General features: G+C 66.0%; 104 protein-coding genes and 1 tRNA gene (2 of these 105 running past the window's edge). 68 read left to right on the top strand and 37 right to left on the bottom strand.

What is annotated here, in order from left to right; all coding sequences use genetic code 11:
- From HTS88_RS01045 to HTS88_RS00965, 17 genes are all read left to right on the top strand, one after another.
- A protein-coding gene (locus tag HTS88_RS01045; protein WP_174174596.1) for a trans-aconitate 2-methyltransferase crosses the window boundary here: on the top strand, positions 1–559 show its 3' portion. 221 nt of this gene lie to the left of the window's left edge; only the last 559 of its 780 coding nucleotides appear in the window; the start codon falls outside the window, past its left edge; the stop codon is at positions 557–559.
- Positions 560–723: 164 nt separating this feature from the next.
- Positions 724–2469: an ABC transporter ATP-binding protein gene (locus tag HTS88_RS01040; protein ID WP_174174797.1), complete on the top strand. Its 1746-nt coding sequence runs from the start codon at positions 724–726 to the stop codon at positions 2467–2469.
- Complete coding sequence (locus HTS88_RS01035) at positions 2466–4277, top strand: ABC transporter ATP-binding protein (protein WP_246255871.1); 1812 nt, start codon at positions 2466–2468, stop codon at positions 4275–4277. The genes HTS88_RS01040 and HTS88_RS01035 overlap by 4 nt, the downstream gene beginning before the upstream one ends.
- On the top strand, positions 4274–4654 hold the full coding sequence (locus tag HTS88_RS01030) for a GntR family transcriptional regulator (protein ID WP_174174594.1): 381 nt from the start codon (positions 4274–4276) through the stop codon (positions 4652–4654). Before HTS88_RS01035 ends, HTS88_RS01030 begins: the two co-directional genes overlap by 4 nt.
- Before the next feature lie 47 nt (positions 4655–4701).
- Positions 4702–7626, top strand: coding sequence for an excinuclease ABC subunit UvrA (uvrA, locus tag HTS88_RS01025; RefSeq protein WP_174174592.1), 2925 nt, complete (start codon positions 4702–4704; stop codon positions 7624–7626).
- A 69-nt stretch (positions 7627–7695) separates the two neighbouring features.
- Complete coding sequence (locus tag HTS88_RS01020) at positions 7696–8412, top strand: HAD hydrolase-like protein (RefSeq protein WP_174174590.1); 717 nt, start codon at positions 7696–7698, stop codon at positions 8410–8412.
- On the top strand, positions 8399–9067 hold the full coding sequence (locus tag HTS88_RS01015) for a lysophospholipid acyltransferase family protein (RefSeq protein ID WP_174174589.1): 669 nt from the start codon (positions 8399–8401) through the stop codon (positions 9065–9067). The genes HTS88_RS01020 and HTS88_RS01015 overlap by 14 nt, the downstream gene beginning before the upstream one ends.
- A gap of 30 nt (positions 9068–9097) precedes the next feature.
- A complete protein-coding gene (gene uvrC / locus HTS88_RS01010; protein WP_174174587.1) occupies positions 9098–11125 on the top strand; it encodes an excinuclease ABC subunit UvrC in 2028 nt (675 codons plus the stop codon).
- A 90-nt stretch (positions 11126–11215) separates the two neighbouring features.
- A complete protein-coding gene (gene rapZ / locus HTS88_RS01005) occupies positions 11216–12139 on the top strand; it encodes an RNase adapter RapZ (RefSeq protein ID WP_104187314.1) in 924 nt (307 codons plus the stop codon).
- A complete protein-coding gene (locus HTS88_RS01000; protein ID WP_104187311.1) occupies positions 12139–13155 on the top strand; it encodes a gluconeogenesis factor YvcK family protein in 1017 nt (338 codons plus the stop codon). The genes rapZ and HTS88_RS01000 overlap by 1 nt, the downstream gene beginning before the upstream one ends.
- Before the next feature lie 9 nt (positions 13156–13164).
- Positions 13165–14145: a DNA-binding protein WhiA gene (whiA, locus tag HTS88_RS00995; RefSeq protein WP_015937022.1), complete on the top strand. Its 981-nt coding sequence runs from the start codon at positions 13165–13167 to the stop codon at positions 14143–14145.
- Positions 14146–14244: 99 nt separating this feature from the next.
- Entirely contained in the window at positions 14245–14871 is a 627-nt protein-coding gene (locus HTS88_RS00990; RefSeq protein WP_066280635.1) for a superoxide dismutase, read from the top strand.
- 262 nt (positions 14872–15133) lie between these two features.
- Complete coding sequence (gene gap / locus HTS88_RS00985; protein ID WP_104187307.1) at positions 15134–16144, top strand: type I glyceraldehyde-3-phosphate dehydrogenase; 1011 nt, start codon at positions 15134–15136, stop codon at positions 16142–16144.
- Positions 16145–16154: 10 nt separating this feature from the next.
- Positions 16155–17381 (top strand): phosphoglycerate kinase, encoded by a 1227-nt coding sequence (locus HTS88_RS00980; protein WP_174174585.1) that lies wholly within the window; start codon positions 16155–16157, stop codon positions 17379–17381.
- A gap of 115 nt (positions 17382–17496) precedes the next feature.
- Complete coding sequence (gene tpiA, locus HTS88_RS00975; RefSeq protein ID WP_174174582.1) at positions 17497–18312, top strand: triose-phosphate isomerase; 816 nt, start codon at positions 17497–17499, stop codon at positions 18310–18312.
- Between the two features lie 50 nt (positions 18313–18362).
- Positions 18363–18620, top strand: a complete 258-nt coding sequence (secG, locus tag HTS88_RS00970) for a preprotein translocase subunit SecG (RefSeq protein ID WP_066275628.1) — start codon at positions 18363–18365, stop codon at positions 18618–18620.
- A gap of 117 nt (positions 18621–18737) precedes the next feature.
- Positions 18738–19130 carry an RNA polymerase-binding protein RbpA gene (locus tag HTS88_RS00965; RefSeq protein WP_174174579.1) on the top strand — a complete coding sequence of 131 codons (393 nt, stop codon included), beginning with the start codon at positions 18738–18740 and terminating at the stop codon, positions 19128–19130.
- Here HTS88_RS00965 and pgl read toward each other — a convergent pair.
- From pgl to tkt, 6 genes are read right to left on the bottom strand one after another with little or no spacing between them, the layout of a single operon-like run.
- Complete coding sequence (pgl, locus tag HTS88_RS00960; RefSeq protein WP_174174577.1) at positions 19083–19901, bottom strand: 6-phosphogluconolactonase; 819 nt, start codon at positions 19899–19901, stop codon at positions 19083–19085. The genes HTS88_RS00965 and pgl overlap by 48 nt on opposite strands.
- On the bottom strand, positions 19891–20832 hold the full coding sequence (locus tag HTS88_RS00955) for a glucose-6-phosphate dehydrogenase assembly protein OpcA (protein WP_174174574.1): 942 nt from the start codon (positions 20830–20832) through the stop codon (positions 19891–19893). Before HTS88_RS00955 ends, pgl begins: the two co-directional genes overlap by 11 nt.
- Entirely contained in the window at positions 20829–22388 is a 1560-nt protein-coding gene (zwf, locus tag HTS88_RS00950) for a glucose-6-phosphate dehydrogenase (RefSeq protein WP_174174572.1), read from the bottom strand. Before zwf ends, HTS88_RS00955 begins: the two co-directional genes overlap by 4 nt.
- 15 nt (positions 22389–22403) lie before the next feature.
- Positions 22404–24038, bottom strand: a complete 1635-nt coding sequence (locus HTS88_RS00945) for a glucose-6-phosphate isomerase (protein ID WP_174174570.1) — start codon at positions 24036–24038, stop codon at positions 22404–22406.
- 5 nt (positions 24039–24043) lie between these two features.
- Positions 24044–25159 carry a transaldolase gene (tal, locus tag HTS88_RS00940; RefSeq protein WP_174174568.1) on the bottom strand — a complete coding sequence of 372 codons (1116 nt, stop codon included), beginning with the start codon at positions 25157–25159 and terminating at the stop codon, positions 24044–24046.
- A 27-nt stretch (positions 25160–25186) separates the two neighbouring features.
- Positions 25187–27304, bottom strand: a complete 2118-nt coding sequence (gene tkt, locus HTS88_RS00935; RefSeq protein ID WP_174174793.1) for a transketolase — start codon at positions 27302–27304, stop codon at positions 25187–25189.
- 543 nt (positions 27305–27847) lie between these two features.
- Here tkt and HTS88_RS00930 point away from each other — a divergent pair.
- A complete protein-coding gene (locus tag HTS88_RS00930) occupies positions 27848–28807 on the top strand; it encodes a heme o synthase (RefSeq protein WP_174174566.1) in 960 nt (319 codons plus the stop codon).
- A 204-nt stretch (positions 28808–29011) separates the two neighbouring features.
- Entirely contained in the window at positions 29012–31345 is a 2334-nt protein-coding gene (locus tag HTS88_RS00925; RefSeq protein ID WP_174174564.1) for a SulP family inorganic anion transporter, read from the top strand.
- Positions 31346–31417: 72 nt separating this feature from the next.
- Here the strand turns inward: HTS88_RS00925 and HTS88_RS00920 are convergent, their stop codons facing one another.
- The 3 genes from HTS88_RS00920 to HTS88_RS00910 are packed head-to-tail and all read right to left on the bottom strand — an operon-like array spanning position 31418 to position 34132.
- A complete protein-coding gene (locus HTS88_RS00920) occupies positions 31418–32362 on the bottom strand; it encodes a COX15/CtaA family protein (RefSeq protein WP_174174562.1) in 945 nt (314 codons plus the stop codon).
- 7 nt (positions 32363–32369) lie between these two features.
- Positions 32370–33167: an ABC transporter permease gene (locus tag HTS88_RS00915; RefSeq protein ID WP_174174560.1), complete on the bottom strand. Its 798-nt coding sequence runs from the start codon at positions 33165–33167 to the stop codon at positions 32370–32372.
- Positions 33164–34132 (bottom strand): ABC transporter ATP-binding protein, encoded by a 969-nt coding sequence (locus tag HTS88_RS00910; RefSeq protein ID WP_174174558.1) that lies wholly within the window; start codon positions 34130–34132, stop codon positions 33164–33166. The genes HTS88_RS00915 and HTS88_RS00910 overlap by 4 nt, the downstream gene beginning before the upstream one ends.
- Positions 34133–34327: 195 nt before the next feature.
- Between HTS88_RS00910 and HTS88_RS00905 the strand changes: the two genes are divergently transcribed.
- The 6 genes from HTS88_RS00905 to HTS88_RS00880 all read left to right on the top strand — a co-directional run bounded on the left by HTS88_RS00905 (position 34328) and on the right by HTS88_RS00880 (position 39520).
- Positions 34328–35170 (top strand): helix-turn-helix transcriptional regulator, encoded by an 843-nt coding sequence (locus HTS88_RS00905; RefSeq protein ID WP_397424891.1) that lies wholly within the window; start codon positions 34328–34330, stop codon positions 35168–35170.
- Positions 35170–36633, top strand: coding sequence for a Fe-S cluster assembly protein SufB (sufB, locus tag HTS88_RS00900; protein ID WP_104187272.1), 1464 nt, complete (start codon positions 35170–35172; stop codon positions 36631–36633). Before HTS88_RS00905 ends, sufB begins: the two co-directional genes overlap by 1 nt.
- A gap of 2 nt (positions 36634–36635) precedes the next feature.
- Positions 36636–37922, top strand: coding sequence for a Fe-S cluster assembly protein SufD (gene sufD / locus HTS88_RS00895; RefSeq protein ID WP_174174556.1), 1287 nt, complete (start codon positions 36636–36638; stop codon positions 37920–37922).
- Positions 37923–37944: 22 nt separating this feature from the next.
- The gene (locus tag HTS88_RS00890; RefSeq protein ID WP_104187267.1) at positions 37945–38304 is read left to right on the top strand and encodes a non-heme iron oxygenase ferredoxin subunit; all 360 of its coding nucleotides are present in this window, start codon (positions 37945–37947) and stop codon (positions 38302–38304) included.
- Positions 38305–38384: 80 nt separating this feature from the next.
- Positions 38385–39173, top strand: a complete 789-nt coding sequence (gene sufC / locus HTS88_RS00885; protein ID WP_066275675.1) for a Fe-S cluster assembly ATPase SufC — start codon at positions 38385–38387, stop codon at positions 39171–39173.
- A 14-nt stretch (positions 39174–39187) separates the two neighbouring features.
- Positions 39188–39520 (top strand): metal-sulfur cluster assembly factor, encoded by a 333-nt coding sequence (locus HTS88_RS00880; protein ID WP_066275677.1) that lies wholly within the window; start codon positions 39188–39190, stop codon positions 39518–39520.
- Between the two features lie 165 nt (positions 39521–39685).
- Here HTS88_RS00880 and ypfJ read toward each other — a convergent pair whose 3' ends face one another.
- Positions 39686–40564 (bottom strand): KPN_02809 family neutral zinc metallopeptidase, encoded by an 879-nt coding sequence (gene ypfJ, locus HTS88_RS00875; RefSeq protein ID WP_174174553.1) that lies wholly within the window; start codon positions 40562–40564, stop codon positions 39686–39688.
- 59 nt (positions 40565–40623) lie between these two features.
- Between ypfJ and HTS88_RS00870 the strand changes: the two genes are divergently transcribed.
- Complete coding sequence (locus tag HTS88_RS00870; RefSeq protein WP_174174551.1) at positions 40624–42030, top strand: class I adenylate-forming enzyme family protein; 1407 nt, start codon at positions 40624–40626, stop codon at positions 42028–42030.
- Positions 42020–43195 carry a thiolase family protein gene (locus tag HTS88_RS00865; RefSeq protein ID WP_246255868.1) on the top strand — a complete coding sequence of 392 codons (1176 nt, stop codon included), beginning with the start codon at positions 42020–42022 and terminating at the stop codon, positions 43193–43195. The genes HTS88_RS00870 and HTS88_RS00865 overlap by 11 nt, the downstream gene beginning before the upstream one ends.
- A gap of 23 nt (positions 43196–43218) precedes the next feature.
- On the opposite strand, the gene HTS88_RS00860 is transcribed toward HTS88_RS00865, so the two are convergent.
- From HTS88_RS00860 to HTS88_RS00845, 4 genes are all read right to left on the bottom strand, one after another.
- Positions 43219–43842: an energy-coupling factor transporter transmembrane component T family protein gene (locus HTS88_RS00860; RefSeq protein WP_174174549.1), complete on the bottom strand. Its 624-nt coding sequence runs from the start codon at positions 43840–43842 to the stop codon at positions 43219–43221.
- Positions 43839–44564 carry an energy-coupling factor ABC transporter ATP-binding protein gene (locus HTS88_RS00855; RefSeq protein ID WP_174174547.1) on the bottom strand — a complete coding sequence of 242 codons (726 nt, stop codon included), beginning with the start codon at positions 44562–44564 and terminating at the stop codon, positions 43839–43841. Before HTS88_RS00855 ends, HTS88_RS00860 begins: the two co-directional genes overlap by 4 nt.
- A 10-nt stretch (positions 44565–44574) precedes the next feature.
- Positions 44575–45219, bottom strand: a complete 645-nt coding sequence (locus HTS88_RS00850) for a biotin transporter BioY (RefSeq protein ID WP_174174545.1) — start codon at positions 45217–45219, stop codon at positions 44575–44577.
- Positions 45220–45398: 179 nt separating this feature from the next.
- Positions 45399–47186, bottom strand: a complete 1788-nt coding sequence (locus HTS88_RS00845; protein WP_174174543.1) for a multicopper oxidase family protein — start codon at positions 47184–47186, stop codon at positions 45399–45401.
- A gap of 292 nt (positions 47187–47478) precedes the next feature.
- On the opposite strand from HTS88_RS00845, the gene HTS88_RS00840 reads away from it, so the two are divergent.
- The 3 genes from HTS88_RS00840 (at position 47479) to HTS88_RS00830 (ending at position 51150) form a co-directional block, all read left to right on the top strand.
- On the top strand, positions 47479–49014 hold the full coding sequence (locus HTS88_RS00840) for an alkaline phosphatase (protein ID WP_246255867.1): 1536 nt from the start codon (positions 47479–47481) through the stop codon (positions 49012–49014).
- Positions 49015–49098: 84 nt separating this feature from the next.
- Positions 49099–49641, top strand: coding sequence for a hypothetical protein (locus HTS88_RS00835; protein WP_174174541.1), 543 nt, complete (start codon positions 49099–49101; stop codon positions 49639–49641).
- A gap of 135 nt (positions 49642–49776) precedes the next feature.
- The gene (locus HTS88_RS00830) at positions 49777–51150 is read left to right on the top strand and encodes a right-handed parallel beta-helix repeat-containing protein (protein WP_174174539.1); all 1374 of its coding nucleotides are present in this window, start codon (positions 49777–49779) and stop codon (positions 51148–51150) included.
- A gap of 431 nt (positions 51151–51581) precedes the next feature.
- On the opposite strand, the gene HTS88_RS00825 is transcribed toward HTS88_RS00830, so the two are convergent.
- Positions 51582–52274: an LmeA family phospholipid-binding protein gene (locus HTS88_RS00825; protein WP_174174537.1), complete on the bottom strand. Its 693-nt coding sequence runs from the start codon at positions 52272–52274 to the stop codon at positions 51582–51584.
- Positions 52275–52525: 251 nt separating this feature from the next.
- Between HTS88_RS00825 and HTS88_RS00820 the strand changes: the two genes are divergently transcribed.
- A complete protein-coding gene (locus HTS88_RS00820; protein ID WP_066275709.1) occupies positions 52526–54124 on the top strand; it encodes an ABC-F family ATP-binding cassette domain-containing protein in 1599 nt (532 codons plus the stop codon).
- Between the two features lie 156 nt (positions 54125–54280).
- Here the strand turns inward: HTS88_RS00820 and HTS88_RS00815 are convergent, their stop codons facing one another.
- From HTS88_RS00815 to HTS88_RS00800, 4 genes are read right to left on the bottom strand one after another with little or no spacing between them, the layout of a single operon-like run.
- Complete coding sequence (locus HTS88_RS00815) at positions 54281–54757, bottom strand: YbaK/EbsC family protein (RefSeq protein ID WP_174174535.1); 477 nt, start codon at positions 54755–54757, stop codon at positions 54281–54283.
- Positions 54758–54760: 3 nt separating this feature from the next.
- Positions 54761–55636 carry an SURF1 family cytochrome oxidase biogenesis protein gene (locus tag HTS88_RS00810; RefSeq protein ID WP_174174533.1) on the bottom strand — a complete coding sequence of 292 codons (876 nt, stop codon included), beginning with the start codon at positions 55634–55636 and terminating at the stop codon, positions 54761–54763.
- Positions 55637–55906: a hypothetical protein gene (locus HTS88_RS00805; RefSeq protein WP_174174532.1), complete on the bottom strand. Its 270-nt coding sequence runs from the start codon at positions 55904–55906 to the stop codon at positions 55637–55639.
- Complete coding sequence (locus tag HTS88_RS00800) at positions 55903–56337, bottom strand: DUF3099 domain-containing protein (protein WP_174174530.1); 435 nt, start codon at positions 56335–56337, stop codon at positions 55903–55905. Before HTS88_RS00800 ends, HTS88_RS00805 begins: the two co-directional genes overlap by 4 nt.
- Before the next feature lie 152 nt (positions 56338–56489).
- Between HTS88_RS00800 and HTS88_RS00795 the strand changes: the two genes are divergently transcribed.
- Together HTS88_RS00795 and HTS88_RS00790 are read left to right on the top strand one after the other, a co-directional pair.
- Positions 56490–57215, top strand: a complete 726-nt coding sequence (locus HTS88_RS00795) for a beta-ketoacyl-ACP reductase (RefSeq protein ID WP_174174528.1) — start codon at positions 56490–56492, stop codon at positions 57213–57215.
- Positions 57216–57342: 127 nt separating this feature from the next.
- Positions 57343–58095: an SDR family oxidoreductase gene (locus tag HTS88_RS00790; protein WP_174174526.1), complete on the top strand. Its 753-nt coding sequence runs from the start codon at positions 57343–57345 to the stop codon at positions 58093–58095.
- A gap of 78 nt (positions 58096–58173) precedes the next feature.
- On the opposite strand, the gene serB is transcribed toward HTS88_RS00790, so the two are convergent.
- Complete coding sequence (gene serB / locus HTS88_RS00785; RefSeq protein WP_174174524.1) at positions 58174–59067, bottom strand: phosphoserine phosphatase SerB; 894 nt, start codon at positions 59065–59067, stop codon at positions 58174–58176.
- Positions 59068–59169: 102 nt separating this feature from the next.
- On the opposite strand from serB, the gene map reads away from it, so the two are divergent.
- The 6 genes from map to lplAB all read left to right on the top strand — a co-directional run bounded on the left by map (position 59170) and on the right by lplAB (position 64053).
- Positions 59170–59940: a type I methionyl aminopeptidase gene (gene map, locus HTS88_RS00780; RefSeq protein ID WP_174174522.1), complete on the top strand. Its 771-nt coding sequence runs from the start codon at positions 59170–59172 to the stop codon at positions 59938–59940.
- Positions 59941–60031: 91 nt separating this feature from the next.
- Positions 60032–60817, top strand: coding sequence for an ABC transporter ATP-binding protein (locus HTS88_RS00775; RefSeq protein ID WP_066275729.1), 786 nt, complete (start codon positions 60032–60034; stop codon positions 60815–60817).
- A gap of 18 nt (positions 60818–60835) precedes the next feature.
- The gene (locus HTS88_RS00770) at positions 60836–61621 is read left to right on the top strand and encodes a sulfite exporter TauE/SafE family protein (protein ID WP_174174520.1); all 786 of its coding nucleotides are present in this window, start codon (positions 60836–60838) and stop codon (positions 61619–61621) included.
- Positions 61622–61628: 7 nt separating this feature from the next.
- Positions 61629–62438: a TrmH family RNA methyltransferase gene (locus HTS88_RS00765; RefSeq protein WP_174174518.1), complete on the top strand. Its 810-nt coding sequence runs from the start codon at positions 61629–61631 to the stop codon at positions 62436–62438.
- Positions 62439–62591: 153 nt separating this feature from the next.
- Complete coding sequence (locus HTS88_RS00760; RefSeq protein WP_066275740.1) at positions 62592–62849, top strand: type B 50S ribosomal protein L31; 258 nt, start codon at positions 62592–62594, stop codon at positions 62847–62849.
- A gap of 112 nt (positions 62850–62961) precedes the next feature.
- On the top strand, positions 62962–64053 hold the full coding sequence (lplAB, locus tag HTS88_RS00755; protein WP_174174516.1) for a lipoate-protein ligase LplAB: 1092 nt from the start codon (positions 62962–62964) through the stop codon (positions 64051–64053).
- A 102-nt stretch (positions 64054–64155) separates the two neighbouring features.
- Here lplAB and pepN read toward each other — a convergent pair whose 3' ends face one another.
- Both pepN and HTS88_RS00745 read right to left on the bottom strand, forming a co-directional pair.
- A complete protein-coding gene (gene pepN, locus HTS88_RS00750; RefSeq protein ID WP_174174514.1) occupies positions 64156–66822 on the bottom strand; it encodes an aminopeptidase N in 2667 nt (888 codons plus the stop codon).
- A 20-nt stretch (positions 66823–66842) separates the two neighbouring features.
- Positions 66843–67898 (bottom strand): YeiH family protein, encoded by a 1056-nt coding sequence (locus HTS88_RS00745; protein WP_425515540.1) that lies wholly within the window; start codon positions 67896–67898, stop codon positions 66843–66845.
- A 113-nt stretch (positions 67899–68011) separates the two neighbouring features.
- Here HTS88_RS00745 and HTS88_RS00740 point away from each other — a divergent pair, with 113 nt between their 5' ends.
- Genes HTS88_RS00740 through HTS88_RS00730 form a run of 3 tightly spaced genes read left to right on the top strand, consistent with a single transcriptional unit; the run spans position 68012 to position 71403 of the window.
- Entirely contained in the window at positions 68012–69568 is a 1557-nt protein-coding gene (locus HTS88_RS00740; protein WP_174174511.1) for a circularly permuted type 2 ATP-grasp protein, read from the top strand.
- Positions 69569–69628: 60 nt separating this feature from the next.
- A complete protein-coding gene (locus tag HTS88_RS00735) occupies positions 69629–70555 on the top strand; it encodes an alpha-E domain-containing protein (protein ID WP_066275749.1) in 927 nt (308 codons plus the stop codon).
- The gene (locus HTS88_RS00730; protein ID WP_174174509.1) at positions 70552–71403 is read left to right on the top strand and encodes a transglutaminase family protein; all 852 of its coding nucleotides are present in this window, start codon (positions 70552–70554) and stop codon (positions 71401–71403) included. Before HTS88_RS00735 ends, HTS88_RS00730 begins: the two co-directional genes overlap by 4 nt.
- A 144-nt stretch (positions 71404–71547) precedes the next feature.
- Here HTS88_RS00730 and HTS88_RS00725 read toward each other — a convergent pair whose 3' ends face one another.
- A complete protein-coding gene (locus HTS88_RS00725) occupies positions 71548–71940 on the bottom strand; it encodes a hypothetical protein (RefSeq protein WP_174174507.1) in 393 nt (130 codons plus the stop codon).
- Between the two features lie 368 nt (positions 71941–72308).
- Between HTS88_RS00725 and HTS88_RS00720 the strand changes: the two genes are divergently transcribed.
- Positions 72309–73286, top strand: coding sequence for a magnesium transporter (locus HTS88_RS00720; RefSeq protein WP_174174505.1), 978 nt, complete (start codon positions 72309–72311; stop codon positions 73284–73286).
- Positions 73287–73397: 111 nt separating this feature from the next.
- On the opposite strand, the gene HTS88_RS00715 is transcribed toward HTS88_RS00720, so the two are convergent.
- From HTS88_RS00715 to glgC, 3 genes are all read right to left on the bottom strand, one after another.
- A complete protein-coding gene (locus HTS88_RS00715; RefSeq protein WP_104187199.1) occupies positions 73398–73865 on the bottom strand; it encodes a pyridoxamine 5'-phosphate oxidase family protein in 468 nt (155 codons plus the stop codon).
- Positions 73866–73880: 15 nt separating this feature from the next.
- Entirely contained in the window at positions 73881–75332 is a 1452-nt protein-coding gene (locus HTS88_RS00710) for an SDR family NAD(P)-dependent oxidoreductase (RefSeq protein ID WP_174174502.1), read from the bottom strand.
- Between the two features lie 70 nt (positions 75333–75402).
- Complete coding sequence (gene glgC, locus HTS88_RS00705; protein WP_174174500.1) at positions 75403–76809, bottom strand: glucose-1-phosphate adenylyltransferase; 1407 nt, start codon at positions 76807–76809, stop codon at positions 75403–75405.
- Between the two features lie 102 nt (positions 76810–76911).
- Here glgC and glgA point away from each other — a divergent pair, with 102 nt between their 5' ends.
- On the top strand, positions 76912–78117 hold the full coding sequence (glgA, locus tag HTS88_RS00700; RefSeq protein ID WP_343044855.1) for a glycogen synthase: 1206 nt from the start codon (positions 76912–76914) through the stop codon (positions 78115–78117).
- Positions 78118–78210: 93 nt separating this feature from the next.
- Here the strand turns inward: glgA and HTS88_RS00695 are convergent, their stop codons facing one another.
- Positions 78211–80319, bottom strand: coding sequence for an acyl-CoA dehydrogenase family protein (locus HTS88_RS00695; protein ID WP_174174498.1), 2109 nt, complete (start codon positions 80317–80319; stop codon positions 78211–78213).
- Positions 80320–80414: 95 nt separating this feature from the next.
- Positions 80415–81164 (bottom strand): TetR/AcrR family transcriptional regulator, encoded by a 750-nt coding sequence (locus HTS88_RS00690; protein ID WP_246255886.1) that lies wholly within the window; start codon positions 81162–81164, stop codon positions 80415–80417.
- Here HTS88_RS00690 and HTS88_RS00685 point away from each other — a divergent pair.
- Genes HTS88_RS00685 through HTS88_RS00675 form a run of 3 tightly spaced genes read left to right on the top strand, consistent with a single transcriptional unit; the run spans position 81163 to position 84782 of the window.
- Positions 81163–82524 (top strand): acetyl-CoA C-acetyltransferase, encoded by a 1362-nt coding sequence (locus HTS88_RS00685; protein WP_174174496.1) that lies wholly within the window; start codon positions 81163–81165, stop codon positions 82522–82524. The two genes, HTS88_RS00690 and HTS88_RS00685, sit on opposite strands and share 2 nt — an antisense overlap.
- Before the next feature lie 9 nt (positions 82525–82533).
- Positions 82534–83874 (top strand): 3-oxoacyl-ACP reductase, encoded by a 1341-nt coding sequence (locus HTS88_RS00680; protein WP_174174494.1) that lies wholly within the window; start codon positions 82534–82536, stop codon positions 83872–83874.
- Positions 83871–84782 (top strand): MaoC family dehydratase, encoded by a 912-nt coding sequence (locus tag HTS88_RS00675; protein ID WP_174174492.1) that lies wholly within the window; start codon positions 83871–83873, stop codon positions 84780–84782. Before HTS88_RS00680 ends, HTS88_RS00675 begins: the two co-directional genes overlap by 4 nt.
- Here HTS88_RS00675 and HTS88_RS00670 read toward each other — a convergent pair.
- The 5 genes from HTS88_RS00670 to HTS88_RS00650 all read right to left on the bottom strand — a co-directional run bounded on the left by HTS88_RS00670 (position 84779) and on the right by HTS88_RS00650 (position 89438).
- On the bottom strand, positions 84779–85897 hold the full coding sequence (locus HTS88_RS00670) for an FUSC family protein (RefSeq protein WP_246255866.1): 1119 nt from the start codon (positions 85895–85897) through the stop codon (positions 84779–84781). The genes HTS88_RS00675 and HTS88_RS00670 overlap by 4 nt on opposite strands.
- Positions 85898–85977: 80 nt before the next feature.
- Positions 85978–87087: a serine hydrolase domain-containing protein gene (locus tag HTS88_RS00665; RefSeq protein WP_174174489.1), complete on the bottom strand. Its 1110-nt coding sequence runs from the start codon at positions 87085–87087 to the stop codon at positions 85978–85980.
- 40 nt (positions 87088–87127) lie between these two features.
- Positions 87128–88225 (bottom strand): glutathione S-transferase family protein, encoded by a 1098-nt coding sequence (locus tag HTS88_RS00660; RefSeq protein WP_174174487.1) that lies wholly within the window; start codon positions 88223–88225, stop codon positions 87128–87130.
- A 9-nt stretch (positions 88226–88234) separates the two neighbouring features.
- Complete coding sequence (locus HTS88_RS00655; RefSeq protein ID WP_174174485.1) at positions 88235–88975, bottom strand: M50 family metallopeptidase; 741 nt, start codon at positions 88973–88975, stop codon at positions 88235–88237.
- Positions 88976–89135: 160 nt separating this feature from the next.
- Positions 89136–89438: a DUF4193 domain-containing protein gene (locus HTS88_RS00650; RefSeq protein WP_066275770.1), complete on the bottom strand. Its 303-nt coding sequence runs from the start codon at positions 89436–89438 to the stop codon at positions 89136–89138.
- A gap of 211 nt (positions 89439–89649) precedes the next feature.
- Here HTS88_RS00650 and HTS88_RS00645 point away from each other — a divergent pair, with 211 nt between their 5' ends.
- The 4 genes from HTS88_RS00645 (at position 89650) to HTS88_RS00630 (ending at position 93408) form a co-directional block, all read left to right on the top strand.
- Positions 89650–90795 (top strand): glycosyltransferase family 9 protein, encoded by a 1146-nt coding sequence (locus HTS88_RS00645; protein ID WP_174174483.1) that lies wholly within the window; start codon positions 89650–89652, stop codon positions 90793–90795.
- On the top strand, positions 90792–91763 hold the full coding sequence (locus tag HTS88_RS00640) for a glycosyltransferase family 9 protein (RefSeq protein WP_174174481.1): 972 nt from the start codon (positions 90792–90794) through the stop codon (positions 91761–91763). The genes HTS88_RS00645 and HTS88_RS00640 overlap by 4 nt, the downstream gene beginning before the upstream one ends.
- A 73-nt stretch (positions 91764–91836) precedes the next feature.
- Positions 91837–92061: a hypothetical protein gene (locus HTS88_RS00635; protein ID WP_174174479.1), complete on the top strand. Its 225-nt coding sequence runs from the start codon at positions 91837–91839 to the stop codon at positions 92059–92061.
- Between the two features lie 360 nt (positions 92062–92421).
- Positions 92422–93408, top strand: a complete 987-nt coding sequence (locus HTS88_RS00630) for a metallophosphoesterase family protein (RefSeq protein WP_251420113.1) — start codon at positions 92422–92424, stop codon at positions 93406–93408.
- 279 nt (positions 93409–93687) lie between these two features.
- On the opposite strand, the gene HTS88_RS00625 is transcribed toward HTS88_RS00630, so the two are convergent.
- A tRNA-Leu gene (locus HTS88_RS00625) sits at positions 93688–93770 on the bottom strand.
- Between the two features lie 171 nt (positions 93771–93941).
- Between HTS88_RS00625 and HTS88_RS00620 the strand changes: the two genes are divergently transcribed.
- The gene (locus HTS88_RS00620) at positions 93942–95246 is read left to right on the top strand and encodes a M20/M25/M40 family metallo-hydrolase (protein WP_174174477.1); all 1305 of its coding nucleotides are present in this window, start codon (positions 93942–93944) and stop codon (positions 95244–95246) included.
- Positions 95247–95256: 10 nt separating this feature from the next.
- Positions 95257–96417, top strand: a complete 1161-nt coding sequence (locus HTS88_RS00615) for an acyl-CoA dehydrogenase family protein (protein WP_174174475.1) — start codon at positions 95257–95259, stop codon at positions 96415–96417.
- Here the strand turns inward: HTS88_RS00615 and HTS88_RS00610 are convergent.
- The gene (locus HTS88_RS00610) at positions 96414–96647 is read right to left on the bottom strand and encodes a DUF5703 family protein (RefSeq protein WP_174174473.1); all 234 of its coding nucleotides are present in this window, start codon (positions 96645–96647) and stop codon (positions 96414–96416) included. The two genes, HTS88_RS00615 and HTS88_RS00610, sit on opposite strands and share 4 nt — an antisense overlap.
- Before the next feature lie 39 nt (positions 96648–96686).
- On the opposite strand from HTS88_RS00610, the gene HTS88_RS00605 reads away from it, so the two are divergent.
- Positions 96687–96953: a hypothetical protein gene (locus HTS88_RS00605; RefSeq protein WP_104187157.1), complete on the top strand. Its 267-nt coding sequence runs from the start codon at positions 96687–96689 to the stop codon at positions 96951–96953.
- Between the two features lie 10 nt (positions 96954–96963).
- Here HTS88_RS00605 and HTS88_RS00600 read toward each other — a convergent pair whose 3' ends face one another.
- Positions 96964–97899 (bottom strand): aldo/keto reductase, encoded by a 936-nt coding sequence (locus tag HTS88_RS00600; protein ID WP_174174471.1) that lies wholly within the window; start codon positions 97897–97899, stop codon positions 96964–96966.
- Between the two features lie 52 nt (positions 97900–97951).
- Between HTS88_RS00600 and HTS88_RS00595 the strand changes: the two genes are divergently transcribed.
- Together HTS88_RS00595 and mshC are read left to right on the top strand one after the other, a co-directional pair.
- The gene (locus HTS88_RS00595; protein WP_174174468.1) at positions 97952–98785 is read left to right on the top strand and encodes an undecaprenyl-diphosphate phosphatase; all 834 of its coding nucleotides are present in this window, start codon (positions 97952–97954) and stop codon (positions 98783–98785) included.
- A gap of 15 nt (positions 98786–98800) precedes the next feature.
- Positions 98801–100078: a cysteine--1-D-myo-inosityl 2-amino-2-deoxy-alpha-D-glucopyranoside ligase gene (mshC, locus tag HTS88_RS00590; protein WP_174174466.1), complete on the top strand. Its 1278-nt coding sequence runs from the start codon at positions 98801–98803 to the stop codon at positions 100076–100078.
- Between the two features lie 48 nt (positions 100079–100126).
- On the opposite strand, the gene HTS88_RS00585 is transcribed toward mshC, so the two are convergent.
- The gene (locus tag HTS88_RS00585) at positions 100127–101032 is read right to left on the bottom strand and encodes a PAC2 family protein (RefSeq protein WP_104187148.1); all 906 of its coding nucleotides are present in this window, start codon (positions 101030–101032) and stop codon (positions 100127–100129) included.
- A 151-nt stretch (positions 101033–101183) separates the two neighbouring features.
- On the opposite strand from HTS88_RS00585, the gene HTS88_RS00580 reads away from it, so the two are divergent.
- From HTS88_RS00580 to HTS88_RS00525, 12 genes are all read left to right on the top strand, one after another.
- On the top strand, positions 101184–101918 hold the full coding sequence (locus tag HTS88_RS00580; RefSeq protein WP_174174464.1) for an HAD family hydrolase: 735 nt from the start codon (positions 101184–101186) through the stop codon (positions 101916–101918).
- On the top strand, positions 101915–103081 hold the full coding sequence (locus HTS88_RS00575) for a site-2 protease family protein (RefSeq protein WP_174174462.1): 1167 nt from the start codon (positions 101915–101917) through the stop codon (positions 103079–103081). The genes HTS88_RS00580 and HTS88_RS00575 overlap by 4 nt, the downstream gene beginning before the upstream one ends.
- 93 nt (positions 103082–103174) lie before the next feature.
- Positions 103175–104242, top strand: coding sequence for a tRNA (adenine-N1)-methyltransferase (locus tag HTS88_RS00570; RefSeq protein ID WP_174174460.1), 1068 nt, complete (start codon positions 103175–103177; stop codon positions 104240–104242).
- 82 nt (positions 104243–104324) lie between these two features.
- Positions 104325–106076: a proteasome ATPase gene (arc, locus tag HTS88_RS00565; RefSeq protein ID WP_174174458.1), complete on the top strand. Its 1752-nt coding sequence runs from the start codon at positions 104325–104327 to the stop codon at positions 106074–106076.
- A complete protein-coding gene (gene dop / locus HTS88_RS00560) occupies positions 106073–107743 on the top strand; it encodes a depupylase/deamidase Dop (RefSeq protein ID WP_174174456.1) in 1671 nt (556 codons plus the stop codon). The genes arc and dop overlap by 4 nt, the downstream gene beginning before the upstream one ends.
- Before the next feature lie 85 nt (positions 107744–107828).
- A complete protein-coding gene (locus HTS88_RS00555; protein WP_104187137.1) occupies positions 107829–108032 on the top strand; it encodes a ubiquitin-like protein Pup in 204 nt (67 codons plus the stop codon).
- An 81-nt stretch (positions 108033–108113) separates the two neighbouring features.
- Positions 108114–108935 carry a proteasome subunit beta gene (gene prcB, locus HTS88_RS00550; protein WP_174174454.1) on the top strand — a complete coding sequence of 274 codons (822 nt, stop codon included), beginning with the start codon at positions 108114–108116 and terminating at the stop codon, positions 108933–108935.
- 1 nt (position 108936) lies between these two features.
- Positions 108937–109647: a proteasome subunit alpha gene (gene prcA, locus HTS88_RS00545; protein WP_174174452.1), complete on the top strand. Its 711-nt coding sequence runs from the start codon at positions 108937–108939 to the stop codon at positions 109645–109647.
- 13 nt (positions 109648–109660) lie between these two features.
- Positions 109661–111025: a Pup--protein ligase gene (pafA, locus tag HTS88_RS00540; protein WP_104187131.1), complete on the top strand. Its 1365-nt coding sequence runs from the start codon at positions 109661–109663 to the stop codon at positions 111023–111025.
- A 111-nt stretch (positions 111026–111136) separates the two neighbouring features.
- Entirely contained in the window at positions 111137–112099 is a 963-nt protein-coding gene (locus HTS88_RS00535) for an FKBP-type peptidyl-prolyl cis-trans isomerase (protein ID WP_174174775.1), read from the top strand.
- A gap of 35 nt (positions 112100–112134) precedes the next feature.
- On the top strand, positions 112135–112530 hold the full coding sequence (locus HTS88_RS00530; RefSeq protein WP_066275847.1) for an FKBP-type peptidyl-prolyl cis-trans isomerase: 396 nt from the start codon (positions 112135–112137) through the stop codon (positions 112528–112530).
- A 104-nt stretch (positions 112531–112634) separates the two neighbouring features.
- Positions 112635–113868, top strand: the 5' portion of a protein-coding gene (locus tag HTS88_RS00525) for a WYL domain-containing protein (protein WP_174174450.1). The gene runs 746 nt beyond the window's last position; 1234 of the gene's 1980 nt are visible here — the first part of the coding sequence; its start codon is at positions 112635–112637; the stop codon falls past the right edge of the window.

Raw genomic sequence — 113868 nt, 5'->3', positions numbered from 1 at the left:
CGGGGCAGGCGGGGGCCTGCGCTTCGAGCAGGCTGACATCGCCGGCTGGAAGCCCTCCACGGAGACTGATGTGGTGGTGAGCAATGCCGCCCTCCAGTGGGTGCCGGGCCACCAGGAGATGATGCGTGCGTGGCTGGATGCCCTCCGGCCCGGCGCCTGGTTCGCCCTGCAGGTTCCCGGGAACTTCAATGCCCCGTCCCACGCACTGATGCGCGGGCTGGCTGCCTCGGCGACGTGGGAGCCACAACTTGGCGGCGTCCTGCGGGGCGGGGAGTCGGTGGGCGAGCCTGCGGACTACCTCCGCATCCTGCTCGACGCCGGGTATGCAGCCGATGCCTGGGAGACCACCTACCAGCAGGTCCTGCCAGGCAGGGACGCTGTCCTGGAGTGGGTCCGCGGCACGGCGCTCCGCCCCGTCCTGGCTGCCCTGTCCGCGCCCGATGCCGCCGGGTTCGAGGCGGAGTACGCAGCAGCGCTCCGGGAGGCCTACCCACAGACCGGGCATGGCACGGTGTATCCCTTCCGCAGGATTTTTGCGGTGGGCCGCAAGAACCCGTGACCAGGATCCAGCCGCTTGGGGACCTCGACAATGCAGTCACGTGGTGTGACAACAGTGGAAAGTGATCTGGCTTACAATAACGGGGTGGCTGATGGGGGAGAGGCTACCGCCGGCTGCCCCCTCGGCTGACTGACCTGAGTGGAGGTACGTTGCTGATCGGACTGATGAGGCGGCTGCTCGGGGCCCACAAAGGCCCTGTGGTTGCCATCGTTGTTCTCCAGTTGGTCCAGACGGCCGCCACGCTGATGCTGCCTACGGTCAACGCCGCGATCATCGACGACGGGATCGTGGCCGGCAACAATGCGGTCATCACCGGCCTGGGCACCGTCATGGCGGCCGTGGCCGTCGTCCAGGCAGCGGCTGCCATAGCGGCCGGCTACCTGGCGGCCGTGGTGGCAATGAGGATCGGGCACCAGCTTCGGGCCGAAATTTTTACCAAGATCCAGTCACTGTCCTCGCAGGAAGTGGCAGCCTTCGGCACCCAGAGCCTTACCACCCGGGCCACCAATGACACCCAGCAGATCCAGGCCTTCTCCGTGCTGGTGTTCACCATGCTGGTAGCGGGACCGGCAATGGGCCTGGGCGGCATCGTCCTTGCCCTCCAGCAGGACGTGGCACTGTCTGCGGTGGTGATCGTCATCGTGCCGGTGCTCCTGCTGATCATGTACCTCATCGTGCGGCGCCTCATTCCCCTCTACCGCGAGGGCCAGGACCTCCTGGACCGCGCCGGCGGCATCCTCCGCGAACAGATCATGGGAGCCAATGTCATCCGTGCCTTCGTCCGCCAGGACCACGAGGTCCGGCGCTTCGCGCGGACCAACAGCAGCCTGACGGCCAACAATCTCCAGTCAGCCCTCCTGGTGGCAGGAATGCTGCCGCTGATCATGCTCGTGGTGAACATTTCTTCCGTGGCCGTTGTGTGGCTGGGCGGCCACCGGATCCAGGCGGGCCTGATGAACATCGGGGCGCTGGCCGCCTTCATCGCCTATATCCTGCAAATCCTGCTGGCCATCATGATGGCGATGTACGTCCTGATGACGGCGCCGCGGGCAGCAGTCTGCGCGGAGCGTATCGGAGCGGTCCTCACCACTGAACCGTCGGTACGCGATCCGCAGGATACCGGAGCCGGGCCACGGACGGCGGGCAGCGGCTTCCTGCAGGACGCCAAGGGTGTTGTGAAGTTCAATCGGGTGGGTTTTTCCTATCCCGGCGCGGAAGAGCCAGTCCTGGCGGAGATCACCTTCACTGCCGGGCCGGGAACCACCACGGCCATCGTGGGCTCTACAGGCAGTGGTAAGTCCACACTGCTCAACCTGATTCCCCGGTTCCTCGATTCCACGGCCGGGACCATCAGCCTGGATGGTGTGGACATCAAGGACCTGCCGCTGGACACCCTGCGCGCAGCCATGTCGATCGTCCCCCAGCACTCCCACCTGTTTTCGGGCACCATTGCCGACAACCTCCGGATGGCAGCGCCGGATGCCACGGATGAAGAGTTATGGGATGCCCTTGAGGCAGCGCAGACCATGCGGTTCATGCGTGAGCTGCCGCTGGGGCTTGCCACGCCCGTGGGCCAGGGCGGAACGAATCTTTCCGGCGGCCAGCGCCAGCGGCTGTGCATCACGAGGGCCCTTCTCCGCAAGAGTCCGCTCTACCTGTTCGACGACAGCTTTTCGGCCCTGGACTACGACACCGACACCAGGCTGCGGCAGGCGCTGGCAGCCCGGCTCACTGACGCCACGGTGATTGTGGTCGCGGAACGGATCTCCGCCGTCGAGAACGCGGACCTTATTTTGGTCCTCGACGGCGGACGGCTGGTGGCGCAGGGTACGCACCTGGAGCTGCTGGAAACTTCGTCAACCTACCGGGAGATTGCAGACTCGCAGCTGGCGCTGGACGGACCGGCATGACGCCGCCGGCTGCAGCTCCCGGAGCGGCTGAAAAGTTCTGGCCTACGGCCGGACGGCTCCTGGGCCGGCTGCGGCCGTTCAGGCGTTTCATGCTCGGCGCCGTGGCGGCCACGTGCGCCTTCGCGGGACTCAACGTGGCGGCGCCGAAATACCTGGGCGACGCCACGGACGTGGTGGTGGAAGGGGTGTTCCAGGGAGCTTTGGACCACGGGCGGCTTGGCTTCCTGCTGGCCGGCGTTTCCCTGATGTATGTCCTTGCTTCACTGTTCAACTGGATCCAGGGCGCGCTGACGGCCCGTTCCGTCCAGGGGCTCATGTACGGCCTGCGGGCTGCGCTGGAGGACAAGCTGCACCGGCTGCCGTCCGCCTATTTCCGGGAACGGTCCCGGGGCGACGTCCTGAGCCGTGCCACGAACGACATCGACAATATTGCCCAGGCCATGAACCAGCTCCTGACGCAGTTGATCATGTCCGTCCTGATGCTGTGCGGGTCCCTGGCCATGATGCTCTGGATCTCGCCCCTGCTCGCAGCGATCGCCATTGCCACCGTGCCGCTGTCCACCCTGATCACCGTTCTCGTGGCCCGCCGTTCGCAGGCACACTTCGCAGGGCAGTGGACGGAGACCGGCGAGCTGAATGCGCACGTAGAGGAGTTTGTCTCAGGACACGAGGTCATCAAGGCCTTCGGGCACCAGGCCCAGGCCGCAGAGACTTTCAGCCGGAGCAATGACAGGCTTGCGCGCGCAGCCACGAAAGCCCAGTACTCGGCCGGTATGGTGCAGCCCCTGATGGTGCTGATCTCCAACCTCAACTACATCGCCGTGGCCGTGGTGGGTGCCCTCCAGGTCATCGCCGGCGCCATGACCATCGGCGGGATCCAGGCTTTCATCCAGTTCAGCAGGCTTTTCACCCAGCCAGTGGGACAGATCGGCGGCATGCTGAACCTTATCCAGTCCTGCGTGGCCTCCGCCGCGCGCGTTTTTGCCCTCCTTGATACGGAGGAGGATCCTCCGGAACCCGCGGAGGCCAAAGCGGTACCGCCGGGCGGACGCATCGAGTTCAATGACGTCACCTTCGGCTATCCGGAATCTGCCCCGGCAGTACACAACCTCTCCTTTTCCGTGGAGCCCGGCCAGACGGTGGCCATCGTGGGGCACACGGGGGCGGGCAAGACCACAGTGGTGAACCTCCTGATGCGGTTCTACGAGCCCGGCTCCGGCCGAATAACCATGGGGGGGACGGACATTGCCGCCATGTCCCGGGACCGGCTCCGGGAGCAGTTCGGGGTAGTGCTGCAGGATGCATGGCTCTTCGCCGGCACCATCCGGGAAAACATTGCCTACGGCCGGCCGGGGGCAACGGAGAGCTGCATTACCGCGGCGGCGGAGGCCAGTTACGTGGACAGGTTCGTGAGGGCGTTGCCCTGCGGTTACGACACAGTCCTGGAAAACGGTGGTGAACCCCTGAGCCAGGGCCAGCGGCAACTGCTCACCATCGCCCGCGCGCAACTGGCCGGCAGGGCGGTCCTGATCCTGGACGAAGCCACGAGTTCTGTTGACTCCAGGACCGAGCTCCTGATCCGCCAGGCCATGCAGCGCCTGCGGCAGGGCAGGACCAGCTTCGTCATAGCCCACCGTTTGTCCACCATCCGCAACGCTGATCTAATTCTGGTCATGGACCATGGACGCATCGTTGAGCAGGGCACGCACCACAGCCTCCTGGCTGCCAACAGCTACTACGCCCGGCTGCACAACGCCCAGTTCTCCGCCGGCACGGGCCGGACTGGCGCTCTCGAGGCGGGCATATGACGCCGGCAGCCGGCTTTCCCGGAACGTGGAGGCCCAACACCGCCAGCACTGTGGCGTTGTACGAGCAGCTCCGGCTGCACGTCATCCACCTGGCCGACAACGGATCCCTCCCTCCCGGAACCAGGCTGCCCGCGGTCCGCGCCCTGGCCGAGGTCCTGGACGTTGCGCCGCACACGGTGGCCCGGGCCTATAAGGAGCTCGAGGCGGCCGGAATCGTGGCGACCCGCGGCCGGAACGGCACGGTGGTGTGTGCACGTGATGAACGTCTCGGCGGGCTCTCCGCCGCGGCCGCAGCCTACGCCGCCGCCGCCAAGGCGCAGGGCGCCACGTTCGCCGAGGCCGTGAAGCTGCTGGCCGCGGCCTACGATGTTCCCTGAGGGCGGAACCGTGCAAGTTCGAAGAAGTTTTCGATTAGCATTATGGGGTGCCTAAAGCCGTAGCTGAAGAAACCTCCGCCCCCTCCACTGCATTAACTGTCCCCCCTGCGGCTGCCCCGCAGCGCCCGGACCTCTCCCGCCTTGTGGTGAAGGGCGCCCGCGAGCACAACCTCCGCAACGTGGACCTCGATCTGCCCCGGGATGCCATGATCGTCTTCACCGGGCTCTCCGGATCCGGGAAATCCTCCCTTGCCTTTGACACCATCTTCGCGGAGGGCCAGCGGCGCTACGTCGAATCGCTGTCCGCCTACGCCCGCCAGTTCCTGGGCCAGGTGGACAAGCCCGACGTCGATTTCATCGAGGGGTTGTCGCCGGCAGTTTCCATCGACCAGAAGTCCACCAGCAAGAACCCCCGCTCCACGGTGGGCACCATCACCGAAATCTACGACTACATGCGCCTGCTCTGGGCCCGTGTTGGCCGTCCCCACTGCCCCGTGTGCGGCGAGCCTGTGGCCAAGCAGACGCCCCAGCAGATCGTGGACCAGCTGCTGGAGCTTGACGAGGGCACCCGCTTCCAAGTGCTTGCTCCCGTGGTGCGCGGGCGCAAAGGCGAGTTTGTCGATCTTTTCAAGGAACTGACTGCCAAGGGCTACTCCCGCGCACGGGTGGACGGAAACCTGGTGCAGCTGAGCGATCCGCCCAAGCTCGGCAAGCAGTTCAAGCACACCATCGAGGTGGTCGTGGACCGCCTGGTGGTCAAGGAAGGCATCAGCCAGCGGCTCACGGACTCCATCGAGACGGCTCTGGGCCTGGCCGAGGGCCGCGTCCTGGCAGAGTTCGTGGACCTTGAGGCAGACGATCCCGGCCGGCTGCGGGCTTTCTCCGAAAACCTGGCCTGCCCCAACGAACACCCCCTTGCCATCGACGAGATTGAGCCCCGCTCCTTCTCGTTCAACAACCCCTTCGGCGCCTGCGCGGCCTGCAGCGGCATCGGCACAAAGCTGGAAGTGGACGAGGAACTGATCGTTCCCAACCCGGAACTCTCCCTGGGCGAGGGCGCCATCGCACCGTGGTCGCTGGGCACGGCCACCACGGAGTACTGGAACAGGCTGCTGGAGGGCCTGGCCAAGGAGCTCGGCTTCTCCATGGACACCCCGTGGGAGAAACTGGGCAAGGACGTCCGCCAGACCGTCCTGCACGGCAAGGACCACAAAGTGGTGGTGCAGTACCGGAACCGCTTTGGCCGGGAACGCAAATACAGCACCGGGTTCGAAGGCGCCATCCAGTACGTCCACCGCAAGCACGGCGAGACGGACTCGGACTGGGCCCGCGACCGCTACGAAGAGTACATGCGCCAGGTTCCCTGCCCCGCCTGCAACGGTGCCCGGCTCAACCCGGCGTCGTTGTCCGTGCTGATCAACGGCAAGTCGATTGCCGACGTCGCCGCCCTTCCCATGCGCGACTGCGCCGACTTCCTGAACAACCTGGTGCTGACCGGCCGCGAAGCGCAGATCGCCCACCAGGTGCTCAAGGAGATCCAGGCGCGCCTGACGTTCCTGCTGGATGTTGGCCTTGAATACCTGAACCTGGAACGTCCGTCCGCGACGCTTTCCGGCGGCGAGGCGCAGCGCATCCGCCTGGCGACCCAGATAGGTTCCGGCCTGGTGGGAGTCCTCTATGTGCTGGATGAGCCGTCCATCGGCCTGCACCAGCGGGACAACCGTCGGCTGATTGACACCCTCACCCGTCTGCGGGACATGGGAAACACGCTGATCGTCGTTGAACACGACGAAGACACCATCCATGTTGCCGACTGGATTGTGGACATCGGGCCCGGTGCGGGGGAGCACGGCGGCCAGGTGGTCCACTCCGGCTCCTATAAGGAGCTGCTGGACAACACTGCGTCGCTGACCGGAGACTACCTGTCCGGCCGCAAATCGATCGAAGTCCCCAAAAAGCGCCGCAAGTACGACAAGAAGCGGGAGCTGAAGGTTGTGGGGGCGCGGGAGAACAACCTCGTGAATGTGGACGCTGCCTTCCCGCTGGGCCTCTTCACTGCCGTTACCGGGGTGAGCGGCTCGGGCAAGTCCACCCTGGTCAACGAAATCCTGTACAAGGTCCTGGCCAACAAGCTCAACGGCGCCAAGCAGGTGGCTGGCCGGCACAAGACTGTCCAGGGCCTGGAACACCTGGACAAGGTTGTCCATGTGGACCAGAGCCCCATCGGCCGCACCCCGCGCTCCAACCCCGCCACGTACACGGGCGTCTTCGACAACATCCGGAAGCTCTTTGCCGAAACCACCGAAGCCAAGGTGCGCGGCTACCTTCCCGGCAGGTTCTCGTTCAACGTCAAGGGTGGCCGCTGCGAGGCCTGCTCCGGTGACGGCACCCTGAAAATCGAAATGAACTTCCTGCCGGATGTCTACGTCCCGTGCGAGGTATGCCATGGCGCACGCTACAACCGGGAAACCCTTGAGGTGCATTACAAGGGCAAGACCATCGCGGACGTCCTGAACATGCCCATCGAGGAGGGGGCGGAGTTCTTCGCTGCCTTCTCGCCGATCGCACGGCACCTCAACACGCTGGTGGACGTGGGGCTGGGCTACGTCCGGCTGGGCCAGCCCGCCACCACGCTCTCCGGCGGCGAGGCCCAGCGCGTCAAGCTGGCCGCGGAGCTGCAGAAGCGGTCCAACGGACGCAGTGTGTACGTCCTGGACGAGCCCACCACCGGGCTCCACTTCGAGGACATCCGCAAGCTGCTGATGGTCCTCCAGGGGCTGGTGGACAAGGGCAACACCGTGATCACCATCGAACACAACCTGGACGTCATCAAAAGCGCGGACTGGATCGTGGACCTGGGCCCTGACGGCGGTTCCGGCGGCGGCCAGGTGGTTGCGTCGGGAACACCGGAGCAGGTTGCCAAGTCCACCACCAGCCACACTGCTGCTTTCCTGGCCGAAATCCTGGAGTAGGACCGCACAAGTATTCCGTTCCGCGTATGCGAGTTTCAGGCATGAGTGCTGTCGTGAGAAACTAACCCGGTGACTCAAACAACAGTGCCCGTGATCTTTGACCTGGACGGCACTCTTGTCGATCCGGCTGGTGGGATAACAGACGGAATTGCCTCGGCGCTGCGTGCCGTGGGCCTGCCGGTTCCCGGCCAGGACCTGCTCCACTCGATGATCGGGCCGAAGCTCAGTGATGCCCTGCTGAACGTGGCACAGGTGCCGGCGGACCTCCTGGATGACGTCATCCGTCTCTACCGCGAGTACTACGTTGCCACCGGAATCGCTCAGAGCCGCATCTACCCGGGCGTCCGCGAAGTCCTGGAAGCCTTCGCCGCAGCCGGGCTGCCGGTGGCTGTTGCCACCCAGAAACCGCAGCGCCTGGCCCGCACGGTACTGGAGCACCATGGCGTGGACGGGCTTTTCCACGGCATCCACGGTTCCGCGGATGACGAGAGCGCCGTGCAGGGGATCCCCCTGGGCAAGACCGACATCATCGCCGCCGCACTCAGGGACCTGGACACTCAGCATGCCGTCATGGTGGGGGACCGGGCGCAGGACGTTTCCGGTGCCATCGCCAACGGCCTGGACTGCATCGGGGTGGCATGGGGATTCGCCCCGGACGGCGAACTGGAAGAGGCAGGTGCCGTGGCCATCGTGGAAACTGCGGAAGGCCTCGCGGAACTGATCGGACGGATGCAGGCTGTCCACGCGGCTGCCATGAGCGGGGTGACCAACGATGGCAATGTTTGATGCCGTACGCTGGACCACCCGCAGCCTGATCTCAGGCACCTGCCGGCCCACCGTCGTCGGACTTGAAAACGTCCCAACCGACGGGCCGTTCATCGTGGCCCCCAACCACCTTTCATTCTTCGACAGCGTCATTGTCCAGGCATTGATGCCCCGGCCCGTCGCGTTCTTCGCCAAAGCCGAATACTTCACCACCGGCGGCGTCAAGGGCAAGGTCATGAAAGCCTTCTTCGAGTCCGTCGGCTCCATCCCCGTGGAACGTGGCGAACAGGCAGCCAGCGTGCAGGCGCTCAAGACGCTGCTGGACATCCTGGAATCCGGCAAGGGCATCGGCATCTACCCCGAAGGCACGCGCTCCCGGGACGGCATCCTCTACCGCGGCCGCACCGGCGTGGGCTGGCTTGCCCTGACCACCGGCGCGCCGGTCATCCCCGTTGGCCTGATCGGAACCGAGAACCTCCAGCGCGCGGGTGAAAGCGGCGTGCGGCCCCAGCACTTCACCATGAAGGTGGGGGAGCCGCTGTACTTCGATAAGACCGGCCCCGACCATTCGCTGCCGGCCCGCCGCGAAGTGACGGACCGCATCATGGACGCAATCGCCGAGCTCAGCGGCCAGGAACGGTCCACCAGCTACAACCAGAGCAAGACCGTGGAATAAGTCCTGCCGGCGCCTCAGTAGACTGTATAGGTGGCAAATCCAGCAAGTTACAGGCCGAAGACGGGTGAAATTCCCACCAACCCCGGGGTGTACCGGTTCCGCGACCAGCACGGCCGGGTCATCTACGTGGGAAAGGCGAAAAGCCTGCGCTCCCGCCTGAACTCCTATTTCGCCAACCCCGCCGGGCTGCTGCCCAAGACCTACGCCATGGTCCACGCGGCCAGCAGCGTCGAATGGACTGTGGTGGGCAGCGAGCTAGAGTCGCTGCAGCTGGAATACACCTGGATCAAGGAATTCAAGCCGCGCTTCAACGTCGTCTTCCGGGACGACAAAACCTACCCCTACCTGGCCGTGACCCTGAACGAGAAGTATCCGCGCGTCCAGGTGATGCGCGGCGACAAGCGAAAGGGCACCCGCTACTTCGGCCCCTACACGGCCGGTGCCATCCGCGAGACCATGGACACCCTGCTCCGCGTCTTTCCGGTGCGGAGCTGCAGCGCCGGGGTGTTCAAGCGCGCGGAAGCCAGCGGCCGGCCGTGCCTCCTGGGCTACATCGACAAGTGTTCAGCCCCCTGCGTGGGCCGGATTTCCCCGCCGGACCACCGTGCCCTGGCCGAGGATTTCTGCGCGTTCATGGGCGGGGAGGCCAAACGCTTCATCGTCAAGCTGGAAAAGCAGATGGCCGAAGCCGTGGCCGAGCTTGACTACGAGCGCGCCGCCCGGGTCCGCGATGACATCAGCGCCCTGCGCAAGGTCTTTGAGCGCAACGCCGTTGTCCTCGCAGACGAGACGGACGCCGATATCTTCGCCCTGCACGAGGACGAACTCGAAGCCGCCGTCCAGGTGTTCCACGTCCGCGGCGGCCGGATCCGCGGCCAGCGGGGCTGGGTGGTTGAAAAGGTGGAGGATTCCACCACCCCGGACCTTGTGGAGCATCTGCTGCAGCAGGTTTACGGTGAAGACGGCGACAGCCATGGGAGGCTGCCCCGGGAGGTCCTGGTTCCCGTCACCCCAAGCAACGCCGACGAGCTGGCGCAGTGGCTCAGCGGACTCCGGGGTGCAAAGGTTGACATCCGCGTGCCCCAGCGGGGGGACAAGGCAACCCTGCTGTCCACGGTCAGGGAGAACGCCGAACACGCCCTGAAACTCCACAAGACACGGCGCGCCGGGGACCTGACCGTGAGGTCCCAGGCACTCCAGGAGCTGCAGGAGGCGCTTGACCTTCCAGTCCCGCTCCTGCGGATCGAATGCTTCGACGTCTCGCACGTGCAGGGCACCAACGTGGTGGCCTCCATGGTGGTGGTGGAAGACGGACTGCCCAAGAAATCCGACTACCGGAAGTTCTCGGTCACCGGACCCGCCGCAGCGGACGATACCGCGGCCATGCACGATGTGCTGACGCGCCGGTTCCGCCACTACCTCCAGGACAAGTCGGCGCAGGTGGATGAGGCCGCCCTGTCCGCTGACGGGCCGGACCTGGAGCAGGACCTGGAGCAGGAACCCGCACAGGGACAGGACAGCTCGCTGGACACCACCACGCCGGCGCCGCGGGCAAAGTTCGCCTATCCGCCCAACCTGGTGGTGGTGGACGGCGGCAAGCCGCAGGTCAACGCTGCAGCCCGCGCCCTCGCGGACCTGGGCATCGAGGACGTCTATGTGGTGGGCCTTGCCAAGCGCCTGGAGGAAGTATGGCTGCCGGACAGTGACTTCCCGGTGATCCTGCCCAGGACATCGCAGGGGCTGTACCTGCTGCAGCGGATCCGGGACGAGGCGCACCGGTTCGCCATCTCCTTCCACCGGCAAAAGCGGGGGAAAGCGATGACCGTTTCCGCCCTGGACGGGGTGCCTGGCCTTGGCGCGTCCAAGCGCAAGGCACTGCTGGCCCACTTCGGTTCGGTCAAGGGCGTCAAGGCCGCCTCGGCCGCGGAGCTGTCGCAGGCGAAAGGCATCGGGCCGGCCCTGGCCAGCGCGATCGTCAACCACTTCGCCCCGGACGGTGCCGGAGCGGCTCCGGTGCCGGCCATCAATATGACCACCGGCGAAGTGATCGAAACTTAGCGGACTTCGAAGAAACTTGGCTAGGGTAAAGAACGGGGTTTCCGCCAACGCGGCAGCCTGCGGGACAACAACAGAAACGGGGCGGACTTAATGGCAGACACGACGGCGGAATCCGGAGCCGGGGAGGACGGGCTGCAGCCCGTCAAGCCCCTCGAAGCGGAGCTGCTGGTAGTCACCGGAATGTCCGGCGCCGGGCGGAGCACCGCCGCTGACGCCCTCGAGGACCACGGCTGGTACGTCGTGGAAAACCTGCCGCCGCAGATGCTGGGGACCCTGGCGGAGCTGGTGTCCCACGCCCCGCAGTCCATTCCGCGGCTCGCAGTGGTCATCGACGTCCGCAGCAAGGGCCTGTTCGCGGATATCCGCGCAGCGCTGGGAGCCCTGGCCGCCAGCGGTGTCACCTTCCGCGTGCTCTTTCTCGACGCCAGCGACAACGTCCTGGTCCGAAGGTTCGAACAGGGCCGCCGGCCGCACCCGCTGCAGGGCGGCGGCCGGATCCTGGACGGAATCGCTGCGGAACGTGAGCTGCTGCAGGAACTCCGCGACAGCTCCGACGTCGTGCTGGATACGTCCGGCTACAACGTGCACGGCCTCGCCACGGCCATCACCGAACTGTTCAGCGAAACCGGTCCCGTAGCCCTGCGCCTGAACGTCATGAGCTTCGGCTTCAAGTACGGCCTGCCCGTGGACGCCAACTATGTGGCCGACGTCAGGTTCATCCCCAACCCGCACTGGGTGCCCCAACTGCGCCCGCACACCGGCCTGGACAAGGACGTCAGCGACTACGTGCTTGAGGCCGAGGGCGTCAAGAACTTCGTGGACCGCTACGTCATGGCACTTGAGCCTGTCCTGGACGGCTACCGCCGCGAGAACAAGCACTACGCCACCATCGCGGTGGGCTGCACGGGCGGCAAGCACCGCTCGGTGGCGGTCGCCGTCGAGCTTTCCAAGAAGCTGGCGCAGTACCCAAGAGTCACGGTGACCACCACCCACCGGGATCTGGGTCGGGAGTAATGTCGCTCTTCACCGGCGCCCTGCCGCTGGTCCCGCCCGCGGGGTCCGCAGCGGGCCAGCATGACAAGGGGCCCAACGTTGTTGCCTTGGGCGGCGGCCACGGCCTGTCCGCCTCACTCTCCGCCCTGCGCCTGCTCACCTCCGACCTGACGGCCGTGGTGACAGTAGCGGACGACGGCGGATCCTCCGGGCGCCTGCGCGAAGAGTACGGCGTCCTTCCGCCGGGCGACCTGCGGATGGCGCTGTCCGCGCTATGCGACGACACCGACTGGGGACGCACCTGGCGGGACGTTATGCAGCACCGCTTCCGTCCCGGCAGGGGCCCGGGCGGATCCCTGGACGAACATGCCATGGGAAACCTCCTCATTGTGACCCTCTGGGAGCTGCTGGGCGACGCCGTCGCCGGGCTCAGGTGGGCAGGCGCGCTGCTGGGGGCACGCGGCCAGGTCCTGCCCATGTCCACCGTGCCGCTCACCATCGAGGGGGATGTGCGCGTCAACGCCCCGGACGGCGGCACCGCCCTCCAGACCATCCGGGGGCAGGCCCGCTGTGCCGTGGCAGGATCCCTGGAGCAGGTGCGGCTCCTGCCCGAGGCAGCCCCGGCCTGCGTCGAAGCCCTCACGGCCATCGAGCTCGCGGACTGGGTGATCCTGGGCCCCGGCTCCTGGTACACCTCCGTGCTCCCGCACCTCCTCCTGCCCGAGATGCGCCAGGCACTGTGCCAGACACCTGCCAAGCGCTGCCTGACCATGAACCTGGCCACGGACACGAAGGAAACAACGGGCATGACCGCCGCCGACCACCTGGACGTGCTGCGGCGCTACGCCCCCGGGTTCAGCGTGGACGTGGTCCTTGCCGATCCCGCCTCCGTCCCGGACCGGCAGGAGTTCGAGAAAGCCGCCGCGATGATCGGCGCCGAGGTGGTCTTGGGTAAAGTAGGGGCGTCGGGCCGCCGTCCCGTCCACGACCCCTTGCGTCTGGCGACGGCGTACCAGGACATTTTTGGGAACAGTTAGGAAGGTGCCATGGCACTGACAGCATCGGTCAAAGAAGAACTGTCCCGTCTGGACATCAAAAAGTCATCAGTGCGCAAGGCCGAGGTTTCCGCCATGCTCCGTTTTGCGGGCGGGCTGCACATCATCTCCGGCCGCATCGTCATCGAGGCGGAAGTGGACCTCGCCTCCACGGCGCGGCGCCTGCGGGCAGCCATCGCCGAAGTCTACGGACACCAGAGCGAAATCATCGTGGTCTCCGCCGGGGGACTGCGCCGGGCCAGCCGCTACGTGGTCCGGGTGGTCCGCGACGGCGAGGCGCTGGCCCGCCAGACAGGCCTCCTCGACGGCCGCGGACGCCCCGTGCGCGGGCTGCCGTCCGCCGTCGTCAACGGTTCCGCCGCGGACGCCGAAGCCGTCTGGCGCGGCGCCTTCCTGGCGCACGGTTCGCTGACGGAACCCGGGCGCTCTTCCTCCCTTGAGGTCACCTGCCCGGGGCCGGAGTCCGCACTGGCGCTCGTGGGCGCTGCACGCCGGCTGGATATCCAGGCGAAGGCCCGCGAAGTCCGCGGTGTGGACCGGGTGGTCATCCGCGACGGCGACACCATCGCCGCCCTCCTTACCCGGATGGGCGCCCATGATGCGCTGATGGTGTGGGAGGAACGGCGGATGCGCAAGGAGGTCCGGGCCACCGCCAACCGCCTGGCCAACTTCGACGACGCCAACCTGCGCCGCTCCGCCCAGGCGGCCGTGGCGGCGGGAGCCCGCGTGGACAGGGCCCTTGAGATCCTCGGCGACGACGTTCCGGACCACCTGAAGTACGCCGGCGAACTCCGGGTGGCGCACAAGCAGGCCAGCCTGGATGAGCTGGGACGGCTCGCGGACCCGGTCATGACCAAAGACGCCATTGCCGGCCGGATCCGCCGGCTGCTGGCCATGGCCGACAAGCGTGCCCTCGACCTCGGCATCCCGGGGACGGACGCCAATGTGACGCCTGAAATGCTGGATGAGTGACAGCCCCATAGAATCAAAAAGATTCCGGGCGCCAGCCGCCCGGATGCATAATCCGAGAGTTACCAACCGGACCGAATGTCCACGATATTGGAGGATTTTGTGACCGAGTACGTATTGCCCGAACTCAGCTACGACTACGCCGCCCTGGAGCCGCATATTTCCGCGCGGATCATGGAGCTGCACCACAGCAAGCACCACGCAGCCTACGTGGCCGGCGCCAACAACGCCCTGGCCCAGCTGGCGGAAGCCCGGGAGAAGGGCGACTTCGCCAACATCAACCGGCTCTCCAAGGACCTCGCCTTCCACACCGGCGGGCACGTGAACCACTCGGTGTTCTGGAACAACCTTTCCCCGGACGGCGGCGACAAGCCCGAGGGTGAACTCGCAGCGGCCATCGATGACGCGTTCGGCTCCTTCGACGCCTTCCGTGCCCAGTTCTCCGCGGCGGCACTGGGCCTGCAGGGCTCCGGCTGGGGCTTCCTCGCCTACGAGCCCATCGGCGGCAACCTGGTCATCGAGCAGCTCTACGACCAGCAGGGCAACGTTGCGCTCGGCACCACCCCGCTGCTGATGCTGGACATGTGGGAGCACGCCTTCTACCTGGACTACGTCAACGTGAAGGCGGACTACGTCAAGGCGTTCTGGAACATCGTCAACTGGGCCGACGTCGCAAAGCGCTTCGAGGCTGCCCGCACCAGCGCCACGGGTCTCATCACGCTTCCGTAGTGAGGTGCACCTCACCACGGTGTAACAAACTTCACAATCCGGACATATAAAGGCCGGGATGTGGACGGTCCGCCCCCGCACTTGCGGGGGCGGACCCAGTTAAACGTAAGATAGGTCACGGAAGGCGGTTAGCCTTCAGCAATGAGGCTGGTCGCCCTCCGTATGTAAATCATCTCTGCCCAATGGCGTGCGGGATCTGTTAGTTGGCTTGATAGCCCGCTCAACTAGTTGTGCTTCTGAAAGCACCAAGGAGACTGAACAAGTGACGACCCGTATTGGTATCAACGGCTTTGGCCGTATTGGCCGCAACTACTTCCGCGCAGCACTCGCACAGGGCGCGGACCTGGAGATCGTTGCAGTCAACGACCTCACCAGCCCCGAAGCACTCGCACACCTCTTCAAGTACGACTCCGTCGGCGGCCGCCTGAAGGAAACCATCGAGGTCAAAGACGGCAACATCGTCGTCAACGGCACCGTCGTCAAGGTCCTCGCCGAGCGTGACCCCGCCAACCTTCCGTGGGGCGAGCTGGGCGTGGACATCGTGATCGAATCCACCGGCTTCTTCACCAAGGCCGCCGACGCCCAGAAGCACATCGATGCCGGCGCCAAGAAGGTCCTGATTTCCGCTCCTGCCTCGGACGAGGACATCACCATCGTGATGGGCGTGAACCACAACCTGTATGACAACGCCACGCACCACATCATCTCCAACGCTTCCTGCACCACCAACTGCCTCGGCCCGCTGGCCAAGGTGGTCAACGACGAGTTCGGCATCGAGCGCGGCCTCATGACCACGGTCCACGCCTACACCGCCGACCAGAACCTGCAGGACGGCCCGCACAAGGACCTGCGCCGCGCCCGCGCCGCCGCCATCAACATGGTGCCCACGTCCACCGGTGCCGCCAAGGCCATCGGCCTGGTGCTGCCCGAACTCAAGGGCAAGCTGGACGGCTACGCCATCCGCGTTCCCGTGCCCACCGGCTCCGCCACCGACCTGACGGTCACGGTCTCCCGCGAGACCACCGTGGAGGAAGTCAACGCCGCCCTCAAGCGCGCTGCCGAGTCCGAGGAACTGCAGGGTTTCCTGACCTACACCGACGAGCCCATCGTTTCCAGCGACATCGTCGGCGACCCGGCTTCGTCCATCTTCGACTCCGGCCTGACCAAGGTGATCGGCAACCAGGTCAAGGTTGTTTCCTGGTATGACAACGAATGGGGCTACTCCAACCGCCTCGTCGACCTCACGGAGCTTGTCGCAGCCAAGCTGGGCTAGGGTTAGACACATGACATCAAACACCCTCAACGAACTCATCGCTGAAGGTGTCCGCGGGCGGTACATTCTGGTTCGAAGTGACCTGAATGTGCCGCTCGACGGCTCTACAGTCACTGACGACGGCCGCATCAAGGCCTCACTGCCAGTGCTGTCAAAGCTCACGGACGCCGGTGCCCGCGTGCTGGTAACAGCCCACCTCGGACGCCCCAAGGGCGCCCCCGAGGAGAAATACTCCCTTCGGCCCGCAGTAAGCCGCCTGGCTGACCTGGCCGGCTTCAAAGTCACCCTCGCCGCCGACACCGTCGGCAGCGCCGCCAGAGAGGCCGCAGCGTCCCTGCAGGACGGCGAGGTCCTTGTCCTCGAGAACGTCCGGTTCGATCCCCGCGAAACCAGCAAGGACGACGCCGAGCGCGGCGCCTTCGCTGACGAACTGGTGGCCCTGACCGGTGAAAACGGCGCCTACGTGGACGACGCCTTCGGAGCCGTGCACCGCAAGCACGCCAGCGTGTACGACGTCGCCACCCGGCTTCCGTCCTACCTCGGCGACCTTGTGCACACCGAGGTGGAAGTCCTGCGGAAGCTCACCACGGACACCCAGCGCCCCTACGTGGTGGTGCTCGGCGGCTCCAAGGTCTCGGACAAGCTGGCCGTCATCGACAACCTGCTGGGCAAGGCTGACACCATCCTGGTGGGCGGCGGAATGCTCTTCACGTTCCTCGCCGCAGCAGGGCACAAAGTGGCTTCCAGCCTGCTCGAGGAGGACCAGATTCCCGTGGTCCAGGATTACCTCAAGCGGGCAGCGGACGCCGGCACGGAGTTCGTCGTGCCCACGGACGTCGTGGTGGCGGAGAAATTCGCCGCAGACGCCGCCCACGAGACCGTCCCTGCGGACAACATCGAGGGCAGCAGTTTCGGTGCCCAGGGCATCGGACTGGACATTGGACCGGACTCGGCGGCAGCATTCGCCGAGCGGATCAAGGGAGCTAGGACGGTGTTCTGGAACGGCCCGATGGGTGTCTTCGAGTTCGAAGCCTTCTCCGCCGGCACCCGCGCCATCGCCCAGGCCCTCACCGAAACCGAAGCGTTCACCGTGGTCGGCGGCGGAGACTCTGCCGCTGCGGTCCGCACGCTCGGGTTCGCCGACGACCAGTTCGGCCATATATCCACCGGCGGCGGTGCCAGCCTGGAATACCTCGAAGGCAAGGAACTGCCGGGGCTCAGCGTCCTGGACCGGTAGGGCCTGCCCGGTGGTTCCCTCCGGCAGCAGTACCTGACCCTTCAGTCCCTCCGGCCGGCAGGTTGCCCACGGCAGCCTGCCGGCCGAACACTTATCAAGAACTTTTGGAGAACACGTGACAACGTCAACGAACGGCGCTTTCGACCGCAAGCCATTCATCGCGGGCAACTGGAAGATGAACATGGACCACGTGCAGGGCATCACCCTGCTGCAGAAACTTGCCTGGACCCTTTCCGACGCCAAGCACGACTACAGCCGGGTCGAGGTTGCCGTCTTCCCGCCGTTCACGGATCTCCGCGGCGTCCAGACCCTTGTCCAGGGAGACGACCTGGACATCGCCTACGGCGGACAGGACCTCTCACAGTTCGACTCCGGCGCCTACACCGGCGACATCTCCGGCCAGTTCCTGAACAAGCTCGGCTGCAAGTACGTCCTGGTGGGCCACAGCGAACGCCGCACCATCCACAACGAATCCGACGACGTCCTCAACGCCAAGGTCAAGGCCGCCTTCAAGCACGGCGTCACGCCGGTGCTCTGCGTCGGCGAAGGCCTGGAGATCCGCCAGGCGGGCACCCACGTCAACCACACCCTGGAGCAGTTGCGTGCCGGCGTGGCCGGGCTGACCGCCGACCAGGCCGCTGAGCTCGTCGTCGCGTACGAACCCGTCTGGGCCATCGGCACCGGTGAAGTGGCCGGCCCGGAAGACGCGCAGGAAATGTGCGCGGCAATCCGCGCCGAGCTCGGGCAGCTGTTCGGAGCGGAAACAGCCGCGAAGACCCGCCTGCTCTACGGCGGCTCGGTCAAGGCCAACAACGCGGCCGCGATCCTCAGGGAACGCGACGTTGACGGCCTGCTGGTGGGCGGGGCGAGCCTCGATCCGGCTGAGTTTGCTAGTATTGTCAGGTTCGAGAGTCACCTGGTGACGGACTAGTCCGTCCCGCCGCGCACACTCCCGCAATTCCAACTTCCTGAAAGGCCGTCGTGGACGTTCTTCATGTCATTCTGCAGATCCTCCTGGGCATCACCAGCCTCCTGCTGACGCTGCTCATCCTCCTCCACAAGGGACGGGGCGGCGGGATGTCGGACATGTTCGGCGGCGGCATGAGCTCCGGCCTCAGCTCCTCCGGCGTGGCCGAACGCAACCTGAACAGGTTCACTGTCGTCCTCGGCGTCACTTGGGGAATGGTCATCATCGCCTTGGGCCTGATCATGCGCTTCAGCGGCGGAGGCGACTCCTGACCCCTGACCCGGGAAAAGGGACCGCGCGGGCACTGCCGCCGCGCGGATCAGAGAACTAAACTGTGGCTGTCGGTTCCCGACAGCCACAGTTTTTGTTTAAGCAGGCAGGAGTCCCCGATGATTCATCCGGCATCAGGCTTCCGCGGCACCCGCGCGGGCGTCACGGAAGGGACGGGTTTCAGCTTCGAGTCCGAGGATCACGGCAAGGCGCTGCCCCGTATCCAAGTCTCTTATTGGTGCGCCAAGGGGCACGAGACAAGGCCGGTCTTCGTCAAGCTACCGGAGGACCAGATTCCGCTGGTGTGGGACTGCAGGCGCTGTGGTGCCGCAGCATCACGGGACGGGCAGGCAGCGGCGGCAGCGGATGCCATGGACGACGGCTACAAGACACACCTCGAATACGTTAAAGAACGGCGCTCCGGCCAGGACGCCGAAGACGTCCTGGCCGGAGCGCTGGAAAAACTACGCGCCCGCGGCGTCCTTGCGGACGAGCTGCTGCGGGACACGTGACGCGGCGTTCTCGTCAATAAGCCACAGGGTCCGGGACGTACCCCGCGGTCCTGCTGCCGGGACCTGTACCGGGTTGGCGCCCGCCAGGGCCAGCCCTACCGCACCGGCCTTGTCCTCTCCTGCCACCACCATCCACACCTCAGAAGCGGTATTGATGGCCGGCAGCGTCAGGGACACCCGCAGCGGCGGCGGCTTGGGTGAATTCCGGACACCCACCACCGTGCGTTCCTTTTCACGAACACCCGCCTGCTCAGGGAACAGCGATGCGATATGCGCGTCCGGGCCCACGCCCAGCAGGACAACGTCCAGCCGGGGGAGGGCAGCGGGTTCTTCGGGCCGGTCGTCCGACATGTCCGAGGCGTGCTCGGCTGCCGCAGCCTCCCGAAGCCTCCGGGCGTAGTCGTCGGCCGCTTCTTCCGGGCCGCCGAAATCGTCCGCGGATCCGGGCTCGTGGATCCGCTCAGGATCCACGGGTATGTGGGAGAGCAGCGCCTCGAACGCCTGGGTGGTGTTCCGGTCCGGGTCCCCGGCGGGAAGGAAGCGTTCGTCGCCCCACCAGAAATTCACCTTTGACCAGTCGACGGCCGGAGCCGCCGGAGAATCCGCAACCGCCTTGAGCGTGCCGATGCCCACGGTTCCGCCGGTCAGCACCACGGTTGCCTCGCCGAACTTATCCTGCACATCAACAAGCTTGGTGATCAGGCGGGCGGCAATGGCGGCCATCAGGACGGACGAATCAGGATGAATGCTTACTCTTGGGTCAACGCTCACTGGGTCGGACGCTCCTTAGATTTGTACGTGGCAGTCCAATAGTAATCACTTCCCCAAACACCTCGTCGGGGTCCAGTCGGCGGAGCTCCTCCGCGAGGCAGTCCCGCAGGCTGCGGCGCGGAAGCGAAATCCGCTGCGCCGGCTGGCCGGGCTGGGTCAGCTCGGCCACGGACAACCCGGGCCGGAAGAGCTGGATGTCCCCGCCGGGCCGCGTCAGCCGCACGCGCCGGATGCCCGTGCCTGCCGGGTCGGCAACGATGGTCACCGGCGCGTCCAGGGTGAGCGTCAGCCAGGCCGCGAGGAGGATGGTGCTCGGGGAATCAGAGGCACCCTCCACGGCGACTGACGTCACGGGGGAGGAGTCCACCTGGTCCAGGACCGCGGCAAGCTGGATCCGCCAGTTGGTCAGGCGCGTCCAGGCGAGGTCCGTGTCCCCGGCCTTGTAGGTGGACCGGATGTTCTCCAGGGCGCGCTGCGGATCAGGCTCGTTCGCGGAGTCGGTGATGCGGCGGTGGGCAATTCGTCCGATGGAGGTTTCGCAGGCATTCTCCGGAGCACCGTGCGGCCACCAGGCCACGATCGGTGCGTCCGGGAGCAGCAGCGCGGCCACCAGGGACTCGCTCTCGTGCGAGAGCTGCCCGTAGCCGCGCAGTACGATCACCTCGGAGGCACCGGCGTCCCCGCCCACACGGATCTGCGCGTCCAGGCGGTCCGGTGCCGTAGCTCCGGCGTCAGCCAGGACAATAATCCGGCAGGGGTGTTCCCGGCTGGCCTCGTTGGCGGCCTCGATGGCCTCTTCCTCAAGCCCGGACTTGGTGACCACCACCAGGGTGAGCACCCGGCCCAGGGCAATCACGCCGCCCTGCTCACGCAGGGACATGATCTTCTTGGAAACGGCTGAGGTGGTGGTGTCCGGCAGGTCTACAATCATGGCCTTCTCCAGGTTCGTCCGTCGCGGGCCAGCAGCTCGTCAGCCGAGGCGGGGCCCCAGCTGCCCGGGGCATAGGGTTCGGGCTGTTCGTTCAGCTGGGCCCAGTATTCCTCGAACGGGTCCAGGATCTTCCAGGACAGCTCCACTTCCTCGTGCCGCGGGAACAGCGGCGGTTCGCCCAGGAGCACGTCCAGGATCAACCGTTCGTACGCCTCGGGGCTGGACTCGGTGAACGAGTGCCCGTAGCCGAAGTCCATGGTCACGTCCCGGACTTCCATCTGCGTGCCCGGGACCTTGGACCCGAACCGGATGGTGACGCCCTCGTCCGGCTGGACGCGGATCACCACGGCGTTCTGGCCAAAGTCGTCCTCGGCGTGGTCGCGGAACAACAGGTTGGGCGCCCGCTTGAACACGACGGCGATTTCCGTCACGCGGCGGCCCAGGCGCTTGCCTGCGCGCAGGTAGAACGGGACCCCGGACCAGCGGCGGGTGTGGATGTCCACCCGGATAGCGGCAAAGGTCTCGGTGGTGGAATCGGCAGGAATGCCTTCCTCCTCCAGGTAGCCCTGGACCTGTTCGCCACCCTGCCAGCCTCCGGTGAACTGCCCGCGCGCCGAGTGCGTGGAAAGGTCATCAGGGAGCTTTACGGCGGCAAGGACCTTTTCCTTCTCCGCGCGCAGGTCGTCGGCGTTGAAGGAGATGGGCTCCTCCATCGCCGTCAGGGCCAGCAGCTGGAGCAGGTGGTTCTGGATCACGTCGCGGGCCGCGCCCACGCCGTCGTAATACCCGGCGCGGCCGCCCGTGCCGATGTCCTCGGCCATGGTGATCTGCACGTGGTCCACGTAGTTCGCGTTCCACAACGGCTCGAACAGCTGGTTCGCGAAACGCAGCGCCAGAATGTTCTGGACCGTCTCCTTGCCCAGGTAGTGGTCGATCCGGAACACCGCGTCCGGCGGGAACACCGATTCAACGATGTCATTAAGCTGCCGGGCGGACTCAAGGTCGTGCCCGAACGGCTTCTCGATCACCACGCGGCGCCACTTGTCACCCTCAGCCTGTGCCAGGCCGTGCTTGGACAGCTGCCGGCAGACCTGCTCGAAGGCCTTGGGCGGGATCGACAAATAGAACGCGTGGTTCCCGCGGGTGCCGCGCAGCTCATCAAGCTCATCGATGACTTCACCCAACCGCTCGAAGGCGTCGTCGTCGTCGAACTCTCCCTGCACGAACCTGATGCCCTCGGAGAGCTGGTTCCACACTGCCTCATCAAAGGGGGTGCGGGCGTAAGCCTGCACCGAGGCCTTCACCTCGGCGGCGAAGTCCTCCTTGTCCCACTGCCGCCGGGCAAAACCCACCAGGGCAAAGCTGGGGGGCAGCAGGCCACGGTTGGCGAGGTCATACACGGCGGGCATGAGTTTCTTGCGGGCAAGGTCACCGGTCACTCCGAAGAGGACCAGCGACGACGGACCGGCGATCCGGTTCAGGCGGCGGTCACGCGGGTCGCGGAGCGGATTCCGCCCACGGCCAGCAGACTTCCTGCCGTATTCAGTTTCTGGCATGGTGCTTTTCGTGCCTTAGCTTTCAGTAACGGAGGCTGACCTGGCGGACAGCGCAGCAATAATGTCCTGCAACTGTGCCACACCGGCAGCCCGGTCAGTGAGGTGCAGGCGAAGCACGGGACGTCCATGGTCGGACAGGACCTGCGCGTCGCCGGCAGCCTGCGCGGCGATCAGTTCACCGAACGTGAAGGGACGGTCCGGGATGGCGAGGTCCTCCGAGGAAGCAGCCGTGACCTGGAGGAACACTCCGATTGCCGGGCCGCCCTTGTGGAACTGGCCGGTGGAGTGGAGGAAGCGGGGGCCCCAGCCGAACGTCACGGGACGGCCGGAGACGGCGGCAAGCTCATCGCGGATGCCCTCGAGCTGAGCAAATGCCAGCCGGTCGAAGTAGGCCTGGACGCTGAGGTAGCTGTCGTTCTCCAGGGTGTCCAGCAGCGCCTTCACGGCGTCGCCGGCGGTGCGGGCATCTCCGAGCCAGTCGCCGCCGCGGACTTCGATGGCTCCGTCAACAAACGCTGCAGGAGTTGGCTCGGGCTGGGCGTCCAGCAGGCCGCGCGCAGCCACCTTGGCGGCCTCCACATCGGGCTGGTCGAACGGGTTGATGCCCAGCAGGCGTCCGGCCACGGCAGTAGCGAACTCCCAGACCATCATCTGGGTGGGCAGTCCGCCGGCGATGGCAACCTCGTTCTCACCAAGTTCGACGTCGGCATCGGCTGCTACCAGCCGCACCACCAGGACGTCCGGCGCGCCGCCGGTGACCTCGGGCGAGCCGGGCCCGGCAACCACGGGAAGCACGCCGGTGCCCAGCTTGCCGGTGGACTCGGCGATCAGCTGCTCGGCCCAGTCGGCGAAGCCCACAATGCCGGAGCCGTCCTCGGCAATGACGATCTTGTTCCGGAGGGGGCTGGTTCCGCCAAGGGCGGTTCCGAGTGCCAGGCCGATGTTTTCCGGCGCATCATCGTTGAGGATCTCCGCTGCTTCCTCGGCTTCATCCAGGAAAGCCTGGATGTCCACACCGGCCAGGCCGGAGGGCACAAGACCGAATGCGGTCAGCGCCGAGAAGCGTCCGCCCACGTTGGGGTCGGCGTTGAACACGGCACGGTAACCGGCGTCCCGGGAGGCCTTGTCCAGCGGGGAACCGGGATCGGTGACGATGATGATGCGGCTGGCGGCGTCGATGCCGGCGTCGTTGAACGCCTTCTCGAAGACCCGCCGCTGGGAATCCGTTTCAACGGTTGAACCGGACTTGGACGAGACCACGATCGCGGTCTCGTCCAGCCGGTCGGCGAGGGCTGCACGGACCTGGTCGGGGTCCGTGCTGTCCAGCACTGTCAGCTCGACGCCGGCGGTGCCGGCAATAACCTCTGGAGCCAGCGAGGAGCCGCCCATGCCGCACAGCACAATGCGGGTGACGCCTTCCGACGTCAGGGCGTCGCGGAGTTCCAGGATGTCCTTGACCAGCGGCTGGGAGACGGTGGCCGCCTCCACCCAGCCGAGGCGGATTGCCGACTCGGCTTCCGCATCGGGACCCCACAGGGTGTGGTCCTTGGCGAAGATGCGGGTGGCGATGCGTTCCTCCACGAGGACGGGGAGGTGCTGTTCCAATGCCTGCTGTGCGGCACCGGTGGCGTCGTAGCTGAGAGTGGTCATGTGGGTCAGGAAGCCTTCCGTGCAGCGGCGAGTGCGCCTTCGACGTCGGCCAGCAGTTCCTTCCAGCTGGCCACGAACTTGTCCAGGCCTTCGGATTCGAGGAGTGCCACGACGTCGTTGTAGGAGATGCCGAGCTTCTCCAGCGCGTCGAGGGTGGCGTTGGCTTCGGCGTAGGTGCCGGTGACAGTGTCCCCGGTGACCACGCCGTGGTCGAAGGTGGCGTCCAGGGTCTTCTCGGGCATGGTGTTCACGACGCCCGGGGCAACGAGTTCGGTGACGTAGAGGGTGTCCGGGTAGGCCGGGTCCTTCACGCCGGTGGAAGCCCACAGCGGACGCTGGGGGAGTGCGCCGGCTTCGGCCAGCAGCGCCCAGCGTTCGGTGGCGAACAGTTCCTCGTAGACCTGGTATGCCAGGCGGGCGTTGGCCAGGCCGGCCTTGCCCTTGAGTGCCTTGGCTTCCTCGGTGCCGATGGCGTCAAGGCGCTTGTCGATCTCGGAGTCCACGCGGGAGACGAAGAACGAGGCCACGGATTGGATCCTGGAAAGATCGTGGCCGTTTTCCTTCGCCTGCTCCAGGCCGGACTGGAAGGCGTTGATGACGGCGCGGTAGCGCTCCAGGGAGAAGATCAGGGTCACGTTGACGCTGATGCCCTCGGCCAGGGTGGCGGTGATGGCTTCAAGGCCCTCGAGGGTCGCCGGGATCTTGATGAGGACGTTGTCCTTGTTGACCCGCTTGTACAGGTGCTTGGCTTCGGCGATGGTGCCTGCCGTGTCCCAGGCCAGGCGGGGGTCCACCTCGATGGAGACTCGTCCGTCTACGCCCTTGGTGGCCGCAGCCACCGGCGCGAAGAGGTCGCAGGCGTCCGCGACGTCGGTGGTGGTGATCTCGAAGATGGTGTCCTCGACGCTGGCGCCGGCTGCTGCCTGCTTGGCGATGGTGGCGTCGTAGTCGGTGCCTGCCGTGATCGCGGCGTGGAAGATGGACGGGTTGGTGGTTACGCCAACCACGTTCTTTTCCTCGATGAGCTTCGCCAGGGTGCCGGTGTCCAGGCGTCCGCGGGAAAGGTCATCAAGCCAGATGGAAACTCCGGCGTCTGAGAGTTGCTGGGTGGGAGTAGTCATTGTTCTGTATCTCCTGGAAATCGTTGGTTAGGCCTGGAGGCCTGCGAGGGAGTCCTTGGCGGCGGCGGCGACGGCCTCTGCGGTGATGCCGAACTCCTGGAAGAGGCGCTTGTAGTCCGCGGAAGCGCCGTAGTGCTCCAGGCTGATGGAACGGCCGGCGTCGCCGACGAATTCCTTCCAGCCGAGGGCGAGTCCTGCTTCGACGGATACGCGGGCCTTGACGGCGGCGGGCAGCACGGATTCGCGGTAGGCGGCGTCCTGCTTGTTGAACCATTCGACGCAGGGCATGGAGACAACGCGGGCGGCGATGCCTTCGGCCTGCAGGGCCTCGCGGGCCTGGACGGCCAGCTGCACTTCGGAGCCGGTGCCGATGAGGATGACGTCGGCGGGGACGGTGGCGCCGTCCTTGGATGCTTCGGCAAGGACGTAGCCGCCCCTGGCGACGCCGGCGACGGAACCGAACGTGTCGCCGTCGGCCGCGCCGTCACCGCGCTCCCAGGTGGGGATGTTCTGGCGGGTCAGCACGATGCCGGCGGGGTTGCTGTGGTTCTCCAGCATGGTCTTCCAGGCGACGGCTACCTCATTGGCATCACCGGGACGGACAACGTCCAGGCCCACGATGGCACGCAGGGAAGCGAGCTGTTCCACCGGCTGGTGGGTGGGGCCGTCTTCGCCGAGGCCGATGGAGTCGTGTGTCCAGACGTACAGGGACGGAACACCCATCAGGGCGCCCAGGCGGATGGCGGGGCGCTGGTAGTCGCTGAAGATCAGGAACGTGCCGGAGAATGCGCGGGTCCGTCCGTGGAGGCTGATGCCGTTCACAATCGACGCCGCGGCGTGCTCGCGGATGCCGAAGTGCAGCACGCGTCCGTACGGGTTGCCGGACCAGGCGTCGGTCTGCTTGGAGGCAGGAACGAACGACGGCGAGCCCTCGATGGTGGTGTTGTTCGACTCCGCAAGGTCAGCGGAACCGCCCCAAAGTTCGGGGAGGACGGGGCCCAGTGCGTTCAGGACCTTGCCGGAGGCCGCGCGGGTGGAGACGTCCTTGCCGGCCGGGAAGACCGGAAGGGCTGCGTCGACGCCGTCGGGAAGTTCCTTGGCCTCGATGCGCTGCAGCAGCTCGGCGCCTGCGGGGTTGGCAGCCTGCCAGGCGTTGAAGGACTCTTCCCATTCCTTGCGGGCAGCGGCACCCCGGTCCACCACGGCACGGGCGTGGGCAAGGACGTCCTGGTCGACATCGAAGGACTTGGCGGGGTCGAAGCCGAGGACCTCCTTAAGGGCTGCCACTTCCTCTGCACCAAGGGCGGAACCGTGGATCTTGCCGGTGTTCTGCTTCTTGGGCGCCGGGTAGCCGATGATGGTGCGCAGCGAGACGATGGAGGGCTTGGACGTCTCAGCCTTGGCTGCAAGGAGTGCCGAGTAGAGCTCCTGGACGTCTTCCTTGTATTCGCCGGTCTTGGTCCAGTCGACGCGCTGGACGTGCCAGCCGTAGGCCTCGTAGCGCTTCAGGACATCCTCGGTGAAGGCGATGTCGGTGTCGTCCTCGATGGAGATGTGGTTCTCGTCGTAAACCACTACGAGGTTGCCGAGCTCCTGGTGGCCGGCGAGCGAGGAAGCCTCTGCCGTGACGCCTTCCTGGAGGTCGCCGTCGGACGCGATGACCCAGATGGTGTGGTCGAAGGGGCTCTCGCCCGCGGCAGCATCGGCGTCGAACAGCCCGCGCATCCGGCGCTGCGAGTAGGCGAACCCGACAGACGAAGCAAGGCCCTGGCCCAGCGGGCCAGTGGTGATCTCGACGCCGGCGGTGTGCTTGTACTCGGGGTGGCCGGGGGTCAGTGATCCCCAGGTGCGCAGGGCCTCAAGGTCCTTCAGTTCCAGGCCGTAGCCGGACAGGAACAGCTGGATGTAGAGCGTGAGGGACGTGTGGCCCGGAGACAGGATGAAGCGGTCACGGCCCAGCCAGTCGGGGTTCCGGGGGTCATGGCGCATCAGCTTCTGGAAAAGAAGGTACGCGGCCGGTGCCAGGCTCATGGCCGTGCCGGGGTGGCCGTTGCCAACCTTCTCCACCGCGTCCGCGGCCAGCACGCGGACAGTGTCCACCGCACGCTGGTCCAGGCTAGTCCAGGACAGTTCTTGCTCTTCCAAATGTGGCACGAAAACCGGGCCCCTCTCTGTGCTGATGGCAGGTGGCACACCGGATCCGCATGAAGGCACGCTGTGTGGCGCCCGCTGCGGTGTGTACCAGCCGTTCACCATCGAAACGTTGATCTTTCACTCAGCCACTGGCAGTTGGGAATGCGTTTTCCACCGCTTCCTTGCTGCGTGCTGATCTGGTGACAGCTTAGCTCTATTCCATTCTCCGGGCGGCCCAAATCTCACGTTTTGGACGCAATTTCCGCTTATGTGAATGCGTCTGAAGTGAGGTTGAGTTAATCTGCTCGAATTGGCGCGCGAGCGATCACCAGCACCAACAGAAGCCCTGGCGGGCGCTGATCGCCGCCCCGGCCGACCGGCCGTGGCGGGGAGGCCGGCGCGGTATGATATTCGGAGGCCAGCGCCGGGCTGGGGGACACGTGCCAGCCGCCCGGACTCCCGCTGTTGCGTGGATCACTGTTCCGCGGGCGCCCGGTTTTGGGGCGGGGCCGGACGACCAAGCTGGACAGCCAGACAGAACTGCCAACAGAACGGGTGACTGCCACCGTGAGCACAACAGATACGACGCTGAACGCATCACGGGCTTCGCGGCCCGGGATCGCCCGTAAAGCAAAGGCGTATCTCGCCCTCACCAAGCCCCGGGTCATTGAGCTGCTCCTGGTCAGCACGCTGCCCACCATGATCTACGCAGAGCGCGGGTTTCCCTCCATCGGGCTCATTCTCGCCACGCTCGTGGGCGGCGCCTTCGCGGCCGGCAGCGCCGGAGCCTTCAACTGCTACATTGACCGCGACATCGACAAACTGATGCACCGCACCGAGAACCGCCCCCTGGTCACCGGTGAGGTCACGCCGCGAGAGGCACTGATCTTCTCGTGGCTCCTGGGTGCTGCCGCCATCGCGATCCTGTGGTTCGGTGCGAACCCTCTGTCCGCCTGGCTCGGGCTGGGCGCCATCTTCTTCTACGTGGTGATCTATACGATCATCCTCAAGCGCCGGACTGCGCAGAACATTGTGTGGGGCGGGGCAGCGGGCTGCTTCCCCGTGCTGATTGCCTGGGCGGCGGTCACCAACTCGGTGGAATGGCCGGCCGTCATTCTCTTCATGGTGATTTTCCTCTGGACGCCCCCGCACTACTGGCCGCTGTCCATGCGCTACGGCGAGGACTACCGCAACGCCAAGGTCCCCATGCTCGGCGCCATCGCCGGTGCCAAGGTGGTTTCGGTGCAGGTGGTCCTCTACGCCTGGGCCATGGTGGCCTGCTCTTTGCTCATGGTTCCTGCCGGCGGAGCCGGATGGGTCTATACCGTCACTGCCGTCCTGGCGGGCGCGTGGTTCCTCTACGAGTCACACGCGCTCTATAACAGGGCGCAGCGTGAGGATATCTCGGACAAGCGGGCAATGAAGGTCTTCCACGGTTCCATCAGCTACCTCACCCTCCTGTTTATCGCCTTGGCCGTGGACCCGTTCATCGGCCCCGCCGTCATGGCAGGCTGACTCCACAGTCCTCTAAACCTCTAAACCTCTCCCGGCCGCGGCCGGGGGAGGTTTTTCTTTGACCAGGACTTAACGCCGGGGCAGGGGGAAGCAGGCGCCGTCATATGTATGACAGCACTGTCATGTTGGTCACTTTAGCCTGTCACGGCTCGTGACCGTGTGGTTACGGTGGAACTGCTCCTGTTCCCAAGCAAAGGAAGTTCCATGGCACAACCGCCGCACCCCGCCCCTGCTGTTGCCTCAAACCACAGCCCGCCGCCGGCCGGCACCAATAGCCGGTACGGGTTCCGCCGCCCGGTATTCCTGGCCCATCTTGCGGCCGACGTGCCTGCTTCGCTGGTGGTGTTCCTCGTTGCCCTGCCACTGTCGTTGGGAATCGCCGCGGCGTCCGGCGCGCCCGTCATGGCCGGCCTTATCGCTGCCGCAGTCGGCGGCATTGTGGCAGGGAGCCTGGGCGGGTCGCCGCTGCAGGTGAGCGGCCCGGCCGCCGGCCTGACCGTCGTCGTCGCCGGCATTGTCCAGGAGTTCGGCTGGCAGGTGACCTGCGCCATCACCGCGGCAGCCGGCGTCGTCCAGCTGCTGCTGGGCATCAGCCGCGTGGGGCGTGCCGCGCTTGCCGTCTCGCCGGTGGTGGTCAAGGCCATGCTGGCCGGCATCGGGGTGACCATCATCCTGCAGCAGGTCCACGTCCTGCTCGGATCGCAGCCGGCGGGGTCGGCCCTTGAGAACCTCAGTGCCCTGCCCGCCGCCATCACCGGCGTCGAACTGCACGCCGCCCTCCTGGGCCTTACCGTCGTCGCTATCCTCCTCGGCTGGAAGTACCTGCCCGCCGCAGTGCGCCGGGTCCCGGGGCCGCTGGCCGCCGTCGCTGCCGGCACGGCACTGTCTGTGGCGTTCGCCCCTGCGGTTGAACGCATCTCCTTCACCGGATCGATCCTGGACGCCGTCGCGTTGCCGCAGCTGCCCGACGGCAACTGGCGGGCAGCAGCCTTCGCCGTCCTGACGATGGCGCTGATCGCCAGTATCGAGTCCCTCCTGTCCGCCGTCGCCGTGGACAAAATGCAGCACGGCCCCCGGACCAACCTGAACCGCGAGCTGGTGGGGCAGGGGGCCGCCAATATCGTTTCAGGATCGCTGGGCGGGCTGCCCGTCACCGGGGTGATCGTGCGCAGCGCCACCAACGTGGAGGCCGGCGCCGCGACCCGGGCCTCCGCCGTCCTGCACGGTGTTTGGGTCCTTGCCTTCTCCGCACTCTTCGCAGGGCTGATCCAGCTGATCCCGCTGTCCGTCCTCGCCGGACTCCTGGTGGTCATCGGAGCCCGCCTGATCAAGGTGGCGGATATCCGCACCAGCCTCCGGACCGGTGACCTGCTGATCTATGCCGTGACCCTGCTGTGCGTGGTGTTCCTGAACCTGCTGGAAGGCGTCATGATCGGCCTGGCCCTCGCGGCGGCCAGTGTGCTGTGGCGCGTGTTGCGGGCAACAGTCCACGCCCAGGCGCCTGTTCCGCCGTCCAGGTCCTGGCGCATCACCATCGACGGTTCGTGCAGCTTCTTCGCCCTGCCGCGGCTCAACCGCGTGCTGCACTCGGTCCCGGCCGGCGAGCACGTGCTTGTGGAGCTCAACGCGGATTACGTGGACCATGCGTTCCGCGAGGCCCTGCTCGCCTGGCAGCAGCAGTACCAGGCCGCCGGCGGTACTGTCCTCCTTGAACATCACGGGAACACACTGTTCCAGGCCGCGGCGGACCAGGCACCAAAGCGCCAGGAAGCGCAGGAGCTTCCGCTCCCGCCAAGGACCTCGTGGCAGCCCGCTCCGGACGAACTGGCGGAGGGAAATGAAGGACAGGGCGCGCTGCCGCCATCACCGGTCCTGCTGGGCATCAACAAGTACCACCGCCGCTTCGCTGACAAGGTCCGCCCGCTGGTGCAGGACCTGGCGGAAGGGCAGAATCCGGACACCCTGTTCGTGGCCTGCGTGGACTCGCGCGTGAACCCCAACCTGATCACCAGCAGCGGCCCCGGTGACCTGCTGACGTTGCGGAACATCGGCAACGTAGTGTGCCACGACGGCCAGGACGCCTCGATCGACTCGGCCCTCTCCTTTGCCCTGAAGGGCCTGGAAGTGGACTCGATCGTGATCTGCGGGCATTCGAACTGCGGAGCCATGAAGGCCGTCATTGCCGATGCCGAAGGTGCGGGCAACCCCGGCCTTGGAACCGGTTTTGACGCCTGGCTGGAGCACGCCCGCCCCAGCTACCTCGAACTGCTGGCGGACCATCCGGTGGCCGCCAGCGCGGCTGCCGCTGGATATGGCAGGCTGGACCAGCTGGGCATGGTGAACGTCGCCGTCCAGCTCGCCAAGCTGGAAAGCCACCCGGTGGCAGGTCCCGCCCTGGCCGACGGGCGTGTCCAGGCGACGGGCCTTTTTTACGACATCGCCACCGCCCGGGTGGTGCTTGTGCGCCAGGCGGGCATTGAGTTCCTGGACCCGGAACAGGCTGCGGAGATGTCCGCCGCCCACGCACCGGCGCGTTAACCGCAGCGTCGACAGGCACGAAAAAGGGCGCCCCGGTTCACGAACCGGGGCGCCCTTGCCAGGCTTACAGGGTCAGGCCACGGGGCTTGACTTGGCGAGGTCCCAGGCGTTGGTCGCAGCGCCCATGAGCATGGCGGCGCCGAGCATGTGGGCGGCCACCAGCAGGGCCGGGATGCCGTTGTAGTACTGGGTGAATCCGATGACGGCCTGGAGCAGGGTAACGCCAAGGAGGCCGAGGACCGCCGTGCGGATGGGGCCAGTGATCCGCCGCAGCAGCACCAGCGCGAGCGCCACCAGGGTTCCCGCGGTCACCAGGTAGGCCGGGACGGCGTGGATGTGCGAGAACAGGTCCCAGTCCAGCCCGTTGCGCGGTGCATCGGCGTCTCCGGCGTGCGGACCGGCTCCGGTGACCACCACACCCAGCATGACGGCGACGGCGGAAAAAAGCGCGACGGCGGCCGTCACGGGACGCATGACCCCCGGCAGGGCGGCGAGGGGAACAGTGCGGAACCGGCCGGTCCGGCCGAACGCACGGTTGACCAGCAGCGTGGCAAGCACCACCAGTGCCATGGAAACCAGGAAGTGGAGGCCCACCACCCAGGGGTTGAGGTTGGTGAGGACGGTGATGCCGCCGATCACGGCCTGGGCGGGGATGCTGGCCAGCAGGCCCAGCGCCAGCAGGAAGAGGTCGCGGCGTTCCTTGCGGAGGTTCCACAGGTACACCAGCATCAGCGCGGCGACGGCCGCCAGGGCGAAGGTCAGGAGCCGGTTGCCGAACTCGATGAACCCGTGGATGCCCATCTCGGGCGTGTTCACCAGGGACGTGTCCGTGCAGCGGGGCCAGGTGGGGCAGCCCAGGCCGGAGGAGGTCAGCCGGACGGCTCCACCGGTCAGCACCAGCAGGGTCTGCCCGATCAGGGAGGCCACGGCGAGGCGCCGGACACTTGCATCCACGGTGCGGGGCAGCCGTGATGCGAGGCGGCCGGCGAACTGGGGAAGGCGGAAGGCGGTGCTCACGAGTATCTCAATTCCACTTGAACCAACGGATTGCTGCGGCCCCGGCAGTAACTGTCCAGAGCACCAGTATGAGGGAGGCGGCGCCATTCAACGCACCGTGCAGGAAGGCGTCCCGCAGCGCTTCGCCGAGTGCGCCCGAGGGCAGGAGTCCAACGATCTGCTGGGCCGCCGCGGGCAGCCGTTCCGCAGGAATGACGATCCCGCCAAGGGCCCCCAGGAGGATCCAGAGCAGGTTGGTGATGGCCAGGGTTGCTTCGGGACGCACGGTTCCGGCCACCAGCAGCCCCAGGGCGGTGAAGGCCGCCGCGCCCAGCGCGAGGAGGAACAGCCCGGGAACCCAGCCGGCCGCCGTCGGCTGCCATCCGAGGCTAAGCCCGACCGCTGCCACCACGGCAACCTGCAGGCAGAGCACCGCCAGCACGGAAAGCACCTTGCCGGCGATCAGCCCGCCCCGGCCCAGGGGAGTCGTGGACAGGAAACGCAGCACACCGTACCGGCGGTCGAATCCCGTGGCGATGCCCTGGCCCGTGAAGGCTGTGGACATGGCGCAGAGGGCCAGGATCCCCGGGACCGCCACGTCGATTCGGCTCGGCCCCAGGCCGTCCAGGAACGGGGTCACCGTCAGGCCAACAAGCGCCAGCAGCGGCAGGACCACCGCGAGGATCAGCTGCTCGCCGTTCCGGAGCATCGCCAGCGCCTCGTATTTGCCCTGGAGCAGGATGCGGCGGAGCAGGGATGCGGGCTGCTGCCGGGCGGGTGCACCGGCCCCTGCAGCGGGAGCGGTGCCCGCGGGGGTCGGGTTCATCGGATGTCCTTTCCCGAGATGTCCAGAAAGACGTCTTCAAGGCTACGCGCCTGCAATGACATGGCGGCGGGCATGACGTCGTGCGCTGCCCACCATTCGGCGAGCATGGCAAGGTGCCGGGGAGTCAGGGTTCCCGTGGCGGTGTAGCTTCCGGCCCGCTCCTCCAGGACCACGACGTCGGCGGGCAGTACGCCGGACAGGTCCAGTCCCGGCTTCGCGTCGAAGGTGAGGGTGCGCACGTGGTCAGCGCCGGCGTCGACGGCGGGTCCGCGCTGCAGCAGTTCCTGGACTGTTCCTTCGGCGACATTGCGGCCGCCGTCAATGATGTAGACGTAGTCAGCCAGCCGCTGGGCGTCATCCATCAGGTGCGTGGTGAGGATGATGCCCATTCCCGCATCGCGCAGCTCGCCGATCAGCTCGAACACCAGTTGGCGGGACTGCGGATCCAGTCCTGCGCTGGGTTCGTCGAGGAAGAGGACCTCCGGCCTTCCGACCAGGGCGGCCGCGAGGGCCAGGCGTTGCTTTTGCCCGCCTGAAAGCCGGCGGACGGTGGTCCGGCTGAAGGTGTCGATGCCGAGCCTTTGGATGAGGTCGTCCACGGGCCACGGGTGGGCGTAGAGGCCGGCAATGTGCCGCAGCAGGGGGACAGGCCTGGCCGACGGCGGGAGGCCGCCGTCCTGGAGCATCACGCCTACGCGGGAGCGCAGTTCCGCCCCGGCCGTTGCGGGGTCCTGGCCGAGCAGCGAGATGCTCCCGCCGCTGCGCTTCTGAAGGCCCTGGGCGCATTCCAGGGTGGTGGTTTTACCGGCGCCGTTGGCACCCAGCAGGGCTGTGACCTGCCCGCGCTCGGCGGAAAGTGAGACGCCGCTCACCACCCGGAGCATTCTTCCGTCCATGCTGGAAAGCGGGCCTACATCTTTAACAAGCCCGTTGATGGACAGAACGGGGGACAGGGGCGATCGCACCCCAGTATTCTACGGGAAGTAGTATTACCGGCGGTCCTCCGGGACTTCGGCCGGCATCCGGGGTTTTCGTCCAGGTGCGCAGGGTGCGCGGCCGGTGAAGTCTGCATACGTGGACGAAAACTCCAGAGGTGGGGTTCAGCACAGGCCAGCCTCGCCTTACTGGAATGCGGGACTAAATTACGACACTATTGTGTTGTGTATTCCATGACCAACGCTACTGCTGTGCCTGTTGCCCGGCACGGGGCCTCCGCTGTTACAGCGGAACGCGGCGCCCTGCCCGCCGGGCCGGTAGCTGACGCCGACGAGCGCACGCGCGACCGCGTCCTCGCGGCCGTCCTGGAACACGGGCCCGTCAGCGCCGCCGAACTGGGCGACCTCCTGGGATTCACCCCGGCCGCCGTCCGCAGGCACCTGGACCATCTGTCCCGGGCCGGCGTCATCGAGGTCAAGCGGGTGGCAAAATCCGGCAGCGGCGCAGGCCGCCCGGCACGCCGCTACGTGCTCAGCTCCCAGGGCCAGTCGAGCCTCGGCAACGACTACCTGGACATCGCCGCCCTCGCCCTCCAGCAGCTCCAGAAGGTTGCCGGGCCGGACGCTGTCCGGGCCTTCGCCGTCGAGCGTTTCGCCGAGATGGAACGCCGCTACGCCCCGGAAATCGACCAAGCCGGCCCGGACATCACCGACCGCGCCAAGGCCCTGGCGGACGCCCTGACCCGCGACAACTTCGTGGCCTCGGCCGCCTCCATCGAAGCCAAGGCTCCGCTGCCCGCCGCCCTTTCCAGCGTCCAGCTCTGCCAGGGCCACTGCCCCATCCAGCAGCTTGCCGCCCGCTTCCCCGTATTCTGCGACGTGGAAACCGAAGTCTTCTCCCGGCTGGTGGGCGTTGACGTGCGCCGGCTTTCCACCCTGGCCCGCGGCGGCCACGTCTGCACCACCCACATACCCACAGGCCGGCTGCCTGCCGGGGGCCCCCCAACGCCCCCGGCAGCCCCCGCCAGCCTGACTGAAGTAAACAACCATCAGCAAGAAAGGCCGTGATGACGGACCAACTATCAGAGAAAGCAGTAGCCGAAAACACTGTGATCTCGGAGATTCTCGAGAAGAATCCCGAGCTTCACGGCATCGGCAACTACGAGTACGGCTGGGCCGACAAGAACGACGCCGGCGCCAACGCACGCCGTGGGCTCAACGAAGAAGTGGTCCGGGACATCTCGGCCAAGAAGAGCGAGCCCGAGTGGATGCTTGACCTCCGCCTCAAAGGCCTGAAGTACTTCGACCGCAAGCCCATGCCCACCTGGGGTGCGGACCTTTCCGGCATCGACTTCGACAACATCAAGTACTTCGTACGCTCCACGGAGAAGCAGGCTGCCACGTGGGAAGACCTGCCCGAGGACATCAAGAACACCTACGACAAGCTGGGCATCCCCGAAGCTGAAAAGCAGCGCCTGGTGTCCGGCGTCGCCGCCCAGTACGAGTCCGAGGTTGTCTACCACCAGCTGCGCGAGGACCTTGAGCGGCAGGGTGTCATCTTCCTGGACACCGACACCGCGCTCAAGGAACACCCTGAGATCTTCCAGGAGTACTTCGGCACGGTCATCCCCGTGGGCGACAACAAGTTCGCGTCGCTGAACACCTCCGTCTGGTCCGGTGGCTCCTTCGTCTACGTCCCCAAGGGCGTCCACGTGGACATCCCGCTGCAGGCATACTTCCGCATCAACACGGAAAACATGGGCCAGTTCGAGCGGACCCTGATCATCGCGGACGAGGACTCCTACGTCCACTACATCGAGGGCTGCACCGCGCCGATCTACACCTCGGACTCGCTGCACTCCGCCGTGGTGGAGATCATCGTGAAGAAGGGCGCCCGCGTCCGCTACACCACCATCCAGAACTGGTCCAACAACGTGTACAACCTGGTGACCAAGCGTGCCATCTGCGAAGAAGGCGCCACCATGGAATGGGTCGACGGCAACATCGGCTCCAAGGTCACCATGAAGTACCCTGCCGTCTACCTCGTGGGCGAGCACGCCAAGGGCGAGACGCTGTCCATCGCGTTCGCCGGCGAAGGCCAGCACCAGGACACCGGCTCGAAGATGGTGCACATCGCGCCCAACACCAAGAGCTCCATCATTTCCAAGTCCGTGGCCCGTGGTGGCGGACGTGCGGCCTACCGCGGCCTGGTGCAGGTCCGTGAGGGCGCCAAGCACTCGGCCAACACCGTCCGCTGCGACGCGCTGCTCGTTGACACGATCAGCCGCTCGGACACCTACCCGTACATCGACATCCGCGAGGATGACGTTGTCATGGGCCACGAGGCAACTGTTTCCCGGGTCAGCGAAGAGCAGCTCTTTTACCTGATGTCCCGCGGCATGCGCGAAGACGAGGCCATGGCGATGATCGTCCGCGGCTTCATCGAGCCGATTGCCCGCGAACTCCCCATGGAGTACGCACTTGAGCTGAACCGCCTGATTGAACTGCAGATGGAAGGGTCCGTCGGATAACGATGACTGAAATCACTACTGAAAAGGCACGCATCGGCGCGCCTTCAGCCCAGCCGTTCATAGACGGCTTCACCGAAGAAGGCGAAAGCCTCTCGCCCATCAACGCGGCAGGCTCCAAGGCCCCGCTGGCCGGCGCTGCGGCGAAAAGCCACTCCCATGGTGGCGGCGTCGGTGTTCCGGACAGCTCACGTGCCGGCCGCCTGACGTCCTACAGCCTCGCCGACTTCAAGCCGCTCACCGGCATGGAGGAAGACTGGCGGTTCACCCCGCTCAAGCGCCTCCGCGGGCTGCACTCGGAGGTCCTGTCCGGCACGGCACCCACCGTCGTCGTCACCGGCCCGGAGGAAATCACCGTGGAGAGCGTCGGCCGCGACGACCGCCGCATCGGCACCGCGGGTATCCCCGAGGACCGCGTCTCCGCCAACGCCTGGGAGAACTTCGCCGGTGCCACCGTGGTGACCATCCCTTCCGAATTCGAAGCGCTCACGGAAGTCAGCGTCGACATTGAAGGCACCTCACTGGACCCGGCTGCCCAGCACCTGGTGATTGTTGCGGAGAAGTTCTCCAAGGCAGTTGTTGTCCTGAACCACCGGGGATCCGCCATCGTCTCCGAAAACGTCGAGATCATCGTGGAAGACGGCGCCAGCCTGACGGTCATCACGCTCCAGGAATGGAACGACGACGCCGTCCACGCCTCCTCCCAGCAGGCGAAGATCGGCCGAGACGCCAAGCTCAAGCACGTCATGGTGAGCCTTGGCGGCGACCTGGTCCGCGTCACGCCGTCGGCCCGTTTCACCGCCCCCGGCGGCGAGGCTGAAATGTTCGGCCTGTACTTCGCCGACGCCGGGCAGCACCTGGAGCAGCGCCTGTTCGTTGACCACGCCGTGGCCAACTGCAAGTCCAACGTGCTCTACAAGGGTGCACTGCAGGGCCGCAACGCCCACGCAGTGTGGGTTGGCGACGTCCTGATCCGCAAGGAAGCAGAAGGCACCGATACCTACGAGGCCAACCGCAACCTGCTGCTGACGGACGGCGCCCGTGCCGACTCCGTGCCCAACCTCGAAATCGAGACCGGGCTGATCGAGGGTGCGGGCCACGCCAGCGCCACCGGCCGGATGGATGACGAGCACCTGTTCTACCTCATGGCACGCGGCATCCCTGAGGATGTCGCCCGCCGCCTGGTGGTCCGCGGCTTCCTGAACGAGATCATCCAGCAGATCAAGGTCCCCTCCATCGAGGAGCGGCTGACCGAGGCTGTTGAGCACGAACTCGCTCTCACGGACAACTAGAAGGCACGGAGCACGGTTACAGATGACTGACCAGCCAAAGGGCGAGCTTGTCTGCAAGGCGGATGAAATCCAGCTGAAGCAGGCGCTGCGGATCCTGATTGATGACTACCCCGTGGCGATCGTCAAGGACTCCATGGGGGAGATCCACGCGATCGGCGACACCTGCTCGCACGCGGACATTTCGCTGTCCGAGGGCGAGGTGGAGGGCTGCGCCATCGAGTGCTGGGGCCACGGCTCACAGTTCGACCTGCGCAGCGGCGAACCGCTGCAGCTCCCGGCCTACGATCCGGTCCCGGTGTTCGCCGTCGAGATCGTCGGGGACGAAGTCTATGTGGACGTCACCAATGTCCTCAACGGCGCCGAGGCTCCCAACTTCAGCTAGCACCACAGAATTACGAACCAACTTCCAGACAGAGACCGCACCGCCGCCGCCCAGGCCCGGTGCAGAGGAGAACAAGACACATGTCTACTCTTGAGATCAAGGACCTGCACGTCAGCATTGAGACGGAGCAGGGCACCAAGGAAATCCTGAAGGGCGTCAGCCTGACCATCCGGACCGGCGAAACCCACGCCATCATGGGCCCCAACGGTTCCGGCAAGTCCACCCTGGCCTCCACCATTGCCGGCCACCCGCGCTACAACGTCACCAGCGGCTCCATCACCCTCGACGGCGAAGACGTCCTGGAAATGAGCGTTGACGAGCGTGCCCGCGCCGGCGTCTTCCTTGCCATGCAGTACCCGGTGGAGGTCCCCGGCGTGAGCATGACCAACTTCCTGCGCACCGCCAAGACCGCCATCGACGGCGAAGCCCCCAAGCTCCGCACCTGGACCAAGGACGTCAAGGCTGCCATGGAGCAGCTGCGCATCGATGCCGACTTCGCCCAGCGCAACGTCAACGAGGGCTTCTCCGGCGGTGAGAAGAAGCGGGTGGAAATCCTCCAGCTGGAACTCTTCAAGCCCAAGTTCGCCATCCTGGACGAGACCGACTCCGGCCTGGACGTTGACGCGCTCAAGGTTGTTTCCGAGGGCGTCAACCGCGCGCATGCCGAAGGCAAGATGGGCACCCTTCTCATCACGCACTACACCCGCATCCTGCGCTACATCAAGCCTGACTTCGTGCACGTGTTCGTGGACGGCCAGGTTGTTGAGGAAGGCGGCCCGGAGCTCGCCGACCGCCTCGAAGAAGAAGGCTACGACCGCTACGCCAAGGGTGCCGGCGCAGCCGCTGCACCCGCTGTGGCGCAGGCCTAGTAAGGACTTTCGCCATGACCGAAATCAACGCGGCACGTACGAGCCTTGAGGACGTCGAGGAGGCGCTGAAGGATGTCATCGACCCCGAACTCGGCGTCAACATCGTTGACCTGGGCCTGCTGTACGGCCTGAAGTACTCGGACGACGACGGCGCACTGCTGATCGACATGACGCTGACCACCGCTGCCTGCCCGCTCACCGACGTGCTCGAGGAGCAGGTGGGCAAGGCCCTGGACGGCGTTGTAGACGACTGGCGCCTGAACTGGGTCTGGATGCCGCCATGGGGTCCGGAACGGATCACCGACGACGGCAAGGACCAGATGCGGGCCCTCGGCTTCAACATCTAGATCCCCACCGCCTCCCTAACCTCGCTTCGCTTAGTTGGGGAACCTCCCCACTACCTCCCCAATCTCGCAAGCTCGATTGGGGGCCCCTCGGTAGCGTGGGCCCAGGTACGACGACGGCCGGTTACCTTCATCGCGAAGGTGACCGGCCGTCGTCGTTCTCTGGGGTTACAGGGTGGGCGCGGAGAACGTGTCGCACTGGTTGATGTCGCCGGTCTCGTAGCCCTTATAGAACCAGCGCTGGCGCTGTTCGCTGGAGCCGTGGGTCCACGCCTCGGGGGAGACCCGCCCGGTGGCCGCTTCCTGGATCCGGTCGTCACCAACAGCGGAGGCGGCGGACAGGGCGTCGTTCAGGTCCTGCTGGGTGAGGGGTTCAAGGAACGGCTGGCCATCGGGCCCCGGCTGGGTTGATGCGTGCTTGGCCCAGAGGCCCGCGTAGCAGTCGGCCTGCAGCTCCACGCGCACGGCTCCGGATTCAGGTCCCTGCGGATCCTGCTGGGCCTGGTCGAGCGTTCCCAGCACGTTCTGGATGTGGTGCCCGAACTCGTGGGCCACCACATACTCCTGCGCCAGGGGTCCACCCGAGGAGCCGAACCTGTCCACCAGCTCCTGGAAGAACCCGGGGTCAAAGTAGGCCGTGGTGTCGGTGGGGCAGTAGAAGGGGCCAACAGCACTGGAGGCCGTGCCGCAGCCGGTGCTGACACCCTGCTCGAAGATGACCGTCTCCGGCTGCGGGTACTGGACGTTGTACTGCTGCAGGTAGGCGGGCCAGAAGGCGTTCAGGCTGTTGACGGTGCCGGTGATGCGGCAGTCCACCCGGGCATCCGCGTCTGCTCCTGTCTGGCAGGCGGGCGCCGTGCCCTGGCTCTGCGGCTCCTGCCCGGCCCCGGCCAGTCCCTCCAGCAACTGTGGATTGACACCCAGGAGCGCCGCGATGAGCAGGATGAGCCCGCCGCCGATCCCGCCGCCCACTTTGACTCCCCGGCCCATGCCGCGGCGGTCCTGGACCTGGGAGGGATCCAGCTGCACATTGTCGTTGAAACTCATAAAGTCACAATACCCGCGGACCGGAAGCTCAACCGGTGCCGGCCGGTAAAGTTGATCTGATGCCTTTCCTGAACAGAATCCAGCGCTGGGCCGAGGAACGGCCCCACGACACCGCCGTCGTGATTGCCGGGCGCCGCCTCTCCTGGGCGGAGCTCCGGGACTCCGCTGCGGCGCTGGTACCCCACACCAAATCCGTGACCTCCCTGTGCGAAGCCAACTCGGTTGACTTCGCGGCAAGATTTGCCGCGGCGGTGGCCGCCGGACGCCAGTGCGCCGTCCTCGATCCTGCCTGGCCGGGTTTGCTGCCGGAGGACATGAAGCGGCGCGTAGACGCGTCCGCCCAACCCGCGGCCGTGTCCCCGGATGATGAGCTCGCAGACGGCGACCCCGGGTCCACCTTCCTGATCGGGCTCACATCCGGCACCACGTCGATTCCAAAAGCCTTCACGCGGTCCCGGCGGTCCTGGCAGGAATCCTTTGAAGCCTCCATCGAATTCTTCGGGCTTCGTGCGGACGATGTGACCCTGGCTCCGGGCCCCCTTGCCGCCAGCCTCAACCTCTACGCGCTGGCCGAATGCCTCTACGCCGGTTCGGAATTCCAGACCCTGGAAAGCTTTGACGTGGGCGACGTCCACGCCGCCATCACCCACGACCGCGTCACCCGGCTGGTGCTGGTGCCCACCATGCTGCGGATGCTCAGCGAACGCGGCCTGACCGGCTGCGTGGACGCCTCCGGCGTGCGGACCATCATCTGTGCCGGCTCGAAGCTGGACGCGCGGACCCTTGAGGCTGCCCGCCGCTGGGCCCCGAATGCCACCATCTTCGAGTACTACGGTGCTTCGGAACTGAGTTTCGTCTCGGGGACGGGGCTGGCCGCCAGCCAGCCGGCAGTACTGGGCGGAACGGGGATCGGCCGGGCGTTTCCGGGTGTGGACGTGCGGATCCTCGACGACTCGGGGCAGCCGCTGCCCGACGGGGAGTCCGGAAACATCTGCGTCCGCAGCGCAATGGTCAGCAACGGCTACCTCTGGGGTGATGACGGGGAGGCCCTGAAGTCCTTTGACGGCTGGTTCACGGTGGGCGACCAGGGCTACCTGTCCGAAGGCGAACTGCACATCCTGGGCCGCCGCGCGGACATGATCCTCACGTCAGGCAAGAACGTCTACCCCCATGAGGTGGAACTGGCACTGTCAGCGGTGCCGGGTGTGTCCGCCGCCGTCGCGGCCGGAATGCCCGACGACCTTCGCGGGGAAAGGGTCGTGGCCGGTGTTGTCCCCTCCCACGGCGGCATCACGGCCACCCAGCTCCGTGCCGGGCTCGAGGACCTCCTTGTCCGGGATAAGCGCCCGCTCCAGTACTACCTGCTCAGCGAACTGCCCACCACGGACCGGGGCAAGGTCAGCCGCAGCCTGCTGCTGGACTGGATCAGTTCCCGGGACCGCAGGGTGCGCAGCCTTGACAGCTGAGATGCTCCCGCCGGACCGGCAGCCTGTCATCATTGCCGCCCGCCGCACCCCGGTGTGCCGCACCAACGGTGTACTCCGGAGCCTGCGTGCCCACGAACTGCTCGCGCCCGTGCTCCGGGAGCTCCTGGCGGAAACGGGGGCGGAGCCCGGCAGAGTCACCGACGTTGTGATCGGCAACGCCGTGGGCGGTGGCGGAAACGTGGCCCGCCTTGCGCTGCTGGAGGCGGGGCTGTCCGTCAGCGTTCCGGGGATTACCGTGGACCGCCAGTGCGGCTCCGGACTCGACGCGGTGGTTCTGGCATCGCGGCTGGTGGCTGCGGGCGGAAACCCGCTGTACCTTGCCGGGGGAGTGGAGAGCACCAGTACAGCGCCGCTGCGCGCGTACAGGAACGACGACGGCGGGCCGGAGTTCTACGCTCGGGCTCAGTTTGTGCCGGCCGGCTTCGGCGATCCGGACATGGGCGTGGCCGCAGAAAATGTGGCGCGGGAGTTCGGCGTCAGCCGGGAACGCCAGGACGCGTTCGCCCTCCGCAGCCACCGCCTGGCGCTTGCCGCCCGCGACGCCGGGGTGTTCGACGGCGAACTGGTCACGTTGGATACAGAGGCAGGGACTGCCGCGGACGATGGCCCCAGGCGTGGGCTCAACGCCGCAGTCCTGGCCCGGTTCCCCGCCGCTTTCGTTGACGGGGGAACTGTCACCGCGGGGAACTCCTGCTTCGACGCCGACGCCGCATCCGCCGTCGTCATCACCTCCCTGCAACGGGCAAGGACCCTGGGCGCCGTCGACGGGTTGCTGGTGCTGGGCAGCGGGACGGCTGGAGTGGATCCTGAACTGCTGGGCGTCGGCGCCGCCGCCGCAGCCCGGGACGTCCTGTCAGCCGCGGGGGTGTCAGCGGACCAGGTGGACCTGGTGGAGTTCAACGAAGCCTTCGCGTCGCAGACGCTTGCCTGCCTTGACCAGGTGGGAATCGATGCTGAGCGGGCCAACCTCGACGGCGGCGCCCTGGCCCTGGGCCACGCCTACGGCGCGTCCGGTGCCGTCCTGGTGACCCGCCTGCTGGCCCAGGCACGCCGGTCCGGAACACCGGGAAGCCTGGCGCTGGCGATGATCAGCAGCGCCGGCGGCATGGGCACCGCTGCGCTGCTGGAATACCAGCGGCTCTAAGGCGCGGTGCCCCGGCGGGGGCGTCAGTCTTCCGCGTCCCCGAGGCCGCGGGCGGCGAGCGCCTCACCTGTCTGGCGCGCAAACGCCACCGAGGTGATGAAAACAGGGAGGATCAGGGCCCGCGGATTGCGCTCCAGCCCCCGTGCCCGGGCGGAATCCCGGACGTCCGCGAAAGTGCCGGCAATGTAGGGGATGCTCCGCAGCATGATGGCGATGGTCAGGGCAAACCGCTCGGGGTCGGCGCCGAAACGCTTGAAAGGGCCGGCCGCCCTGACCACTCCGTCAAGGAGCCGCTGCACGGGAGTGGTGGCAGTGAGCAGGGATGCAGCCACCACGCAGACCAGGATGTTCAGGACAATCCGCGCCGCCGTTGGTGCTCCCAGCATCCACCATTGGAACACCCCGATGACCACCAGCACGGCAGCGAGCGGCCGGATGGCGGCCCACAGCTTCTTCAGGCCCGCTCCGGTCAGGAGGAACAAACCGCAGAGCCCGGCCAGGACCGCCAGCGACACCCGCCAGTCCACCACAATGAACGAGGCCAGGCCGCAGCCGAAGACCAGCAGGAACTTCAGCGCCAGGGGTGCCCGGTGGATAAGGGAATGTCCCGGCACGTAATTGGCCAGCAGGAAGCCGTGGCCCCTCATCGCGGTTTTCCTGCCGGCAGGCCGTCCCGGCACAACATCCGGTAGTGGTCGACGGCCGGCGCCGCGCCGCCGTCGAACACCACCTCACCCTTTTCGATGACCAGGACCCTGTCCATCTCCAATGCCAGCTCAAGGTCATGGGTGGACATGATGATCTGCTGGTCCAGCCCTGCCAGGGTCCTGCGGAGGAGTTCCCGGTTGCGGAGGTCCAGGAGGGTGGACGGCTCATCGAGGACCAGCACCGACGGGTTCACCGCGAGCACTGCGGCCAGGGCCATGAGCTGCCGTTCCCCGCCGGACAGCTCGTAGATGCTCTGGTCCGCCAGTTCCAGCAGGCCCAGCCGGTCCAGTGCCCCTTCGGCAGCTTGCCGCCGCTCCTTACCGTTGCGGACGAAGCGCCGCAGGGACAGCTCCACGTCCTCCCGGCCAGTAGGCATCACCAGCTGGGACAGGGGATCGGTGAAGACAAACCCCACGTTCCGGCGTACCGTCCGGACGTCGCGGACCGTATCGGCGCCGTCCACCGTGACCCTGCCCTCCGTTGGCTGGACCAGGCCGTTGACCAGGCGGAGCACTGTGGACTTACCGGAGCCGTTGGCGCCGATGACGCCAATGCGCTGTTCGGTAAGTTCCAGGCTTATGGCGTCGAGGAGGACTTTCAGTTCCGGTGCGCTGTCCGTTTCGACGGCGACCCTTACACGGTCAAAGATCACGGCGGGCATGGCGGGTCCCTTAGACTTTCGCGGGCAGGGCGGCACTGCGCGGGACGCGGCGCACCAGGATGTCCGGGAAGGCACGGTGGAGTGCGACGGCTATGACGGCGGCCAGGATGTTCTTCACCATGTCACCCGGGTAGAACACCAAATCGCTCAGGAAAGCCTGCCCGAGGGTGGCCTTGGTGTTCAGGGCGATCCCGGCGATGCCGAGGGAGTGCACCACAAAGGCGCTGGTGACGGCGGCAGAGAGGAAGAACCACAGCGCCCTGGCCTTGGTGGTCCGCCGGATCACGATGGTGGCCAGCCAGCCCACAACGCAGGCGGCGATCGGGAAGGCGATGATGTAGCCGGCGGATGGGCCTGCGAGGATGCCCAGGCCGCTGCGGCCCTGGCTGAAGATGGGCAGGCCGGCGAGCCCCAAGAGGGTGTAGAGTCCCACGGCGGCGAAGGCCCGTCCCGGTCCGAGAACCAGGCCGGTCAGCATCACGGCCAGCGTCTGGAAAGTGATGGGGACCCCGAAGCCGTTTACGGCCAGGCCGGGGACCAGGGCTGCGCCGGCAACCAGGGCGGCGAAGACGGCGATCAGGCCAAGGTCGGTGGCGTTCCAGCGGCGGCGCCCGGTGCTGGCGGGATTCTTGAAGGCGGTGTCGGTGTTGCTCATGGCAGTCCTGTCGGGGTTGTACAAGCGGAATCTAATGTACTGCCGACGTTACTGGTGCGGAACTGCGGGCATTTTGTAGGGGGTCTACTAAACGGGTTGCCCGCAGCTACAGGCTGGGCACAAAGGTGGTCGGTTTCCCCTTCCGTTGTGGTGCATGTGGTGCTTTGGAGGGAGAACCGTCATTCGATGACGTAGCGCTGCATCATGTCGTTGTCCTCGTGCTCGAGGATGTGGCAGTGCCAGACGTACTCGCCCGTGAACGAGGAGCCGATGGCCAAGGGTGCTCCGCCGGCTGCACCCGCCCCAAAGGGGACACTGATCCGGGTCACTTCTCCAGGCATCGACACCGCGGTGTCCTTCCAGCCCCGCTCGTTGGCCGGTGCCGCCTTGGGGCGGCCCGTCAGGAACGGCGTGACGGGCACGTTGCTGCCCTGGCCCGGCGTCACCAGCCCGGTGCCAGGATCCACGTATCCGGTGGCGGCAAGGTATTTGCCGACGTCGAAACGCTGGCGGTTGAAGACCTGGAACTGGGTGAAATGCAGGTGGATGGGGTGCGCGTCCACTGTTGTGTTGATCAGTTCCCACTCCTCAAGGGTGTCGCCCTGCACGGCGGTGATGTCGGTGGTGTGGAAGGGGCGGTTGTTCAGCAGGGCCATGATGGGGATGCCCGCCGCGTTGAGGACTTCCACGAGGGTCATCTGGCGGGTGGCCGCCGTGGGCAGGCCTGCCAGCCTCGTCATGGGCTGGGGCCGCAGCTTTTCCGGCAGCGGCGCCGTGTAGCCGGCCTGGCTTTGCACGGTGAACTGCATGATTTCGCGGAGGGGAACCCCGCCTTGCTTCGCCGCGACCGGGCCGTCCGGGTAAGGGGTAGGGGCATTGTTGCCCAGGACCACCTTGGATCCGGCGGACAGGCCGGCAAAGTCCACCACAAGGTCCGCCCGCTCGCCCGGGCCCAGGACCAGTTTGTTGAGCTTGGCCGGGGCGTCGAGGAGGCCCCCGTCCGTGCCGATCTGGGCGAACGTGAGCGCGTTTCCGCCGGACATGAACTTGAGGTTGTAGAACCTTGCGTTTGACCCGTTGTACACGCGGAACTGGTACTTTCCCCGGTCCACGTCCAGGTTCGGCCAGCATTTCCCGTTGACCGTTGCCACGTCCCCAAAAAACTCCGGCGCCCAGGGCCGTGGGGTTCCGTCGCTGGTCGTCAGCTCCGGATTGGGCGGGTAGGCGAAGGATCCGTCGGGATTGAACATCCGGTCCTGGATGACCAGCGGCACCTCGTATGGGGGCGGCGGCAGGTGGGTTCCGTCTCCGATGTCGATTCCGGTCCCGGACGGCCCCGGGGTGTCCCGGATGAGGTAGCCGCCCGCCAGCCCGGCGTAGACGTTGAGGCGGGTGATGCCCAGCGCATGGTCGTGGTACCAGAGCCCGGCGGCATCCTGGTTGTTGTCGTAGTGGTAGGTGTAGGAACTGCCGGGGGTAAAGACCTGTTCAGGGCCGCCGTCGGACCCTGGCCTGGTGTTGCCGCCATGCAGGTGGGTCGAGGTGCGGGGGGTGTTGGCGTCGTCGCTGCCGGGCGGCACCAGCTCATCGTCGATGGCGAATGCCAGCGGGTGCTTTCCCAGCTGGTTGTGCACAGTGAGGGCGAACGGGGTGCCGCGCTGGGCGACGATGACGGGCCCGAGGTACGTCTGCGATGCGTCGTCGGCCCGGTAGGTGAATGTGTCCGTGGAGCCAAGCTGGCCGTGGAAGGCGTGCCCGGCGTTGAGCATGGACAGTTCTGTCTGGCCGCCCGCCCGCATATCGAGGACCCCTAGTTCGGCCAGCGTCGGCAGCTGCTCGGAGAACATTGTCAAGGGACCGGCCTGCCGGGCACGTGTGCGGGCAGCCAGGGCGGCGTCCGGGTGGACCAGGATGCCGGCGCCGGCTACCGCACCGGCCTGCAACAGCTGGCGTCGGGTGAGATACATCGCAGACTCTTTTCGCTCGAAAGATGAGTCCCCCTTGATTGACGGTACGAGGGCGGTGCAGGCCGGGAACAGGGCCCTTAGGCCCGCTGAACACGGCACCTCAAGATTGGCTGAAGAAATCGGAAGGAGGGAACGGTTTCCTTCCTTCCCCCGTCACTGCTTTCTATGGTGGTCCTACAAGTTCGTCTAGGGGGAATTCTTTGGCAACCACCGATGCGCCTGCTGGAAGCAGACACGAAAAAGCCATCCACCAGCAGATTCGTCCCGCTCCCGGCCTGGAAGGGACCCGCTGATGAGATACGTTCCGGCGGCACTCATGTCCGATGGCCCTCCTGGGAAGATTCGCGGGATCGTGTGGATCGTCCTTGGCGCGGTCGTGGCGGTCGCGGTGGTCACGTACGCGGTGTTCACCGCCACCAGGCCGGCGCCCGCGGCCTTCCAATCGCCGGCGAAGAACGTCATCTACCTGCTGGGCGACGGGATGGGCCGCACCCACGTCACAGCGGCCAGGGAGCGCTTCTACGGCGCCGAGGGCAGGCTGGTGATGGAAAGCCTCCCGTCCCACGGCTCGGTCAGCACCTATTCCGTGGAGAAGAACTCCGGCCAGCCCGGGCAGGCCGGCTTCGTGCCGGAGCTGGTCACCGCGTCCCCCGCTGCGGCCACAGCCTTCGCCTCGGGGGTAAAGACGTATAACACTGCCATCGGGGTGGACGCCAAGGGTGTTGTGGTGCCGACCATCATGGAATTGGCCAAACAGGCCGGCTACCGCACAGGCAACGTTTCCACTGCCGAAGTGACCGATGCAACGCCCGCCGGGCAGATGAGCCATGTCCTCGCCCGCGGCTGCCAGGGACCGGACTACTCCGCCGATGCGTGCCAGGATACCGATGTGACCGGCGACAAGCTGCCCACCAGTGATGTCCGGGTCACCCCGATCGCAGACCAGATCGCCCGCAACGGTACCGCCGACGTCATTTTCGGCGGTGGCATGGCCCGCTTCGACGCAGAGGATGAAAGCGCGTTGAAGGAGCAGGGCTACTCGATCCTGGGATCTGTGTCGAGCCAGATCCCCGCCACGCGCGCCGACCTGAACGGGGCATCGGGGGACAAGGTTTTTGGACTGTTCAATAACGGTAACCTGACCCTCGAAAAGGCCAAGAAGGACAACCCGTACAAACCCCAAGCGGAGGAGCCGTCCCTGCAGGAGATGACGCAGAAGGCCATTGAACTGCTGAACCAGGACCAGAGCAACGGCAAGGGGTTCTACCTGCAGGTTGAAGGCGCCCTGATCGACAAGCGGTCCCACGACAATGACGCGGCCCAGACACTGGATGAAGTCAAGGCCTTCGACGACGCCGTCGCCGCTGCCCTGGACTTCGCGAAAAAGGACGGCAACACCATGGTTATTGTTACCGCAGACCACGAAACGGGCGGGTTCAACATCATTGAAAAGGGCTCCTTCACGAACGCGGAGGCGGCCGGGCCCCCACCGAACGTCGATTCCGGGAACAGTGCCAACAGCTCCACCCCGACCCGGAACGGCGGAAACTTCAAGGACAAGGAGCGCTCGACCGGAATCATCAATGGCGAAGGCTCAGAGGATCCGAAGAACTTCGGCCCGGCCACCTTCCGGACTCCGGATGATCCCGCCAACGTCAAGGACGGTTCCAAGGAAGCCAGTCTTTGGCTGTCCTACGCCTCCGGCAACCACACGGGCGCCGACGTGCCCATATACGCCTACGGTCCGGGTGCGGAACAATTGCAGGGCAGCGTGGACAACACCGACCTGTTCGACATCGTGGGCCAGGCCCTGCGCGTCCTGCGCTGAGAATAGCGTGAACTACCACCGCAGAATCGCCGCAGTCCGCGTGATGGCCAGGCCCTCGTCCGCAGCGCACCCGGAGGGGACCCGATGAGCCGCAAGCCTTGGATTCTCCTGATGGCAGCCCTCGCTGCTGCCTCGCTGGCGGTGTTTGCCTCCGCCGTACTGGGTGCTCGGGCACCGGCCCCCGCGCCCGGCGCCGATCGTGTCCCGCAGGCATCCGCTGCCGCCAAAACAAGCTTCCCCGGCCTGGTCAGTGCCGAAGGGGAACCGGACTTGGCAGGACTCCGGACAACCCGGCCTGCCCCTGGCCAGATCCTTCGAGTCCAGGGCCCTTTCGATGACAGGATTGTGTTCGAGGGTTTGGCTTTTGATGGACAGGCTGCCTCCGGGGCAGTCCGAGTCACCAGTGATGTCAGCGACCTGCTCGAACTCCAGGTGCTCGCCGGCTTCTATGATGACCGCGGCAACCTCCTTGGCACTGCACGGTTTGTGCACCATCTCGGCTCCGACGGCCATGGACACTCGGGACCGTCCGAAGAAGGTGAGGAGTTCAGCATTCCGGTACCGGCCGGGCTTGCCCCCCACGCTGTTTCGGCAGCAGTAGGCGTACCCGTCCTCGTCAATGAGTAGTGCGGAAACGCGCACCCGATCGCCGGTACGTGCTGGTACCACGTGTGCATAGTTCAGGTCTTCGCTGACGGTTTCCCTGCCGGGTGCCGCCGGATAAAATCGCTCGTGAGATATCCGTGAGGACCAGCCCCGGCCATGACACCACCTCCGCGACCCTTCAGCCGCCGCACGCTCCTCCAAGGGGCTGCAGCCGGCATCGCAAGTTCCGCTGTGTTCACGGACGAACGCACCCGGTCCCGCGGGGGCCGGAACACCCGGTATGTGAGCGTCTTTGGTTCCGACTCGGCCCCGGGGACTGAGGCAGCCCCGTGGCGCAGCCTCGCGCGGATCCAGGATGCCCTGAGGCGCGGGGGTCTGCGCCGCGGCGACGCCGTCCTGCTCAGGCGCGGCGACACATTCTTCGGCACCCTCCACGAGCCGTCCATCAAGGGCACATCGGGCGTCTTGACGGTGGGCGCCTACGGCACCGGGCCGCGTCCAAAGGTTGCCGGCTACAAGGTCAGCAAGCCGGCCTGGGTGCAGCACGCCACCGGGGTATGGAAGCTGGACATCACCGCCCGGTCCGGCCAGTACAGCGGCAACACCGGCGCTCCGTCCACCAACGTCGGTTTCCTGAAGGTGGCGGGCCTCATCCGTGGATGGAAGCGGACCAGCCTGGATGCACTGGCGAACCAGTGGGACTTCTATAGCGACGAGACCTTTGTGTACGTCAGGTCTTCCTTCGACCCTGGCGACGGCGTCGCAATCGCCGTCCAGCAGGACGGCATCCGGCCTGCCTCCCACAGCATCCTGGACGGCATTCATATCGAAGGCCACGGAACACACGGTATTGCGACCGGCGGCTCGGAGAACATCCGCATCAGGAACTGCCGCCTGGAGGACCTTGGCGGGTCCCGGCTGAGCTCCGACGGCACCCGGTACGGCAACGGCATCGAGGTCTGGATCGGCGCGTCCAACATCATCATGGAGGACAACACCATCCGGGAATGCTATGACGTCGCCTTCACGATGCAGGGGACGGCCATGAAGGATGCAAAGTCGTGGACCGACATCCACTTCCGGAACAACCGGGTGGAGAACTGCAACCAGACCTTCGAGATGTGGTCTGCCGGCGATGCGTCTCCAGGGTCCGGGCACATCCGCTGCACTTTCACAGACAATGTCTGCACTGACGCTGGCTACTCATGGGCTGCGACCATCCGGCCGGACACGGACGGCAAGGGCACCCACATCCTCACGTATGACACCGAGCTGCCCGTGGACGTGGAGGTCAGCCGGAACCAGTTCATCGGCGCGCGGGACAGCTATATCAACATCAGCGGAGACAGGAAGGCCCCCACAGGGCTGAACCTGCACCACAACATCATCAAGCTAGGGCCAGGCAAGAAGACCGACTACCAGACCGCGGAGACCATCGAGCAGGCCGCACACTGGCAGTCGCGCACCGGTAAGGAGCGCGGTTCAACGTTCGGTGTGCTCACCACCGGCCGTTGCGAAGGGCGATCATGAACACGCTGGGAAACATTCAGGTCCGATGCTCAGGATTTGATCAAGAGCATTGCTTGGATGCCCGGCGAGGCCTACGGTCAGGTGCATGACTCCTAGATCGAGCAGGCAAGACGCCCGTGCGGCGGAACCCGAAGGGTAAGCGGACTGATGCGGCAGCGGAACTTTCCCAGCGCGGGCGGGCTCTGTGTAGGAGCCCTGATCCTGGCTATATCGCTTATCGCCCAGCCAGGTGACCCGAATTCTGTGATGGTCAGGGACCTGCTGATCACCTTCAGCGCCGTCTTCACCGGAGTCAACGCAGTCGGGCTCCTGGAACTTCGACGGCGGCAGGAACTTCCGGACGTGCTGAACAAGAAACCCACCTAGGGTTCCACAACACCCACGTCCCTCTTTGGGGAGCTGTGGAGTGTTCCCGGCCAGGGCAGGCGACGTTATGGAACGAGCTTGACGTCCTCGCCGGAGAGACTCGCACGGAAGCCGTCGTCCTGGACCGCGACGTCCTGAAGGACGAGGCCCTCGGGCAGGCCCTCAATGCTGTGCTCAATGGTCACGAGGCTTCTCACGGCGGCACCGACGGCGTCGGAGAGGAATCCCGGCCCGCCAAAGTCTATCGAGCGCGGCTCAACAACCAGCCTGCCGGCGTCGACCCTCACTGTGCCCGTGGCATTAACGTCCAGCTCGCGGCCCAAAGCCTCAACGGTGCGGACCACCAGAACCTGGCCGCCATCGGCGGCGCGGACCACCGTCCCATCACCGAGTTCCCCGGCAACGACGTCGAACGGAACGGTCGCGTCCACCGCGAGGCGTTCAGCAACCATCCCGCCCGGCCCCGTGACCACGCCCTGCCCTACGGCTTTGACGTCGTGAAGCAACGAGCCCGCGATCGCCACTGTTCCGGCGTCCAGGGCCAGATCGGCGAGCCACACCTCGTCCCCGCCCAGGCCCGCGGGCGGCGCAGCGCCCGCAGTGGGTCCGGCGCCCGCCGTGGGGGATGGCCCAGGCGCTGCCTCATCCCCGCCGGCCGGACTGCTCACCACCCACCACGCGATCGCAGCCGTAAGCCCCAGGACGATGACCATCCCGCCAGCACCGATCAGCCAGTCCTTCGCACGTGTCCACTCCATCAGGACAGTCTGCTGGCTCACCCCCGGGCCGGGAAAGCCCGTCAGCCTCGAACCCACCCCCAGGACACATGAAGTCCGCCACAGTCCCGTGCCAACCGCCGGCGGTTGAGGCGGCTGCAGACAGTACGTTCTGCATGGACGGCGCCGGACGGTAGACTTGGATGGGCCGTTCTCCGGCCACTCTGCCCCGGCTCCCTCCCAACATCGTGCGAGGGCTGCGGCGTTCCCTGTTGTGAAAGGCCTTACCTGCTGTGATTACTGTCCAGGATCTTGAACTGCGTGCCGGCGCCCGGCTCCTGATGGACCAGGTGAGCTTCCGCATCGACAAGGGAGACAAGATCGGCCTGGTGGGCCGTAACGGCGCCGGGAAGACCACCCTCACCAGGGTCCTCGCCGGCGAAGGACTTCCCGCCGCGGGGAAAGTGACCCGTACCGGCGAGATCGGCTACCTGCCGCAGGATCCCCGGACGCCGGACATGGAGCAGCTCGCACGGGACCGGATCCTGTCCGTCCGCGGCCTCGACATTGCCGTCGGAAAACTGCGCGTGGCGCACGAGGAAATGGCCAGCGAGGACGCGGCGGTCCAGCGCAAGGCCATGAACCGTTACGACCGGCTTGAATCCGAGTTCCTGGCTGCCGGCGGCTACGCCGCCGAGGCTGAGGCGGCGGCAATCTGTTCCAACCTCGCCCTGCCGGACCGCCTGCTGAACCAGCCGCTGAAGACCCTGTCCGGTGGCCAGCGGCGCCGCGTGGAGCTGGCGCGCATCCTGTATTCGGACGCCGAGACCATGCTCCTCGATGAGCCCACCAACCACCTGGACGCCGATTCCATCGCCTGGCTGCGTGACTTCCTCAAGAACCACCAGGGCGGCCTGATCGTGATCAGCCACGACACCGAACTGCTGGAAGCCACCGTGAACAAGGTGTTCCTGCTGGACGCCAACCGCGCGCAGATCGACTTCTACAACATGGACTGGAAGCGCTACCTCACGCAGCGCGAAACGGATGAGCGCGCCCGCAAGCGGGAGCGCGCCAACGCCGAGAAGAAGGCCCAGGTCCTTTTCGACCAGGCCAACAAGATGCGCGCCAAGGCCACCAAGGCGGTTGCCGCCCAGAACATGGCCAAGCGCGCCGAGCGTCTGCTGAGCGGACTCGAGGCCGTCCGGGAAAACGACCGCGTGGCAGCCCTGCGCTTCCCGGACCCCTCGCCCTGCGGCAGGACCCCGCTCACCGCCGAGGGCCTCAGCAAGTCCTACGGTTCGCTGGAGATCTTCACGGACGTGGACCTGGCCATCGACCGCGGCTCGAAGGTGGTCATCCTGGGCCTCAACGGTGCCGGAAAGACCACCCTCCTGCGGATGCTCGCGGGTGTGGACCAGCCCGACACCGGTGACGTTATTGCCGGGCACGGCCTGAAGGTGGGCTACTACGCCCAGGAGCACGAAACCCTCGACGTGGACCGGACCGTCCTGGAAAACATGCGCTCCGCCGCCCCGGACATGAAGGACGCCGAAGTCCGCGGCATCCTGGGTTCGTTCCTGTTCTCCGGCGACGACGTCGACAAGCCCGCCGGCGTGCTCTCCGGCGGTGAGAAGACCCGCCTGGCCCTTGCCACCATCGTGGCTTCAAGCGCCAACGTCCTCCTCCTCGACGAGCCCACCAACAACCTGGACCCTGCCAGCCGCGCGGAGATCCTGGGCGCGCTCAGGAACTACAGCGGCGCCGTCGTCCTGGTCAGCCACGACGAGGGCGCAGTGGAGGCCCTCAACCCCGAGCGCGTAGTCCTGCTGCCGGACGGCGTCGAGGACCACTGGAACGAAGACTACCTGGACCTCATCACGCTGGCTTAAGCTGTCGGTTTTGCTGGGGTTCGCTGCTCGACGCCGGTGGGTTGCGTCCGCTTCGCGGCGTGGGCGATTTCCCGCGTGCTGGCTCCTTCGTCGCCTTTGACGCACGCTACATAAATCGCCCACGCCGCTGCGCTTGTGCCCCGGACACCTATTGTGTCAGCGGACCTTCAGTTCCCTGGCTTCGGTGATTCTTCGCAGCTCTGCATACGTGATGCTGAACATTGAGTTGTGGTCTCCTGCTCCGGCCCAGAGTAGTTCCTGTTTCTTGAGGCAGCTGTCCAGGAGCGTCCTGACTTTTTCCGGGTGGCCCACCGGGGCCACTCCGCCTACCGCCTGGCCGGTGTGCTGCAGGACGAAGTCGGGGGAGGCCCGGCGGATCCTGCCCGCCCCCAACTTTTCAGCAACCAGTTTGGTATCCACGCGGGCCGCCCCGCTTGCGAGGATCAGCAGGGGCTCTCCGCCGAGGTCGAAAATCAGGCTGTTCGTGATCGCCGCGAGATCGCAGCCGAGTGCCTCAGCAGCCGCGGAGGCCGTCGGCACGCCCGCGGGAAAAGTCCGCACGGTGTCTCCAACCCCGGCAGCCACCAAGGCCGCGCGCACTACGGCAACCGGTCCGTCGTCGTGCTCCGTCATCCTTCAGTACCCCTGAGCATCCAGGAGGGCGTCTTCCTCTTCTTCGGAGGTCGCCTTCTTCCGCTTCCTGGGAGGTGACGGACGACGGCGGTGCTCGCCGCCTGCCGGGCGGGGCCCGCCCTCTGCTGTCCCGTCGTCGTCCTCGGCGTCAATGGCCGCGTTGCGTGCCTGCTGGCGCGCAGCGTAGCCAAAACCAACGAACATCAGCACGCCGAACGCGAACCACTGCAGCGAGTACGAGAGGTGTGTGCCTTCCTCGGTGGAAGGCTTCGGGAACGGGAACGGCATCTCCGCTGCAGGCGGCGTCTCCGATGCGAGCTGGCCGTACGCCCCGGTTAACAGCGGATACCCGAGCTGTCCGGCGTAGGCGGCAAGGTCGATGGAAGCCAGCTGGCCTTCGGGGGCGCCACGCTGGAGTTCGGGCTCGGGATGCTTCAAACGCACGACGACGGTCACGTCACCCGCAGGGGGTTCCGGCACCGAGTCCGGGGCGCCCGGATTATCGTTGCCGATGGGCAGCCAGCCCCGGTCGATGACCACTGTCTCACCGGAGTCGAGACGGAACGGGACCACCACTTCGTAACCCGGCTGACCATTGAGCGGACGGTTCCGGACCACGCGCTGGCCGTCGCTGAGGTACGTGCCCCTCAGCTCCACCTGCGTCCACTCCATGCCGGGGTCCAGCTCGTTGAATTGTTCCCTGGCGTCCGCGAACGGGATGGGCGTGGCCGAGTAGTTGGTCACCACCCGGTCGATTTCGGCCAGGGTCTCGGCGCGCCGGTCCATCTGCCAGCGGCCCAGGAACACACAGGCGGAGGCGAAGATGGCAGCCAGCAGCAAATAACCCAGCCACTTGCTGGAGAAGAGGAAACGGTACATTCAGCTGTCCTGCCCAGGGCCGCCGGATGCCCGGGAGTCATCGAGGGGCAGGGTTTCCTTCCAAAGGCCCCGTGTCTGAAGGTAGTCCTCCAGCCATTCCCTGTGGTCCGCGCAGGCAAGCCAGGTCTTGCGGCGTTCCGGGGAATGGATCTTGGGGTTGTTCCAGAGGAGCTGCCAGGAAGCCTGCGCCCGGCACGCCTTGCGGGAACAGATGGCACCGGCTTCGGCCGCTGCGGGATCGGTGCCGGCGGCGAAGTCGAAGATGCTCACGAGGCCTTCCTTTCCTGCCCGGACGGGGATTCGTCGTCGTCAATAACCAGCTCGCCCTGCAGGAGCTCACTGCCGGGATCCTCCCCGGCGGGCCGCGCCGGTGGGCTTTCCAGCTCAGCCAGCGGGGCCGAATCCAGCAGGAGGTCGCTGTGGCCTTCGGCTTTGTCGTTCCCGTTCGCGATGATCACGGCGATCCAGGGCAGGAACACCGCCCCGGCCACCGGAATGATCTTGAACCAGCCGTCCACCACGAAAATCAGGACAAGGCACACCATGCGGATTCCCATGGCCAACGCGTACTTGATCATGCGCTGGCGCATGTCCTCCGAATGGGCTCCAGCGGCATCCGTGATGCTGTGGACTTCCGAATCGCCGGAGAACCGGCCGGGTTCTCCAGGCGCGGATTGTCCCGCATGGTTTTCAAGGGTCACGGTGGTCTATCACGCTCCAAAGGCTTGCCTCAATTCTCTCACCATCGGCAGTGGCGCCCAAACCCGGGCCGGGGCGGGCGCTAAGATCGAAGTCAGCCAAATCACCCCCACCTACAGCGGCCCCCGCGCGCCGCAGATTCCGGAGCCCCTACATGACTGAAGCAGCCACCGCACCCCGCAGCGTCCTGATCACCGGCGGCAACCGCGGCATCGGCCTGGCCATCGCCGAGGCCTTCCTGGCCAACGGCGACAAGGTTGCCGTGACCTACCGCAGCGAAACCAAGCTGCCGGAGGGGATCCTCGGCGTCAAGGCGGACGTCACGGACGAGGCTTCCGTGGACGCGGCCTTCAAGGAAGTGGAAGCTGCCCACGGCCCGGTGGAAGTCCTGGTGGCCAACGCCGGCATCACCAAGGACACCCTGCTGCTGCGCATGAGCGAAGACGACTTCACGTCCGTCATCGACACCAACCTCACTGGATCCTTCCGGGTCATTAAGCGCGCATCGAAGGGCATGATCCGGCTCCGCAAGGGACGCGTTGTCCTCATCTCCTCCGTATCGGGACTGTACGGTGCGCCCGGACAGATCAACTACTCGGCCTCAAAAGCGGGCCTGGTGGGCATCGCACGCTCCCTGACCCGAGAACTCGGTTCGCGGGGCATCACCGCCAACGTTGTGGCGCCCGGCTTCATCAACACGGACATGACTGCCGAACTTCCCGAAGCCACCCAGAAGGACTACCTGTCCAGCATCCCGGCAGGCCGTTTTGCCGAGGCCTCCGAGGTAGCCAACGTGGTCCGCTGGATCTCCAGCGACGAGGCCGCCTACATCTCCGGAGCCGTCATCCCCGTTGATGGCGGCCTGGGCATGGGGCACTGACCGGCGCCGGCAAACTAGCAGCCGGGCGCTTCTTTGTGCAGGTCACACAAGGGAATTGGCCAGGGCCGCTGGCATGATGGACTGCAGGCCATCAGCAATTTAGACGTTTCAGACAAAAGGAGCCCGCATGGGACTGCTGGATAACAAGACTGCCATCGTGACCGGATCCTCGCGCGGAATCGGCGCGGAGGTAGCCAAGAACCTTGCCCGCGAGGGCGCCGCCGTCGTGGTGAACTACCGCCAGAAGGCACCGCGCGCCAACAAGGTTGTACAGGGCATCGAAGCCGACGGCGGACGTGCAGTGGCCGTCGGCGCGGACCTCACCACCCAGGAAGGCGTGCAGGCGCTGGCCTCAGCCGCCATGGAGAACTTCGGTTCCCTGGACATCCTGGTGCTGAACGCCTCCGGCGGCATGGAAACGGGGATGGGCGAGGACTACGCACTCAAGCTGAACCGCGACGCCCAGATCAACATGCTCAACGCTGCCGTGCCGCTGATGAAGGAAGGCTCGCGGGTGGTCTTCGTCACCAGCCACCAGGCCCACTTCATCAACACGGTGCCCACCATGGAAGCCTACGAGCCGGTGGCGCGCAGCAAGCGCGCCGGCGAGGACGCCCTGCGCGAACTCATCCCCAACCTGGCCGAGAAGGGCATCACCCTGGTGGTTGTCTCCGGCGACATGATCGAGGGCACCGTCACGGCCACGCTGCTTGACCGTTCCACGCCGGGCGCCATCGAGGCCCGCCGGGCCGAAGCCGGCAAGCTGTACTCGGTGGAGGAGTTCGCGGAGGTTGTGGCCGGCATGGTCACCGCCGACGTCGAGTCCGGCCACACCGAATACGCCGGCGGCGCAGACTACTTCGGTAAGGGCACGAACTAGGCCAATGCCAAATGCCGGATGGCACGTCGCGCCGCGACGTGCCATCCGGCATTTAAAGGGCGGGTCTTGCTGTTGGGTTCAGACGCCGGCGACGTGCCGGACCGCGTCGAGGTACGGCATGTTGACGGCGGCGTCCGCCACGGCCCGCACGGCGGGTTTGGCGTTGAACGCGACGCCGATGCCGGCCGCCCCGAGCATGTCCAGGTCGTTGGCTCCGTCGCCAACTGCCACCGTGTGTTCCAGGGCGATGCCCTCGGCGGCTGCCCACTCACGCAGGTACTTTTCCTTGGCCGCCCTGTCCACCACTGCGCCCAGCACCCTGCCCGTCAGCTCGCCGTCGACGATCTCCAGTTCGTTGGCCTGCCAGTAGTCCAGGCCCAGTTCACCGGCAATCGGCTCAAGGATCTGGTTGAACCCGCCGGACACCACGGCTACCACGTGCCCTGCCGCCTTGAAGGCGGCCACGAGTTCGGCGGCTCCCAGGCTCAGCCTCACCTCGTTGCGGACGGAATGGACGACGGCGGCCGGCAGCCCGGCGAGCACGGCCACGCGGGCGTGGAGGCTCTGGGTGAAGTCCAGCTCGCCGCGCATGGCGGCCTCGGTAACGGCCGCCACTTCTTCCCGCTTGCCGGCATAGGCGGCCAGAAGCTCGATGACCTCCTGCTGGATCAGGGTGGAGTCCACGTCCATGATCAGCAGCTTGCGTTCTGCCGACCGGAGGCCGGCCGGGACGAGCGCCGTGTCCAGGCCGGCGATGGAGGCTTCGGCAACGGCGTGGCGCAGTGCGGCCAGCCCGGCCGCGGTGGCGTCCGGCAGCTGGAGCTCGGTCACACGGACCTGGTAGCGGCTATCGCCGGAGGAGGCCTCGGACAGCACAGCGGCGCCTTGTGCGGTGAGGATGGAACGGAGCTGCTCCAGCCCTGTTGGAGACACATTCAGGCCGTAGCTGACCGCAGTCACGTTCGAAGTCATGCCTGCCATCTTAGCCAGCGGGGGAGGCGTCCCTTGAATTCATTTCACTGCTGCGGGGAGGTGGCAGGCAGGTAGTATTATCGCTCACACCTGGAGGAACCATTGATTGAACTGCTCACGCCGCGGGAGATTGACCAGGCCCGCCCCTCGGGCCGCTTCGTGGCAAATACGCTGCGGGATCTGAGGGAGCGAACCGGACCCGGTACGAATCTCCTGGAGATCAACGACTGGGCTGCGGTCATGATCCGTGCGGCGGGAGCCCGCTCCTGCTATATCGACTACGCTCCCTCGTTCGGGCGCGGGCCCTTCGGGAAGGTCATCTGCACGTCCGTCAACGATGCCGTGCTGCACGGACTCCCTCATGACTATGTCCTCCAGGACGGGGACCTGCTGACCCTGGACTTCGCAGCCAGCGTCAATGGGTGGGTCACGGACTCCGCCATCAGCTTTGTCGTTGGGGATTCCGCTGCCCCCGAGGACACCCGCATGATCGAAACAACCGAGAGGGCGTTGGCGGCGGGCATCGGTGCGGCACAGCCCGGGGCGCGCATCGGGGACATCTCCCACGCAATCGGCTCGGTGCTGGAGTCTGCCAAGTACCGGGTCAACACGCAGTTCGGCGGGCACGGCGTTGGAAGCACCATGCACCAAGACCCGCACATTCCGAACACCGGCAGGCCAGGCCGCGGGTACGAGCTCCGCCCCGGCCTGCTCCTGGCAATAGAACCGTGGGTCATGGACGGCACCAGCAAACTTATTACGGCTCCTGACGGCTGGACCCTGTGCAGTTCCAACGGCCGCCGGACCGCCCATTCCGAACACACCATCGCTGTCACCGAATCCGGACCCGTGATCCTCACGCAGCCGGCCTGACGGGCGCCTGGCGAGGCTGCCCAACCAGGGTTTCGCTGTTACCTTGCCCCGGTTATCAGTCGGCCTCTTTTTTGTCCTAGTGTCTACTCCTATGAGTGATGTTCTGGAATTGGCTTCCGTCAGCGTTGTCCGCGGTAAGAAAACCCTGCTGGACAAGATCGACTGGGAAGTCAATGAAGGCGAGCGCTGGGTAATCCTTGGGCCCAACGGTGCCGGCAAGACCACGCTCCTGCAGATCGCGGCCGCGCGCCTGCACCCCAGCAGCGGCAAGGCCGGTATCCTCGACGAAACCCTGGGCCGCACCGACGTCTTCGAGCTCCGCCCGCGCATCGGCCTGTCCTCCGCCGCGCTGGCCACCCAGATCCCGGAACAGGAAAACGTCCTCAACGTGGTGGTCACTGCCGCCTACGGGGTCACCGGCCGCTGGCGTGAGGGGTACGAGCGCGACGACGAGCGGCGGGCTTTCCGCTTGCTCAACGACTGGGGAATGGGCCCGCTCCTCAACAGGACTTTTGCCACCCTGTCCGAAGGTGAGCGCAAGCGTGTACAGATTGCCCGCGCCCTGATGACCGACCCCGAGCTGTTGCTCCTCGACGAACCGGCGGCAGGCCTGGACCTTGGGGGCCGCGAGGAACTCGTCCATAAGCTGGGAGAGCTGGCGCAGGATGAGGACGCACCGGCCATGGTCCTGGTCACCCACCACCTTGAGGAAGTCCCGCCGGGATTCACCCACGCCATGCTGCTGCGCGACGGCGGAGTGGTCGCCGCAGGCCCCATCACGGACGTCCTGACCGCTGAGAACCTCAGCAAAACCTTCGGGCTGGACCTGGACATGAGCGTCAACGCCGGCCGGTACACCGCCGTCGCCCGCCGCTAACAGCGGCAGCGCAGCACCTTGGATCTTCTCAGCAGCATCTTTGTGGCCATCGCCGGCCTCTGGGCCGGCACCATCAACGCCGTGGTGGGTTCCGGCACCCTGGTGACATTCCCCGTCCTGATCGCCCTGGGGGTCGCCCCGGTGGTGGCCTCCATGAGCAACGCCATGGGGCTGGTGTTCGGCACGGCGGCCGGCGCCTTCGGCTACCGCCGTGAACTGAAGGGACGCGGACGCCAGCTGATGCGTCTCCTGCCGGCCTCCCTTCTCGGCGGCATCTCCGGCGCCTGGCTGCTCCTGCACCTGCCGGAGGAGGTCTTCCACTACGTTGCCCCCGTCCTGATCGTCCTGGCCCTCCTGATGGTGGTGTTCCAGCCCAGGCTGCAGGCTTGGGTCCGGTCCCGTGAGGAGAACCCGGAGCACGCTGTGCGCGACAAGCGGCACGGGGTGCTGCTGGTGGTGCTCGTCTATCTGGCCGGTGTCTACGGCGGCTACTTCGTGGCCGCGCAGGGGATCCTGCTGGTGGGCATCCTGGGCATCTTCCTCACCGGCACCATCCAGAACGCCAACGCCATGAAGAACATCCTGGTGCTCGGAGTGAACCTCGTGGCCGCCGTGTCCTACGTGATCTTCGCCTTCGACCGGATCAACTGGCTTGTGGTGCTGCTGATCGCCGTCAGCTCGAGCATCGGCGGACTTCTCGGGGCCAAGGTGGGCCGCCGGCTCTCACCCACGGTGCTGCGCGCAGTGATCCTGCTCCTGGGCCTGGTGGCGCTGGGCTTCATGATCGCAAATCTGCTGAAATAATCACCCGGTGACAATCCACTATCTTGAATCGGCCGCGGACCCCAGAGTCGCCGACTACACGCAGCTCACGGACGTGCACCTGCGCAAGCTGCGTGAACCTGCCGAGGGCATGTACATCGCCGAGTCCTCCCGGGTGCTGCGGCGTGCCCTGGCAGCAGGACACCAGCCGCGCTCGTTCTTCCTGGCGGAGAAGTGGCTTGAGGACCTCCGGGACGTCCTGGATGCCTATCCCCAGGTCCCTGCCTTCATCGGCAGCGCGGACCTGCTGGAGGACATTACCGGCTTCCACCTCCACCGGGGCGCCATGGCCGCCATGCAGCGCCCGGCGCCCGTGCCGCTGCCGGAACTGCTGGCCGGGGCACGCAGGGTGGCTGTCCTGGAGGACATCGTGGACCACACCAATGTGGGCGCCATCTTCCGGTCGGCCGCCGCGCTGGACATCGATGCCGTCCTTGTCTCTCCCCGCTGCGGGGACCCCCTTTACCGGCGGAGCGTCCGGGTGAGCATGGGCACGGTGTTCCAGGTGCCATGGGCCCGGCTCACCACCTGGCCGGAAGACCTTCACCTGCTGAAGGACCACGGCTTCACCGTTGCCGCGCTGGAGCTCACGGACGACGCCCAGGATGTGGACGCCGTCGCCGCCCGGAACCCAGGGAAGCTTGCCCTGGTGCTTGGCACCGAGGGCGCCGGCATGAGCGCCGGGACACTCGCCGCCGTCGATATCGCCGTGAAAATACCCATGCGCAACGGCGTGGATTCCCTGAATGTCGCAGCCGCATCAGCTGTGGCCTTCTGGGAGCTGCGGCCCCGGAACTAGGGGTGTAGCCAGCCAGGAGGTTGGTTCGCGGGCATCCGCGTTCTTACGCTATTATTGACAGCTGGCTGTAGTGCGCCCCCGGGCGACGCTGCTGACCATCCCATTCATACCTGGCAGCTGGCAAAATCCAGTTGTGCGAACAAAGGTCCAATTATGAAGTCTGATATCCACCCGAAGTACGAAGCTGTTGTTTTCAACGACCTGGCTTCCGGCACGAAGTTCCTGACCAAGTCCACCGTTTCCTCCTCGAAGACCATCGAATGGGAAGACGGCAACACCTACCCGGTCATCGATGTCGAAATCTCCTCCGAGTCGCACCCGTTCTACACGGGCAAGCAGCGCATCATGGACTCCGCAGGCCGCGTCGAGCGCTTCAACGCTCGCTTCAAGGGCTTCGGCGGCAAGAAGTAACGCACTTCCGCAAGGTTCTTTTGGGAAAGCCCGCACCGGCAAACGGTGCGGGCTTTCTGCGTCCCGGCCCGCTGTTACAGGCATCCGGCACTTCTGGGGGAGGATGGATGGCATGAGCACCACACCCTCTTCAGCAGGCCACTCCATCTCCCGCCGCCACGGTGAATACAAAGTGCCCGGCGGCAAGCTTGTGGTGGTGGACCTGGACGTTGTTGACGGCCGCCTCGCCAACGTCAACCTCAGCGGCGACTTCTTCCTGGAACCGGACGAGGCCCTCCTGGACATCAACCGGGGGCTCACGGGGCTGCCGGACACCACGACGGCGGCCGAGCTTGCCGCCGTCGTGTCCTCTTCGCTGCCGGCCGGCGCTGCCCTGTTCGGCTTCTCCGCGGAGGCCGTCGCCATCGCCGTCCGCCGTGCCCTGGCCAAGGCAACCTCCTGGGCGGACCACCACTGGAACCTCATCGCACCCACCGTCCTGCCCACAGAAATCAACGTGGCCCTGGACGAGGTCCTCACCGAGGAGGTCGGCGCGGGACGCCGCCACCCCACCCTGCGGTTTTGGGACTGGCAGGAGCCGTCAACGGTGATTGGCAGCTTCCAGTCCTACCGCAACGAGGTGGACCCCGGCGGCGTGGCGAAGCACGGCATCAAGGTTGTCCGGCGCATCAGCGGCGGGGGAGCGATGTTCATGGAGGCCGGCAACTGCATCACGTACTCGCTGTACCTGCCGCAGACCCTCGTGGACGGACTCAGCTTCGCGGACTCCTATCCCTTCCTGGACGCGTGGGTCATGGCCGCACTGGAAAAGCTTGGCATCAACGCCTTCTACGTGCCCCTGAACGACATCGCCACGGACCAGGGCAAGATCGGCGGGGCCGCGCAGAAGCGGCTCGCCAACGGCGGCATGCTGCACCACGTCACCATGAGTTACGACATCGACGCCGACAAAATGGTGGACGTGCTGCGGATCGGCAAGGAAAAGCTCTCGGACAAGGGGACCCGCAGCGCCAAGAAACGGGTGGACCCGCTCCGGCGCCAGACCGGACTGGCCCGCGCAGCCATCATCGCCGCCATGGCGGATGTTTTCACCGACCGGTACGGCGCCACGCCATCAGAGCTGACGGAGGGCGAGCTCGCCACCGCCCGGGAGCGCGTCGGCACCAAGTTCGGCACCGCCGAGTGGCTCCACCGCGTCCCCTGAGCCCATCCACTGTCCCTGCCGGCCCCTAACGTCACAAGTTCGGCCAGGGAACCCTGCCGGCATGGGCCCACCTACTGTCGTTTTGGGGGTTCGAAACGGCACTTAGGGAGCAATCGATGGTGAATTCACGACGGCGGCCTGCGCCGTCAGTGCCCGCAGCAGGTGGCTGCGCTGTTCCACAATGATGCGCTGCAGGGCGCGGGGCGCGTCCGCATTGGCGGCCAACCATTCGTCCGTGCGCCGGATGGTGGGGTGCGCTGCCGGGTCGGTGCCCTCGGCCAGGTCCTGGGCCAGCGGGTAGAGGCCCCGGACAATCCGGCTGGCGATCTCGATGCTGCGGTTCTCCCAAATGCTGCGCAGGCACCCGAAATAGGGCTCCACGAACGGCTCCAGCAGATCCGCAGGCGCCGTCATGAACCCGCTGATGGTGGCGCTGAGCAGTTGGTTGGAGAGCCCGTTCCCGTCCACTGCCGCTTTCCACGCTGCTGCCTTGGCCTCCGGGTCCGGACGGGCGGCGAGGGCTGTGGCATGGCCGGCGCGTCCGGACGCCGTGGTGTCACGGGCGAGTTCGGCGTCCAGTTCCTCCACTGCCGCCTGGCCGTTGGCTGCCAGAGCATGCCAGAGGTGCCAGCGCAGCTCGGCATCCACGGCCAGGCCGTCCACTGGTGCCGTGCCGTCAAGGAGCCTGCGCAGCCGGGACAGCATTGCATCATCGTGCCGGCTGGTGCTGGCGAGGGTCCGGGCCCAGGCCAGCTGCTGGTCGGAGCCGGGTGCGGCCCTTTCCAGTTGCGCCGCTGCCGCTGCCAGGAACGTGGACCGCAGCGCAGCACGTTCGCCGGCCGGCGTGTAGCGTTCGACGGCGGTGCCTGCGTTGTCGAGGATGTTCAACAGGACGCCGATTCCTGTTTCGGCCGGACCAAACGCAACCACGGCTTCGACGTACCGCGCCGCCGGGCTTTCCCCGTCCCGGGCCGAGTTCCAGAGCGCCGTCCAGCAGAGCGCACGGGCCATGGGGTCCCCGATCCGGTCCAGGGACGAACGGACAGTTGCCTCGGACGCCGGGTCCAGCCGCACCTTGGCGTAGGTGAGGTCGTCATCGTTGACCAGCAGGAGCGCGGGCCGGGGCTTGCCGGCGAGCTGGGGGAGTGCCGTCCGGGCCCCGGCCACATCCGTTTCGAAACTGTCGGTGCGCACCAGGGCCCCGCCGCCGTCGAAATTATAGGACCCAACGCGCAGCCGGTGCGGCCGAAGCTCCTCCCGTCCTGTGACCGGGTCCGTGGCTGCCTGGACGATGGCCGCCCTGCCCAGCACGCCGTCGTCGTCCGCGCCCGGCACAGCTTCGCCGGGCACAATCCTTCCCGGCACAATCTCCAGGGACAGCGTGGAGATGCCCGAGGTCTGCAGCCACTGCTGCGCCCAGCCGGCCAGGTCCCGCCCTGAGGAGGCACTCAATGCGGCCAGCAGGTCGTCAAGCGTCGTGTTGCCGTACGCGTGCTTGCGGAAGTAGTCGCGGGAGCCGCTGATAAAGGCCTCGAACCCGACGTAGGCCACCAGCTGCTTCAGCACAGAGGCGCCCTTGGCGTAGGTGATGCCGTCGAAGTTCTGTTTGGCGGCTTCAAGGTCCGGGATGTCCGCAACGATCGGGTGGGTGGTGGGCAGCTGGTCCTGGACATAGGCCCAGGCCTTGCGCTTGTTGGCGAAGTTCACCCACGCGGTGTCCCAGTCCGTGGCGCGGTCCACGCCCAGGGTGCCCATGTAGTCGGCGAAGGATTCCTTGAGCCACAAGTCGTCCCACCACTGCATGGTGACCAGGTCGCCGAACCACATGTGCGCCATCTCGTGCATCAGGGTATTGGCGCGCCCCTGGTACTGGGCGTCCGTGGCGCGCGAGGTGAACACGTAGCTCTCGGTGAACGTCACCAGACCGGGGTTCTCCATGGCACCAAGGTTGTATTCGGGGACGAAAGCCTGGTCGTACTTGCCCCAGGGATAGGGGTAGTCGAATAGCCGGTTGAAGAAGTCCAGGCCGTTCTTCGTCAGCTGGAAAAGCTGGTCTGTGTCGAAAGACTCTGCCATCGACGCCCGGCAGTAGAGGGCGAGCGGCACGTCCAGGGAGGTGCCGTCGTCGAGCGTTGCCTGCCAGCGGTCCTCAGCCCTGAAGTACGGGCCGGCCAGCACGGTGGTGATGTAGGTGGACATCCGGCCGGTGGTGGCGAAGTCCCACCGGGCGGCAGAGGGGTCGCCGCTGAGGAGGGTGCGGGCAGCCTCCCCGCCGTTGGAGGCCACCTGCCAGCCGGCCGGTGCGGTCACGTGAAAGGTGAAGGAGGCCTTGAGGTCAGGCTGTTCGAAGTTGGCGAAGACCCGGCGGGCGTCGGCGGGCTCGTACTGCGTGTAGAGGTAGCACTGGCCGTCTGCCGGATCGAAGAAGCGGTGCATGCCTTCGCCGGAGCGGCTGTACAGGGCAGTGCCGGTGACGGCCACGTGGTTTTCGGACTGCAGGTTGTCCAGCCTGATCCTGGCGCCGTCCGACACGTCCTCCACGCGCAGTTCCTTCCCGTTGAGGACAACACTGTGGACCTCGCCGATGAAGTCCAGGAATGTTGATGCCCCCGGCTGCGAGGCCGTGAAGGTGATAATGCTGCGTGTCGGATAGCCCGCCACTTCCGGATCGGCCGCCTGCCGCACGTCCAGGGAGACGTCATAACCGGTGGTGCTGATCAGGGCTGAACGGTGGGCGGCTTCATCGCGCTGCAGATTCTCATGTGACACCCAGCTATCTAATCACGTGGTTATCCGGCGATCAGCAGGGCCGCCGCCAGCCCCAGGACGGCGATCAGGAACCACGACGCCAGCGCCGCCAGCAGTGCCCGCCCGCCTGTATGCAGGAGCGTCCGGATCCTGACGGCGGACCCCAGGCCGAAGAGCGCGGCGCCCAGCAGGATGTCCTGCAGTGCCGCCCCCGCCTCAAGCCAGCCTTCAGCCAGCCAGCCGGTTGAGCGGAGGCCCACCATCGCCACGAAGCCCAGGACGAACAGCGGCACCATGGGTGGCAGTTTTGCGTTGTCGCGGTCCGCGGCGTTCCCTCCCCGCGGCGCGAACCGGTGGTGCGCACCGGCCAGTGCCGCCACCGGCGCCAGCAGGAGTACGCGGGTGAGCTTAACCACGACGGCGATGCCCAGCGCCGCCGTCCCTGCGGTTTGCGCCGTGGCCACCACCTGGCCCACATCGTGCACTGAAGCGCCCGTCCAGGCGCCGAACACGGGCGCGCTGAGTTGGAGGGGATGGACCAGCAGGGGCAGGACGCCGATGGCAAGGGTGCCGCAAAGCGTTACGACCGCCACCGGCAGGACCGTGTCCACGTGCCGGATCCGGCGGACGGCGGCCATGGCGCCGATGGCGGAGGCACCGCAGATCGAGAAGCCGGTGGCCACCAGCAGCGAGGTGACCGGCGGCAGCCGGAACAGCCGGGAGATCAGGTAGGTGCCGCCAAAGCTGGCCGCCACCACGGCGACGATCAGGACCAGCGCCAGCCAGCCCAGTCCCAGCACGTCCATGATGCTGACTTTCAGGCCCAGCAGAACGATGCCGCCGCGCATGAGGTGCTTCCCCGCGAAGTCCAATCCCGGCCGCGCCCTGCCGGCTGTCCATACCCCGGACGCGGGAAGGTTGGCGGCCAGGACACCCAGCACCACTGCCAGCGTCATTGCGGGAAGCGCGGGAACCAGCCGGTGGACCAGGAATGCAGCCGCCAGGGCAACGGCCGCTGTGGCCAGCCCAGGGAGGAGCCTCCCGGGCCGTCCGGGCAGGTCCGGACCGGGCTCGCGGAAGGATCTGGGGACTGGCACTCACCTACTGTGCCGGAAAAGAGGCGCAATGCACGAACCAGGGCATCCCCGCCAACACGCCAGTATGGATGGCAGTAATGAATTCGAAACAAAAAGATGGTTGGCTATTGGACATGTCAGACCTATTCCAGGATTACTCCGTGGCCGCCGGCCGGTCCGGAGCCTACGACGAGATGTTCGCTCCCGGGCAACAGGCCCGGGACTCGTATGGGCAGGTGGCGGACGCCCTCCGCAAGCTCTCCCTTGCCGATGTGAGCGCCCGCGCAGATTCCATGGCGCGTACCTTCCTGGACCGCGGTGTGACCTTCGACTTTGCGGGGGAGGAGCGCCCCTTCCCGCTGGACATCGTTCCCCGGGTCATTCCGGCGGGGGAGTGGGACGTGCTGGAACGCGGCGTGGCCCAGCGCGTCCGCGCGCTGGAGGCCTTCCTCAACGATGTGTACGACAAGATGACCGTCGTTGCCGATGGCGTGATCCCCCGGCAGCTGGTCACCACCAGCGCGCACTTCCACCGGCAGGTCCACGGGTTCGAACCGGCGGGCGGCGTCCGTGTCCACATTTCCGGCATTGACGTTGTCCGCGACGCTGCCGGGACCTTCCGCGTGCTTGAGGACAATGTCCGCGTTCCCTCCGGCGTGAGCTACGTCCTGGAGAACCGCCGGGCCATGGCCAAGGGCCTGCCTGAGGCGTTCGGCCAGCAGCTCATCCGGCCGGTCGAGGAATACCCCCGCCGCCTGCTCTCTGCCCTGCGCAAGACCGCACCCTCCGGCGTCGACGATCCCACCGTGGTGGTCCTCACCCCCGGCGTGTTCAACAGCGCCTACTTCGAGCACACCCTCCTCGCGGGCCTCATGGGCGTGGAACTCGTGGAAGGCCGCGACCTCATCTGCCGCGGTAACCGTGTCTACATGCGCACCACGGCCGGCGAACAGCGCGTGGATGTCATCTACAAGCGGATCGATGACGATTTCCTGGACCCGCTGCAGTTCCGTTCAGATTCCATGCTCGGTTGCCCGGGCCTGGTCAACGCCGCCCGGGCAGGCGGCGTGACTATCGCCAACGCCGTGGGCAACGGCGTCGCGGACGACAAACTGGTCTACAGTTACGTCCCTGACCTCATCCGCTACTACCTCAGCGAGGAACCCATCATCGCCAACGTGGACACGTACCGCCTGGAGGAGAAGGAAGCCCGCGAATACACCCTGGACAACCTGGCCGAGCTGGTGGTCAAGCCGGTGGACGGCTCCGGCGGCAAGGGCCTGGTCATCGGACCGGACGCGTCCAGGGACGAACTCGATGCACTCCGCCAGCGGATCATCGCCGATCCCCGCGGCTGGATTGCCCAGCCGGTGCTGCAACTCTCCACGGTCCCCACGCTGAGCGGGGACAAATTCGGCCCCCGCCACGTGGACCTGCGGCCCTTCGCAGTAAACGACGGCGACAACGTCTGGGTGCTCCCGGGCGGGCTGACGCGCGTGGCGCTCAAGGAGGGGTCGCTGATCGTGAATTCCAGCCAGGGCGGCGGATCGAAGGACACCTGGGTCCTGGCCGATTCACCCCAGGTGCCGGTGGAAACCGTGCCCCGGCCCTCCATCTCCGTCCGGGAACGCGTCTCGGTATGGCCGGTGGAGAGCAACTGGCGGGACCGCCAGTCGGAGCAGCAGCAGTGAGCCGGGCCGTGACCTGGCAGTCTTCTTTTCCAGTTTCGGGCACGCAGGAGGTAGCCGCGAATGCTTAGCCGTATTGCCGAGTCCCTATTCTGGATCGGCCGTTATGTGGAACGGGCGGACGGCACAGCCCGCATCCTCGACGTCCACCTCGAGCGGCTCAACCACCTGCCCATGGACGAGCGCAAGAGCGTGGCCCAGGAACTCCTGGCCGTCATGGGCGCACGCCCGCAGAGCGAGGACTTCGGCCTGCCCGAGCTTCTCCACGCCCTTGCCTATGACAAGACCAGCGCCACCTCCATTGCAGGGTCCCTGGGGGCCGCGCGGGAGAACGCCCGGCGCGCCCGGGAAACTGTCTCCTCGGGCCTGTGGGAGAGCCTGAACACCACCTACTACGGGCTCAGCCAGCACCGCAAGGACGTGGTGGGCACCTACCGGTTCTGCAACTGGACGCTGGAACGGACCGCCATGGTCAGCGGCCTGGCGGACACCACCGTCAGCCATGACGAAAGCTGGCTCTTCCTGGTGCTGGGCCGGTCGCTGGAACGCGCGGACATGACCGCCCGCATGCTCTCCACCCGGGACGTGCTCTCTGCCGGGATGTCCTGGGTCAACATGCTCCGCTGCGCCGGTGCGTACGAGTCCTTCCTGCGCACCCGCCGTGCCGCCTTCGGCGACCAGCACGCCGCCGAGTTCCTGCTCCTGGACCGGCTCTTCCCGAGGTCCATCGTCTACGCCCTGAGGGACGCAGACGAGTGCCTGGCCAAGCTGGATCCCTCCGCCCAGCGGGTGGGGTTCATCAACGACGCGCGGCGGATCGTAGGCCAGGCGCGGACCTTCCTTGAGTTCCACCGGACGGATGACCTGATGTCCGAGCTCCCTGAGCACATGGAGCGCGTGCAGAAAGCCGTGGCGCAGGCGTCGGACGCCATTTCCCGTAAGTACTTCAATCAGGCGGATGAACTGGCCTGGGTGGGAGAAGTTTCATGACCCGGCTGAGCATCGTCCACAAGACGGCCTACAAGTACAACAAGCGGGTCACCCTGTCCTACAACGAGGCCCGGATGACCCCGCTCACCGATTCCCAGCAGGTGGTGCTGGAATCGGTGGTCAAGGTTTCGCCGTCGCAGGCCGCCGTCAGCACCTACCGCGACTATTGGGGCACCCGGGTCACGGCGTTCGACATGCAGATGCCGCACGACCACCTCGAGGTCGTTTCCAACATCACGGTGGAAGTCCACCGTGCCGAGAAGATCCCGGCCGAGGCGGACATTGCCGGCTGGGACGTCCTGGCCTCACCGGAAACCCTCAACACGTTCAGCGACTGGCTCCCGCAGTCCAGGCTCAGCGGCCCGGGGGACGAAGTCCTGGGCATCATTCCCGGAGTCGTGGCAGGGAAGAACCCGCACGAGGCCGCCATGGCCGTGTTTGAGTGGATGCGCGGCGAGATGACCTACATGTCCGGTTCAACCGCGGTGACCACCAACGCGGAGGAGGCATGGGGCCAGCGCCAGGGTGTCTGCCAGGACCTGGCACACCTGGCGATCGGTGCGCTGCGCAGCTGCGGTATCCCGGCACGCTACGTGTCCGGCTACCTGCACCCGCGGTCCAGTGCCGGCATCGGCGAGACAGTGGCGGGGCAGTCGCATGCCTGGCTGGAGTTCTGGGACGGCGACTGGCGCAGCTGGGACCCCACCAACCACAAGCCCGCCGGCGACTTCCACGTCACCGTGGCCCGGGGGCGGGACTACCGTGACGTGCCGCCGCTGAAGGGCATCCTGTCCGGCGGTGGCGGTTCCGCGCTGAGCGTCAGCGTGGAGATCACCCAGCTCGCCTGACCGGCAGCCGTGTGGAGCCGCGCGCTTGCTTACGGCTTCTGGGGGAGTTCCTAACTTTCCAGTACGGGGATGCCCAGCCTGGAGCAGACATCGGCTTGCCGCTACCGCACACACCCCGTCTGGGCTGTTGCCACAGGACCGTCTTTAGGGCCCTGTATGGAGGACCGAGCCGCCAAGGTTCTTTTGGATGAGCTTCGGGTCCTCGCTGACCACTGTCCAGTTCTTGCCCACGTTGATCGCGCGTTGCCCAACCGGCCTCCAGAAATCCAGCTGCGCCGCCAGATAAACGTCGTCGGTGTAGATCGCAAGGTAGGTAAACTCGCTGCAGCTTGCGGAGGTGGCGGAGAATTTGGAAGGAGGGGTGTCCAGAACCAGTTCCTGGCATAGCAGGCCAGCGGATTCCACAGCCTCCCGCAAGTCGTCTATCGACTCATAAGCTCCGCCATCCTCCGGCGGCCGCGTGGGTGCGGAACCTGAGCATGATGCCAAGGAGAAGGCGAGAATGACTGCGGCAGTGCCCATAGCGGTTCGGTTCATATCTGGTCCCCATTTCAGAAATCGTCCGCGCTGTCCCAGCCTAACCGGCCCAGGCACCCGCCGCGGCCAAGAATGGCCTTCCCCGCCGGGTCGAGCGACGGCGTACCTGATGGCGCAGCTGAAGCACCGGTTCCCCTGGATCCTTAAGTCATTGATTGTTGTCTGCGTAGGGGTCACTTTGGGCACGAGGCTGCGCAGACGAAGGGCTGCGACCGGGTCGTCCCAGGCCTCATTTACGCCAGGATCATGAGTGGGGCGATAGCATGGGTTGGTAGCACTGTCCGATGCCCGCGGCGGCGGCAAGGCGTAGCTCCAGGCTCGTCTGAGGTGGCGCAGGTATCGCGCCTAAAGCTGTCGAAGGATGTCCGATGACGATTCTCGATCCTGCCAGGTCCGACCAGTTCCGCACAGCGGCGCAGCATGCTTCATTCCACGTGCCCACGGCGCGCCGCGACGAATTGGCCACCCACGTTCTGGACGCCATGCGCGGCCAACACTACGACAGTGCCGCAGCGGTCGCAGTCCTTGATGGTGACCAACTGCTCGGCCTGGTCACCATCGAGAAGCTGTTCGCCGCCCCGCCTGCCACTCCGATGAGCCTGCTGATGGACGCCAACCCGCCGGTTGTCGCGTCCTCAACCGTGCAGGAGCATGCGGCCTGGAAAGCCGTCCACCACAATGAGCCGACCCTCGCCGTCATTGACGATGGCCGGTTCGGCGGTCTCATACCCGCCAACGCGATGCTTGAGGTGCTGCTGACTGAGCATGACGAGGACATGGTGCGTCTAGGCGGATTCCTGCGCTCTGCATCGCCCGCTCAGCTGACGACGGTGGAGCCGCTGCTGCGTCGCCTATGGCATCGACTTCCATGGCTGGGTGTTGGGCTCATCGGTGCGTTGCTCGCGGCCGGGGTGGTGGGCAACTTTGAGGCCGATCTGGCTGAGCACGTCCTCATCGCTTTCTTTGTCCCCGGCGTGGTTTATCTCGCCGACGCGATCGGAACACAGACGGAAGCGCTTGTCATTCGAGGCCTTTCGCTTGGTGTAGGCGTGCGGCGAATCATTGGCCGCGAGATCGCCACTGGTGTGATTCTGGGTCTGCTCCTTGGAGGGGTGTCACTGCTCGTTGTGGGATTGATCTGGCAGGACTGGGCCGTGGCCCTGGCGGTCGCTCTCTCGCTGCTGGCTGCCGCTTCAATCGCTACAGTCATCGCCCTGGTTCTGCCCTGGGTAATCAGCAGGCTGGGCCAGGACCCGGCCTTCGGTTCCGGGCCCCTCGCCACGGTGGTACAGGACATCCTGACTGTGACGATCTACCTTGCTGTTGCCTCCGCCCTCGTGGGCTGACTGCCCGCAGCCGCGTCCGGCACCAAAGTTCGCGCCAGTACCAGGCAGGGCTCAGCCACCGGCAGGTGAGGCCGCGGCAGGTGTGCACTCCGGCCGTGGCGGTGCGGGGTTTTACTCCTGAGCAGTCTTGATGGCGCCGCTGAGCTGGGTCCACCAGGTCATGGGTTCCGTCACCCTGAAGCGGCGGCCCGTGATGGTGTCCGGGGTGATGCGGACGAACACGTCCTTCTTGCCCGCCTGCCACGGGAAGAGGAAGAGCTGGGTGGTCTCCAGGACCTGCTCCGTGCCGGTGACGACGGCGGCCGTCCCCTTCACCACCACGCTCCAGGCCAGCCCGGTGTCAGGATCCACTCCGTCGGCTTCCACGGCCACGGCAGCGTCTTCCGAGGCTCCGGAGAGCTTGGTTCCTTCGCTCGTGCGGAACACCAGGGTGCCGCCGTCCACCGTGTAATTGATGGGGAAGATATCCGGCCGGCCCGAGACCAGGACGGCCAGCCTGCCGACGGACACGTTCCGGAGCATGGCCCAGCACTCGTGGTGTTCAAGATTCTGCACTTCAGATATCGGTTCGCCGCTCATGCCGCGAGCTTACCCTCACCAGGGGCTGGGTTTGTAGTCCTTAAGGAACACACCGTACTGGTCCTCGCCGTTCTCGCCCATGACGATGGGATCGTAGACGCGGGCGGCGCCGTCCACAAGGTCCAGGGGTGCGTGGAAGCCTTCTTCCATGAGCCTGACCTTGGTGAAGTGCGGACGCTCGTCGGTGATCCAGCCCGTGTCCACGGCAGTCATCAGGATGCCGTCGGTGTCCAGCATCTCCTGGGCGCTGGTGCGCGTCATCATGTTGAGCGCTGCCTTGGCCATGTTGGTGTGCGGGTGGCCGGGGCCCTTGTAGGCGCGGGAGAACTGGCCTTCCATGGCGGAGACGTTCACGATGTACTTGCGCCGGGCTGTGGAGCGCTTCATGGCGGCGCGCAGACGGCTTACCAGCAGGAAGGGTGCCGTGACGTTGCAGAGCTGCACCTCCAGCATTTCCAGCGGGTCAACCTCGTCCACCACCTGGGTCCAGCTGTTGATCGTAGCCAGGTCCGGAACCAGGCCGCCGGCGTCGATGGCCGTCCCGGACGCGATCCGCTCCAGTGATGCGGAACCGGTGGACAGCGCCAGGGACGTGATCGCGTCTCCGGCCAGCACAGGGTGCTCGGTGACGCTGCTGGCCAGCGCCAGGGGGTGCTTGTCATGCGCGTGGCCGAACGTCACCAGTTCCGGGCCGCCGTTCGCCTGCTCCAGGGCTGCCGGCAGGGGCTCATCCTCGGCGTCCACCAACGGCTTGTAGGCATTGCCGGAACGGCGGACGGTCTGGGCGGCATTGTTGATGATGATGTCCAGCGGCCCGGCCTCGGAAAGAGAGTCCGTCAGGGCCATGACCTGGGCAGGATCCCGCAGGTCTATGCCCACGATACGGAGCCGGTGCAGCCACTCGCCACTGTCCTCCATCGCGGCAAAGCGGCGGGCGGCATCCTTGGGGAAGCGGGTGGTGATGGTGGTGTGGGCACCGTCGCGCAGCAGCCGAAGGGCGATGTACATGCCGATCTTGGCCCGTCCGCCGGTCAGCAGGGCGCGGCGCCCGGTCAGGTCTGTCCGGGCGTCCCGCTTGCTGTGGCTGAACGCGGCACACTCCGGGCACAGCTGGTGGTAGAAAGCGTCCACCTGCGTGTAGTGCTGCTTGCAGATGTAGCACGGACGCGACCGGATGAGGTGTCCTGCAACTGCGCCCGTGGCCGAGGTGGCCAGCTTGTTGCCGCGGGTCTCGTCGTCGATCCGGTCGGGAGCGGCGGTGGCGGTCTGGGCGAGCACTGCCCGGTCTGCCTCGGAAATCAGGTCACGCTTGGTCACGCGCCGGTGCCGCTTGACGGCCTTGAACATCTTCCCGGTGGCGCGCCGCACCGAGATGTAGTCCGGGTGCTCCTCGTCATAGGCGTGGATGGTGTTCAGGACCTTGAGGCAGGCCTGGATTTCCTCAGGGGTCAGATCGGGGGAGCTCATTGTACCGATTTTACAGCCTGGGACACTGCCGGCCGCACCTTTGGAGGCGGGCCGGCCCTGGGGTCAGGTGCTAGATCCTGGCGCCCGGTGCAGCGTCGGCAGCAGCCGCAGCGTGCGTCTCGGCAACCCTGTCCACCGATTCCTGCAGGTCGGGGTGGTGGCCTGCGGCCGCCTTGACCGCATTCGGGACAAGGTGGAGGTTCCGCGCGGCAAGCTGCCGCTCGTCGTCAGTGGGTTCGGGAACGGTCTGCCCCTTGGCGAGGACCGTGATGCCGGACTCGGTGACCTTGAAGCCGCGGGCACGGTCCAGGTCGGCGTCCAGTCCGATCGCCGCTCCCGCGGGCACCTTGACGTTCTTGTCGATGATGGCCCGGTTAACAACGGCGCCCTCGCCGATCTGAACCTTGTCCATCAGGACGGAGTCGATAACCCGGCTGCTGGTGGCCACGTAGACGTCGTTGGACAGGACTGAGCCCTCCACGATGCCGCCGGAAATCACCACGCCGCTGGAAACGATCGAATCCAGCGCGGTGCCCACCGTGTTGTTCTGGCCGCGCACGAACTTTGCCGGCGGGGAGATGCTCTGCCTCGTGTAGATGGGCCACTCGGAGTTGTAAAGGTTGAACACCGGCAGCGGGGAAATGAGGTCCATGTGCGCGTCATAGAACGAGTCGATGGTGCCCACATCCCGCCAGTAGGTGCGGTCACGCTCGGTGGAGCCGGGGATGTCGTTGAGGGTGAAGTCGTACACGTCGGCCTCGCCCTGGTTGACGAAGTAGGGGATGATGTCCCCGCCCATGTCGTGCTTGGTGTCCAGCCGCTCGGCGTCGACGTGGAGCGCGGCCACCAAAGCGTCGGCGTCAAAGACGTAGTTGCCCATGGAGGCCAGGAACTGCGAGGGATCGGCGGCGAGGCCCGGAGTGCTGGAGGGCTTCTCCACGAACGCTGAAATCTTCTGCGGGTTGTCCTGGTCCACCTCGATCACGCCGAACTGGTCCGCCATGTGCAGCGGCTGCCGGACGGCGGCGACCGTTGCCTTGGCGCCGCTGTTGACGTGCTGCTCCACCATCTGGGCGAAGTCCATGCGGTAGACGTGGTCGGCTCCGACCACCACCACGATGTCCGGGTTGGCGTCATGAATGAGGTTCAGGGACTGGTAGATGGCGTTGGCGCTGCCCAGGAACCAGCTCTTGCCCACACGCTGCTGCGCCGGCACCGAGGCGACGTAGTTGCCCAGCTGGGTGGACATGCGCCAGGTCTCCGAGATGTGGCGGTCAAGGCTGTGCGACTTGTACTGCGTCAGTACAACAATCTGCAGGTAGCGGGAATTCACCAGGTTGGACAGCGCAAAGTCGATCAGGCGGTAGCTCCCGGCGAAGGGTACAGCAGGTTTGGCCCGGTCTGCCGTCAGTGGCATCAGTCTGTTTCCCTCGCCACCCGCGAGGACAATGGCCAGGACTTTTTTGTTCAACGGCATGATGGTCGCTCCTGTACGCCTTCGTAACTCCCCAAGACAGTCCGGTACGCCCGGACCCCTTCACACTAGAACAGTTAAGCGGGAAGGACTACCTTGGGTCTTGTGCGAATAGACATTGTGACCAAAGAGTTCCCGCCGGAGATCTACGGTGGCGCCGGAGTCCACGTGGCCGAATTGAGCAGGGTGCTTAGTAAGCATGTTGACCTGCAGGTTCGTGCTTTTGGGGCTCCCCGCGATACCGACTATCATGGCGCCACCGTAACGTCCTACCAGGTGCCGGAGGACCTTGGCGGAGCCAACGCCGCGGTCCAGACCCTCGGTGTGGACCTGCGGATTGTGCCGGACGTGGAAGGCGCGGACCTGGTCCATTCGCACACCTGGTACGCCAACATGGCAGGGCACCTGGCATCCCTGCTGCACGGTATCCCGCATGTCCTGAGCGCCCACAGCCTGGAGCCGCTGCGGCCCTGGAAGGCGGAGCAGCTCGGTGGCGGGTACGCGCTCTCGTCCTGGGTGGAGAAGACGGCGTACGAGGCGGCGGCAGCCATCATCGCGGTGTCGGAGGGCATGCGCCAGGACATCCTGCGCAGCTACCCGGACGTCGATTCCGCAAAGGTCCGGGTGGTCCACAACGGCATCGATGTCGACATGTGGCAACGTGACGAAAATGACGACGCCGTCCGCGCCCTGGGCATTGACCCCGCGAAGCCCAGCGTGGTCTTTGTGGGCAGGAACACGCGCCAGAAGGGCGTCCCCTACCTCCTCCGCGCAGCGGCCAAGCTGCCGGCCGATGTTCAGCTGGTCCTGTGCCTGGGCGCCGCTGACACTCCCGAACTGGCTGCCGAAACGGCACGGCTTATTGAGGAACTGCAAAGCCAGCGGACCGGCGTGGTGCTCATCGAGCGGATGCTGCCGCGCCACGAGCTCATCCAGGTGCTCAGCCACGCGACTGCCTTCGCCTGCCCCTCCATCTACGAGCCGCTGGGCATCGTCAACCTGGAGGCCATGGCCTGCGGCGCAGCGGTGGTTGCCAGCGCCACCGGCGGAATTCCGGAGGTTGTGGAGCACGGCCAGACCGGCCTCCTGGTTGACCTCGAGCAGGTCACCGACGGCACCGGAACGCCCCTCGATCCTGAAAAATTCGTGACCGAGTTCGCGGCAGCCCTCACCGAGGTGGTCTCCGACCCGGAGCGCGCCCGCGCCATGGGCAAGGCGGGCCGGCTGCGTGCCGAGAAGCACTTCTCCTGGGAATCCATCACGGAAACCACGCTCGAGGTGTACCGCTCCGTGCTTCCGGCCCGGAGCTAGCGAAGCTATGTGAAGGACGCTTCATGACGACGACGGCGCCGCTTCCCCCTCGAGGGGAGCGGCGCCGTCGTCGTTCATGGCGCCAGGGGACGGTCAGTTCCGCTTGGCCGCGGCGGTCCTGGCGAGCAGCACCTTCTCGTCCACCGGTGCCTGGCCGCTGGCCCGCTGGCTGCGGAAGTAGGCCCGCGCCTCGTCCTGCCGTTCCTTCTCGGCGCCCGTGGCCACGGCTGCGCGCACATGGTCATCGCCGTAACCGAACGCTTCCACGAGGTCCAGGGCGTGCGGCCGGATCTTCACCAGCAGCCTGTTGATGTACTCGCCCACCGTGCGGCCCCGCTGCATGGAGAGACGCCCGTTCATGAGATACCAGGACAGGTTCTTCTCGATCAGCGACAGGCCGAAAAGGTCCCGCAGCCAGGTCAGGACCAGCCTGGTCCCGGGATCCTCAACCTCGCGGAGCGCGTCCGTGAAGGCCTCCCACTGCAGGAGCTCGGCGTGCGCCTGCGCGGCGTCGATGAGCTCGTTCTGGTGCCGGTTGAAGAGCGCGGCGCCCTTCTCCTGGGAGAGCCGGTTGCTGCCCCGGAGCGAGCCCGCCGCCTCCGCCACCATGGTCTGCACCCGGTCAGTGAGCAGCGCACGCTGGCCCTCCTCGTCGCGGAGGGCGATGGCCGCCCGCTGCACCGAACCGGTGTCGGCCATGAACTGGGCAACCTGGCGCAGGCCCGTCCGGTGGATCGCGGCGCCCGTGGCCTGGCCCACCACGTAGCGGGCCAGGACTCCGAAGTCCACGTTCCGGAACTCCTTGGCGTAATCAGCCAGGAGGCGCTTGGCCACCAGCTGCAGCAGTACCGTGTTGTCACCCTCGAACGTGGCGTAGACGTCCAGGTCTGCCCGCAATGACGCGAAGCGGTTTTCGATCAGGAAGCCGGCGCCGCCGCAGGCTTCCCGGCATTCCTGCAGCGTGTCCAGCGCGTGCCAGGTGCTCAGGGCCTTCAGGGCGGCAGCCAGGGTTTCCAGGTCCTGGCGGTCCTCGTCCGTGTCGTGGGCGCCGGAGAAGACGTCGTCGAATTTCTCCAGCAGCTGTTCGTGGGCGAACCCGGCGGCATAGGTGGTTGCAAGCCGCGTGAACAGGCGCCGCTGGTGCCGCTGGTAGTCGAGAAGGACTTCCTCGTCGGTGTGTGAGGAGGCATTGAACTGGCGGCGTTCCGTGGCGTAGCCGACGGCCGCCTTCAGAGCCACTTTGGATGCCGCCACCGCAGCGCCGTCCAGCGATACCCGTCCCTGGACCAGGGTGCCGAGCATGGTGAAGAACCGGCGGCCGGGGCTGGCAATGGGCGACGAATAGGTTCCGTCAGGAGCAACGTCGCCGTAGCGGTTGAGGAGGTTTGTCCGGGGGATCCGGACGTTGGTGAAGTGCAGCCGGCCGTTGTCAATGCCGTTGAGCCCGCCCTTGATGCCGTCGTCCTCGCCTCCGATTCCCGGCAGGAACTTCTTGGTCTGCGGATCCCTGAGGTCCACGTAGAAGGCATGGACGCCATGGTTTACTCCGCGGGTGACCAGCTGTGCGAACACCACGGCGCCCAGTCCGTCGGTGGCTGCATTGCCGATGTAATCCTTCCAGGCGGCGCGGAAGGGGGTGTGCACCACGAATTCCTCCGTGGACGGGTCATAGGTGGCGGTGGTCGCAATGCTGGCCACGTCCGAGCCGTGTCCCGTTTCGGTCATGGCGAAGCAGCCGGGAATGTCCAGGTTCATGATGCCCGGAAGCCACCTGGCGTGGTGTCCGGCAGTACCGAGGTGCATGACGGCAGAGCCGAAAAGTCCCCACTGTACCCCGGCCTTGATCTGGAGTGAGGGATCGGCCACCACCAGCTCCTCGAAGCCGGCGATGTTGCCGCCGTGGTCGTCGGAACCGCCCAGCGCTTCCGGGAAGGCGCGGTGGACGGCTTCATTCTCCACCAGGTACCGCAACTGTCCGAACACCCGTTTCCGGTGCTCGGTGTGCGTCAGGCCCTCGATCTTGTGGAGCTCGGGGCGGGCTGCAAGCTCCCGGGCCTGGAGCCGGACGTCGGCCCATTTGCCCAGCAGTTGCCGGCCCAGTGCTTCCACGTCGACGGCGGGCTGGGCCCGGGACGGGCCAGTCGCCGGTTTGGCGGCGGGGCGCTGCCCCTTGCCGGCTGGACGGTCCACTACTTCAGTCATGTCAATGTCCTTCGTTGGTGCTGACAGTGCTTGTGGTTACGGGTAGTTGGTTACATTGGCTGCGGGTCGTGTCTTGCCTGGCGGGCAGTGTGGGGTCATCCGCGTGCCGAGGTTGAGAGTTCGGGGGCGATGCCTACGCACAGCCAGGCTGTGATCTGCCGTGCCATCGCCTCCTGGCCGGGCTTGGCAGGGGAGTCCGGAGTGCTCAGCCATTGTTCCCCGGCGTTACGCACCATTCCGATAGCCGCCTTGGGCCAGTAGCCGATCACTGCCTGCTTGCCGTCGCCCAGGTGAGATCTCATGGGGGTGGCGATCATGTCGGCCACGGCGTCAAAGAAATGTCCGAGCGCCCCGGACACTGCGCCCGAGGAAACCTCCGGGTCGCCGCTGCCGTACCGGGTGACGAACGTGTAGACGTTCGGGCTGGTGTCCGCCATCTGGAGGTAGGCGGAGACCATGGCCAGGAGGCCTTCGCGCGGAGTGTCCGCGTTCTGGGCGGCTTCCTGGATCCGGCGCTGCATCTGGCTCAGGACAACTTCGCCTACGGCCTGCTGAAGCCCGGCCTTGTCACCGAAATAGCGGTAGAAAACGGACTTCGAGGTGCCGGCTGCGGCAGCGATCTCTTCCATGGAGGCGTCGCTGCCCAGCACGTGCACTGCTCGCCGTGCAGACTTGATCAGCTCCCTGCGGCGTTCCTCCCGGTGGCTCTGCCAGCGCGAAGAGCGCCCGTCAGGGCTGCCGGGTGCAGGCGGCACAGCCGGGCCGTTGTCGTGGTTGTTCACGATACCCAGCGTATCAGGTACGCTGGGTATCGGTAACCGCACGTGACCCGAGGAGATATCCATGTCCATTGACGGACAGTCCACCGCTGGACCCGAAGAAGCAGGCAGCCCGACTGCAGGAACCCCTGGCCTCCGCAAGGCAGTGATCGTCGGAGGAAACCGGATTCCGTTTGCCCGCGCCGGCAGTGCCTACGCAAAGTCCTCCAACCTGGACATGCTGACCGCGGCACTGGACGGGCTCATCGCCCGGTTCGGACTGCAGGATGAGCGCATCGGGGAAGTGGCCGCCGGTGCGGTCCTCAAGCACTCCAGGGACTTCAATCTCACCCGTGAAGCCGTGCTGGGCTCCGCGCTCTCCGCCGAGACCCCAGCCTACGACCTGCAGCAGGCCTGTGCCACCGGCCTGGAGACCGTGGTGGGCCTGGCGAACAAGATCAAGCTGGGACAGATCGACTCAGCAGTGGCCGGCGGCGTGGATTCCGCTTCGGATGCTCCCGTGGTGGTCAGCGAGGGCCTTCGCGAAGTGATCCTGGACCTCAGCCGGGCAAAGACGCTGCCGCAGCGGCTGCAGATCCTCGGCCGGCTGCGGCCCAAGGACCTGGCCCCGCTGGCTCCCGGGACGGCCGAGCCCCGAACCGGCCTGTCCATGGGGGAGCACCAGGCCCTCACCACGGCACAGTGGAAGATTTCGCGTGAGGCCCAGGACGAGCTGGCCTACAACAGCCACCGGAACCTCGCGGCCGCCTACCAGGCCGGGTTCTTCGATGACCTCATTACGCCGTACCGGGGCCTGGCGCGCGACGGCAACCTCCGCGCCGATACGTCGCTCGAAAAGCTCGCTACCCTCAAGCCGGTCTTCGGCAAGAACCTCGGTGCCGACGCCACCATGACGGCCGGCAACTCCACGCCGCTGACGGACGGGGCCTCAACGGTCCTGCTGGCTTCCGAGTCCTGGGCAGACGCCCATGACCTGCCCAAGCTCGCGGCAGTGGTAGATGCCGAGGCTGCCGCCGTCGACTTTGTCCACGGCAAAGACGGCCTGCTCATGGCTCCCGTGTTCGCCGTGCCCAGGCTGCTGGCCCGGCAAGGCCTCACGCTTGCTGACATCGACTACTTCGAGATCCACGAAGCCTTTGCCGCCACGGTCCTCAGCACTCTGGCGGCCTGGGAGGACGAGGAATTCGGCCGGACCCGTCTTGGCCTGGACGGCGCCTTGGGCAGCGTCGACCGTTCGCGCCTGAACGTCAACGGCTCGTCCCTGGCCGCCGGCCATCCTTTCGCCGCCACCGGCGGCCGGATTGTGGCTTCGCTGGCCAAGCAGCTCCACGCCAAAGGCAGGACGGACGGACGGCCCGCACGGGGCCTGGTCTCCGTCTGCGCCGCCGGCGGCCAGGGCGTCGTCGCCATTCTCGAATCGCTGTAGGGGACACAGATGACAGACAAGTACGCACAACTGGTACACCACGGCGTGGGCAGGAACGTTGCCAAAAAGCTCGGACTGCCCCAGCCCGCGGCTCTCCGCAGGTACCAGCCCGGGCAGCCCTTGATCACAGGCCCCGTCCTGGTGCAGGGAAATAGCGCCGACGCCGACAACCTGGCTGCCGAACTGCTCTCCTGGGACCTCGATGTCAGGCGGCACGCGGTACCCCGGGAAAAACTGGGTGCCATCATCCTGGCACTGGACGAAGTGGCCAGCCCCGGCGATCTGGAAAAGCCCATCCTCACGGCAGCTGCCTCGCTGCGGGACCTCGCCCCGGGCGGCCGGGTGGTCACGGTGTCCCGGCCGGCGTCAGAGGCAGATTCCCCCGCCGCTGCGGCTGCCCGCCAGGGGATCGACGGGTTCCTGCGTTCGCTGGCGAAGGAACTGCGCGGGGGCGCCACCGGCAACGGCATAGTTCTCCGGCAAGGAGTCCAGGCAACAAGCGCAAGTTCCCTGGCCGCCCTCCGGTTCTTCCTTTCGGGCCGTTCCGCCTTCGTGGACGGGCAGTTCATCACCGTGTCCAGCGCCTCCGGTGAGCCCGCCCGCGACGTTGACCAGCCACTGGCAGGCAAGATTGCCGTTGTGACCGGAGCAGCCCGCGGCATCGGCGCAGCCATTGCACGCACCCTGCACCGTGACGGCGCAACGCTCATCCTTGTCGACGTTCCGGCAGCCGGTGACCAGCTGGCAGCCGTGGCGAACGAGGTCCGGGGGACAGCCCTGCAGCTGGACATCAGCAGGGACGACGCCGGGCAGCGGATCATCGGGCACGCGGCACAGCGCCACGGTCGTCTGGACATCATGGTCCACAATGCAGGCATCACCCGGGACAAGCTGCTCGCCAACATGGACCACTCGAAGTGGAGCTCGGTGATCGGCATCAACATCACCGCGCAGCTCAGGATCAACGAAGCGCTGCTTGCATCCGAACACTTCCGGGAATCACCACGTATTGTGTCTGTTGCTTCCACCAGCGGCATCGCCGGCAACAGGGGGCAGACCAACTACGCGGCGTCCAAGGCAGGGGTAATGGGAATGGTCAGGGCCAGTGCTCCGCTCCTGGCAGCGCACGGGGGAAGCATCAATGCGGTGGCCCCGGGCTTCATCGAAACCGAGATGACGGCACGGATCCCCTTCGCCGTCAGGGAGATCGGGCGGCGGCTGAATTCGCTGCAGCAGGGCGGCAGGCCAACGGACGTTGCGGAAACCATCGCGTTCCTGGCAAGCGACGCCGCCGCGGGAATCAACGGGGAGGTCCTGCGGGTATGCGGGCAGAACATGGTGGGGGCATGACTTCCGCCCAGCCGGTCATTCTGGGGGAGATGCCGTCGCTGTCCAAACTGTACGTCAATGCCGCAGCGCAGGCCGCCCGCCGCAGGCTTTTGGGCGCCCATGACGGAACCGCCCTGCCGGCTGAAAGCCATGAAGTGCGGGGCGTCGCCGTCGACGTTGCCACCCTGACCGCGTACCAGCACCTGATCGGGGAAACAGCCAGCGACGTGCTGCCCGCCGGGTTTATCCACGCCCTCGCCTTTCCTTTGGCCATGAGCGTGATGAACAGGGACGATTTTCCCTTGCCGTTGCTCGGTATGATCCACCTTCGGAACAGTGTGGAGCAGCGGATTCCCGTACTTTTCACGGACGCCCTGGATATCACCGCCAGGGTGGAGAACCTGCGTGGGCATCGTTCAGGCACACAGGTGGACGTGATCGCCGAGGTGCGCCGGGCAGGAACAGCCGAGGTCTGCTGGCTGGGAATCTCCACCTACCTTGCCAAGGGAGTCTTCCTCCCGGGCATCGACAAGCCGTCCCCGGCTCCCGACCGGGCCGACTTCAAGGCGCCGGATCCCACGGCCCTCTGGCACCTCGGTGTTGATACCGGCCGTGCCTACGCCGCAGTATCCGGCGACTTCAATCCCATTCACTTGAGCGTGCTCTCCGCCAAGGCACTGGGAATGCGGCGGTCCATCGCGCACGGCATGTACCTTGCCTCGAGGGCGCTCGCTGACGTAGGCCCGTCCCGTGGTGATTCCTTCGCCTGGGACGTGGACTTTGACGCCCCGGTGTTCCTTCCCTGCAGGGTCGCGTTGGAGATTACAACAGTGGAGGGTTCTGCCGGGGCGTGGGGCCGGTCCGACTTCGTGGCCTGGAATTCCCGCTCCGGCCGGCGCCATTTCCACGGTTCAGTGCGCGCCCTTTAGGCAGCTGTCCGGACAGCCCGCAGGATCCGGTGGAGGCTCAGGAGGACCGATTCGGACGCCGGAACCATCCCCTGGTCCGGCTGCCTCCCGGCGGTGGCAGCGAGGCAGGCTTCCACCGCCGTCCTGGCCTCCTTGAGCTTCTCTTCCTGTGTGGCCGGGTCATCTTCGCTGAACGAGCGCAGAAGATCCCCGGCTGACTTCAGGGCGTCAGCCAGCGGGGCGTTGTCCTGCAGCGGCACCCCATACGGCACGTCGCTCTCGTAAATGACATCCGACAAGACGTCCGTAATGTCCTGGATGTGGAAGGTCACCCGCTCCAGTTCGCGCAGGTTGCGGTAATCGAGGTCAACGTCACGCGGGTGGAGCTTGCGCCGCGGGTTTGCCCGGCGGCTGGCGTCGGCCTCCTTGACAAGGTGCCGGACGGAGCGGGCAGCGGCCGAGAGCTCGTCCGAACGGCGCGACCAGTCCTCGTGCTTGGGCGGCCACTCTTCCAGGAGCGCCTTGCCCATGTCCGTGAGCTGTTTGCCGAGGGCGATGCGCAAATCGTCCAGGCTGGCTGCCGCGGCATTGAAGTGCAGCGGTGGAAAGATCAGGAAATTGACGCCGATTCCCACCGCCACTCCCACACCCATCTGCAGGAGGTAGCCGAACGAAAAATCGTCCGGGTTGCTGCCGCCGACCAGCAGGACCAGCAGCGCCGCCGTCGGAATCCAGTCACTGCCCTTGCCAATTCCCGGAAGGCCGCCCAGCAGCACGCCAATGCCCATGATCAGTGCCACGGCAAGGGGCGACGGATCGGTCACGTTGACCAGCACGAACGCAAGGCCGATGCCCATGGCGAGTCCGGCGAGGGCCTGCATGCCCTGCTTAACCGAACCGGCAACATTGTGGTACATGGCCACCAGCGCGCCGAGTGGTGCGTAGTAGGGATAGTTGGCAGCCGCGCCCGGCATCAGGGGTGCGATCAGGAACGCCACTCCGGCGGCAACTGCCGCTTTTGCCGCCAGCTGGAGCCGCTGTGTTGCAAAGGCCGCAGACAAGCCCGATACCGCCTGTTTGAGGAAAACGGTCCCCCTGGCCCAGCGGGCGTCCGGGCGTATTTTAGGCTTGGTCATCCGCACAACGTTACGGGCGACCTACGGCTGTGGACAAAGCTGCTGGTCAGGCGTCCGCGGCGGCACGGGCGCAGGACGGTTCAGGACAAATCCGCCGCCGATCGGCGTACTTCAGCGGCCAGGCGGTGTGCACGGCCAGGTGTCCGGCCGTCCTCCTGCCGCTGCGGGATGTAACCGAAGCCCAGGCCATAGACCGGGTCCGCGAACCCGAGGGCGGCGTTGGCCCCCTCATGCCCGAACGCACGGTGGCTGCCGAAGTTGCGCGACGGGTGCGGTTTCATGAACACAACGGCGAACGCGTTGTCCAGCCCGGAGGAGCGGTCAAGCCCCCACGCCTGTTCCCGGGACATGAGGTCGACTGTCGCTGCGTTGAGGAACGGTGTCCCTCCGTTGGTGCCCGTGGTGGCCGCGGCGTAGAGGCGGGCCAGGCCTTCAGCGGTTCCCACCCCTCCGGCCGCGGACATTCCTGCGGCCCGGACAGCGCGGATGTTGGGGAGTTCCATGATGGTGCTTACGGGGGCGTTGCTGTTCAGGCCTTCAAGGCTGAGCGGATCCAGCCAGGGCTGTTCCGGGCCGGCCGAGTAGAGGACGTTCCGGTAGCGGGATTCCTGTTCGGCCGGGAGTCCGAGGAAAAAGTCGACGCCGAACGGACGCCGGATCCGCCGCTCGTACACCTCCTGCAGCGTTTCTCCGGCAGTGCGGCGGCACAGTTCCTCCATGATGATCCCGATGGTGAGCGCGTGGTAGCCGAACTGCCTGCCGGGCTCCCAGGCCGGGGCCGCTGCGGCGAGCCGGGCGGCGGCGGCCGGAGTGGTGAACTCGTCCAGGGGGAAGCCGCCTTCAACCCCCATAAGCCCGGCCTGGTGGGACAAGGCCTGCCGGACCAGGAGCCGGTCCTTTCCATGTACGCCGAACTCCGGCCAGTAGTGGGCCACGGTTTGGTCCAGGTGCAGCAGTCCGTCCTGCACCAGCAGTCCGATCACCATGGCGGCCACCCCCTTGGAGCAGGAGTACGCCCCTGTCACGGAGTCCGGAGCCATCTCCGGCCCCCCGGACAGCCCGACCACCTGGACACCGTCCCTGTACGCGGCCAGCTGCGCGCTGTACTTCGGGTCATCGCGAAGAAATGAGTCGAACAGTTCAAGGACACCGCCATATCCGGGCGCCACAAAGCCGTGTGATGTCTGCATGGCGCAAGTCTAGCCGGAAAGCGCTTACCGCATGCTGCCCCTACGATTCCGGAGCAGCCCCGTGGCCGGACTCCACTTCCTCGCCCTTCCTGACTGGTCCGGGCGGCGTGCCGTCTCCAAAGGGACGGCCGCCAAGTGCTTCCCGGCCGTGGGCTTCCAGCCAGCCACACAGGTCCGGGCCCGCAGGAACGATGCCTGTGGGGTTGATGTCCTCATGGACGATGTAATAGTGCTGCTTGATCTGCACGAAGTCGATGGTGTCCCCAAAGCCCGGGGTCTGGAAGAGATCCCGGGCGTAGCCCCAGAGGGCGGGCAGTTCGTTGAGTTTCTGGCGGTTGCACTTGAAGTGGCCGTGGTAAACGGCGTCGAAGCGTGCCAGCGTGGTGAACAGCCGGACATCCGCTTCCGTGATGGTGTCGCCCACAAGGTAGCGCTGCCCCGAGAGCCGGTCTTCCAGCCAGTCAAGTGCCGACCACAGCCGGGCGTAGGCGGCGTCGTAGGCTTCCTGGGAGCCAGCAAAGCCGCAGCGGTATACCCCGTTGTTGACCTCGGTGAACACACGCTTGTTGACCTGGTCGATCTCCTCCCGCAGAGTCTCCGGGTACAGGTCCGGCGCCCCCGGCCGGTGGAACTCCGTCCACTCAGTCGCGAAGTCCAGGGTGATTTGGGGGAAATCGTTGGTCACCACGGCGCCGCTGGCCACGTCCACGATTGCCGGGACGGTAATGCCCCGCGGGTAGCCAGGGAAACGTGTGAAGTAGGCATCCTGGAGCCTTTCGATACCCAGGACCGGGTCCACGCCCCCCGGATCGAGGTCAAAGGTCCACGACCGCGCATCATGGGTGGGGCCGGGCTGTCCCAGGGAAATGGCGTCCTCCAGTCCAAGCAGGCGCCGGACGATGACAGTCCTGTTGGCCCAGGGGCAGGCACGTGCGGCGATCAGCCGGTAGCGGCCCGCCTCCACGGGCCAGCCGGGCTCGCCATTGCTGCCCGGGGAGCCATCTTTGGTGATGCGGTCCTCGATGTAGTTGGTATCACGGTTGAATTCCGCTCCACCGGTGACATAGGCGCCGCGGGTACTGTGCTCTGCGCCGCCCACCACGGTGGCCTGCTGGGTGGTGTCCGTTTCCTGGCTCATGGGACCAGCCTATGCTCCCGCATACAGGACTGTGGAGATGGGCTGCCAGGCCCACAGCCAGGAGCCCGCCACCAAGGCCGCGAAAAGGATGATCCAGACGCCTGAGGGGACTGAGGTAGCGCGCCACAGCAGGTAGGCGTCAGAGCTGGCCAGCCGTTCCCGCCGGCGCAGGTGAAGGTGTGCCAGCTTGATCAGGTCGCGCACGGCGGCCACCAGCAGAGCCACCCCCAGGATGACGGCCACATGCCCTACGAATGCCTCCGGTACCAGAAGGATCAGGAGCACCGACGCTGACATCGCGGTGACGGTTATGAGGATGCCCGCAAGATTGCGCAGGAACAGCAGCGAGGCAGCCAGGGCCAGGCTGCCGGCCATGATGGCGGCCGGACCCCAGCCGTTGAACCCGCACCAGACAAAGGTAGCACCCACGATTGCCGGGACCGGATACCCCCAAAAGCAGGACCATGCACTGGCGAGCCTGCTGCGGCTATAGGTTGTGGTGGTGCCTGAATGGTCGAGGCGGAGCCGGATGCCTGACAGCCGCTGGCCGCTGATTAGTGCAGCGACCGCGTGCCCCATCTCGTGTGTTGCCGTGGCCAGCAGGCCGAAATACCTCCACGACCGGCGCGGGACTGACAGGGCTGCAGCTACCACCAGGGCCAGTACCAGCTCGGTAAGAGTCACGCTCGGGGCGTCTGCGCGGCTGAAGGCGTCCAGCAGTCTGTTCCAGGGGTCGCCGGATATGTTCATCAGGACCAGGTGCCGGCCGGGTCATCGTGTGCCATACGCGCCACAGTACCGGGGCCTCCTGGGTGCCGGCTTAAAAACCGAAAGGCACGCCAATGTGAGGGCGTGCCTTAGGATCGGTGGGGCCACGGACGTTCCCGAAGCCCCACGTCGACTGTGTTAACTAGCCTTCGCACTCGGTGCAGTAGCTGTGGCCATCCTTCTGGCGAGCAATCTGGGACCGGTGACGGACCAGGAAGCAGGAGTAGCAGGTGAATTCATCCTCAGCCTGCGGGATGACCTGTACCACGAGCTCTTCGGCCACGAACTCGCCTCCGGGCACGCCTGCGCCGTCGAGCCCGTCAGCCTCATCCAGCTCAAGTACAACGCTGCGCGCGTCGGGAGCATTTGCTGACTGGAGCTGCTCGAGTGAGTTGTCCTGCGATTCCTTGACGTCGGAGCGCAGTTCATCGTAATCGGTTGCCACTTTAGGTGCTTCTCTTTTCTTTGGTTCGCCTGTCGCGTATGAAACGTACAGCATCAAGAGGCTATTCCCCAATAGCCGGAGTATGTTGACCGTCCGCGGGGTAAGGGTTGAACGGACAGCAGCCCGCGCTTATTCACAGCAGCACGGGTGCAGGGCGGAGGAGGACGCAACGTACCGCGGCGTTCTCCGCACTATAAGTAAGGGGTATACGTTGGAGCAGCTCACTGCAGAGTTCGGTGGTTCCCGGCGGGCAGGAACCGGTGTCGGCCCTGTCCTGGAAAAGTTCCAGGACGTGACGAGGATCGCTGTACTTCGTGGGGGAGGCCTGGGCGACCTCGTCTTTGCCATCCCCGCCATATCCGCCCTCAAAGCGGCCTACCCCGAGGCATCAATCACCTTGCTGGGCACGCCCGTGCACCAGGCACTGCTTGCCGCCACCATAAGTCCCGTGGACGAGGTGTGCATCCTGCCGTTTGCTGAAGGCGTCCGCCCCGGAGGGGAGAACGCGGAGGAGCTGGAAACATTTTTTCGCGAGATGCGCGGACGGCAGTTCGACCTGGCCGTCCAGCTCCACGGCGGAGGGCGCTATTCAAACCCGTTCCTCCTTCGCCTCGGCGCCCGGCACACGGTGGGCACACGGACGGCGGACGCCGCCAGCCTGGAGCGTACGGTTCCCTACCTCTATTACCAGCACGAACCGCTCAGGGCATTGGAAGTGGCCGGCCTGGCCGGCGCTTTTCCCGTCGACTTGGAGGCCCGCCTGGCGCCGGCGCCGGGACTGGCCCGTCCCGCCGTCGCCATGGACGACGACGGCGCCGCACCTTTGGTGGTGATGCATCCGGGCGCTACGGATCCCCGCCGCCGGTGGCCGGTTGGGCGGTTTGCTGAACTTGCGTCGGCGTGCGCCGCGGACGGGTTCAGGGTTGTTGTTGTCGGGGACGGGAGCGAACAGGAACTGGCCGCGCAGATCGCGGAGCAGGCAGCCTCCACGCACGTCCGTTCCCTGGCGGGGACCCTGGACATGGGCGGGCTTGTGGCGATCCTGGCCGGTGCGGCCGCAGTAGTAGCCAACGACAGCGGCCCCCGACACCTCGCCCAGGCACTGGGAGTCCCCACTGTAGGGATCTTTTGGGCAGGGAACGTCATCAACGCCGCGGCGCTGGGCAGGAGCCTGCACCGCATCCATGCATCCTGGGTAACGGCCTGCCCTTCCTGCGGGATAGACGTCACCCAGGTTGGATGGACGGCGCCCAGGTGCCCGCACGACGATTCCCTGGTGGCCGATGTTGCGGTGCGTGATGTTTACGAGGACGTGCGGAGCCTGGCCGCCACCGAGCTGCCGGCGGAGGACGCATGAGCGGCGGGGAGGTCCTCGCTCAGCCCGCACCGGGGAATCACGGCGATGGAAGACCGGAGCTCCTGGTGCTTCGGGCACTGAAGCTGGGGGACCTGCTGGTGGCCGTGCCTGCCCTTAAGGCTCTCCGCCGCGCCTATCCCGGGCATCGGCTGCGGTATGCGGCGCAGGGATGGCTGTCCGAGGCATTGGGACTGGTAGGAGGCTACGAGCTCCTGCCCACCCACGGCCTGGACGAGCCGCTGGCTGTGGAACCCGGCGTGGTGGATGTTGCAGTAAACCTGCACGGCAGTGGTCCCGAGAGCCAGGGACGGATTGAGGCCCTGCAGGCGCGGCGCACCATCGGGCACCGGAGCCGCCACCGGGACGGGCCGCCGTGGCGCGACAAGCTGCATGAGAGGGAGCGCTGGGCCGCACTCCTGGAGTGGCACGGCATCGAAGCTGATCCGCTGGACATCCGGCTGAATGCTCCCCGTCAGCCCAGCCCCGTTCCTGCAGCCACCGTTCTGCATGTCGGGGCAGCCTATGGCAGCCGCCTCTGGCCTGCCGAGCGGTTCGCCGCCGTTGCATCCGCGCTCGCCGTGGCCGGGCACAATGTCGTCTTTACGGGCGGAAGCGGGGAGAGGGAACGTGCACTGGAGGTATGCCGGCTGTCCGGGCAGTCCGAACACGCCGTGCTGGCCGGACGGCTGGGCTTGGGCGAGTTCGCTGCAACCATCGCAGCAGCCCGGCTGGTGATCTCCGCTGATACCGGGGCCGCGCACCTGGCGTCCGCCTACGGGACGCCTTCGGTAGTACTGTTTGGGCCTGCTCCGCCCGAAATCTGGGGCCCGCCCCCGGGTCCGCACATAGTCCTGACCCGGGCTGAGCTGCGACGGGGTGACACGTTTGCCCACCGGCCGGACCCTGCCCTGCTGGCAGTCACCGTGCAGGATGTCCTGGCTGCGGTGGGAGAACTGGGCGTCCTGTAGAGCTCCCTGCACGCGGCGAAATCGAGCGTGGACTCATCTCTCTTTGCCCTTCTGCACGGCCTAAAATGTAGCTATGGGCACTGAGCTGGAAATTGCCCTGGTATTGTCCACGGCGTTCCTTTGGGTCACGGGCACATTCGCAATACTCTCCGCCATCGACCGTTCGGAGAGGAAGGCCCGGCGCCGGGAGCGCAGGGCCAGCCGGGCCGGTAAGCGCCGCGTCCTGTACAGGCCGGCAGTCAAGGGTTCGCGGCTCGCGGAAGGCACCACGCCCCCACGGCCACTACATCCGCAGTGACGCTGCCCGCTGCGCCTGGCCCTGCCGGCACAGGCAGGTCCCGGCACCAGCAGATGGCCAAGGGGAGCCTCGACGGCCCACACAGCCCCGTTACCAAATCGTTGACATCCGCCGCGCTGCCTTCAGTGCGCCTGGTCCGTCTACTGCAGGAATGCCCTGACGGCCGTGCACACAGGCGCTGACCAGCAGGGAGACGGGTACGGCCCGGCACCTGGCGGGAACCTGGCCTCCGGAGGGCAGCCGTGGGGCGGCACCCCCCGCCCATTGTCCTCCTCGACCACACCGGTAGGATCGCCTCAAGTTACAAACCCACTACGCATCCCGGGGGTTGGTTCATCCATGTTTCGGAGCACGAGGTCGGTGAGGCAGCTGCTGGCCGCCGGAATGGCAGCCCTGGGCCTGGTAGTCCTGGCCGCTTGCGGGTCCCCCGAGGAAAAGTCCGTACATTTCACCGCTGCCGGGGACATCGGCCTGGGCGAGGGCGCACTGGCGGTGCTGGACACGGTGGCCGGACTGAAACCGGACTTCAACATCGCGCTCGGTGATTTCCCGTACGAACCCGGTGCCGACCAGGAATTCTGCGACATGGTTACCGGAAAGCTGGGAGCGGACTTCCCGTACCAGCTGCTTCCCGGAAACCATGAGAGTGACGGCTCTGACGGGGACATCAAGAAGTTGGCAGCCTGCCTGCCTAACAGGCTTCCCGGCCTGCAAGGCGACTACGCGGAGCAGTGGTTCGTGGACGTGCCGCAGGAAGAACCCCTGGTGCGGATCATCGTGGTTTCACCTGGCATCGAATTTTCGGCCGGCAAGCTCGACTATTCAAAGGGCAGCGATCGGTGGAACTGGACGGAAAAGGCGATTGACGGAGCGCGGGCGGAGAGCATCCCCTGGACAGTGGTGGCCATGCATACTCCCTGTTTCACGATGGGACGGTATGCCTGCGCAGCGGGGGAGTCTCTCACCAACATGCTGATCAGCAAGAAGGTGGACGTGGTCCTCAACGGCCATGAGCACCTGTACCAGCGGACGCACCAGCTCGGCTTCAGCGACCGGTGTGAGTATATGGCAGTCAAAACCGTTGAGAAGAGATGCGTGGTGGACACCGGTGACTCCATGACCCAAGGCAGGGGAACGGTCTTCATCACCGTGGGCATTGGCGGGCGGACCCCCCGCGAAATCAATCGCGACGATCCCGAGTCGCACTACTTCGCCTCCTGGTCAGCCGGCAACCACAATTCGACCCTGGGGACGTTGGATGTGACCGCAACCAGCAGCCGCATGGACGTGAAACTTGTCCCCGCGGACGGCTACACCTTCTCTGATTCCTTCAGCATCCGCAAGTGACCACGGACGCGGGGTTCGCCACAAAGAGCAGGGCCGGGAACTAAGTCCGGGCGGTGAGCGGAGCCGGCGACGGCTGGGGGGCGAGCACACGTGGTCTCAGGCGTGTGCTCTCGTCGCCGGCTCCGTGAACAACACTAGGATCTGCGTGGGGCGGGCACACGAGTAGTTGGTACCTGCTTTGGAAGAACCCGTTACGCGTCCAGGTATACCGGCAACCGGAACCTCAGGCACAGACAAAGAAGCCCCGGAAAATCACTGATTTTCCGGGGCTTCCGTTTGTGCGCGGAGGGGGACTTGAACCCCCACCCCCTTTCGAGGACTAGCACCTCAAGCTAGCGCGTCTGCCATTCCGCCACCCGCGCAGGTGGTGATTCGGAAACCGTTTCCGCTTTTCAGCGTTTCGCGTTTCTCCGAAGCAGCGAGAAAAACTCTAACACGACTTTTCCTGAAACATCGAATCGGGCCAAGTGGGTAGGCTGAGGGCAGTGCATCAGCGCTGCACCAGCCAGTCATTTCCCAGTGAGGAGCCCTCCATGCCTGACGTCCTGCCCGAGGATGAAGTTGTCCGGATCTGCCAGGAACTCATCCGGATAGACACCTCCAACTTCGGCGACGGGTCGGGGCCGGGGGAGCGTGCCGCGGCAGAGTATGCCGCCGGGCTTATCGAGGAAGTCGGCATGGAAGCCGAAATTTTCGAGTCTGCCCCCGGGCGGGCCAACGTAGTCACCCGCATGGCAGGTGAGGACCCATCCGCCAGCGCCCTCGTGGTGCACGGCCACCTGGATGTGGTGCCGGCGCTTCGGGACCAGTGGTCTGTGGACCCGTTCGGCGCGGAACTGAAGGACGGGCTGATCTGGGGACGCGGCGCCGTCGACATGAAAGACATGGATGCCATGATCCTTGCCGTGCTGCGGGGTTTCGCCCGCACCGGCCGGAAGCCCAAGCGGGATATCATCTTCGCCTTCTTCGCGGACGAGGAGGCGGGCGGCGCCTACGGTGCCCGCTACGCCGTGGACAAGCGCCCGGAGCTGTTCTTGGGCGCCACCGAGGCGATCTCCGAGGTGGGCGGATTCTCGGCCACCATCGGTGGCCAGCGGACGTACCTCCTCCAGACAGCGGAAAAGGGCATCTCGTGGCTGCGGCTCGTGGCCCACGGCAGGGCCGGACACGGCTCGCAGATCAACACGGACAACGCCGTGACGCGCCTGGCCGGAGCCGTGACGCGCATCGGCGAGTACAAGTGGCCCATTGAGCTGACCCCCACCACCCGCCAGTTCCTGGACGGCGTGACGGAACTCACGGGCGTGGAGTTCGACGCCGACAACCCGGACGTCCTGCTCAGCCAGCTGGGAACCGTGGCCCGGTTCGTGGGCGCAACACTCCAGAACACCACCAACCCCACGCTGCTCAAAGGCGGTTACAAGCACAACGTCATCCCGGAGTCCGCGGAGGCGCTGATCGACTGCCGCACCCTGCCCGGCCAGCAGGAACACGTCCTGGAGATCGTCCGCGACCTGGCCGGCACCGGCGTCGACGTCAGCTACGTGCACCAGGATGTCTCCCTGGAGGTGCCCTTCGCAGGCAACCTGGTGGACTCCATGATCGACGCCCTGCACTCCGAGGACCCCGGCGCCAAGGTCCTGCCGTACACCCTCTCCGGCGGCACGGACAACAAATCGCTGAGCAGGCTCGGCATCACCGGCTATGGCTTTGCGCCCCTGATGCTGCCGGATGAGCTGGACTTCACCGGCATGTTCCACGGGGTGGATGAGCGGGTTCCCGCTGATTCCCTGAAATTCGGTGCACGGGTCCTCAACACCCTCCTCACCAACTACTGAGCGGGCCGCCATGACCCCCGAGGAAGTCCTGCCCGACGCCCTCCTGGAGCGGATCCGGGGCCGTGCCCCCGGCTACGACCGGGAGAACGCGTTCTTCCATGAGGACCTTGCGGAACTTGTCGGGGCCGGCTACCTGAAGTTGTTCGTACCAACGGACGACGGCGGCCTGGGCTTTGGCCTCGAAGCGGCGGCGCAGTGCCAGCGCAGGCTGGCAACGGCTGCGCCAGCCACGGCACTGGCCGTGAACATGCACCTGGTGTGGACCGGCGTCGCGCATGTCCTCCAAGCCCGCGGCGACAGCTCCCTTGGCTTCGTCCTCAAGGAGGCGGCGGAGGGCGAGATCTTCGCATTCGGCAACTCCGAGGCCGGCAACGATGCGGTCCTCTTCGATTCGCGGACCACGGCCACGCCCTTGCCCGGCGGCGGATACTCCTTCACGGGGACCAAAATCTTCACCAGCCTCTCGCCGGCGTGGACCCGGCTGGGAATTTTCGGCAAGGACCCTGGCGGGCGGGATGGGGAAGGCGAGCTGGTCCACGGCTTCATCACGCGCGAAACGCCCGGATACCGCATCGTGGACGACTGGGACACCTTGGGCATGCGGGCGAGCCAGTCCAACACCACCATCCTGGACGGGGCCACAGTTCCGCCTGAACGGATCTTCCGCAGGATTCCCGTCGGTCCCGGAAGGGACCCGCTGATCTTCGCTGTCTTCGCCTGTTTCGAGACGCTGCTCGCAGCCGTCTACACGGGCCTGGGGGAGCGGGCCCTCGCCGTGGGCGTGGCGAGCGTGAAACGGCGCACCTCCTTCAAGAACAACGGACGGAGCTACGCGCAGGATCCGGACATCCGCTGGAAGGTTGCAGAGGCGGCCATGGCCATGGACACCCTGTACCCTCAGCTGGCCTCAGTGGCCGCGGACGTGGACGCCCTGGTGGACCACGGACCGCAGTGGTTCCCGAAGCTGGTGGGGCTGAAGGTGAACGCCACGGAGACTGCGCGGCGGGTTGTGGACCTGGCCATCCGCGTCAGCGGGGGATCGAGTTATTTCCGGGGTTCAGAACTGGAGCGGCTTTACCGCGACGTCCTGGCAGGCATGTTCCATCCGTCCGATGATGAGTCCGCCCACAACACCGTTGCCAACGCCTGGCTGGGACCGCTGGAAGGCTAGACCGTCCGTTGGACCTGCAACACCCGCCGGCGCAGCCAGAAGCGTCGGCCCCCGCCCACGTACAGCTTGCTGCGCTCCAGCTCCCACTTGCCGTACTCGGAATGTTCCACCAGGCGGCGGCGTGCCTCAGGGAGTGAATCATCAGGACTGACCGTCAGTACGAGGTACTCGTACTGCCTCAAATAGTCCCGTTCCCGCTGGACCGAGCTGGTGAGAAATTGTTCCTTCATTGCTCTCCATTTTCGTCCTTTTCCGGCTAACGTGAAGTCATGAGCATCGATCCGCGTGTCGCGCTTCAGTCCTTGACCACCGCTATGGAAGAACACCTTATAGCAGCATCCAACCGCCGCGGAGATGGTGACCCCTCCGTCGAGGCGGCGTTCTTTGCGGTCGCAGACGCCTTCGAAGTTTATGAAGATGCGCTCTATGAGGCCTACAACGAGGTAACCCCGCTCCAGGTCTTTGATGACGAGGACGACGAGGACGAAGAAAGCGACGTGGATGACGACGAGGACCTGGAGATCGTCCAGGAGTAGGGCCGCGGGCTTACAGCGGCGCTGAAACATCCTCAAGGGCCCGGGCAATTTCGGGCGGCAGCGGTGTGAGCTGCGCGTCCAGCAGTTCTTTCAGCTGGGCGGGCGTGCGCGGACCCACAATGGCGGTGGCCACGCCGTGCTGGGACAGTAGCCAGCTGAGGGAGACGTCCTGCGGAGTCCGCCCCAGGCCCTTGGCCGCCATGCATACGGCCTCCACGGTCCGGGACGGCTTCTCCTCCAGGTAAGGCTCCACGTACCCGGCTTCGGCCGCTGAAGCGGCCCGCGATCCGGAGGGGATGCTGCCGCGGTACTTGCCTGTCAGCACACCGCGGCCCAGCGGCGCCCAGGCCATAAGCCCCAGGCCTGCATCTTCCACCGCGGGAATGAGCTCAGCTTCGGGCCGGCGCTGCAGGAACGAGTACTCGGACTGGACCGCAACCAGCGGGAACCCGGCAACCGCAGCCGCCTTGGCTGTCTGCCATCCGTTGAAGTTGGAAACGCCCGCATACCGCGCGCGGCCGGTACGGACCGCGAATTCCAACGCGGACAGCGTTTCGTCCAGCGGAACGTTGGCGTCCCAGGCCTGGGCAAACCAGATATCCACGTAGTCGGTGCCCAACCGTGCCAAACTCGCGTCGAGCCCGGTGAGCATGGCGTTGCGCGAGGTGTCCACCCCGCGCCGGCCATCCGGCGTCGTCAACCCTGCTTTGCTGGAGATGGAAATCTCCGTCCGCGCCACCACGTCGCCCAGCAGGGAGCCAATCATTGCCTCCGACCTGCCGTCGCCGTAGGACGCGGCCGTATCAACGTGCCGGCCGCCCGCGTTAAGGAAGGTGCGCAGGAGTTCCGAGGCGTCCTGTTCGTCGGTTTCGCCGGCCCAGCCCATGGTGCCGAGGGATAGGGCGGACACACGCAATCCACTGTTGCCGACGTAACGCTGCTGCATAGCAGCAAGCTTACGGGCAGAACCGGCACTGCCTATGACGTAGGGTCTTAGCGTGAACTGGTTTGAGGCGGCCCTGCTGGGCCTAGTGCAGGGACTGACCGAATTTCTACCGATTTCATCAAGTGCGCATCTTCGGATTGTGGGGCAATTCCTGCCCAATGCGGCTGACCCGGGGGCAGCGTTCACAGCCATCACCCAGTTGGGCACGGAGACCGCGGTCCTGGTCTATTTCTGGCGGGACATTGTCAGGATCGTCAAAGGCTGGACAGGTTCGCTTACCGGGAAGGTATCGCGGCAGGACCCGGACGCCCGGATGGGCTGGCTGGTCATCCTGGGAAGCCTGCCCATCATCGTTCTTGGTCTCCTGTTCCAGGACCAGATCGAGTCTGTGCTCCGCAGCATGTGGATCGTGGCAACCATGCTGATCGTCTTCGGGCTTTTCCTTGCCGTTGCGGACGCCATCGGCAGGCAGGAACGGGACCTCAGCCGGCTGACCTACAAGCACGGCATCCTCTACGGCTTCGCGCAGGCCCTGGCCCTGATTCCCGGTGTTTCCAGGTCCGGAGGAACCATCACCGCCGGCCTCCTGATGGGTTACACCCGCGAGGCCGCCGCCCGCTATTCGTTCCTTCTTGCCATCCCCGCGGTGTTCGGCAGCGGGTTCTACCAGCTCTACAAGACCGTCACCAATGAGGGCATCGCCGGACCGTACGGATTGCCGGAAACCGCCCTGGCCACGATGATCGCCTTCGTTGTGGGATACGTCATCATCGGCTGGTTCCTGAAGTTCGTGTCCACCCGCAGCTACCGGTTGTTCGTCTGGTACCGGATCTTCCTGGGACTCGCCCTGTACCTCCTGCTCGGTTTCAATGTCATCAGCGCCTAGCACTAGGCTTGGTGTGTGAAATCCTGGATATCCCGCCCCGTTCCTGACGTGCCCGGAAGCATGCCCGCCATCCGGCTGTTCGACACAGCGGTGCGCCGCGAGGTGGTACTGGAGGACGAGGGCCGGCCGTCCATGTACGTCTGCGGCATTACGCCGTACGACGCCACCCACATGGGGCACGCATCCAGCTACGTGGCTTTCGACCTGCTGAACCGGGCCTGGCGGGACTCCGGCCGGGACGTTGCGTATGTGCAGAATGTCACGGATGTGGATGATCCACTCCTGGAACGTGCCGAGGCGACGGGTGTTGACTGGCGGGACCTGGCTGCCGGCCAGATCGAGCTTTTCCAGACAGACATGGAAGCGCTCAACGTCCTGCCGCCCGACCACTATGTGGGCGCCGTGGAGTCCATTGGGCTGATCGTCCCGGAGGTGGAACGGCTTGTGAGCCTGGGGCTGGCCTACACCGTCAAAGGCACCAATGGCGAGCCTGACGGGGACGTCTATTACGACGTCGAAGCGGCGGGCAAGCAGTCCGTCGCACCTGATGCGTGGACCTTGGGGTGTATCTCCGGGCTGGCAGAGAGCGAGATGCTTGAGCTGTTCGCGGAACGCGGCGGCGATCCCGGACGGGCCGGCAAACGGCAGGCACTGGACCCGCTGCTGTGGCGTGTGGCGCGCAAAGGCGAACCGAGCTGGCCCGGCGGCAGCCTGGGAGCAGGACGGCCCGGCTGGCATATTGAATGCACAGTCATCGCACAGAAGTACCTGCCTTCCCCCTTTACCGTCCAGGGCGGCGGTTCGGACCTCATCTTCCCGCACCACGAAATGGGCGCCGGGCACGCATACTCGCTTGCAGGCGTTCCGCTGGCCAAGCACTACGCCCACGCCGGCATGGTGGGCCTCGATGGCGAGAAGATGAGCAAGTCAAAGGGAAACCTGGTGCTCGTGTCGAAACTTCGGGCGGCGGGGGAGGACCCCGCGGCGATCCGTCTTGGCATCCTGGCCCACCACTACCGCTCCGACTGGGCCTGGACCAACGAAGGGTTCGAGGAGGCCAAGGCCACACTTGCTGCCTGGCGCCGGGCCCTGGGCCATGCGCCCGAAGGATCCGCCGCCCCCCTGGTGGCCGAGATGCGCGCAGCGCTTGCCGCCGACCTCAACGCTCCTGCCGCCGTCGCGGCGGTCTCCCGCTGGGCGGAGCAGGCAAACGCCGACGGCGGACCTGCAAGCCCTGCCGACCAGGCCCTGGTCAAGGATGCGGTGGACGCCCTGCTGGGCGTGCTTCTCTAAACGGCGCCCAGAGCGTGAGGCGGTGCCCGGTTTTCAGGGCGCTGCCGGTTACGGCCGGTCCTGGCCCCGACGCTTGAGGTACCGCTCGAATTCGCGCGCTATCGACTCACCGGTGGCTTCCGGGAGATCGGCCGTGTCCTTTGCTTCCTCGAGCTGCCGGACGTACGCCGCGATCTCGGGATCCTCCGTAGCCAGTTCGTCCACTCCCCGTTCCCACGCGTCCGCTTCCTCAGCCAGTTCGTGCGTGTCCAACGGAACCTGGAGCAGCTCCTCGATGCGGTGCAGGAGTGCCAGCTGGGCTTTCGGCGACGGCGCCTGGGCAACATAGTGGGGGACGGCGGCCCACAGCGAAACAGTGGGGATGCCTGCCAGCAGCGCCACCTCCGACAGCACGCCGACGATCCCCACCGGGCCTTCATACTGCGAGGCTTCGAGGTTCATCCGTTCACGCAGCGGGGCGTCGTCCGACGAGGTGCTGACCGGAATAGGCCTGCTGTGCGGAACATCGGCCAGGAGGGCCCCGACCAGGACAACATAGTCAACGTTCAGCGCCTCGGCATGGACCAGGAGTTCCGCGGTGTAGGCGCGCCATTTATAGGACGGCTCCGTGCCCTGGACAAAGATGACGTCCACGTTGGAGTCCGGAGCGCTTGCTTTATAGATCCGTGTGGACGGCCATTTGATTTTGCGTTCCCCGGCTGCGTTCCGGCGCACGGTGGGGCGCGTGAACTGGAAGTCGTAATACTCGTCGGCGTCGATGGAGGCGACTTTTTTACCGCCCCACAACTTGTTCAGGTAGCGCAGGGAGTCGCTGGCCGCTTCCCCCGCGTCATTCCAGCCTTCAAAGGCGGCAAGCATCACTGTCACGCGCTGTCCGTCAGCTACCGGCTGCAGGAACCGCTCCTGTTCGGGCCCGGCACCCGGTTCTGTGGTGTCTCCCTCGAAGCTATTCATTTCTTCACCCTACGTCCAAGGACCTTGGCTGTGCAGTGAATGAAGCGCCGAAACATCACGCAAAAGCATTACCGCCGGTGCCGGGGAGCGCCATATTCGCCAAGGGCGTAGCCATCAGCCTGCGCCCAGCCAGTCCCCGTAGACTGGGGGCATGCGATTGCCAGCCGACAGTTCCCCGCTCAAAGCCGTCCTGTGGGACATGGACGGGACGATCGTCGATACGGAGCCCTACTGGATCGCAGCCGAACACGCGCTGGTGGAGGCCCATGGCGGGACGTGGTCCCATGAACAGGCCATGCAGCTGGTTGGGCAGTCGCTGACATTTTCGGCCGGGCTCCTCCAGGATGCCGGCGTGGAGCTGGAAATCCGGGACATCATCGACACCCTCACCGGCGCGGTGGTCAGCAGCGTCCGGCGCCAGGTGCCGTGGCGGCCGGGTGCACGCGAGCTCCTTGAGGAACTCCACCTCGCCGGTGTCCGGTGCGCCCTGGTCACCATGTCCGAGGGCCCGCTGGCCAGGGAGGTGGTGGCCAGCCTTCCACGGCAATACTTCGAGGTCCTGGTAACAGGGGACACCGTAACGCAGGGCAAACCGCACCCCGAGGCGTACCTGACCGCCGTCGAATGGCTGCAGGACGCGGACCCGGACCTGGGCCTGCACCACTGCGTCGCTTTGGAGGACTCGGTGCCCGGGGTTTCCGCGGCTGTGGCGTCCGGCGTGGCAACCGTGGCAATTCCCCACATTGTTCCGCTGCCCGAGGATGAGCGCTACACCCTCTGGGATTCCCTGGCAGGCCGCACCGTGACCGACCTCGAATCGCTTCTCCCCGGTGCTCCGGTTCGCGGATCGGGTGGACCGGCCACGCCGCTTGGAGACCGCAGGTGACCGAAACCACTGTCCCGGCCAGGCGCGAAGGCATTCCGCTGGGCAGGATTGCCGGCGTCCCGGTGGTGCTGGCCTATTCCTGGTTCATCATCGCCGCCTTCACCGTCATTGTGTATGGACCCGTCCTGGCCCGCCAGAACCCGGCCCTCGGCGTCAGTGCCTACATCGTGGCGTTCGCCTACGCCGTCCTGCTCCTCGTCTCGGTCCTGGTCCACGAACTCGCCCACGCCCTGACGGCAAAAATCTACGGCTGGCCCACGCAGAAGATCGTGCTCAATCTGTGGGGCGGGCACACCCAGTTTGAGAGCTTTACCGCTTCGCCGGGGCGCTCCGTTCTGGTGGCCCTCGCCGGGCCGGCTGCGAACTTCATCCTGGCCGGAGGAGCCTGGCTGCTGCTCAGCACGGCAAGCATGGGCAGTGTTGCCGAGATCCTCACCAACATCTTTATGTGGGCCAACTTCCTGATCGCCGTCTTCAACGTGCTCCCGGGCCTTCCCCTGGACGGCGGAAGGCTGGTCGAATCTGCAGTGTGGAAGGCCACGGGCAGCCAGGCCAAGGGCACGGTGGCGGCCGGATGGGGAGGCCGCATCATCGTCGTCGCCATCGGTTACTGGTTCGTTGCCAGGCCGCTGCTTGCCGGGGATGCTCCTGATTTCAGCCTGCTGATGATCACCGTGCTGGTGGGTGGTTTCCTCTGGATGGGCGCCTCGGCATCCATCCAGCAGGGAACCCTCCGGGGCCGGCTCCACCTGGTCAGCGCTGCAGGGCTGTCCACCCCCGCAGCCGGCCTGCCTTCAACGGCCACAGTGGAGGATGCCCTCCGGTACGGTAGCGGTGGAGCGACGTCGCTGGTGGTCTGCGGACCGGGCGGCCGGCCGGAGGCAGTTGTGGATCCGGCCGCACTGTCCACCGTTCCTGTCCACGCCGCGGCGTCGACCCCCATCACCGCAGTCTCCTATGCACTGGCTCCCGGCGCATACGTCCCCGAGTGGTCCAAGGGACAGGAACTGCTCCAGTTCCTGTCCCAGCTGGAAGGACGGCACTACGCCGTCGTAGACCACAACGGCAAGGTGACCGGGCTGCTTTCCCAGGACGCTGTCCTGGCCGCCATCACCGGCAAACCGCGGCGGCCCGATACGCGCCGCCAGGACCAGAACCGGTAGAGTTACCTGCCGGCCGGTGCATTGCCGCCGCACACGCCGGAATGTTTCCCCACAACATGCAGGCGCCACAGTTTTACAGGAGCGAGGAAAGTCATGAGCAGCGAAACCGCCGTCAACGAAGCCACAGGAGCAGCGGTCCCGGCCGGGGCTGCAACCGGCGGCTCGCAGCCGGTGGGCGCCGCCCGGCGCCGGGGCCCCTTCCGCGAAGGTGAGCGCGTCCAACTGACGGACGAACGCGGCCGCATGAACACCATCACCCTCGAAAGCGGCGGGGCGTTCCACACCCACCGCGGCTTTCTGAACCACGACGACATCATCGGCAAGGTGGACGGCTCAGTCGTCGTGAACAACGTTGGGCAGCAGTACCAGACCCTGCGCCCCCTGCTGTCCGACTTTGTCCTGTCCATGCCGCGCGGCGCCGCCGTCGTCTACCCCAAGGACGCCGGGCAGATCGTCACCATGGCGGACATCTTCCCCGGCGCGCGCGTCGTGGAGGCTGGTGTTGGCTCCGGCGCCCTGTCCATCTCGCTGCTCCGGGCCGTTGGGGACAACGGTTACCTGCACTCCTTCGAACGGCGGGAAGAGTTCGCTGACATCGCCCGCGGAAACGTCGAGACGATCTTTGGCGGCCCGCACCCCGCCTGGCAGGTCTCCCTGGGCGACTTCCAGGAAGAGGTTGTCCGGAGCGAGGCGCCGGGTTCCGTGGACCGCGTGGTGCTGGACATGCTGGCGCCCTGGGAATGCCTGGATGCCGTGGCCACGGTGCTTGCCCCAGGCGGTGTCTGGATCAACTACGTCGCCACCGTGACCCAGCTTTCGCGCACTGCCGAGGCCATCCGGGCGGACGGCCGTTTCACCGAACCCGATGCCTGGGAGTCGCTGGTGCGCGGCTGGCACCTGGAAGGGCTCGCCGTCAGGCCGGACCACCGGATGGTGGCCCATACCGGCTTCCTGCTTGTCACCCGCCGGCTGGCCGACGGCGTCACCGGTATCTCCGTCAAGCGGCGCCCCTCCAAGACCGACTTCAACGAAGAGGACGTCAACGCGTGGACGCCCGGTGCTGTGGGGGAGCGGCAGGTCTCCGACAAAAAGCTCCGGCGCGCAGCCCGGGACGCCATCGCAGGCACAAACGTCAAGGACGATCCCGAGGTCACGAACTAGTCCACATTTCGGGAGTCTCCATCCCTACCTGCCTTCTTGGGGCTAATGTCTTAATAGAAGCGCAGGAAGGGGCTGATACATCATGGAGACACCAAACCAGGACTCCGGACGTACACCGGCAGAGCAGTCTGCCGCCAACGACCTCTCGGTTGCAGACCGCCAGGTCAACATCCTCCGGGACAAGCTCAGGCACATAGACCGCCAGCTGGCCGCGGCAACGCAAAACAACACCAAGCTGGTCAGCATGCTTGAAACGGCGAAGGCTGAAATCCTTCGGCTGAAGAACGCCCTGGACCAGGAAGGGCAGCCGCCCTACAGCTTCGGAACCATACTGCAGCTGAATCCAAGGCGGCAGGCGTCCCCCGGCAGCAGCGGGCAGGCGGCCACCGAGGAATCGGTGGACATCTTCAATGCCGGCCGGAAGATGCGCGTTGGCATCAGCCCTCTTGTGAACATGAACCAGTTGGCCGTGGGGCAGGAGGTCCTCCTGAACGAGGCGCTCCTCATTGTCGCCGGACTCGGCTACGAGCGCGCGGGCGAGCTGGCCACGCTCAAGGAGATGCTGGGTGCGGACCGCGCCCTCGTGGTGGGGCGCGCCGATGAAGAACGGGTCGTCCGGCTTTCCGGTGCGCTCCTGGCCGAAAAGCTCCGGGTGGGCGATGCCCTTTCGATTGATTCAAGGACCGGCTACGCCCTCGAAAAAGTGCCGCGCTCCGAGGTGGAGAACCTGGTCCTGGAGGAAGTCCCGGACATCACTTATGAGGATATTGGCGGCCTGGGGCCCCAGATTGAGCAGATCCGTGACGCCGTCGAACTGCCCTTCCTCCACCCGGACCTGTACCGCGAGCACGGACTCAAGGCGCCCAAGGGCATCCTTCTCTACGGCCCACCCGGCTGCGGAAAGACCCTCATTGCCAAGGCCGTCGCCAACTCACTGGCTGCCCGGGCCGCGGAGCGTTCCGGCAACGTGGACCTCAAGAGCTACTTCCTGAACATCAAGGGGCCCGAACTCCTCGACAAGTACGTCGGCGAAACCGAGCGGCACATCCGGCTGATCTTCTCCCGGGCACGCGAAAAGGCCTCGGACGGCAGCCCTGTGGTGGTGTTTTTCGATGAGATGGATTCCCTCTTCCGCACCCGCGGCACCGGAATCTCGTCCGACGTCGAAACGACCATCGTTCCGCAGTTGCTCAGTGAAATCGACGGCGTTGAGCGGCTGGACAACGTGATCGTCATCGGCGCGTCAAACCGTGAGGACATGATCGATCCGGCCATCCTGCGGCCGGGCCGGCTGGACGTCAAGGTCAAGATCCACCGTCCGGATGCCGAGGCCGCCGCCGATATCTTCAACAAGTACATCACCCCCGACCTGCCGTTCCATGAATCGGACCTGGCAGAGCACGACGGCGATGTGCAGGCCACGGTGGACGCCATGGTCCAGCGGACGGTGGAAGCCATGTACTCCACGGACAAGTCCAACGAGTTCCTGGAGGTCACCTACGCCAACGGGGACACGGAGATGCTCTACTTCAAGGACTTCAACTCCGGCGCGGTGGTTCAGAACGTGGTGGACCGGGCCAAGAAGTACGCCATCAAGGATCTGCTGACCACCCACCAGAAGGGGCTGCGGATCGAGCACCTGCTGCGCGCCGTCGTCGACGAGTTCCGCGAGCACGAGGACATGCCCAACACCACCAACCCTGATGACTGGGCGCGGATCTCCGGCAAGAAGGGCGAACGGATCACCTACATCCGCACTATTGTCCAGGGCAAGGCGGGCCAGGAACCCGGCAAGTCCATCGAGACCATGCCGACAACAGGCCAATATCTATGACCGCTGCACCGGAGCCCGCCGCCGGGGGAACCTTACCGGCCGGCGGGGCCATGCGGGTCATGGGCGCGGAAACCGAATATGGCATCCACGCCCCGTCCGCCCCCTCTGCCAACGCCACCATGATGAGTGCCAGGGTGGTCCAGGCCTATGCGCAGGTAACCCGCCAGCGCGCCGCCGGCGGCGCGGAGACCCGCTGGGACTACACGGACGAGGAGCCGCTGCACGACGCCCGCGGCTGGACGGTGGACCGCAGTTCCGCCCACCCGAGCCAGCTGACGGACCAGCCGCCGGTCCTGGATGCGGAAGCGGTGGCGCTAGCCTACGGCCGCGAGGAACTTGAGCTTGACGGCCAGGACGAGTCCGGGACGCTCCTGATGAACATGGTCCTGGGCAACGGTGCACGGCTGTATGTGGACCATGCGCATCCCGAGTACTCCAGCCCGGAGGTGACCAACCCCCGGGACGCCGTGAAATGGGATGCGGCCGGTGACCTCGTGGCCCTGGCCGCCGTCCGCCGCCTTGCGGCAGATCCGGACCTGCCGCCGGTCAACCTCTACAAGAACAATACGGACAACAAATCCGTGTCCTACGGCTCCCACGAGAACTACCTCATGCCACGCTCCGTACCCTTCGGCGATATTGTGCGCGGGCTGACGCCTTTCTTCGTCAGCCGGCAAATCATGTGCGGGTCCGGCCGGGTGGGCATCGGCCAGGACAGCTCAACGCCGGGATTCCAGATCAGCCAGCGCGCTGATTTCTTCGAAGCGGAAGTGGGCCTGGAAACCACCATCCGCCGGCCCATCATCAACACCCGGGATGAGCCGCATGCCACCGCCGACAAGTACCGGCGCCTCCACGTCATCATTGGCGACGCCAACCTGAGCCAGGTCTCCAACTATTTGAAGTTCGGAACTACGGCGATGGTGCTCAGCCTCATCGAGGCAGGACTGGCACCCAAGGTCGAAGTCTTCGAGCCGGTCGCCGCCCTCCAGAGGGTGAGCCATGACACCACGCTCACTGCCAAGCTCAGGCTGCTCGACGGCAGGAGGGTCACCGCCCTTGACCTGCAATGGATGTACCACGAGGCCGCTGCCAAGCTTGCCCAGGACACCGGCGTCGGAGACAAAGTGGACGGCGACGGGCATACGCACGATGTCCTGGAACGCTGGGCCGCCGTCCTGACCCAACTCGACAACGACCGGGCCGCCGCCGCCTCCTCAGTGGAATGGCTGGCCAAGCTTTCCCTGCTCGACGGTTACCGCGAACGTGACGGGCTGGAATGGAACGATGCCCGGCTGGGGCTCGTCGACCTACAGTGGGCAGACATCAGGCCCGAAAAGGGACTCTATTACCGGTTCCTTGCCAGGAACAGGATGCAGCGAATCCTCGAGGACGCGGACATTGCGGCGGGAGTTTCCGAGCCGCCGGCCGACACCCGGGCATTCTTCCGGGGCAGGTGCATCAGCAGCTTCGGCAAGGATGTGGTGGGCGCCAGCTGGGACTCCGTCATCTTCGACGTCCCGGGATACGGGCGGCTCCAGCGCGTACCCACCAGGGAGCCCCTCCGGGGAACCAAAGCCCTGACCGGCGCGTTATTCGAACGCTACCGGGAGGCGGGACCGTTCCTGGCAGAGCTTCTGGGACATAACGCTCCGCCTGCGGCGTAAACCGCCACCGGAGGCCCGCACCGTGGCAGGATGGGCATATCGGAGGATCCGCCGGATCCGATGACGGATATAAGGAGGGGTAACAATGGCAGGCCAGGAGCAGCAGCAGCCGCAATCGCGCGACAGCCAGGTCGAAGAGGACATTCCCGAGGCACCGCCCGCGCCGCCCGAGGCACAGGCATCAGCATCGACGGAGGGCGTCGACGACCTCCTCGACGAGATCGACGGCGTCCTCGAATCCAATGCTGAAGAGTTCGTCCGGGCGTTCGTCCAAAAGGGCGGTCAGTAACCCGGATTCGGAGGCTGGCGGAAGCCGCGGAAGGCCCGAATCTGTACCGACGTTGAAGGACCACGTTCAAGGAGTGCATGAGTGCAGGAATCAACCGCCAACCAGGTAGCCGCCAACGCCACCTCTTCATTTACCGAGCACCTGCAACGGGACCGGCCGGAACTCCTTCCGTATAACCGGTCCCTCCAGGCAGGTGCGCCGGCGGCTGCCCCCTTGCAGGTTCCGCATGCCACCACCATCGTTGCCATGAGTTACGACGGCGGTGTGCTGATGGCGGGCGACAGGCGCGCCACCATGGGCAACGTCATAGCCAGCAGGCACATCGAAAAAGTCTTCCCCGCCGACCGCTACTCCGTCCTGGGGATCGCCGGGACTGCCGGAATTGCCATCGACCTGACCAGGTTGTTCCAGGTGGAACTCGAGCACTACGAGAAAATCGAGGGCACGCTCCTCAGCCTCGAAGGCAAGGCCAACAGGCTGGGTGCCATGATCCGCGGCAATCTTCCCCTTGCCATGCAGGGACTCGCCGTTGTGCCCCTCTTTGCAGGGTTCGACACCAGCGCCGGTGTTGGCAGGCTCTTCTCCTACGACGTCACTGGCGGCCGGTATGAGGAACGTGAACACCACACGGTGGGATCCGGTTCGGTTTTTGCCCGCGGTGCCCTGAAGAAGCTCTGGCGTCCCAACCTCACGGCAGCCGAAGCCGTCGCCGTCGCGGTTGAATCCCTCTATGACGCGGCCGACGACGACTCCGCCACCGGCGGTCCCGACACGGTGCGGCAGCTATGGCCTGTCATCTACACCGTGGACAGTTCGGGCGCGCGGCGGGTGCCCGAGGGCGAACTGGCTGCAGCCTCGCGTAACGTGATCGAGGCGCGGACCATCGCCGGACGGGAGGCCTGAGATGACACAGCAGTTCTATGTTTCACCCGAACAGCTGATGAAGGACCGCGCGGATTTTGCCCGCAAAGGCATTGCCCGCGGCAGGTCCGTCGTGGTCATCAGCTGCGAGGACGGAATCGCCCTCGTCGCCGAAAACCCTTCACCGTCCCTGCATAAGATCGGCGAGATCTACGACAAAATCGCCTTCGCCGCCGTCGGAAAATACAACGAGTTCGAGAGCCTCCGCCAGGCGGGTGTCCGCTACGCCGATGTGCGCGGGTACTCCTACGACCGGGAGGACGTCACCGCCAGGGGGCTGGCAAGCGTCTACGCGCAGAGCCTTGGAGCGGTGTTCACTGCAGAACAAAAGCCCTTCGAGGTGGAGCTGGCCGTGGCCGAGGTCGGGGCCACCCAGGCAGAAGACCACCTCTACCGGCTGACCTTTGACGGGTCCATCGCCGACGAACATTCCTTTGTTGTCATGGGCGGCCAGGCGGACAAAGTCTCCTCTGTCATTGGACAGGGCTGGCGCAGCTCCCTGGACTTCGCGGACGCAGTGCGACTTGCCATCACCGGCCTCGTTCCCCGGGGAGAAGCGGAAGAACAGGCAAAAGCACTTCCGGCAGGCGCGCTGGAGGTGGCGGTCCTGGACCGGCAGTCAGAAGCCACGCGCGGGTCCAGGCGCGCCTTCCGCCGGCTCAACGACGCGGACATCACTGCACTGCTGGCCTAGGAGGACAGGACCGATGGACAAGAGAATCTTCGGCATCGAAACCGAATTCGGGATTTCATACTCGAGCCCGGACTCGAGGCCCCTCGCCCCCGAGGAAGTGGCCCGCTACCTTTTCCGCAAGGTGGTCAGCTGGGGGCGTTCTTCCAACGTGTTCCTGACCAACGGCTCCAGGCTCTACCTTGACGTGGGATCCCACCCGGAATACGCCACCGCCGAATGCGACGACCTGGCGCAGCTCATCGCCCACGACAGGGCCGGAGAGCTGATCTTGGACGACCTCGTGGACGAGGCACAGGCCCGGCTGGCAGCCGAGGGCTTCAACGGAACGGTGTACCTCTTCAAGAACAACACCGACTCCGCCGGCAACTCCTACGGCAGCCACGAAAACTACCTCATTCCACGCCGCGGGGAGTTCTCCCGGCTCGCTGAGATCCTGATCCCGTTCCTGGTTACCCGCCAGCTGATCGCCGGTGCCGGAAAGATCCTGAAGACGCCCCACGGCGCAACCTACGCGTTCTCCCAGCGGGCCGACCACATCTGGGAGGGCGTTTCCTCCGCCACCACCAGGTCGCGTCCCATCATCAACACACGCGACGAGCCGCATGCTGACGCAGAGTTCTACCGCCGCCTCCATGTCATCGTGGGGGACTCGAACATGTCAGAAGCCACGGCCCTGATGAAAATCGGCACCGTGGACCTCGTCCTGCGGATGATCGAGGCCGGAGTGATCATGCGCGACATGAGGATGGAAAACCCCATCCGCAGCATCCGCGAGATTTCCCATGACCTCAGCGGCCGGGCACTGGTCCGGCTGGCCAACGGGCGCCAGCTCACCGCACTTGAAATCCAGCAGGAATACCTGACCAAGGTCACGGCATTCGTGAAGGAGCACGGCCCGCACAACCCGCATGTCCCGCTCATCCTCGACCTGTGGGAGCGGACCCTGAAGGCCATCGAAAGCGGCGACTTCCGCGGGATCGACACCGAAATCGACTGGGCCATCAAGAAAAAGCTCATGGACAAGTACCGTGAGCGGCACGGCCTGGGGCTGGACGCACCCCGGATAGCCCAGCTTGACCTTACCTACCATGACATCTCGCGCAGCCGCGGTCTCTACTACCTGCTGCAGTCACGCGGTGCGGTGCGCCGGATCGTGGACGATACGGTCATCAAGGACGCTGTGGACGTCCCTCCCCAGACCACACGGGCCAAGCTCCGCGGAGACTTTGTCCGCCGCGCACAGGAACTGGGCCGGGACTACACCGTGGACTGGGTCCACCTGAAGCTGAACGACCGGGCACACCAGACAATCCTGTGCAAGGACCCCTTCCGGAGCGTCGACGAGCGCGTGGATGCCCTCCTTGACTCTATGGGCTGACACCCAGCTTCAGGGGCTATTCTGGATAGGGCCCTTTAGAGGGCCCTCGCGATGCCGGCCGTTGCCATGCGGAACATCGCATCCACCCTGCCCCGACGAAAGTTCTCTTACGTGCGCCGACTACTAGCAATTCTTCTTCCCGGTCTGCTGCTGCTGACCGCCTGCGGCGGTTCAACCGCAGAGCCGGAACCCACCAGCGTTTCCGCCGGCGAGACTGCCAAGTTCGACTCCCTCAAACTGACCGACAACGGGGACAAGAAAGCTCCCGGAGTGGAATTCACCAAGCCACTGGAAGTGGCAGAACCCACCATCAAGGTCATCACCGAGGGCAGCGGCGAGCCCGTGAAGGCAAACCAGGTCGCCAACATCTCCATCCTGGCCCTCAACGGCACTGACGGCAGTACCCTTGAGGACACCTTTCCCGGTGAGCCCGAACCCCTTGAGCTCAACGACGAACTGAAGACCAGCAGCGAGGTCATCTACAACGCTTTCGTCGGTGCCAAGGTGGGCTCCAGCCTGGCCCTGGCTGTCCCCGGCCAGCAGAGCGCACCCGCCCCGAGCCCCTCGGACGGAGCAAGCCCGAGCCCCTCCGCGGCAGCCCAGCCCACACAGCTCCTGATCATCAAGGTCCTGTCCGCCGAGGACGTTGCGCCGGTTCTGGAAAAGCCCGAGGGCGAGACCGTAACCCCGCCGGCCGGACTGCCCACAGTGTCCGAAAAGGACGGTGTCCCCGAAATCAACGTTGAGGGTGTGGCTGCCCCGACGGCCCTGGTTTCCCAGGACCTCATCAAGGGCAACGGCGCCGCCGTGAAGGAAACCGACACCCTCACCGTGAACTACGTGGGCGTCACCCTGGAGGGCGGCACCAAATTCGACTCGAGCTTTGACCGCGGCGAACCCGCAAGCTTCCCGCTCACCGGCGTCATCAAGGGCTGGACCCAGGGCCTGGCCGGCAAGACGGTAGGCTCCCGCGTCCTCCTGGTCATCCCCAAGGACCTTGCCTACGGCGACGCCGGACAGGGTGAGGCCAAGGGCGACCTGGTGTTCGTCGTGGACATCCTCGGGGCTAAGTAGCAAACACAAGCATCACAGACATCAAAGGAGCAACCATGTCATTTGGACAGCGTGAATTCGACCGCCAGAAGCCCGAGATCGATTTCCCGGAGGGCGACGTCCCCACCGAACTGGTCATCACCGACCTCATTGAGGGCGACGGACGCGAAGCCAAAGCCGGCGACACCGTTTCCACCCACTACGTCGGCGTGGCCTGGTCCACCGGCGAAGAGTTCGACGCCTCCTGGGGCCGCGGTGCCCCGCTGGACTTCCGCGTGGGCGTCGGCCAGGTCATCCAGGGCTGGGACCAGGGCCTGCTTGGCATGAAGGTGGGCGGCCGCCGGCGCCTGGAGATCCCCTCGGAGCTGGCTTACGGCTCCCGCGGCGCCGGCGGAGCAATCGCTCCGAACGAAGCCCTGATCTTCGTAGTGGACCTCGTCGGAGTCCGCTAAAAAGGATCACCGGCAGCGACAAGAAGCGCGGCAGCACCAGGACGCACATCCTGGAGCTGCCGCGCTTCCTGCGTTCCGCCGCGGACTTTAGTAACGTAACCAGAGTGCCCGTATCCCGTACTGAACGCCTCCTCAACCTGCTGATCGCACTCCTGAACACCCGGTATGGGCTGCGCCGCAGTGAGCTGCGCGAAAAGGTCTACCACGATTCTTCCGGCAATGACGTGGCCTTCGGCCGGATGTTCGAGCGGGACAAAAACGACCTGCGCCAGTTCGGCTTCGAGGTGGAAACCCTGACGGATATGGGGTGGAGCGAGGATGATCCCGCCACCACCCGCTACCGCATCGGCAAGGAATCCAACCGCCTTCCGGATGTCCAGCTGGGGCCGGACGAATGGACTGTCCTCCTCCTGGCCTCACAGCTGTGGGAGCGTGCCGCCCTTGGCACTGCCGCGCAAAGCGCACTCCGGAAACTGCAGGCGTCGGGACGCCTTGCCGACGTCGCCCTTCCGGCCGGTGTCCAGCCCCGCATCAAGCCGGCAGGACAGGCCTTCGACGACCTGGTCTCTGCACTGCACGCCCGCCACCCGGTGACCTTCATGTACCTTGCGGGCAGCACAGGCAACGAGGAGCTGCGGACAGTGGAGCCGTGGGGCCTGGGCAGCCGGTTTGGCCAGTGGTACCTGGTAGGCCACGACCGCGCCCGGCAAGCACCGCGCCACTTCCGCCTTTCCCGCATCACCAGTGCGGTCACGACCCTGGAGAAGGAGTTGTACACGCCGCCGGCGGACTTCAACGTCCGCCGGGAGCTGGACCGCCTCCCTGAACTGCCGCTGCGCACCGCCGTCGTCGAGGTCCGCGAAGGAAAGCTGCTGGCACTGCGGCGGCGCAGTTCCGTTGAGGGTGGCGCGGCCGGCCGGCCTGGGAGCGGCTACGAGCGGCTGGCCGTGCAATACCGGGATCCCGAGGCACTGGCTGAGGAACTGGCCTCCTACGGACCGGACGCACAGGCCATAGCCCCGCCTGGGCTTGTGGCCGCAGTCCTCCGCAGGCTGCGCGCGGCTGCGGAGTTCAGCGCCGAACCTGCGCCTGCATACAGCTTCGGCGCAGCCCGCGCTGTTGCCGTCCGCAAACGCACGTCCGAGGACCAGCTCAAGCGGATGCTGCAGCTGGTGCCGTTCCTGGTGCACAACCAGGGCCTGCACATCCAGGACGTGGCAGACCGGTTCGGCATCACCAGGAAGGAGCTGGAGGACGATTTGCAGATCCTGATCTGCTCCGGCCTCCCGGAGGGGTACCCGGACGACCTTCTGGACATCCACTGGGACGACGACCATG

Source organism: Pseudarthrobacter oxydans, assembly GCF_013314975.1.
GTDB classification, from domain to species: Bacteria; Actinomycetota; Actinomycetes; order Actinomycetales; family Micrococcaceae; genus Arthrobacter; species Arthrobacter oxydans.
Note: the sequence above shows the minus strand (reverse complement) of the source record. Positions and strands in the feature narration are given on the sequence as shown.

What these genes read in the sequence shown, in the direction of transcription:
- HTS88_RS01040 (WP_174174797.1), top strand. Translation starts at nt 724, where the DNA reads ATGAGGCGGCTGCTCGGGGCCCACAAAGGCCCTGTGGTTGCCATCGTT.
- HTS88_RS01035 (WP_246255871.1), top strand. Translation starts at nt 2,466, where the DNA reads ATGACGCCGCCGGCTGCAGCTCCCGGAGCGGCTGAAAAGTTCTGGCCT.
- HTS88_RS01030 (WP_174174594.1), top strand. Translation starts at nt 4,274, where the DNA reads ATGACGCCGGCAGCCGGCTTTCCCGGAACGTGGAGGCCCAACACCGCC.
- HTS88_RS01015 (WP_174174589.1), top strand. Translation starts at nt 8,399, where the DNA reads ATGGCAATGTTTGATGCCGTACGCTGGACCACCCGCAGCCTGATCTCA.
- rapZ (WP_104187314.1), top strand. Translation starts at nt 11,216, where the DNA reads ATGGCAGACACGACGGCGGAATCCGGAGCCGGGGAGGACGGGCTGCAG.
- HTS88_RS01000 (WP_104187311.1), top strand. Translation starts at nt 12,139, where the DNA reads ATGTCGCTCTTCACCGGCGCCCTGCCGCTGGTCCCGCCCGCGGGGTCC.
- whiA (WP_015937022.1), top strand. Translation starts at nt 13,165, where the DNA reads ATGGCACTGACAGCATCGGTCAAAGAAGAACTGTCCCGTCTGGACATC.
- HTS88_RS00980 (WP_174174585.1), top strand. Translation starts at nt 16,155, where the DNA reads ATGACATCAAACACCCTCAACGAACTCATCGCTGAAGGTGTCCGCGGG.
- HTS88_RS00965 (WP_174174579.1), top strand. Translation starts at nt 18,738, where the DNA reads ATGATTCATCCGGCATCAGGCTTCCGCGGCACCCGCGCGGGCGTCACG.
- HTS88_RS00955 (WP_174174574.1), bottom strand. Translation starts at nt 20,832, where the DNA reads ATGATTGTAGACCTGCCGGACACCACCACCTCAGCCGTTTCCAAGAAG.
- zwf (WP_174174572.1), bottom strand. Translation starts at nt 22,388, where the DNA reads ATGCCAGAAACTGAATACGGCAGGAAGTCTGCTGGCCGTGGGCGGAAT.
- HTS88_RS00945 (WP_174174570.1), bottom strand. Translation starts at nt 24,038, where the DNA reads ATGACCACTCTCAGCTACGACGCCACCGGTGCCGCACAGCAGGCATTG.
- tal (WP_174174568.1), bottom strand. Translation starts at nt 25,159, where the DNA reads ATGACTACTCCCACCCAGCAACTCTCAGACGCCGGAGTTTCCATCTGG.
- HTS88_RS00925 (WP_174174564.1), top strand. Translation starts at nt 29,012, where the DNA reads ATGGCACAACCGCCGCACCCCGCCCCTGCTGTTGCCTCAAACCACAGC.
- HTS88_RS00915 (WP_174174560.1), bottom strand. Translation starts at nt 33,167, where the DNA reads ATGAACCCGACCCCCGCGGGCACCGCTCCCGCTGCAGGGGCCGGTGCA.
- sufB (WP_104187272.1), top strand. Translation starts at nt 35,170, where the DNA reads ATGACGGACCAACTATCAGAGAAAGCAGTAGCCGAAAACACTGTGATC.
- sufD (WP_174174556.1), top strand. Translation starts at nt 36,636, where the DNA reads ATGACTGAAATCACTACTGAAAAGGCACGCATCGGCGCGCCTTCAGCC.
- HTS88_RS00890 (WP_104187267.1), top strand. Translation starts at nt 37,945, where the DNA reads ATGACTGACCAGCCAAAGGGCGAGCTTGTCTGCAAGGCGGATGAAATC.
- sufC (WP_066275675.1), top strand. Translation starts at nt 38,385, where the DNA reads ATGTCTACTCTTGAGATCAAGGACCTGCACGTCAGCATTGAGACGGAG.
- HTS88_RS00880 (WP_066275677.1), top strand. Translation starts at nt 39,188, where the DNA reads ATGACCGAAATCAACGCGGCACGTACGAGCCTTGAGGACGTCGAGGAG.
- ypfJ (WP_174174553.1), bottom strand. Translation starts at nt 40,564, where the DNA reads ATGAGTTTCAACGACAATGTGCAGCTGGATCCCTCCCAGGTCCAGGAC.
- HTS88_RS00870 (WP_174174551.1), top strand. Translation starts at nt 40,624, where the DNA reads ATGCCTTTCCTGAACAGAATCCAGCGCTGGGCCGAGGAACGGCCCCAC.
- HTS88_RS00860 (WP_174174549.1), bottom strand. Translation starts at nt 43,842, where the DNA reads ATGAGGGGCCACGGCTTCCTGCTGGCCAATTACGTGCCGGGACATTCC.
- HTS88_RS00855 (WP_174174547.1), bottom strand. Translation starts at nt 44,564, where the DNA reads ATGCCCGCCGTGATCTTTGACCGTGTAAGGGTCGCCGTCGAAACGGAC.
- HTS88_RS00850 (WP_174174545.1), bottom strand. Translation starts at nt 45,219, where the DNA reads ATGAGCAACACCGACACCGCCTTCAAGAATCCCGCCAGCACCGGGCGC.
- HTS88_RS00845 (WP_174174543.1), bottom strand. Translation starts at nt 47,186, where the DNA reads ATGTATCTCACCCGACGCCAGCTGTTGCAGGCCGGTGCGGTAGCCGGC.
- HTS88_RS00840 (WP_246255867.1), top strand. Translation starts at nt 47,479, where the DNA reads ATGAGATACGTTCCGGCGGCACTCATGTCCGATGGCCCTCCTGGGAAG.
- HTS88_RS00835 (WP_174174541.1), top strand. Translation starts at nt 49,099, where the DNA reads ATGAGCCGCAAGCCTTGGATTCTCCTGATGGCAGCCCTCGCTGCTGCC.
- HTS88_RS00830 (WP_174174539.1), top strand. Translation starts at nt 49,777, where the DNA reads ATGACACCACCTCCGCGACCCTTCAGCCGCCGCACGCTCCTCCAAGGG.
- HTS88_RS00825 (WP_174174537.1), bottom strand. Translation starts at nt 52,274, where the DNA reads ATGGAGTGGACACGTGCGAAGGACTGGCTGATCGGTGCTGGCGGGATG.
- HTS88_RS00815 (WP_174174535.1), bottom strand. Translation starts at nt 54,757, where the DNA reads ATGACGGAGCACGACGACGGACCGGTTGCCGTAGTGCGCGCGGCCTTG.
- HTS88_RS00810 (WP_174174533.1), bottom strand. Translation starts at nt 55,636, where the DNA reads ATGTACCGTTTCCTCTTCTCCAGCAAGTGGCTGGGTTATTTGCTGCTG.
- HTS88_RS00795 (WP_174174528.1), top strand. Translation starts at nt 56,490, where the DNA reads ATGACTGAAGCAGCCACCGCACCCCGCAGCGTCCTGATCACCGGCGGC.
- HTS88_RS00790 (WP_174174526.1), top strand. Translation starts at nt 57,343, where the DNA reads ATGGGACTGCTGGATAACAAGACTGCCATCGTGACCGGATCCTCGCGC.
- serB (WP_174174524.1), bottom strand. Translation starts at nt 59,067, where the DNA reads ATGACTTCGAACGTGACTGCGGTCAGCTACGGCCTGAATGTGTCTCCA.
- HTS88_RS00775 (WP_066275729.1), top strand. Translation starts at nt 60,032, where the DNA reads ATGAGTGATGTTCTGGAATTGGCTTCCGTCAGCGTTGTCCGCGGTAAG.
- HTS88_RS00760 (WP_066275740.1), top strand. Translation starts at nt 62,592, where the DNA reads ATGAAGTCTGATATCCACCCGAAGTACGAAGCTGTTGTTTTCAACGAC.
- lplAB (WP_174174516.1), top strand. Translation starts at nt 62,962, where the DNA reads ATGAGCACCACACCCTCTTCAGCAGGCCACTCCATCTCCCGCCGCCAC.
- HTS88_RS00740 (WP_174174511.1), top strand. Translation starts at nt 68,012, where the DNA reads ATGTCAGACCTATTCCAGGATTACTCCGTGGCCGCCGGCCGGTCCGGA.
- HTS88_RS00735 (WP_066275749.1), top strand. Translation starts at nt 69,629, where the DNA reads ATGCTTAGCCGTATTGCCGAGTCCCTATTCTGGATCGGCCGTTATGTG.
- HTS88_RS00730 (WP_174174509.1), top strand. Translation starts at nt 70,552, where the DNA reads ATGACCCGGCTGAGCATCGTCCACAAGACGGCCTACAAGTACAACAAG.
- HTS88_RS00725 (WP_174174507.1), bottom strand. Translation starts at nt 71,940, where the DNA reads ATGAACCGAACCGCTATGGGCACTGCCGCAGTCATTCTCGCCTTCTCC.
- HTS88_RS00720 (WP_174174505.1), top strand. Translation starts at nt 72,309, where the DNA reads ATGACGATTCTCGATCCTGCCAGGTCCGACCAGTTCCGCACAGCGGCG.
- HTS88_RS00715 (WP_104187199.1), bottom strand. Translation starts at nt 73,865, where the DNA reads ATGAGCGGCGAACCGATATCTGAAGTGCAGAATCTTGAACACCACGAG.
- HTS88_RS00710 (WP_174174502.1), bottom strand. Translation starts at nt 75,332, where the DNA reads ATGAGCTCCCCCGATCTGACCCCTGAGGAAATCCAGGCCTGCCTCAAG.
- glgC (WP_174174500.1), bottom strand. Translation starts at nt 76,809, where the DNA reads ATGCCGTTGAACAAAAAAGTCCTGGCCATTGTCCTCGCGGGTGGCGAG.
- HTS88_RS00695 (WP_174174498.1), bottom strand. Translation starts at nt 80,319, where the DNA reads ATGACTGAAGTAGTGGACCGTCCAGCCGGCAAGGGGCAGCGCCCCGCC.
- HTS88_RS00685 (WP_174174496.1), top strand. Translation starts at nt 81,163, where the DNA reads ATGTCCATTGACGGACAGTCCACCGCTGGACCCGAAGAAGCAGGCAGC.
- HTS88_RS00690 (WP_246255886.1), bottom strand. Translation starts at nt 81,164, where the DNA reads ATGGATATCTCCTCGGGTCACGTGCGGTTACCGATACCCAGCGTACCT.
- HTS88_RS00680 (WP_174174494.1), top strand. Translation starts at nt 82,534, where the DNA reads ATGACAGACAAGTACGCACAACTGGTACACCACGGCGTGGGCAGGAAC.
- HTS88_RS00675 (WP_174174492.1), top strand. Translation starts at nt 83,871, where the DNA reads ATGACTTCCGCCCAGCCGGTCATTCTGGGGGAGATGCCGTCGCTGTCC.
- HTS88_RS00670 (WP_246255866.1), bottom strand. Translation starts at nt 85,897, where the DNA reads ATGACCAAGCCTAAAATACGCCCGGACGCCCGCTGGGCCAGGGGGACC.
- HTS88_RS00665 (WP_174174489.1), bottom strand. Translation starts at nt 87,087, where the DNA reads ATGCAGACATCACACGGCTTTGTGGCGCCCGGATATGGCGGTGTCCTT.
- HTS88_RS00660 (WP_174174487.1), bottom strand. Translation starts at nt 88,225, where the DNA reads ATGAGCCAGGAAACGGACACCACCCAGCAGGCCACCGTGGTGGGCGGC.
- HTS88_RS00655 (WP_174174485.1), bottom strand. Translation starts at nt 88,975, where the DNA reads ATGAACATATCCGGCGACCCCTGGAACAGACTGCTGGACGCCTTCAGC.
- HTS88_RS00640 (WP_174174481.1), top strand. Translation starts at nt 90,792, where the DNA reads ATGAGCGGCGGGGAGGTCCTCGCTCAGCCCGCACCGGGGAATCACGGC.
- HTS88_RS00635 (WP_174174479.1), top strand. Translation starts at nt 91,837, where the DNA reads ATGGGCACTGAGCTGGAAATTGCCCTGGTATTGTCCACGGCGTTCCTT.
- HTS88_RS00620 (WP_174174477.1), top strand. Translation starts at nt 93,942, where the DNA reads ATGCCTGACGTCCTGCCCGAGGATGAAGTTGTCCGGATCTGCCAGGAA.
- HTS88_RS00615 (WP_174174475.1), top strand. Translation starts at nt 95,257, where the DNA reads ATGACCCCCGAGGAAGTCCTGCCCGACGCCCTCCTGGAGCGGATCCGG.
- HTS88_RS00610 (WP_174174473.1), bottom strand. Translation starts at nt 96,647, where the DNA reads ATGAAGGAACAATTTCTCACCAGCTCGGTCCAGCGGGAACGGGACTAT.
- HTS88_RS00605 (WP_104187157.1), top strand. Translation starts at nt 96,687, where the DNA reads ATGAGCATCGATCCGCGTGTCGCGCTTCAGTCCTTGACCACCGCTATG.
- HTS88_RS00600 (WP_174174471.1), bottom strand. Translation starts at nt 97,899, where the DNA reads ATGCAGCAGCGTTACGTCGGCAACAGTGGATTGCGTGTGTCCGCCCTA.
- HTS88_RS00585 (WP_104187148.1), bottom strand. Translation starts at nt 101,032, where the DNA reads ATGAATAGCTTCGAGGGAGACACCACAGAACCGGGTGCCGGGCCCGAA.
- HTS88_RS00580 (WP_174174464.1), top strand. Translation starts at nt 101,184, where the DNA reads ATGCGATTGCCAGCCGACAGTTCCCCGCTCAAAGCCGTCCTGTGGGAC.
- HTS88_RS00570 (WP_174174460.1), top strand. Translation starts at nt 103,175, where the DNA reads ATGAGCAGCGAAACCGCCGTCAACGAAGCCACAGGAGCAGCGGTCCCG.
- arc (WP_174174458.1), top strand. Translation starts at nt 104,325, where the DNA reads ATGGAGACACCAAACCAGGACTCCGGACGTACACCGGCAGAGCAGTCT.
- dop (WP_174174456.1), top strand. Translation starts at nt 106,073, where the DNA reads ATGACCGCTGCACCGGAGCCCGCCGCCGGGGGAACCTTACCGGCCGGC.
- HTS88_RS00555 (WP_104187137.1), top strand. Translation starts at nt 107,829, where the DNA reads ATGGCAGGCCAGGAGCAGCAGCAGCCGCAATCGCGCGACAGCCAGGTC.
- prcA (WP_174174452.1), top strand. Translation starts at nt 108,937, where the DNA reads ATGACACAGCAGTTCTATGTTTCACCCGAACAGCTGATGAAGGACCGC.
- pafA (WP_104187131.1), top strand. Translation starts at nt 109,661, where the DNA reads ATGGACAAGAGAATCTTCGGCATCGAAACCGAATTCGGGATTTCATAC.
- HTS88_RS00530 (WP_066275847.1), top strand. Translation starts at nt 112,135, where the DNA reads ATGTCATTTGGACAGCGTGAATTCGACCGCCAGAAGCCCGAGATCGAT.